This is a genomic window from Aphanothece hegewaldii CCALA 016 (assembly GCF_003007785.1).
GTDB lineage: Bacteria > Cyanobacteriota > Cyanobacteriia > Cyanobacteriales > Microcystaceae > Chroococcus > Chroococcus hegewaldii.
This window is the reverse complement of the sequence record NZ_PXOH01000001.1, coordinates 287623-402965: the sequence shown is the minus strand read 5'-3', so window position 1 is coordinate 402965 and position 115343 is coordinate 287623. Positions and strand designations below refer to the sequence as shown.

General features: G+C 36.7%; 106 protein-coding genes and 1 pseudogene (1 of these 107 running past the window's edge). 55 read left to right on the top strand and 52 right to left on the bottom strand.

Going from position 1 to position 115343, the window contains the following annotated elements; all coding sequences use genetic code 11:
* Nucleotides 1-345: 345 nt before the first annotated feature.
* Together C7H19_RS01890 and C7H19_RS01885 are read left to right on the top strand one after the other, a co-directional pair.
* Entirely contained in the window at nucleotides 346-1416 is a 1071-nt protein-coding gene (locus C7H19_RS01890) for a TIGR03032 family protein (RefSeq protein WP_106455186.1), read from the top strand.
* A 28-nt stretch (nucleotides 1417-1444) separates the two neighbouring features.
* Nucleotides 1445-4069, top strand: coding sequence for a beta strand repeat-containing protein (locus C7H19_RS01885; RefSeq protein WP_106455185.1), 2625 nt, complete (start codon nucleotides 1445-1447; stop codon nucleotides 4067-4069).
* A gap of 4 nt (nucleotides 4070-4073) precedes the next feature.
* On the opposite strand, the gene C7H19_RS01880 is transcribed toward C7H19_RS01885, so the two are convergent.
* Genes C7H19_RS01880 through C7H19_RS01845 form a run of 8 tightly spaced genes read right to left on the bottom strand, consistent with a single transcriptional unit; the run spans nucleotide 4074 to nucleotide 13272 of the window.
* Nucleotides 4074-5783: an ABC-F family ATP-binding cassette domain-containing protein gene (locus tag C7H19_RS01880; protein ID WP_106455184.1), complete on the bottom strand. Its 1710-nt coding sequence runs from the start codon at nucleotides 5781-5783 to the stop codon at nucleotides 4074-4076.
* A 1-nt stretch (nucleotide 5784) separates the two neighbouring features.
* Nucleotides 5785-6624 (bottom strand): M28 family peptidase, encoded by an 840-nt coding sequence (locus C7H19_RS01875; RefSeq protein WP_106455183.1) that lies wholly within the window; start codon nucleotides 6622-6624, stop codon nucleotides 5785-5787.
* Between the two features lie 52 nt (nucleotides 6625-6676).
* Entirely contained in the window at nucleotides 6677-7855 is a 1179-nt protein-coding gene (locus C7H19_RS01870; protein ID WP_106455182.1) for a glycosyltransferase WbsX family protein, read from the bottom strand.
* Nucleotides 7856-7878: 23 nt separating this feature from the next.
* Nucleotides 7879-8457, bottom strand: coding sequence for a TIGR04376 family protein (locus tag C7H19_RS01865; RefSeq protein ID WP_106455181.1), 579 nt, complete (start codon nucleotides 8455-8457; stop codon nucleotides 7879-7881).
* Between the two features lie 49 nt (nucleotides 8458-8506).
* Nucleotides 8507-9574, bottom strand: a complete 1068-nt coding sequence (locus tag C7H19_RS01860; protein ID WP_106455180.1) for a diguanylate cyclase domain-containing protein — start codon at nucleotides 9572-9574, stop codon at nucleotides 8507-8509.
* Nucleotides 9567-9965, bottom strand: coding sequence for a response regulator (locus C7H19_RS01855; RefSeq protein ID WP_106455179.1), 399 nt, complete (start codon nucleotides 9963-9965; stop codon nucleotides 9567-9569). Before C7H19_RS01855 ends, C7H19_RS01860 begins: the two co-directional genes overlap by 8 nt.
* 12 nt (nucleotides 9966-9977) lie before the next feature.
* Nucleotides 9978-11405, bottom strand: a complete 1428-nt coding sequence (locus C7H19_RS01850) for a hybrid sensor histidine kinase/response regulator (RefSeq protein ID WP_106455178.1) — start codon at nucleotides 11403-11405, stop codon at nucleotides 9978-9980.
* Nucleotides 11406-11418: 13 nt separating this feature from the next.
* Complete coding sequence (locus C7H19_RS01845; RefSeq protein WP_106455177.1) at nucleotides 11419-13272, bottom strand: PAS domain-containing hybrid sensor histidine kinase/response regulator; 1854 nt, start codon at nucleotides 13270-13272, stop codon at nucleotides 11419-11421.
* Nucleotides 13273-13346: 74 nt separating this feature from the next.
* Here C7H19_RS01845 and C7H19_RS01840 point away from each other — a divergent pair, with 74 nt between their 5' ends.
* The 4 genes from C7H19_RS01840 (at nucleotide 13347) to C7H19_RS01825 (ending at nucleotide 18206) form a co-directional block, all read left to right on the top strand.
* Nucleotides 13347-15626: an ATP-binding protein gene (locus C7H19_RS01840; protein ID WP_106455212.1), complete on the top strand. Its 2280-nt coding sequence runs from the start codon at nucleotides 13347-13349 to the stop codon at nucleotides 15624-15626.
* Between the two features lie 29 nt (nucleotides 15627-15655).
* On the top strand, nucleotides 15656-16111 hold the full coding sequence (locus C7H19_RS01835) for a response regulator (protein ID WP_106455176.1): 456 nt from the start codon (nucleotides 15656-15658) through the stop codon (nucleotides 16109-16111).
* Between the two features lie 123 nt (nucleotides 16112-16234).
* Nucleotides 16235-17857, top strand: coding sequence for a hybrid sensor histidine kinase/response regulator (locus tag C7H19_RS01830; protein ID WP_106455175.1), 1623 nt, complete (start codon nucleotides 16235-16237; stop codon nucleotides 17855-17857).
* A 136-nt stretch (nucleotides 17858-17993) separates the two neighbouring features.
* The gene (locus C7H19_RS01825; protein ID WP_106455174.1) at nucleotides 17994-18206 is read left to right on the top strand and encodes a hypothetical protein; all 213 of its coding nucleotides are present in this window, start codon (nucleotides 17994-17996) and stop codon (nucleotides 18204-18206) included.
* Nucleotides 18207-18346: 140 nt separating this feature from the next.
* On the opposite strand, the gene C7H19_RS01820 is transcribed toward C7H19_RS01825, so the two are convergent.
* The 9 genes and pseudogenes from C7H19_RS01820 to C7H19_RS01780 all read right to left on the bottom strand — a co-directional run bounded on the left by C7H19_RS01820 (nucleotide 18347) and on the right by C7H19_RS01780 (nucleotide 23776).
* Entirely contained in the window at nucleotides 18347-18580 is a 234-nt protein-coding gene (locus tag C7H19_RS01820) for a hypothetical protein (protein ID WP_106455173.1), read from the bottom strand.
* A gap of 439 nt (nucleotides 18581-19019) precedes the next feature.
* Nucleotides 19020-19679 (bottom strand): annotated as a pseudogene (locus tag C7H19_RS01815) (class I SAM-dependent methyltransferase); the annotation flags it as partial.
* Between the two features lie 4 nt (nucleotides 19680-19683).
* On the bottom strand, nucleotides 19684-20073 hold the full coding sequence (locus C7H19_RS01810) for a RidA family protein (RefSeq protein WP_106455171.1): 390 nt from the start codon (nucleotides 20071-20073) through the stop codon (nucleotides 19684-19686).
* Nucleotides 20074-20076: 3 nt separating this feature from the next.
* Nucleotides 20077-20496, bottom strand: coding sequence for a secondary thiamine-phosphate synthase enzyme YjbQ (locus C7H19_RS01805; protein WP_106455170.1), 420 nt, complete (start codon nucleotides 20494-20496; stop codon nucleotides 20077-20079).
* 2 nt (nucleotides 20497-20498) lie between these two features.
* Nucleotides 20499-20951 (bottom strand): DUF4279 domain-containing protein, encoded by a 453-nt coding sequence (locus C7H19_RS01800; protein ID WP_106455169.1) that lies wholly within the window; start codon nucleotides 20949-20951, stop codon nucleotides 20499-20501.
* 32 nt (nucleotides 20952-20983) lie between these two features.
* Nucleotides 20984-21313, bottom strand: a complete 330-nt coding sequence (locus C7H19_RS01795) for a hypothetical protein (RefSeq protein ID WP_106455168.1) — start codon at nucleotides 21311-21313, stop codon at nucleotides 20984-20986.
* 4 nt (nucleotides 21314-21317) lie between these two features.
* Nucleotides 21318-21932, bottom strand: a complete 615-nt coding sequence (locus C7H19_RS01790) for a hypothetical protein (RefSeq protein WP_245927214.1) — start codon at nucleotides 21930-21932, stop codon at nucleotides 21318-21320.
* A 62-nt stretch (nucleotides 21933-21994) separates the two neighbouring features.
* Nucleotides 21995-23080 (bottom strand): glycosyl transferase, encoded by a 1086-nt coding sequence (locus C7H19_RS01785; protein WP_106455211.1) that lies wholly within the window; start codon nucleotides 23078-23080, stop codon nucleotides 21995-21997.
* Nucleotides 23081-23098: 18 nt separating this feature from the next.
* The gene (locus C7H19_RS01780) at nucleotides 23099-23776 is read right to left on the bottom strand and encodes a response regulator transcription factor (protein WP_106455166.1); all 678 of its coding nucleotides are present in this window, start codon (nucleotides 23774-23776) and stop codon (nucleotides 23099-23101) included.
* A 668-nt stretch (nucleotides 23777-24444) separates the two neighbouring features.
* Here C7H19_RS01780 and C7H19_RS01775 point away from each other — a divergent pair.
* Both C7H19_RS01775 and C7H19_RS01770 read left to right on the top strand, forming a co-directional pair.
* On the top strand, nucleotides 24445-25356 hold the full coding sequence (locus C7H19_RS01775; RefSeq protein ID WP_106455165.1) for a PEP-CTERM sorting domain-containing protein: 912 nt from the start codon (nucleotides 24445-24447) through the stop codon (nucleotides 25354-25356).
* Nucleotides 25357-25571: 215 nt separating this feature from the next.
* The gene (locus tag C7H19_RS01770) at nucleotides 25572-26174 is read left to right on the top strand and encodes a Crp/Fnr family transcriptional regulator (RefSeq protein WP_106455164.1); all 603 of its coding nucleotides are present in this window, start codon (nucleotides 25572-25574) and stop codon (nucleotides 26172-26174) included.
* On the opposite strand, the gene ylqF is transcribed toward C7H19_RS01770, so the two are convergent.
* Nucleotides 26161-27006 (bottom strand): ribosome biogenesis GTPase YlqF, encoded by an 846-nt coding sequence (ylqF, locus tag C7H19_RS01765; RefSeq protein ID WP_106455210.1) that lies wholly within the window; start codon nucleotides 27004-27006, stop codon nucleotides 26161-26163. The two genes, C7H19_RS01770 and ylqF, sit on opposite strands and share 14 nt — an antisense overlap.
* Nucleotides 27007-27064: 58 nt before the next feature.
* Complete coding sequence (locus tag C7H19_RS01760; RefSeq protein ID WP_106455163.1) at nucleotides 27065-27463, bottom strand: universal stress protein; 399 nt, start codon at nucleotides 27461-27463, stop codon at nucleotides 27065-27067.
* Between the two features lie 155 nt (nucleotides 27464-27618).
* Here C7H19_RS01760 and C7H19_RS01755 point away from each other — a divergent pair, with 155 nt between their 5' ends.
* Nucleotides 27619-28824: a phosphoglycerate kinase gene (locus C7H19_RS01755; protein WP_106455162.1), complete on the top strand. Its 1206-nt coding sequence runs from the start codon at nucleotides 27619-27621 to the stop codon at nucleotides 28822-28824.
* A 65-nt stretch (nucleotides 28825-28889) separates the two neighbouring features.
* On the opposite strand, the gene C7H19_RS01750 is transcribed toward C7H19_RS01755, so the two are convergent.
* Both C7H19_RS01750 and C7H19_RS01745 read right to left on the bottom strand, forming a co-directional pair.
* Entirely contained in the window at nucleotides 28890-29693 is an 804-nt protein-coding gene (locus C7H19_RS01750) for a creatininase family protein (RefSeq protein WP_106455161.1), read from the bottom strand.
* Nucleotides 29690-31018: an FAD-binding oxidoreductase gene (locus C7H19_RS01745; protein ID WP_219907560.1), complete on the bottom strand. Its 1329-nt coding sequence runs from the start codon at nucleotides 31016-31018 to the stop codon at nucleotides 29690-29692. The genes C7H19_RS01750 and C7H19_RS01745 overlap by 4 nt, the downstream gene beginning before the upstream one ends.
* 184 nt (nucleotides 31019-31202) lie before the next feature.
* On the opposite strand from C7H19_RS01745, the gene C7H19_RS01740 reads away from it, so the two are divergent.
* Complete coding sequence (locus C7H19_RS01740; RefSeq protein ID WP_219907553.1) at nucleotides 31203-32528, top strand: hemolysin family protein; 1326 nt, start codon at nucleotides 31203-31205, stop codon at nucleotides 32526-32528.
* Here the strand turns inward: C7H19_RS01740 and cysK are convergent.
* The 3 genes from cysK to C7H19_RS01725 form a co-directional block, all read right to left on the bottom strand.
* On the bottom strand, nucleotides 32525-33490 hold the full coding sequence (cysK, locus tag C7H19_RS01735) for a cysteine synthase A (RefSeq protein ID WP_106455158.1): 966 nt from the start codon (nucleotides 33488-33490) through the stop codon (nucleotides 32525-32527). The genes C7H19_RS01740 and cysK overlap by 4 nt on opposite strands.
* 96 nt (nucleotides 33491-33586) lie before the next feature.
* Nucleotides 33587-35857, bottom strand: coding sequence for a hypothetical protein (locus tag C7H19_RS01730; RefSeq protein WP_106455157.1), 2271 nt, complete (start codon nucleotides 35855-35857; stop codon nucleotides 33587-33589).
* A complete protein-coding gene (locus C7H19_RS01725) occupies nucleotides 35854-36804 on the bottom strand; it encodes a homogentisate phytyltransferase (RefSeq protein WP_106455156.1) in 951 nt (316 codons plus the stop codon). The genes C7H19_RS01730 and C7H19_RS01725 overlap by 4 nt, the downstream gene beginning before the upstream one ends.
* Before the next feature lie 214 nt (nucleotides 36805-37018).
* Here C7H19_RS01725 and gcvH point away from each other — a divergent pair, with 214 nt between their 5' ends.
* Nucleotides 37019-37414 carry a glycine cleavage system protein GcvH gene (gene gcvH, locus C7H19_RS01720; protein WP_106455155.1) on the top strand — a complete coding sequence of 132 codons (396 nt, stop codon included), beginning with the start codon at nucleotides 37019-37021 and terminating at the stop codon, nucleotides 37412-37414.
* Here the strand turns inward: gcvH and C7H19_RS01715 are convergent.
* Both C7H19_RS01715 and C7H19_RS01710 read right to left on the bottom strand, forming a co-directional pair.
* Nucleotides 37398-37604, bottom strand: a complete 207-nt coding sequence (locus C7H19_RS01715; RefSeq protein ID WP_106455154.1) for a hypothetical protein — start codon at nucleotides 37602-37604, stop codon at nucleotides 37398-37400. The two genes, gcvH and C7H19_RS01715, sit on opposite strands and share 17 nt — an antisense overlap.
* Before the next feature lie 194 nt (nucleotides 37605-37798).
* On the bottom strand, nucleotides 37799-38965 hold the full coding sequence (locus C7H19_RS01710) for an aminotransferase class V-fold PLP-dependent enzyme (RefSeq protein ID WP_106455153.1): 1167 nt from the start codon (nucleotides 38963-38965) through the stop codon (nucleotides 37799-37801).
* A gap of 21 nt (nucleotides 38966-38986) precedes the next feature.
* Between C7H19_RS01710 and C7H19_RS01705 the strand changes: the two genes are divergently transcribed.
* Both C7H19_RS01705 and C7H19_RS26115 read left to right on the top strand, forming a co-directional pair.
* Complete coding sequence (locus C7H19_RS01705; RefSeq protein WP_106455152.1) at nucleotides 38987-39262, top strand: BrnT family toxin; 276 nt, start codon at nucleotides 38987-38989, stop codon at nucleotides 39260-39262.
* Nucleotides 39225-39422: a hypothetical protein gene (locus C7H19_RS26115; RefSeq protein WP_146136484.1), complete on the top strand. Its 198-nt coding sequence runs from the start codon at nucleotides 39225-39227 to the stop codon at nucleotides 39420-39422. Before C7H19_RS01705 ends, C7H19_RS26115 begins: the two co-directional genes overlap by 38 nt.
* Before the next feature lie 20 nt (nucleotides 39423-39442).
* On the opposite strand, the gene C7H19_RS01700 is transcribed toward C7H19_RS26115, so the two are convergent.
* The gene (locus tag C7H19_RS01700) at nucleotides 39443-40549 is read right to left on the bottom strand and encodes an RNA polymerase sigma factor, RpoD/SigA family (protein ID WP_106455151.1); all 1107 of its coding nucleotides are present in this window, start codon (nucleotides 40547-40549) and stop codon (nucleotides 39443-39445) included.
* Between the two features lie 427 nt (nucleotides 40550-40976).
* Between C7H19_RS01700 and priA the strand changes: the two genes are divergently transcribed.
* The 4 genes from priA to C7H19_RS01680 are packed head-to-tail and all read left to right on the top strand — an operon-like array spanning nucleotide 40977 to nucleotide 44590.
* Nucleotides 40977-43481 carry a primosomal protein N' gene (gene priA / locus C7H19_RS01695; RefSeq protein WP_106455150.1) on the top strand — a complete coding sequence of 835 codons (2505 nt, stop codon included), beginning with the start codon at nucleotides 40977-40979 and terminating at the stop codon, nucleotides 43479-43481.
* 24 nt (nucleotides 43482-43505) lie between these two features.
* Nucleotides 43506-43754 carry a hypothetical protein gene (locus C7H19_RS01690; RefSeq protein WP_106455149.1) on the top strand — a complete coding sequence of 83 codons (249 nt, stop codon included), beginning with the start codon at nucleotides 43506-43508 and terminating at the stop codon, nucleotides 43752-43754.
* 2 nt (nucleotides 43755-43756) lie between these two features.
* A complete protein-coding gene (locus tag C7H19_RS01685) occupies nucleotides 43757-44158 on the top strand; it encodes a type II toxin-antitoxin system VapC family toxin (RefSeq protein WP_106455148.1) in 402 nt (133 codons plus the stop codon).
* Nucleotides 44159-44215: 57 nt separating this feature from the next.
* A complete protein-coding gene (locus tag C7H19_RS01680) occupies nucleotides 44216-44590 on the top strand; it encodes a DUF4359 domain-containing protein (RefSeq protein WP_106455147.1) in 375 nt (124 codons plus the stop codon).
* Between the two features lie 60 nt (nucleotides 44591-44650).
* Here the strand turns inward: C7H19_RS01680 and C7H19_RS25480 are convergent, their stop codons facing one another.
* On the bottom strand, nucleotides 44651-44809 hold the full coding sequence (locus C7H19_RS25480; RefSeq protein ID WP_181280502.1) for a hypothetical protein: 159 nt from the start codon (nucleotides 44807-44809) through the stop codon (nucleotides 44651-44653).
* 123 nt (nucleotides 44810-44932) lie between these two features.
* On the opposite strand from C7H19_RS25480, the gene C7H19_RS01675 reads away from it, so the two are divergent.
* On the top strand, nucleotides 44933-45628 hold the full coding sequence (locus C7H19_RS01675; protein ID WP_106455146.1) for an HAD family hydrolase: 696 nt from the start codon (nucleotides 44933-44935) through the stop codon (nucleotides 45626-45628).
* A 6-nt stretch (nucleotides 45629-45634) separates the two neighbouring features.
* Here C7H19_RS01675 and C7H19_RS01670 read toward each other — a convergent pair whose 3' ends face one another.
* Nucleotides 45635-46261, bottom strand: coding sequence for a CPP1-like family protein (locus C7H19_RS01670; RefSeq protein ID WP_106455145.1), 627 nt, complete (start codon nucleotides 46259-46261; stop codon nucleotides 45635-45637).
* A 242-nt stretch (nucleotides 46262-46503) separates the two neighbouring features.
* Between C7H19_RS01670 and C7H19_RS01665 the strand changes: the two genes are divergently transcribed.
* Nucleotides 46504-47214, top strand: a complete 711-nt coding sequence (locus C7H19_RS01665; protein ID WP_106455144.1) for a response regulator transcription factor — start codon at nucleotides 46504-46506, stop codon at nucleotides 47212-47214.
* Here the strand turns inward: C7H19_RS01665 and C7H19_RS01660 are convergent.
* A complete protein-coding gene (locus C7H19_RS01660) occupies nucleotides 47211-47483 on the bottom strand; it encodes a TatA/E family twin arginine-targeting protein translocase (protein WP_106455143.1) in 273 nt (90 codons plus the stop codon). The two genes, C7H19_RS01665 and C7H19_RS01660, sit on opposite strands and share 4 nt — an antisense overlap.
* 172 nt (nucleotides 47484-47655) lie before the next feature.
* Nucleotides 47656-47859: a photosystem II reaction center phosphoprotein PsbH gene (gene psbH, locus C7H19_RS01655; protein ID WP_106455142.1), complete on the bottom strand. Its 204-nt coding sequence runs from the start codon at nucleotides 47857-47859 to the stop codon at nucleotides 47656-47658.
* A gap of 84 nt (nucleotides 47860-47943) precedes the next feature.
* On the opposite strand from psbH, the gene psbN reads away from it, so the two are divergent.
* The gene (psbN, locus tag C7H19_RS01650) at nucleotides 47944-48075 is read left to right on the top strand and encodes a photosystem II reaction center protein PsbN (RefSeq protein ID WP_106455141.1); all 132 of its coding nucleotides are present in this window, start codon (nucleotides 47944-47946) and stop codon (nucleotides 48073-48075) included.
* Nucleotides 48076-48159: 84 nt separating this feature from the next.
* Here psbN and C7H19_RS01645 read toward each other — a convergent pair whose 3' ends face one another.
* Complete coding sequence (locus tag C7H19_RS01645; RefSeq protein WP_181280501.1) at nucleotides 48160-48945, bottom strand: tetratricopeptide repeat protein; 786 nt, start codon at nucleotides 48943-48945, stop codon at nucleotides 48160-48162.
* 318 nt (nucleotides 48946-49263) lie between these two features.
* Between C7H19_RS01645 and C7H19_RS01640 the strand changes: the two genes are divergently transcribed.
* Nucleotides 49264-50049 carry an ion transporter gene (locus C7H19_RS01640; protein WP_106455139.1) on the top strand — a complete coding sequence of 262 codons (786 nt, stop codon included), beginning with the start codon at nucleotides 49264-49266 and terminating at the stop codon, nucleotides 50047-50049.
* A gap of 86 nt (nucleotides 50050-50135) precedes the next feature.
* Here C7H19_RS01640 and C7H19_RS01635 read toward each other — a convergent pair whose 3' ends face one another.
* From C7H19_RS01635 to C7H19_RS01625, 3 genes are all read right to left on the bottom strand, one after another.
* Nucleotides 50136-50372 carry a NifU family protein gene (locus tag C7H19_RS01635; protein WP_106455138.1) on the bottom strand — a complete coding sequence of 79 codons (237 nt, stop codon included), beginning with the start codon at nucleotides 50370-50372 and terminating at the stop codon, nucleotides 50136-50138.
* Between the two features lie 66 nt (nucleotides 50373-50438).
* Nucleotides 50439-51098 carry a DUF3386 domain-containing protein gene (locus C7H19_RS01630; protein ID WP_106455137.1) on the bottom strand — a complete coding sequence of 220 codons (660 nt, stop codon included), beginning with the start codon at nucleotides 51096-51098 and terminating at the stop codon, nucleotides 50439-50441.
* Between the two features lie 107 nt (nucleotides 51099-51205).
* Nucleotides 51206-51913 (bottom strand): rhomboid family intramembrane serine protease, encoded by a 708-nt coding sequence (locus C7H19_RS01625; RefSeq protein ID WP_106455136.1) that lies wholly within the window; start codon nucleotides 51911-51913, stop codon nucleotides 51206-51208.
* Between the two features lie 194 nt (nucleotides 51914-52107).
* Here C7H19_RS01625 and C7H19_RS01620 point away from each other — a divergent pair, with 194 nt between their 5' ends.
* Nucleotides 52108-53100, top strand: a complete 993-nt coding sequence (locus C7H19_RS01620; protein ID WP_219907552.1) for a class I SAM-dependent methyltransferase — start codon at nucleotides 52108-52110, stop codon at nucleotides 53098-53100.
* A 79-nt stretch (nucleotides 53101-53179) separates the two neighbouring features.
* Here C7H19_RS01620 and psbV read toward each other — a convergent pair whose 3' ends face one another.
* The gene (gene psbV, locus C7H19_RS01615) at nucleotides 53180-53665 is read right to left on the bottom strand and encodes a photosystem II cytochrome c-550 (RefSeq protein WP_106455134.1); all 486 of its coding nucleotides are present in this window, start codon (nucleotides 53663-53665) and stop codon (nucleotides 53180-53182) included.
* Between the two features lie 105 nt (nucleotides 53666-53770).
* Entirely contained in the window at nucleotides 53771-53989 is a 219-nt protein-coding gene (locus tag C7H19_RS01610; protein WP_106455133.1) for a translation initiation factor IF-2, read from the bottom strand.
* Nucleotides 53990-54133: 144 nt separating this feature from the next.
* Between C7H19_RS01610 and cobM the strand changes: the two genes are divergently transcribed.
* From cobM to C7H19_RS01595, 3 genes are all read left to right on the top strand, one after another.
* The gene (gene cobM / locus C7H19_RS01605) at nucleotides 54134-54925 is read left to right on the top strand and encodes a precorrin-4 C(11)-methyltransferase (protein ID WP_106455132.1); all 792 of its coding nucleotides are present in this window, start codon (nucleotides 54134-54136) and stop codon (nucleotides 54923-54925) included.
* A gap of 2 nt (nucleotides 54926-54927) precedes the next feature.
* Nucleotides 54928-56382, top strand: coding sequence for a glycoside hydrolase family 13 protein (locus C7H19_RS01600; protein WP_106455131.1), 1455 nt, complete (start codon nucleotides 54928-54930; stop codon nucleotides 56380-56382).
* A 231-nt stretch (nucleotides 56383-56613) separates the two neighbouring features.
* Nucleotides 56614-58842, top strand: coding sequence for a TolB-like translocation protein (locus C7H19_RS01595; protein ID WP_106455130.1), 2229 nt, complete (start codon nucleotides 56614-56616; stop codon nucleotides 58840-58842).
* A 45-nt stretch (nucleotides 58843-58887) separates the two neighbouring features.
* Here the strand turns inward: C7H19_RS01595 and C7H19_RS01590 are convergent, their stop codons facing one another.
* Together C7H19_RS01590 and C7H19_RS01585 are read right to left on the bottom strand one after the other, a co-directional pair.
* The gene (locus C7H19_RS01590; protein ID WP_106455129.1) at nucleotides 58888-60066 is read right to left on the bottom strand and encodes an FtsW/RodA/SpoVE family cell cycle protein; all 1179 of its coding nucleotides are present in this window, start codon (nucleotides 60064-60066) and stop codon (nucleotides 58888-58890) included.
* A 121-nt stretch (nucleotides 60067-60187) separates the two neighbouring features.
* Entirely contained in the window at nucleotides 60188-60832 is a 645-nt protein-coding gene (locus C7H19_RS01585; protein WP_106455128.1) for an HAD-IA family hydrolase, read from the bottom strand.
* 189 nt (nucleotides 60833-61021) lie between these two features.
* On the opposite strand from C7H19_RS01585, the gene C7H19_RS26640 reads away from it, so the two are divergent.
* Nucleotides 61022-61801: a PEP-CTERM sorting domain-containing protein gene (locus C7H19_RS26640; protein ID WP_245927210.1), complete on the top strand. Its 780-nt coding sequence runs from the start codon at nucleotides 61022-61024 to the stop codon at nucleotides 61799-61801.
* Between the two features lie 15 nt (nucleotides 61802-61816).
* On the opposite strand, the gene C7H19_RS01575 is transcribed toward C7H19_RS26640, so the two are convergent.
* From C7H19_RS01575 to C7H19_RS01565, 3 genes are all read right to left on the bottom strand, one after another.
* Entirely contained in the window at nucleotides 61817-63220 is a 1404-nt protein-coding gene (locus C7H19_RS01575) for an MFS transporter (RefSeq protein WP_106455126.1), read from the bottom strand.
* Between the two features lie 18 nt (nucleotides 63221-63238).
* The gene (locus tag C7H19_RS01570) at nucleotides 63239-63628 is read right to left on the bottom strand and encodes a hypothetical protein (protein ID WP_106455125.1); all 390 of its coding nucleotides are present in this window, start codon (nucleotides 63626-63628) and stop codon (nucleotides 63239-63241) included.
* A gap of 183 nt (nucleotides 63629-63811) precedes the next feature.
* Nucleotides 63812-65002, bottom strand: coding sequence for an NAD(P)/FAD-dependent oxidoreductase (locus C7H19_RS01565; RefSeq protein ID WP_106455124.1), 1191 nt, complete (start codon nucleotides 65000-65002; stop codon nucleotides 63812-63814).
* Between the two features lie 189 nt (nucleotides 65003-65191).
* Here C7H19_RS01565 and psb29 point away from each other — a divergent pair, with 189 nt between their 5' ends.
* The 4 genes from psb29 (at nucleotide 65192) to C7H19_RS01545 (ending at nucleotide 69540) form a co-directional block, all read left to right on the top strand.
* On the top strand, nucleotides 65192-65857 hold the full coding sequence (gene psb29 / locus C7H19_RS01560) for a photosystem II biogenesis protein Psp29 (protein ID WP_181280505.1): 666 nt from the start codon (nucleotides 65192-65194) through the stop codon (nucleotides 65855-65857).
* Between the two features lie 111 nt (nucleotides 65858-65968).
* The gene (locus tag C7H19_RS01555) at nucleotides 65969-66919 is read left to right on the top strand and encodes an ABC transporter ATP-binding protein (RefSeq protein ID WP_106455122.1); all 951 of its coding nucleotides are present in this window, start codon (nucleotides 65969-65971) and stop codon (nucleotides 66917-66919) included.
* Between the two features lie 93 nt (nucleotides 66920-67012).
* Nucleotides 67013-68224 (top strand): tyrosine--tRNA ligase, encoded by a 1212-nt coding sequence (gene tyrS / locus C7H19_RS01550; RefSeq protein WP_106455121.1) that lies wholly within the window; start codon nucleotides 67013-67015, stop codon nucleotides 68222-68224.
* A 365-nt stretch (nucleotides 68225-68589) separates the two neighbouring features.
* Entirely contained in the window at nucleotides 68590-69540 is a 951-nt protein-coding gene (locus C7H19_RS01545; protein ID WP_106455120.1) for a calcium-binding protein, read from the top strand.
* Here C7H19_RS01545 and C7H19_RS01540 read toward each other — a convergent pair.
* Nucleotides 69530-70504, bottom strand: coding sequence for an XdhC family protein (locus C7H19_RS01540; protein WP_106455119.1), 975 nt, complete (start codon nucleotides 70502-70504; stop codon nucleotides 69530-69532). The genes C7H19_RS01545 and C7H19_RS01540 overlap by 11 nt on opposite strands.
* 397 nt (nucleotides 70505-70901) lie before the next feature.
* Between C7H19_RS01540 and C7H19_RS01535 the strand changes: the two genes are divergently transcribed.
* The 7 genes from C7H19_RS01535 to C7H19_RS01505 all read left to right on the top strand — a co-directional run bounded on the left by C7H19_RS01535 (nucleotide 70902) and on the right by C7H19_RS01505 (nucleotide 81800).
* The gene (locus tag C7H19_RS01535) at nucleotides 70902-71765 is read left to right on the top strand and encodes a tetratricopeptide repeat protein (RefSeq protein WP_181280500.1); all 864 of its coding nucleotides are present in this window, start codon (nucleotides 70902-70904) and stop codon (nucleotides 71763-71765) included.
* A 133-nt stretch (nucleotides 71766-71898) separates the two neighbouring features.
* Entirely contained in the window at nucleotides 71899-75777 is a 3879-nt protein-coding gene (locus C7H19_RS01530; protein WP_106455117.1) for a tetratricopeptide repeat protein, read from the top strand.
* 47 nt (nucleotides 75778-75824) lie between these two features.
* Complete coding sequence (locus C7H19_RS01525) at nucleotides 75825-76517, top strand: sulfotransferase family 2 domain-containing protein (RefSeq protein ID WP_106455116.1); 693 nt, start codon at nucleotides 75825-75827, stop codon at nucleotides 76515-76517.
* A gap of 16 nt (nucleotides 76518-76533) precedes the next feature.
* The gene (locus C7H19_RS01520) at nucleotides 76534-77169 is read left to right on the top strand and encodes a sulfotransferase family 2 domain-containing protein (RefSeq protein WP_106455115.1); all 636 of its coding nucleotides are present in this window, start codon (nucleotides 76534-76536) and stop codon (nucleotides 77167-77169) included.
* A gap of 32 nt (nucleotides 77170-77201) precedes the next feature.
* Nucleotides 77202-77936 (top strand): sulfotransferase domain-containing protein, encoded by a 735-nt coding sequence (locus C7H19_RS01515; RefSeq protein ID WP_106455114.1) that lies wholly within the window; start codon nucleotides 77202-77204, stop codon nucleotides 77934-77936.
* A gap of 397 nt (nucleotides 77937-78333) precedes the next feature.
* On the top strand, nucleotides 78334-79383 hold the full coding sequence (locus tag C7H19_RS01510; protein ID WP_106455113.1) for a sulfotransferase domain-containing protein: 1050 nt from the start codon (nucleotides 78334-78336) through the stop codon (nucleotides 79381-79383).
* Nucleotides 79377-81800: a glycosyltransferase 61 family protein gene (locus C7H19_RS01505; protein WP_106455112.1), complete on the top strand. Its 2424-nt coding sequence runs from the start codon at nucleotides 79377-79379 to the stop codon at nucleotides 81798-81800. Before C7H19_RS01510 ends, C7H19_RS01505 begins: the two co-directional genes overlap by 7 nt.
* On the opposite strand, the gene C7H19_RS01500 is transcribed toward C7H19_RS01505, so the two are convergent.
* Nucleotides 81710-82765, bottom strand: a complete 1056-nt coding sequence (locus tag C7H19_RS01500; RefSeq protein ID WP_245927208.1) for a glycosyltransferase — start codon at nucleotides 82763-82765, stop codon at nucleotides 81710-81712. The two genes, C7H19_RS01505 and C7H19_RS01500, sit on opposite strands and share 91 nt — an antisense overlap.
* A 645-nt stretch (nucleotides 82766-83410) precedes the next feature.
* Between C7H19_RS01500 and C7H19_RS01495 the strand changes: the two genes are divergently transcribed.
* Nucleotides 83411-84892, top strand: coding sequence for a beta-barrel domain-containing protein (locus tag C7H19_RS01495; protein WP_106455110.1), 1482 nt, complete (start codon nucleotides 83411-83413; stop codon nucleotides 84890-84892).
* A 22-nt stretch (nucleotides 84893-84914) separates the two neighbouring features.
* On the opposite strand, the gene C7H19_RS01490 is transcribed toward C7H19_RS01495, so the two are convergent.
* Nucleotides 84915-86132, bottom strand: coding sequence for a glycoside hydrolase family 5 protein (locus C7H19_RS01490; RefSeq protein ID WP_106455109.1), 1218 nt, complete (start codon nucleotides 86130-86132; stop codon nucleotides 84915-84917).
* 113 nt (nucleotides 86133-86245) lie between these two features.
* On the opposite strand from C7H19_RS01490, the gene C7H19_RS01485 reads away from it, so the two are divergent.
* The 8 genes from C7H19_RS01485 (at nucleotide 86246) to mnmA (ending at nucleotide 96820) form a co-directional block, all read left to right on the top strand.
* Nucleotides 86246-87706, top strand: coding sequence for a tetratricopeptide repeat protein (locus C7H19_RS01485; protein WP_106455108.1), 1461 nt, complete (start codon nucleotides 86246-86248; stop codon nucleotides 87704-87706).
* 10 nt (nucleotides 87707-87716) lie between these two features.
* Nucleotides 87717-89270 carry a tetratricopeptide repeat protein gene (locus C7H19_RS01480; protein ID WP_106455107.1) on the top strand — a complete coding sequence of 518 codons (1554 nt, stop codon included), beginning with the start codon at nucleotides 87717-87719 and terminating at the stop codon, nucleotides 89268-89270.
* Complete coding sequence (locus C7H19_RS01475) at nucleotides 89267-91318, top strand: tetratricopeptide repeat protein (protein WP_106455106.1); 2052 nt, start codon at nucleotides 89267-89269, stop codon at nucleotides 91316-91318. Before C7H19_RS01480 ends, C7H19_RS01475 begins: the two co-directional genes overlap by 4 nt.
* A 140-nt stretch (nucleotides 91319-91458) precedes the next feature.
* The gene (gene mnmG, locus C7H19_RS01470) at nucleotides 91459-93363 is read left to right on the top strand and encodes a tRNA uridine-5-carboxymethylaminomethyl(34) synthesis enzyme MnmG (protein ID WP_106455105.1); all 1905 of its coding nucleotides are present in this window, start codon (nucleotides 91459-91461) and stop codon (nucleotides 93361-93363) included.
* Nucleotides 93364-93418: 55 nt separating this feature from the next.
* Nucleotides 93419-93676, top strand: coding sequence for an AbrB/MazE/SpoVT family DNA-binding domain-containing protein (locus C7H19_RS01465; protein ID WP_106455104.1), 258 nt, complete (start codon nucleotides 93419-93421; stop codon nucleotides 93674-93676).
* Nucleotides 93676-94104: a putative toxin-antitoxin system toxin component, PIN family gene (locus tag C7H19_RS01460; protein WP_106455103.1), complete on the top strand. Its 429-nt coding sequence runs from the start codon at nucleotides 93676-93678 to the stop codon at nucleotides 94102-94104. Before C7H19_RS01465 ends, C7H19_RS01460 begins: the two co-directional genes overlap by 1 nt.
* 42 nt (nucleotides 94105-94146) lie before the next feature.
* Nucleotides 94147-95634 (top strand): Asp-tRNA(Asn)/Glu-tRNA(Gln) amidotransferase subunit GatB, encoded by a 1488-nt coding sequence (gatB, locus tag C7H19_RS01455; RefSeq protein ID WP_106455102.1) that lies wholly within the window; start codon nucleotides 94147-94149, stop codon nucleotides 95632-95634.
* Between the two features lie 133 nt (nucleotides 95635-95767).
* Entirely contained in the window at nucleotides 95768-96820 is a 1053-nt protein-coding gene (gene mnmA, locus C7H19_RS01450; protein WP_106455101.1) for a tRNA 2-thiouridine(34) synthase MnmA, read from the top strand.
* Nucleotides 96821-97500: 680 nt separating this feature from the next.
* Here the strand turns inward: mnmA and C7H19_RS01445 are convergent.
* Both C7H19_RS01445 and C7H19_RS01440 read right to left on the bottom strand, forming a co-directional pair.
* On the bottom strand, nucleotides 97501-99312 hold the full coding sequence (locus C7H19_RS01445; protein WP_106455100.1) for a sensor histidine kinase: 1812 nt from the start codon (nucleotides 99310-99312) through the stop codon (nucleotides 97501-97503).
* 29 nt (nucleotides 99313-99341) lie between these two features.
* A complete protein-coding gene (locus tag C7H19_RS01440; protein WP_106455099.1) occupies nucleotides 99342-101300 on the bottom strand; it encodes a sensor histidine kinase in 1959 nt (652 codons plus the stop codon).
* A gap of 313 nt (nucleotides 101301-101613) precedes the next feature.
* Here C7H19_RS01440 and C7H19_RS01435 point away from each other — a divergent pair, with 313 nt between their 5' ends.
* The 3 genes from C7H19_RS01435 to psb35 all read left to right on the top strand — a co-directional run bounded on the left by C7H19_RS01435 (nucleotide 101614) and on the right by psb35 (nucleotide 103776).
* Complete coding sequence (locus tag C7H19_RS01435) at nucleotides 101614-102330, top strand: response regulator (protein WP_106455098.1); 717 nt, start codon at nucleotides 101614-101616, stop codon at nucleotides 102328-102330.
* A gap of 136 nt (nucleotides 102331-102466) precedes the next feature.
* Complete coding sequence (locus C7H19_RS01430) at nucleotides 102467-103351, top strand: YihY/virulence factor BrkB family protein (RefSeq protein ID WP_106455097.1); 885 nt, start codon at nucleotides 102467-102469, stop codon at nucleotides 103349-103351.
* Between the two features lie 221 nt (nucleotides 103352-103572).
* Entirely contained in the window at nucleotides 103573-103776 is a 204-nt protein-coding gene (gene psb35, locus C7H19_RS01425) for a photosystem II assembly protein Psb35 (RefSeq protein WP_106455209.1), read from the top strand.
* Nucleotides 103777-104012: 236 nt separating this feature from the next.
* Here the strand turns inward: psb35 and C7H19_RS01420 are convergent, their stop codons facing one another.
* Nucleotides 104013-105671, bottom strand: coding sequence for an alpha-amylase family glycosyl hydrolase (locus C7H19_RS01420; protein WP_106455096.1), 1659 nt, complete (start codon nucleotides 105669-105671; stop codon nucleotides 104013-104015).
* A 459-nt stretch (nucleotides 105672-106130) separates the two neighbouring features.
* Between C7H19_RS01420 and C7H19_RS01410 the strand changes: the two genes are divergently transcribed.
* Both C7H19_RS01410 and C7H19_RS01405 read left to right on the top strand, forming a co-directional pair.
* Nucleotides 106131-106295 (top strand): CsbD family protein, encoded by a 165-nt coding sequence (locus C7H19_RS01410; protein ID WP_106455208.1) that lies wholly within the window; start codon nucleotides 106131-106133, stop codon nucleotides 106293-106295.
* 227 nt (nucleotides 106296-106522) lie between these two features.
* Entirely contained in the window at nucleotides 106523-106867 is a 345-nt protein-coding gene (locus C7H19_RS01405) for a hypothetical protein (RefSeq protein ID WP_106455095.1), read from the top strand.
* 104 nt (nucleotides 106868-106971) lie between these two features.
* On the opposite strand, the gene C7H19_RS01400 is transcribed toward C7H19_RS01405, so the two are convergent.
* Nucleotides 106972-107751, bottom strand: coding sequence for a DUF1350 family protein (locus C7H19_RS01400; protein ID WP_106455094.1), 780 nt, complete (start codon nucleotides 107749-107751; stop codon nucleotides 106972-106974).
* 172 nt (nucleotides 107752-107923) lie between these two features.
* Between C7H19_RS01400 and C7H19_RS01395 the strand changes: the two genes are divergently transcribed.
* Nucleotides 107924-109138: an ABC transporter permease gene (locus C7H19_RS01395; protein ID WP_106455093.1), complete on the top strand. Its 1215-nt coding sequence runs from the start codon at nucleotides 107924-107926 to the stop codon at nucleotides 109136-109138.
* Between the two features lie 241 nt (nucleotides 109139-109379).
* Nucleotides 109380-109715, top strand: coding sequence for a XisI protein (locus C7H19_RS01390; protein WP_106455092.1), 336 nt, complete (start codon nucleotides 109380-109382; stop codon nucleotides 109713-109715).
* Here the strand turns inward: C7H19_RS01390 and kaiC are convergent.
* From kaiC to C7H19_RS01375, 3 genes are all read right to left on the bottom strand, one after another.
* The gene (kaiC, locus tag C7H19_RS01385) at nucleotides 109712-111232 is read right to left on the bottom strand and encodes a circadian clock protein KaiC (RefSeq protein ID WP_106455091.1); all 1521 of its coding nucleotides are present in this window, start codon (nucleotides 111230-111232) and stop codon (nucleotides 109712-109714) included. The two genes, C7H19_RS01390 and kaiC, sit on opposite strands and share 4 nt — an antisense overlap.
* A gap of 69 nt (nucleotides 111233-111301) precedes the next feature.
* Nucleotides 111302-111592: a circadian clock KaiB family protein gene (locus tag C7H19_RS01380; protein WP_106455090.1), complete on the bottom strand. Its 291-nt coding sequence runs from the start codon at nucleotides 111590-111592 to the stop codon at nucleotides 111302-111304.
* Nucleotides 111593-111594: 2 nt separating this feature from the next.
* On the bottom strand, nucleotides 111595-112443 hold the full coding sequence (locus C7H19_RS01375; protein WP_245927205.1) for a response regulator: 849 nt from the start codon (nucleotides 112441-112443) through the stop codon (nucleotides 111595-111597).
* A 330-nt stretch (nucleotides 112444-112773) separates the two neighbouring features.
* Between C7H19_RS01375 and C7H19_RS01370 the strand changes: the two genes are divergently transcribed.
* Together C7H19_RS01370 and C7H19_RS01365 are read left to right on the top strand one after the other, a co-directional pair.
* The gene (locus C7H19_RS01370; protein ID WP_106455088.1) at nucleotides 112774-114513 is read left to right on the top strand and encodes a hypothetical protein; all 1740 of its coding nucleotides are present in this window, start codon (nucleotides 112774-112776) and stop codon (nucleotides 114511-114513) included.
* A gap of 47 nt (nucleotides 114514-114560) precedes the next feature.
* A protein-coding gene (locus C7H19_RS01365) for a SpoIIE family protein phosphatase (RefSeq protein ID WP_106455087.1) crosses the window boundary here: on the top strand, nucleotides 114561-115343 show its 5' portion. The gene runs 399 nt beyond the window's last position; only the first 783 of its 1182 coding nucleotides appear in the window; it begins with the start codon at nucleotides 114561-114563; its stop codon lies off the right edge, out of view.

Genomic DNA, 115343 nt, shown 5'->3' with positions numbered 1-115343 from the left:
GGGTTTGGAGACGCTTCACTCCGAAACGTCTGTACGATTCATACAGAAAGATTTATAGGGATTTGATGTCGTTTTCTAAAATTATGCACATTTTTAGAAAAAAGTCAATAATATTTTATCATATTTTTTGAATAAAAAAGTCGCTATTATTAATCAAGTAAGACAAATTAACTCTTAATAACGATACGAGAAATTAAAATATTATAAAAAATTAGCCTTTTACAAAACGAAATGTTATTTTAAAATAAATAGCGTCGCTTTTTGTTTCTACATCACAAATTTATAGTTAAAAATACTTAGCTTGCTTAAAGTTTGATTAGAGCTATCAAGGCTTGTGGATAAAAATTGAAAGGTCAAAATTTAGAAAATAAGAAAAAGCTTGAAATCAATACATCACGCCAATTTATCTCTTGGTTAGCTCAACAAAATTTAAGTCTTGCTTTTACGACTTATCAAGCAGGGAAAGTCTTTTTTATTGGCTTACAACCAAATGGGCAATTATCTGTATTTGAACGGACTCTAGACCGATGTATGGGTTTATATGCTGATGAGAATTCTCTTTATATCAGCACTCTCTATCAGATTTGGCGGTTTGAAAATACGCTCTTAACTGGACAGGTGTATCAAGATTATGATGCTTTTTATGTCCCGCAAATGAGTTATGTCACAGGGGATTTAGATATTCATGACATTACACTGGTTAATGATGAACTGATTTTTGTTAATACTCTGTTTAGCTGTTTAGCAACGGTTTCACCAACTCATAGTTTTATCCCACTGTGGCAACCTCCTTTTATTTCTAAAATAGCGGCTGAGGATAGATGTCACTTGAATGGACTTGCTATTCGAGATGGAAAACCCCGCTATGTGACAGCAGTTAGTCAAAGTGATATTAGTGAGGGATGGCGAGAACAAAGACAACAGGGGGGTTGTGTCATTGATATACAAAGTAACGAAATTATCGCCACTGGGTTATCAATGCCCCATTCACCGAGATATTACCAAGATAAACTCTGGTTACACAATTCGGGAACTGGAGAATTTGGGTATATAGATTTATTTATAGATGCAGGGGAGTTTATCCCTGTTGCGTTTTGCCCAGGCTATTTACGAGGACTTGCATTTAGTGGTGATTTTGCCATTGTTGGTTTGTCGAAACCGAGAGAAAATAAAACCTTTTCGGGGTTGTTGTTGAATGAAAAGTTAAACTCACTCAATGCGAACGCTCGTTGTGGGTTATTTGTCATTGATTTAAACAGAGGTGATATTGTTCATTCTTTGACTATTGATGGAGTAGTAGAAGAGCTTTACGATGTAGTCGTTTTACCTAGAATTCGTCGTCCGATGGCTATTGGTTTTAAGAGTGACGAAATTCGGCGGGTGATTACGATTGGCGAAAATTCCACGATTAATTAATTATTTTAAACATTAGGAGAATTAGGTAATGACATTTCCAGCAGTATTTAACCTAAGCAGTCTCAATGGAACTAACGGTTTTGCTATTAATGGGATTAATGCTAATGACCAGTCTGGCAGGTCTGTCAGTAATGCAGGGGATATTAACGGCGATGGTTTCGATGATGTTATTATCGGTACACATCAAGCCGACCCCAATGGCAGTTATTCAGGACAAAGTTATGTGGTGTTTGGTAAGAGTAGTGGTTTTAGTGCTAGTCTTAACCTTTCGACCCTCAATGGAACAAACGGCTTTGCGATTAATGGGATTAATGCTAGTGACTATTCAGGCTTTTCTGTGAGCAGTGCGGGGGATATCAACGGCGATGGCTTTGATGACCTCATTATCGGCGCATTTGGTGCCGACCCCAATGGTATAGTCCGTGCAGGACAAAGCTATATCGTGTTTGGTAAAAGTGGCGGTTTTAATGCTAGTCTCAACCTCTCTACCCTCAATGGAACAAACGGCTTTGCGATTAATGGAATTTATTATAATGACTTTTCAGGCGTTTCTGTGAGCAGTGCAGGGGATATCAACGGCGATGGCTTTGATGATGTTATTATTGGTGCACATCAAGCCGACCCTAATGGCAGTTTTTCAGGACAAAGTTATGTGGTGTTTGGCAAGAGTAGCGGTTTTAGTGCTAGTCTCAACCTCTCTACTCTAAATGGAACAAACGGCTTTGCAATTAATGGAATTAATGCTGGTGACCTTTCAGGCGCTTCTGTGAGCAATGCGGGAGATATCAACGGTGATGGTTTTGATGACCTTATTATCGGCGCATTTAGTGCCAACCCAAATGGCGATTCTTCAGGACAAAGTTATGTGGTATTTGGCAAAAGTGGCGGTTTTAGTGATAGTCTCAACCTTTCGACTCTCAATGGAACAAACGGCTTTGCAATTAATGGAATTAGTGCTATTGACTTTTCAGGCGCTTCTGTGAGCAATGCGGGAGATATCAACGGCGACGGCTTTGATGATCTTATTATCGGTGCACCTGGTACCAACCCTAATAGCGGCATATTTGGTGGAGGACAAAGTTATGTGGTGTTTGGTAAAAGTGGCGGTTTTAGTGCTAGTCTCAACCTTTCTACACTTAACGGTAGCAACGGTTTTGCAATTAATGGAATTAATGCTAATGATGGGTCTGGCCGGTCTGTGAGCAGTGCAGGAGATTTCAACGGTGATGGTTTTGATGATCTCATCATCGGTGCATCTGGTGCCGACCCCAATGACAGTTATTCAGGACAAAGTTATGTGGTGTTTGGCAAGAGTGGCAGTTTTAGTGATAGTCTCAACCTTTCTACACTTAATGGAACGAATGGCTTTGCGATTAATGGGATTAATGCTTATGACTATTCAGCCCGTTCTGTAAGTAGTGCAGGGGATATCAACGGCGATGGTTTTGATGACTTGATTATCGGTGCATTTCAAGCAGACCCCAATGGCATCGTTGACGCGGGACAGAGCTATGTGATTTTTGGACAGGCTACAGCCTCTACTTTACCGAGTATCACTCTTGCTATCTCTCCAGTCAGTGTTAGAGAAGATGGTACAGGAAATATAATTTACACTTTTACTCGTACTGGTGTTCTGACAAATCCTCTAACCGTTAATTATGGAATTACGGGAACAGCTACCAACGGAGTTGATTACGGTACTATTGGTACAAGTGTAACATTTGCGGCTAATTCGGCTACGACTACGGTAAAAGTTAACCCGACACCTGATACTACAGTAGAAGCGAATGAAACAGTAATCTTAACTCTTGCGAGTAATGCAGCTTACACTATCGGAACAACAGGTGCAGTCACAGGAACCATTACTAATGATGAAATCAAACCTATTGTAGCCCTCAGTCTTGACTATAGCGGCATCAGTGAAAACAGTACTACCAATTTTACTTATACTTTTACCCGCACTGGGAATTTGACCAATGCTTTAACGGTTAATTTTAATGTGTCAGGCACTGCAACTTTTAGCACAGATTATGAGCAAACGGGTGCTAACAATTTTACCAGTCCCACAAAAACCGTGACTTTTGTTGCGGGTTCTGCAACCGCTAATGTTGTGATTAACCCCACAAGAGATACCACAGTTGAATCTAATGAAACCGTAATTTTAAAGTTGACATCTGGTACAGAATATGTTAGGAAAACTACATCAGCCGTCACCGCCACTATTATTAATGATGATGAAACACGTAATCAGATTGCCACTAACGGAAATGATGTGATTCTCGGTAAAAATAAAAAAGATGAGATTGTCGGTGGTTTGGGTAATGATATTCTTACTGGGGGAGGAAATGCCGATTTATTTATCTTCCAAAATCCTAATGAAGGAATCGATCGCATTACCGATTTTACCCCAAGTGATGATCTAATTGTCATCGGCTCTAGTTTTGGTGGGGGGCTAATTTCTAGCGATATCATCAAATCTACTCAATTTGTCATCGGTACCACCGCGACAACTGCTAAACATCGTTTTATCTATAATTCTGCCACAGGTGCATTATTATTCGACCAAGATGGAAAAGGTGCGATCGCTGCGATACAGTTTGCTACCCTCAATACGGGTTTAGCATTAACTTATGAGGATATTTTCGTGAGTTAATAAATTATTTATTTTTCTTGGCTTTGGCTTTTTCTTGATCTTTTGCTCTTTTAGCGGCGGCTTTGGCTTGTTTTTCGGCGATTAGTTTGGCTTGACGTGCTTTTTCTTTTTCTTCCTCTATTTTTCTTAAGTAATAATCGTAATCACCATGATAAACTCGTAATTCACCGTCCCGAATCTCAACAATTTTGTTAGCGACTTGGGAAATAAAATAGCGATCGTGTGAAACAATCAACACAGTACCATCATAGTTTTGCAACGCTTCCTCTAACATCTCTTTAGCAGGAATATCAAGATGATTAGTCGGTTCATCTAACATTAAAAGATTAGCAGGCTGTAAGAGCATTTTCGCCAAAGCAAGACGGGCTTTTTCTCCACCACTCAAGTCAGCGACATTTTTAAATACGGTATCTCCACTAAACAAAAATTGTCCGAGAAGGGTGCGTACTTCTTCGTTTTTCCAGTCTGGTACTTCATCATGTATGGTATCCATGACAGTTTTAGAAAGATCTAATGCTTCAGCTTGGTTTTGTTCAAAATAGGAGGGAATTACGTTATGTTCTCCTAATTTAACTTGTCCTTCAGTTGGGGTTTCCATGCCCGTAATAAGGCGTAATAACGTAGATTTACCCGCTCCATTTGGTCCCAGAAAAGCAATGCGATCGCCTCGTTCAACTAATAAGTCTGCTCCCAAAAATAGGATTTTATCGTCGTATGTATGGGTTAAATCCTTTATACTAACGACTTCTCTGCCGCTACGAGGTGCAGGTAAAAACTGAAAGCGGAGGGTTTTTAAATGGCTGGTTGGGGCTTCGATACGTTCTATTTTTTCGAGTTGTTTTTCTCGGCTTTTTGCTTGAGTACTGCGGGTGGCACTAGCGCGGAAGCGATCAACAAATTGTTGTTGACGTTCGATTTCTTGTTGTTGACGTTCGTAGGCACTCAGTTGCATCTCACGGCTGAGGGATTTTTGTTCTAAATATGAGGAATAGTTACCCAGATAAGTTGTCGAAATACCGCGCTCAGTTTCAACAATTTGGGTACAAAGGCGATCCAAAAATTCTCGATCATGAGATACAATCACCATTGGGGTCGTTAAACTTTTTAGATAATTTTCGAGCCATTCAATGGTTTCTAAGTCTAAATGGTTTGTCGGTTCATCGAGTAATAATAAATCGGGTTCTTGTAGTAAGATTTTGCCTAAACTCATTCGCATTTGCCAACCACCGCTAAAAGCACTGACGAGCGCGTCACCGTCTTCGGGTGCAAATCCCATTACTGGTAAAATCTTTTCAATACGAGATTCTAAACCGTAACCATCGAGAGCCTCAAACTGACGCTGTAGTTTATCGAGTTGGTGAATGAGTTTATCTAATTCATCCCCAGTCGCTTTTTCCATCTGTCGTTGTACTGATGCGAGTTCGTGCAGAATTCGGTTAGCTTCAAGGAAAACAGTCCAAAATTCCTCGCGTACAGTACGAGTAGGTTCGACTTCAAATTCTTGTGTTAAATAGCCAATATGAAGCGATGCAGGGCGGATGATTTCTCCAGTAGTGGGTTGTTCTTTTCCCATAATCATCTTGAGTTGTGTCGTTTTGCCGGCACCGTTTACGCCAACTAAACCGATGCGATCGCCTGTTTTCACTTCCCAAGTTACATTTTTAAGAAGTTCGCCAGTGGAATACGTTTTACTAATTTGTTCGAGTCGTAGCATATTATAGAGACTGAATGGCTAGGGCTAAACCTTGACAAACCTTTTGCAGAAAATCTAAATCTAAGGTGTCTAAAGTGTCTTTGGGTGAATGATAATAGGGATTTCGCATATTTGCTGTATCCGTGACCATGATAGCATTGTATCCGAGATCCCAAAACGGTACATGATCGCTGCGTCTGGTATCAGGTATAGGATAACCTTTTAATGGAACGGGCAACCATTCACAAGGAACGGTTTGACGAATGTTTTGGCTGAGTTTTCTTAAATCTGGAGTCGCTTCTATGTTACCAACGAGTGCGATAAAGTTTCCCGTAGAAGGGTAAAAATATTTCAATCCTGCTGGATATCGCTGAGAATTAGGACGATGATCACAATAACCTAACATTTCTAGAGAAAACATGAGGCGTAATGCTTGTTTCTGCTCTTTTAATTGTTTCGCATAAGCAGCACTTCCTAAAAGTCCATATTCTTCTAAATCAAAAGCCACTAATTGAATGGGATAGTTTGTCGGTAAATTCTCACTAAAAATTCTCGCTAATTCTAATAATACGGCAACACCAGAACCATTATCATCAGCACCGGGAGAGCCTGGTACTGTATCATAATGTGCGCCAATTACAATCAGAGGATTAGATAAATTAGGATTTAATTTTAAGACAATATTTTCAAATGATTTCCCTTTGACGATAAAAGGATGACTTTCTACATGACCGAAATTTCTAAATTCTTGACGAATATATTCTTTAATAAAAAAATGTCCGCCATTAGCAATATAAGGATCTCTTTCTCGAATAATTTGATTAAGGTGATTAATCAGATTTTGTTTAATGATTTCGGTCATAAATTAAACACCATCATGAAGTTGAGAAAGTTTTCACATACAATTACTTGCTTTAAATTATATCATTTTTTTTGATAACTTGGTCTTCAATAATTTCTTGTTTAATTGCTTCAAGATAAGCTTTACCAAACTTTAGATCTGGCTCTAAATAATTTCCTTCTGCCCATTCATTCCAAGATTTAATAATAATAATTCTTTTTTCGCTTTCCGAATATCGATTAGTAACTTGTTCTAAAGCCGTTCTCAAATGAATTTTAAATAAATCTGGAGTTGAACCGACAAACACTCTACCGTTTAAGCCACTGCGGGGAGTGTTATCCCAATTTGGAAAAACACAGGGATAGTTATCAAACGTGAAATCATTTTTAATAAAAGCATCTTGAATCGCTTTTTCATATGAGTAAAGTTTCGGCATTGGCGGAAAATATTCTTGACATTTTTTGGGAGCAATAATCGAGAGAATTTTTTTATATAAACGTTGATAAATATTCAATTTTTTATAAATTATTGCATGAGGAACCGTAAATAAATAATTAGGATTACTAACAACTGAAGCATGAAAACCTGCATTAATAGGATTCCAAGCTGGATCTTGAGTAATACCAATAAAATATAATCCTTTTAATCCTGATTGTATGGCTAATTCTTGCCAATAATCTGTAAAAAAACGAGAGTCAGGAATAGCCGTCGGCTCGTAAACCATAAAAATAGGTTTGCCTTCTATAGTTAAATAACGCTCATCACTAAACGCATCTAGCAAAGTATAAAAATGTTCTCGGTAATCTTCCTTTCCTGGATAATATTGTTTTATTAAAACTTTATCAGGACTACCATGCCAAATTCCTGACCATGTTTGATTAACCCATGCTAAACAAAACGGAAAATTTGGTTGTTTTAATCTTAAAACTTCCTGAAAAGGTTTTTCTAATAATCTTTTTCCGTTACCAAACCAGTAATGCCAATAGCAAAACCCTTCTATACCGTATTCTTTAGCCATTTCTGCTTGTGCTTCTCTAACTTCTGCAACACGCAAATCATAAAAACCAAGATCGGCGGGTACTTGAGGTTGTTCATGACCAAAAAATAAAGGTTTTGCTTTAGCTACATTAGTCCATTCCGTAAAACCTTTTCCCCACCATTGATCATTTTCTGGAATTGGGTGAAATTGAGGCAAATAAAAGGCAATTAGCCGAGCTTTAGGAGATGAAATACTTAAAGAGGTTTGAAGCATAAGTTACTTAAATAACATCCTTTTTATGAATTAATTTCTCGCTTTAATCGTTCTAATTCTTCATCCATATCCCATTGCTGAAATTCTTTTTCTAAAGGATCATATTCTTTTTGATAGCGATCGCTTGAATAATTTTGCCCTTCTTCCCATCCTCTGGTATTAGTATTTGAACTAGCCGCCGATTGGGTTTTTGCTTGTTCTGCTTTGATTTTGAGTTCTTTTTTCTGTTGCTGAATTTGTTTAAATAAATTTTGTGCTTCGGTGAGACGTTTTTTGGTTCCTTCCATGCGTCCCCAAAGTTGATTACCTTGACGTAATAGGGCGGCTTCTCGTTCCTGTGCGGCTTGTGCGAGATCCAATCGATTTGCGGTTTGCGCTTTATTAACTCTAATATGCCATTTCTGAATATCTTCGGCAATTGCTAGAATTTCCGACTCTAGACGTGTTTGCTCACTTTGTAAAGAACTGATCAATTGTGTTGTATCTCGTTCTTGTTCTTCAACTTGATCAAGTAATGCTTGTAATTCTAAATGAGGATTATTTTTTATGAATTCATCGAGTCGCTCTTCAAGTAAGCGGCTTACATCGTCAAATAGTCCCATATTGATACAATTTAATTTTTTTTTACTTTAGCACTATTTTCGATTAAGTTCACACCTCCAATTTGTATATACTTTTCGCGTCAGACAAAACTGTTTGATTGCGTCCTAGTTTTTTGGCTCGATATAAAGATTCATCAGCAGCATTAATTAAAGTTAATGCCGATAAATGATGGCAAGGAATTAAAGTAGCAACGCCCAAACTAACTGTAATATAAGGGACAGCATGGGCGACGGGGTGAGGAATTAATAATTGTTTAACTGCTCTTCTAATTTCTTCTGCTACTTTAAAAGCTCCCTCTTGATTTGTATTCGGTAAAAGAATGGCGAATTCTTCACCGCCATATCGTGCGACTAAATCGGCTGGACGTTTAACGGCAAGAGAGATAGCTTTTGCTACTTTTTTTAAGCAATCATCTCCTTGTAAATGCCCATAATGATCATTATAACTTTTAAAGCTATCTACATCACCTAAAATTAGAGATAAAGGTTGTTTTTCTCGCCCCATTCTTAGCCATTCGCTTGATAAAGATTTCTCAAATTGCCGACGATTTGCTACTTCTGTTAATCCGTCTAAATGTGCTAAACGTTCTAATTCTCGATTAAGTTTTTCTAGTTCGGATGTTCGTTCTAAGATAATTTGTGATTGTTCTTTTGTTAATCGTTCTAATTCTTCATTAAGTTGTTTTAATTTAAAATTTTGTTCTTTTAATTTTTTATCTTGTAAATAACTATGAACGGCTTCGACAACGGTTAATTTTAAGTCTTCTGCTTGCCAAGGTTTCGGCAGATAACGATATAATTTAGCTGATTTAATCGCTTTAGATACTGCTTCTAAATCCGCTTGCCCAGTGAGCATAATCGTTAAAGTATTGGGTGACATTGAATGAATTTGGGTTAAGACTTCATCACCTTTTAAATCGGGCATAATGTAGTCTGATAAAACAACCGCTACTTCTGAGCCTTCTGCTAATAAATCATTCACCAATTCTATCGCATCTTTTCCCCCTTCTGCTGTTTCAATAATACAATCTTCACCAATTGCTTTTTTTAGTTCAATTTTTAAACTATTTATAACGGTTGCTTCATCATCAATACAGATAATTACTGGTTTACCCATGATTTGTTAGTCCAGATTTGATAATATTAATTAATTTTTCACAATTCCAAGGTTTAGCAATACACTCATATAAGTTAGCTTTTTGTTTAGCGCGATCAATTGCTTCATCATCCGCTTGCCCTGTCAGCATTATCTTTACTATTTTAGGATATTTTTCATGTACTTTGATCAGAAATTCATCTCCTTTTGTTCCAGGCATTAACCAATCTGATACTATCACTAATATCGGAATCTCATCGCCTTGTAATTCGTCAATAATTTCGATCGCTTCATCAACACTTTCTGCCGTTTCATAACTATAATTATTTTGAAAAGCATTTTTAAGCTGTATTTTTAGACTATCTAAAATAACTTTTTCATCATCAACACACAAAATAATCGGTTTTTCCATTATTTAATTTCCTTATTCTAAATTAATAGGTAATGAGACAATAAAGCTGGTTTTCCCAAGCATAGATTCAAATTCTATTGTTCCTTGGTGTTTATTAATAATTTTTTTGACAATATCTAATCCTAATCCACTTCCTTCTCCTTTCGCTTTTGTTGTAAAAAATGGTTCAAATATTTTATCTTGTATTTCTAATGGAATTCCTAAACCGTTATCAGTCATTATAACTTTTACCATTTGTTGTTCTTGAATGATATCAATGATTAAAGTTCCTTGATTATTCATCCCATGAATGGCATTATTAATTAAATTAGTCCAAACTTGATTAAGTTGATCAGGATAACAAGAAATTAACGGTATTTCGGTATAATTTTTAATAACTTCTATTCCTTTTTTTAAATGATTGTGGTAAAGTGTCAAAATAGTTTCTATTCCTTCTATTATATTCGATTTAATCGCTTTATTTTGAGATTCAAAATGAGCATAGCTTTTTAAAGCATAAACTATTTTAGTCGCTCTTTCTGTCGCGGTTAATATTGTTTTTGTGCTAGTTTGTAGCGTTGTTAAATAATACGTTTCTTCTAAGATTCGATAACCGTCGGGATGTTGGATTAGAGGGATAAAGTCTTCTAATTGTTCGGGCGTATGTATTCCTAAATCAACCATTGTGTCGGCAATTTCATCAGATTTATCAATATTTTCTTCTTCTAGTTTATTAACTAATTTTTTTCTAATCTGTCGTTTTTCACGAGTTGAATAATATTCGTTTTGTTGCTGATATATTTTAATTAATTGTGCCATATTTTCTTGTACGTCTGAATTAATATTATCGTGAAGTTTCGGCAACTTAATTAACTGAGAATCAAAAAAACTCGCAATATTTTCAATCGAAGAACGAATCGCACCCATCGGGGTATTTATTTCATGGGCAATACCAGCAATTAAATTACCTAATGCTGCCATTTTTTCGGTTTGAATGAGTTGGGTTTGTGTCTGGGTAAGTTGTTCAATAATTGTGGTTAATTCTTCATTCTTTTGAGACAGTTTTTTTTGTAATGCACAAAGATTAAGATGTGTAGTTACTCTCACTAAAACTTCTTCGACTTGAAAAGGTTTTGTAATATAATCTACTCCGCCAACTTGAAAAGCTTTGACTTTATCAATTATTTCATTGGCAGCACTAATAAATATAATGGGAATATCTTTTGTTTTTTCATTATTTTTAAGCTGTTGGCAAACCTCATATCCATCCATTTCAGGCATGAAAATATCTAGTAAAATCAGGTCTGGAGGTAATCCTTGTGCTGCCGATAACGCTAATTTGCCATGAGTAACAGGTCTGACTAAATAACCTTGTTGTTGTAATATTTCTACTAAAAGCCGTAAATTTGCGGGTGTATCATCGACAACTAAAATATTGGCGGAGGGAGTTGACTGATTCATTTTAAGCTACTGACTATACCTCAAAATTGGAGGGAATTAATAAAAGTAATTTATCATATTCAAAATTATCTACATAACTTTGAATGGAATTCGCTAAACTTTCATCAATAGTACGAATTTGTTCAACAAGCCGATTAATGCTGATCAGATCAACATACAATAATGCTTGTCTTAATTCTAAGAGTAACTCGGTTGGTAAAGCTGTGATCTCGCTCACCGTTAATCTGTTATCTTGATCACAAGAAACGGTTTGCTTTAATACAGATTCAGATTCACAAATATAACTCACCCCCAAATGATCGGCAAGCATTTTAAAGATTTCTGCTTCTCGAAAAGGTTTTCTCAAAAAATTATCACAGCCAGCCGACAAAATAATGGCTTTTTCTTCTTCTAAAACACTCGCTGTTAGGGCAATAATAGCCGTTGCTTGACCTTTAGTGGTAATTTTAATTTGTTTTGTCGCTTCATATCCATCTAGGACAGGCATTCTCATATCCATTAAAATAAGATGAGGATTCCATGTCTCCCAAAGTGCGATCGCTTGTTGTCCGTTGGCTGCTTCTTGTACTTCAAAACCCACAGGTGTCAGTAACTTCACCAATAATTGACGATTAAGAGGTTGGTCATCGACTGCTAGAATACGATAAGTCGGTTGATTGGGTGCTAAAGCAATAACCTTTTTTGCTTGAATCTTGTTTTCAACATCATCCTCGCTTACTGCTTGAACTTGAATATTAAATAAAATTTTAGTTCCTTGATCCACTTCACTACTAACCCGAATCTCTCCCCCCATTAAAGAAATAAATTTTTGACTGATAATTAAACCTAAACCCGTACCTTCTTGACTATTTTTCCCAGATTGTGTTTGTACAAAAGCTTGGAAAAGTTCGGATAATTCATCTGTCGGAATTCCTACCCCAGTGTCTTCTACTTCAAAACCCAGAATATAATTAGTATTTTCTTGTTTAGTGACATACACTCTTAAAGCGACTCCACCAGAATTGGTAAACTTAATGGCATTATTTAGAAGATTAATCAATACTTGACGTAACTTAATTTCATCGGTGCAGACGTATCTAGGAACTTGCTCAGATTGGTCGAAAATCAACTGTAAGCCTTTTTCTGTGGCTTTTAGTTCAAACAAATCATTTATGTCATCTAACAAGCGATACAAGTCAAAACTATGGGTATTAAGGTTGATGCGTCCTGCTTCAATTTTAGATAAATCTAACACCTGATTAATTAAATTCAGAAGATGTTCACCACTGCGTAAAATAATTCCGACATTTTCTTGTTGTTCTAATGGTAAAGTATCACTACGCTGCATCAACTGTGCAAAACCTAAAATCGCATTGAGCGGGGTACGAAGTTCATGACTCATGTTGGCGATAAAAGTACTTTTGGCTCGATTTGCAGCTTCTGCAGCTTCTTTGGCTTTTTCTAAGGCGATTTCAGCTTGTTTACGCGTTGTAATATCTTCGACGAATCCCTCATAATATAATAGTTTTCCTGCTTCATCTCTGACAGCCCGCGCATATTCGGCAATCCAAATGATGCTACCATCTTGCCGATAAATCTGAGATTCAAAGTTTTCTACAGAATCATTTTGCTCTAGCAATGCTTGAAACTGACGACGACGATTTGGATCTACATACAATTGTCCTTTAAAATTAGGCTGTGTTTGCATTAATGCTTCTTTTGAAAGATATCCATACATCCGAACTAATGCAGGATTAACATTAATATACTGTCCATCGGGCGTAGTTTGAAAAATTCCTATCTTAGCATTCTCGTATATACTACGGTACATTGTTTCTGTATCTACGTTCTGATCTTTTTCGTCTGCGGGGTGATTGTTGGATTTCATTTACTCAAATGCGCTTTAATAAAAAAGTAAGCCAAGAGCCATATCAGAATCAGAACGCGAAAAGCACAAACAAAATGGCCAATTTAATTCAGTCTGAGAGTCATCTACTTCATACCCCTGGCTCAATTCAACCTCATGGTATCCTATTTTCCCTCACTGAACCTAATCTAATCATTACCCACGTTAGTCAAAATATTGCCGAATATTTGGGCATTTCTCCTCAAAGTTTACTAAATCAGCCCATTGAAAAACTACTCAGTTGTGAGCAAATCAATGCTATCCAACAAACACTCTATCAAGCAAAGGGGAATAGTAATTCTTGTCAGCTATCTTTTTCTACTCCATTTGGAAAAAAAGAATTTGAGGGGAGTGTCCATCGTTTGGCTAATATGATTATTCTAGAATTAGAGCCTAAAATAATTGAAAAAGTAGAAAATTTACCTGATTTCTTTGCATGGGTGAGTAATGCTCTAGCTAATCTCCAAAAAACCTCAAATTTATCCGAATTTCTCCATTTAGTCGCGTCTGAGGTGAAAAATATTACTCAATTTGATCGAGTAATGGTTTATCAGTTTGATGCTCAAGATGCGGGTGAAGTGGTAGCAGAAGCGAAAAGAGAGGATCTTTATCCCTATTTAGGTTTACACTATCCAGCACCGGATATTCCCGAAGAATCAAGAAAAATGTACTTAGAATGTCGTCTAAGATATATTCCCCATCTCAATGCGCCACCTGTTGATATTGTAGCCGCCGAGAATGCGATTAGTAGTCTGTCGGTTGATCTAACTTGTATTCATTTAAGGAGTGTTGATACTTGTTGTGTGGCATATCATCACAATATGGGAGTTGCTGCCCTTTTAGTAATATCTTTAATTAAAGATGGTAAACTGTGGGGTTTAGTGTCTTGTCATCATCAAACACCAAAGTATTTACCTCATGCGGTACGTGTCGCCTGTGATTTATTGGGACAATTTGCCTCTTTAGAATTGGCGAATAAAATTTCTCAAGACGAATTAGATGATAAAATTAAGCTTCGATCGCTACATTCCCAAGTCCTTGAAGCAATGGCACAAAAGGATAATTTTAGGGAAGCTTTATTATCTCCTTTTGCTCGTTTACTAGAACTTGTTAACGCCCAAGGTGCTGCTATTAGTTTAGATGATGAGATTATTTTAGTCGGACAAACGCCAAGATCGGAATTTATTGATCAACTCATTGAATGGATCGATCCTCAAGTCACTGATAGTATTTTTTATACAGATTCTTTGTCTAAAGTATATCCTGCTGCTGCTGAGTATAAAAATGTAGCCAGTGGTGTTCTATTATTGCGAATATCTCAGGTTCGGCGTTATTATTTATTATGGTTTCGTCCTGAAGTGATCCAGACAGTCAATTGGGCGGGAAATCCTTTAGAATCTTTTCAGCTTGGGGCTGATGGTAATCTAGTTTTATGTCCTCGGAAATCTTTTGAACTCTGGCAAGAAACAGTACGTTTTGTCTCGAAACCTTGGAAAATGAGCGAGGTTGAAAGTGCGATTGAGTTTCGCAATGCTATCATTGGTTTAATTTTAACCCAAGCCGATGAATTAGCCAAACTCAATCAAGAGTTAGAACGCAGTAATCTAGAATTAGCCTCTTTTGCTTTTGCTGCATCTCACGATCTTAAAGAACCGCTTCGGGGCATTCACAATTACTCGGTCTTCATGTTAGAAGATTATACAGAAGTTCTTGATGAAATAGGCATTGAACGACTACAAACTTTAGTACGTTTAACCCAGAGAATGGAATCTCTGATTGATGTTCTGTTAAAATATTCTCGTTTAGGACAAGCTGAATTAAATCTACATAAAACAGATCTCAATACTCTCCTCAGACAAGTTATTGATGTTTTCTGTGTTAGTTATCCTGAAAATGATCTAGAAATTCGTCTCCCGCGTTCTTTACCTCTCGTTCGTTGTGACGCTATTTTAATTAATGAGGTATTTAGTAATCTGCTCAGTAATGCTTTTAAATACAACAATAAAGCCGAAAAATGGGTGGAAATTGGCTATTTAGAACCAAGGGAACAAGTTAAGCGAGGTTGGATTGATGCCCAATTAGCTGCCACCGCACCACCTGTATTTTATGTCAAAGATAATGGAATTGGTATCCGCGATCATCATCAAGAAACAATTTTCCGACTTTTTAAGCGACTTCATGCTCAAAATAAGTTTGGGGGTGGTATTGGTGCAGGTTTAACCATTACAAAAAAAATTGTTGAACGACACGGAGGGATCATCTGGGCTGAATCTATCTATAGAGAAGGCACTATATTCTACTTTACGCTAGAATCTTATAGTATAAAGAGTAACTAAACTTTAAAAAACCTGTTTAAGATAACATAATGATAACTATTCATGATCAACCTTTGCTCGTAGCAGAGGACAGCGATGAAGACTTTGCAGTTTTTCAACGATTCATGAAGCGACTTGATGTACAAAATCCGATTTATCGATGTTCTAATGGTGATGAAGTTCTTGATTTTCTCTATCTTGAGGGTGACTATCAAGGACAAACCGAAATTCCGCGACCTTCTGTAATTCTACTTGATCTTAATTTACCCGGTTTAGATGGTCGTGAACTCCTGAAAAAGATTAAACAAGATGAAAGTTTTCGGAAAATTCCGATCGTTGTTTTTACCACATCCTCTAACCCTGATGATGTTGAGCTATGTTACCAAAGAGGAGCAAACGGCTATTTAATTAAACCCGTCGGCACACCTGAACTACAAAAAACAATACAATCATTTGTGAATTTTTGGCTTGAAACCAATACCCCACCTTCGGTAAAAAAACTTTGAGGGAGTCAACATACTTTAGGTGAATTTGTATAGTTTCTTTACATTATTTTAATATTTTCTACAAAACTATACAAAATGTGAAACACTTAAGTGTAAAGCTTGACATATTTGGTAAATGCTGTTATGGATTACAGCCGGACACTCCTAATCGTCGATGATTGTAGAGAGGATCGAGAAACTTATCGCCGCTATCTGTTGAAAGATTCACAGCAGTCTTACTGTATATTGGAAGCAGAATCGGCCGAAGAAGGTCTGATATTATGCCAGAAAGTCGCTTGTGATGTTATTTTACTCGATTTTCAACTTCCCGAAATGAACGGGCTAGAATTTCTCGATGAGTTAAGACAGAATTATAGTTCATTACCTGTGATTATGTTAACGGCTTATGGAGATGAAGCGATCGCCGTACAAGCGATGAAAATAGGGGCGCAAGATTATTTAGCAAAAAACCATCTAAAACCAGATATCCTACAATTAGCGGTTCGCAGTGCCTTAGAAAGATCCCATTTACAAACTCAGCTAAAGAAAACCCAAGAAAGACAGCGTTTAATTGCAACCATCGCCCTACGCATTCGTCAGTCATTAGAATTAGAACAAATTTTAAAAACGGCAATCTTAGAAATTCAAAAACTACTAAACTGCGATCGGGTTGTGGTGTGTCGTTTTGAGGAAACCGCCAATAACCTGTTAGGATCTGATGGGCATAGTCTGAAAGTTCAGCATCAAAAAGTATGCTATCAATTAGGAACACAAAACGATCAACAAAGTAGTCTTTCTAATATTTGTGAAGTTGGCAATTATAGTAACGGGCTAGATAGTGGGATAAATGATAACTTAGAGATCCCGATTATTTTAGGTTCACCCAAACCCGACTTAGCGACTCCTTGGGGTTTATTAGTCGTTTATCAATATACCCAAGAACGTCAATGGCATCCCGAAGAAGTCGAAATGCTCAAACAAGTCTCAGTACAACTTGCTTTAGCCATTCAGCAAGCAGAACTTTTAGCCAAAACACAAGTTGCATTAGAAGAAGAGAAAAAACTTAACGCGCTAAAATCACAAATTATTGCTACCGTTTCCCACGAATATCGAACGCCCCTCGCTGCTATTCTTGCTGCTGCTTCGACTATGAAACTATATGGAGAACAATTAGAAACCACAAAACAGCAACGATTTCTACAGCTTATCGAAAATAAATCAAGATATATGTCTCGTTTAGTGGATGATATGCTTACATTAAGCCGTTTTGAGCAACAAAAAGCCGATTTTAACCCAATTCCTCTAGATATACCGAAATTTTTCGCCGCTCTGCTCGAAGAATATCGACAAAACATCAGTGATCTTCATGAATTTAGTCTAAAGCAGACGGGAAATTTTCAAGACTTTAGCGCCGATCACAAACTTCTGAAAAAAATCTTTGATAACCTACTCTCGAATGCAGTTAAGTATTCTCCAGATGGGGGCAAAATCAAGATTAATATAATTGGACAAGGGTTACAAGTTTTGGTACATATCCAAGATGAAGGTATTGGTATTCCTCAAGATGAACAAAGCAGCATTTTTCAATCTTTCCGTCGTGGCAGTAATATTGATACTATTCCTGGTACAGGTTTAGGATTATCGATCGTCAGTGCGGGAATTGAATTACATGGTGGCGAAATCTCCCTGAAAAGTCAATTGGGCAAAGGAACTAAAGTCACCGTCATCCTCCCGAAGCTATCCCGTCAAGAGTATCCCTCGCCTTAAATGTCAAGTTTTGTATCAAGCTTTGAAGCAAATCTTAAGTTTTCTTGAATTTTTGTCGAAAAGATCTTAATATTTTCTTTAGATTTAGATTTACTCTTATACCCTTAACTCATCCAACATTAGGAGGAGGAGTTCTATGAAACCCACTCTGTTAAATCAACTTTGGCGTATTATCGAAGAAACCCCAACCCACATACTGTTAAGTCTTGATGTCAGAGATTTAGTAGAACAAATGCTCTTAAAGTTGGATAAAATTAATCCTCTTACTCCAGAAGAAAATTGTCTGATTCGTGATTATCTTAAAAGCAAAACCCCCCTTATTCGAGATTTAGCTTACGAACGCTCCTAAAATTACTAACAATTACTCTTACTTCAGCAGTCTCCACGTAAAAATATTTACTTTTGCGACTTGACTTTTGTCTTGTAATGTGATAAACCATTCGCCCAAAAACCGAGAGCGATCGTTTCAAGCATCGAGAATAATATTCATCAATTTTCATTTTCCCAAGTCAATTCATCTTGTTTTTTCTGACTTATGATTTCAGTCGGAGTTAAAACATTTGAATATTTACCTTTTAAAGAACGAATTAGCTGTCTTTTTGACAGATTAATTTGTTGTTCTTGAAATAATTCTTCGACAAAATTAGCAACTTGAACTAATTGAGCATCTGGTAGCTGTTCTAAGTATTCGTTTATTTTTTCTTTTACAGTTTGATTATTCATTTTATTACTCATTTTTATTGAATTGTTTATAAATACAAAAAGTCACCGAAATTATTAAAAATTATAGTTTAGTCTGAAAAAAGAAATAGAATTAGAATAATTTTCATCTATCAAATTCTTCTTTAACAATCGAGGTTTTTGGTACAATTAAATCCTCATTTTGATTATTTTTTAATATTAAATTTTCTCCATCCTGAGAATAACCAACTACTGTATAAGGCGTTGCTCCCTCATCATAAAGATAAACAACTGATCCTAAAGGAAAGTAAACTCTTAGCTGAAGATGTGCATGAAACTCTAAAAGTTCATCATCTGTTAATAGTTGGCGCGATCTTTTCCCATAGGTTTCTATTAAATAATTTCTTGCTGTTTCTATATCCCATCCAATTTCCCTCATATAAAAATTTGTGCCTTGAATTAGCGTTGCGAAACCAATTCCTTTTTTCATCGCTAAAGTTAATCCATCAGCAATAGGAACAACACTTAGATTAATTCGATCATCTTCATATAATTTTTTATTGAATTCACGAATTTTATTCGTTTGATTATCTTGTATTTCTAAATCAGCTACTTTGCCGCCCCAGAATACATTATCAATCGCAATGATTCCACCTCCTCTAACTAATTTTAATGACTTTTCATAATAATTATCATAGTTTCCTTTATCAGCATCAATAAAAATAAAATCAAAAGTATTTGCGTGCCCTTCAGCTAATAATTGATCTAGAGTTTCTAAAGCGGGTGCAATGCGTAAATCTATTTTTTTGGATACTCCTGCTTCTTGCCAGTAACGACGTGCAATTTCTGTATATTCCTCACTCACATCACAAGCAATAATTTTACCCTCTGGAGGTAAAGCGAGCGCCGTAACCAAAGAACTATAACCCGTAAAAACACCAATTTCTAAAGTTTTTCTCGCTCCAATTAATTGAACTAAAAACGCTAAAAACTGACCTTGTTCGGGGGCAATTTGCATTATTGCTCTGGGATGTTGCGCCGTTTCTTCACGTAGTTTTTGTAAGATTTCGGGTTCTTTAACAGTAATAGACTGATAATAAGAATAGAATTCCCGACTTAAACCGAGGGTTTTATTAGACATAAGATTAAATAACAGCAATACAATCAATTTCTACTAAAACATCTTTCGGTAAACGAGAGACTTCAACACAAGCACGCGCCGGGGCCATTCCATCTTTAAAAGAGGCGGCATAAACTTGATTCATCGCACCGAAATTACTAAAATCACTCAAAAAAACCGTTGTTTTAACCACATGATCCCAACTTGCACCCGCTTCGGTCAGAATTGCTTCTAGATTAGCCATAACTTGGGTAGTTTGCGCTACGATATCACCATCACCGACGATATGACCAGTTTTCGGATCGAGGGGAATTTGTCCCGCAATAAATAACATTTTACCCTGTGCTGCGATCGCTTGATTATAGGGGCCAACGGGTGCGGGTGCGTTTTCGGTTTTAATGACAGTATGACTCATGCTTTAGATTCCACTAATATGTATAACGATTTCCCGTTGATGTGACCATTGACGGTGTTCCCAGACATAAATTCCTTGCCAGGTTCCTAACACCAAACGACCTCGGTTAATGGGTATTTGTTCTGAGGTATGGGTGAGAACAGAGCGAATATGTGCGGGCATATCGTCTAGACCTTCGGTACTATGAAGATAGCGCGTTGCATCTTCTGGAACTAATTTACCAAAAAAGTTAGCCAAATCTTGCAAAACATCGGGATCGGCATTTTCTTGGATAATAATCGACGCGGAGGTATGACGGATAAAAAGGTTACAAAGTCCTGTTTCTATCCCTGATTCTGTAACAATTGATTCAACTTGGGGCGTAATTCTGAAAAAATTCTTAGGTTGAGTTTGAATTCGTATTGCTTTTTGATATTGTTTCATGATTAAACTAAAAAAACCTTATTCTCATTATTTAATATTTTTTGATGTTTTTGCGTTGGTTCAGGTAATATATAAAGATCAACATCAAGGGCGGCATTTAATTGATGAATTTGGTTCAAAATTTCTGAATTAAAATAAATAATTGGGACTTGCTCACTAACATAAACAACACAACTTATTTCAGTTTGATAAAAAAAACAAATTTCTTTTAAATCCTTCCAAACGGGCTGAAGTTGCTCAAAAATAGATTTTATATGAGCTTCTAATTCCATTGATTCGTCTAACTGTGACTTTAAACTCCATCCATTATCTGAATAACGAATTTTTCCTTTTAAATTAATTAAATCTCCTTTAAACCAAATTTTAGTCGGGTTGATTCCTAATTTAGTCGTAATTTTATCAGGTTGTAAATCTAATCCAGTTAAAGTTAAAGATACTGAGATTTCCGATTTCATAAAAAGAATACCTTAAAAATCAATTCTGACATTTAATCTTGATTATTCATTTCATCAGATGATTGCTCAGTTAGTGCCGTGTTTTCAGTAGGTTTATCTTCTGATAAATCTTGAGTTTCTGCTTCTGTCTCGCTGCCTTCCCAGGGCGAGTCGTAGTGATTCCAAGGTAAGATCGGTTTATTGGGTAATTTATGAGTTAAAACGGTAATATTATCGGCATCGGGTTCGGGTATTTCGATGCGGATACTGGTTTTTTCTTCTTCAGAAGTATCTTCTGTTAAGGGTGTATTTTCCTCCTCAACAGAAGATGATGAGATTGATTGATTATGAGCTAAATCAGATTGTGTAGGTTGAGAATTCATTCTCTTATATTCCTGAGACAAAATAAGACGACACCATGTGTAACAGAAGAATTAGCGCAATAATCCAAGTTACATAGGCTGCATAGGTGAGTGTCTGAGAGATGTCGTCAAGACGCTGCTTGTTAGTATTATAGGTGGCAATTTGATTAGCCATCATTTTAAGTTGATATTCTTCTGGAGTCAGCAATAAATAACGTTCGAGAAATTTATGATCTTCCAAGTTTGGACTAACTGCAACTTGACGAGGTAAAAACGCATTAATCAATAAAGTAAAATTTACTAAAAAGCCAATAATTTCTCCAATGCTAAAAGGACTAAAATAAGATATTAAACGAGAAATGGTCAAACTGGTTAATAATGCCCCATTAACTACAAATAAAATATTAAGTTTTGTTGTGAGTAGATAACCCTGTTGTTTTTGCTGTTCCATGACATCCCGAATATCTTGGGCTGTGAGTTGTATCGTCATAGAAGATGGCAGACTAACGTTAGAATTTTCTTCTATTTTAGGGTGTTCCGATGAAATGGGGTGATGATGATCACTGATGTTCGAGATGTCATGGTTTATCTGATTGATTTCGTTTATGTCTGAAACAGTATCAAACACTGTTGCTGTCATATGATTTATGGTGGAGCCTGATCCCAACAAGCAATTGCTCTTTTATCTTTTATTATGACTTGTTAAGGATGGGATTGAAAATAGTTTACGATCGCTTTTGCAATTGTTTCTGAGCCATTTTTATCGATGGATATATTGTATTTGGGTGGAATCAGTGAATCGTGTAAAAAGTCCCAGTTTCCTTGGAAAAATTCTTGGGGTGTAATGATTTGATGTTCGCTGTACTTTTGAATTCCATCGAGCAGAAAATGAGATTCGGCAAAATTATCCCGTGTGAGGGAAACAATGGGGGTATTTTGGCGCAATGCTTCAGAAAATGTACTAAAACCGGGTTTAGAAATCACTCGCCCACAAAATGGCATAAAATCAACTGGACGGTACTGATGTTCGGTGACTTGAATTAAGTTTTGTAAACGAGGAATATTGCGATCGAAAGTAATAAATTGCCATTTCTGAAAATGTTGTAAATTTTGATAGGGTATTTGTTCTAATCCTAAACCGCCGAAGGTCAGTAAGATGGTTTTTTCTTTGGGGGCGGTAAGATTAAAATGTGTTCTCAAATGGGTTTCGCTATAACGCGGGTTTCCTCCCGTTAACCCCACATCAATTATGTTGGGAAAAGCTGACATCGACTCAGACAAAGGTAAACGAAATAAGCGATCGCATTGCTGATAACATGAACTCATCCAATCGGTTATTTCCTGAAAATCCTCGCCCCAATCTCGATAAATAAAGTCCCAACCAAAATTACTCATCATCCAACAAGGAATACCCGCCGCTTTAGCGATCACTGCAGCTAACGGAGGAATATCGGCTAAAATTAATCCAACTTGGTTCGTTCGGATAAAATTTACTTCACTGGCAATGATCGAACGCTCATGAGCCTTAATGTCCTGTAACTTAGCTAAAGTAGCTATTTTGTCCATTTTTAGACTATCGGATTGAATCACCCCAACATCAAACCCGCGATGTCTTTGGATAAAATCAAAAGAGATATAAGATTCAAGTAACCAATGAGGGGCAGTCGTCACCAAAATCGTTAAAATATCAGGATTAAGACGTTGTATAGCAGCAACAACCGAAGCGCTACGCACCGCATGACCAAAACCATGATTAGTGATTGCTACATATAAAGTTGGTCGAGACATGAGCATATATTCTAGAAATTAAGACAAAGGTTTAAGACGATAGCCTAAACCATAAACGGTTTCAATCAAGTCTTCTGGTGCACCAACTGATTTGAGTTTTTGTCTAAGACTTCGGATATGTACCTTAACGGTTGATTCTTCTGGGGGTTCATCAAATGTCCAAAGTTGGTCGATGATTTGGGTACGACTAAAAACTCTGGTACCATTACGGAGAAATAGTTCCAAAAGTTGATATTCTTTTGGACTCAGACTCAGAAGTTGAGAAGCATAAAACACCTCGCAGGTACTCGGATTGAGTTGTAAATCACTCCATTCTAAAATCGGTGGTAAAGTTGTATTACCTCGACGCAATAAGGCACGAATCCTAGCTGAGAGTTCTTCAAGATTAAAGGGCTTAACTAAATAATCATCTGCACCAGCATCAAGACCTAACACTCGGTCTGATACGGTATCTCGTGCTGTCAGCATTAAAATAGGAGTTTGGCAACCTTTAGAACGAAGACGTTTACAAACATTAAAGCCATCTAATTTCGGTAACATCACATCGAGTAAAATCAAGTCATAAACTAGGGCATCTGCAAGCTCCCACCCCAATTGTCCATCACTTGCCAACTCAACAACATATTTTTGGTCGGTTAAATCTTCCACGAGAGCGTCTGCAATGCGCTCATCATCTTCAATAATTAGGATTTTCATGCAACTTTAATCCGTTAATAATAGTCCAGTAGAATTACTTTAGAATTTTAGCGGTCTTTGTTGTCAAGTTGATAAATCTTCGGATTCCGAGAGACCGTTAAAGAGGTTGATGTGATGGCTTTTATAGTACAAAAGAGCTACTTTATTCGATGATGCGATTTCTTCATGAAAAGTCTAATGTTAAGAATTTGTCATTTGACTTCAAAAAAATGGTCTTTTAATTGATACAATTAACTCTGTCTAAAAAGGAGTGTTATAACTTAACATAAATTAATAAGAAAATCTTAATAATTAAATAAGATTTACTTAGAAAGCTTGTCTAGAGAGGAATACGCGAAAAACAGTGCTTTGATAGAGTATACAGCAAAGAAACATTATAAGTATTTACGGTTGCTATTTTTATAGAACAATGACAGACTTGATTTGAAAAAAAAATTAAAAGATGATATGGCTTTTAGGTTACCGTCACAAAATAATAAGTCATGTATACCACTATCTTCTTTAAAAAGTTAGTTTCTATACAAAGCACCCCTGTTTTCACTAAGATAGACATTATTCATAAATAAATTTTAAACAAGATAAATAAAAGACTTGCATTATTTGAAGAAACCGATTATTATCGACGTAACAATTATTCATTCTGCTTAAAATACCACTGGTATAAAGATATGAATCTTAAAACACTAGGGCTAACAGCCTCTTTCGTTAGTGTAGGATTACTTACCCTCTCCGAGGCAGCGTTTGCAGCCAAATTCCAGTCAAACGACAGGCTTAATATTACAATACCTGGGTTTCAGATTAATGCGGCAGGTCTAAACCCACCTTTCCCAGACATTCAAGAAAACATAGATAGTAGTATGTCTGGTGGTATTAGTGGTGGTTCTGACGGTAACGCTGATGCACTTTTTGGTCCGATAGCCGGTCTCCCATTTGTCCCAACAGTAGCCGATCGAGTGATGAATAAGCCAGGAACAACAACTAACTTGAAACCAGGTGACAGAGGTGATATTGCTGTAGGTTCGAGTACTGGTGGGTTTGTTCCTTATACGTTTGGGACAGGTTTGATAACTTCTTTCGATGGCTCCGTCTTTCCTGAATTGACTGAGGTGAATGGTGGATTTGATCCAGTCTTGTACACCCCCGGAGTAGGACCATTTCCTCCAAATGTTCCACCAGATAATTATCTGTTGAAATTGAACAGTGTAAATGCAGCAAATCAAGAAGTTTTCTTCTACCTAACTGAGATTGAGTCTTTTGACTTAATTAGTTCTCTAGCTAATGGTTTTGGTGAGTTAGTCGGCAAAGGCTGGATGAAAGCCATAGGAGATGATGGTAATGTGCTTTTTTATGATGTCTCTTACGAACTTTCAATTCAAGGACTTCAAGATGCTGGACCACCAGTAGGTGATGCTGTTGCTGGTGATGGTATAACTGGCGTGACCACAGCATCCGCGACAAGCATTGTTATTACAGTTAATGAAGAAGGTAATCCTGTACCCGAACCTTCTACCATCATTGGTTTATCTGCTGTAGCAGGTGCAGGCTTAATGATGAAAAAGAAAAAACTAGCTCAAAAATAAGTTACATTTTAGAGCAAACAATCCCTTTTCTGTTTAAATTTTGTGAAATTTTGGTCAGCCGAGCAAGCTCATTCCAAGATTTCATTTAATTTAATAATAGTTAAGGGATTTTCGTTTTAAATAGAAACAAGACTTAAACTAAAGATTACCTTGTGTTTACCTTAAGAAGATAAGGTATGAGGAGAGAATCCCTATTTTGTGACCGATTTTAAGCAATGATACTGACTTACAACACGACTCAGACTTTAGTAAAAGACGACAGTTTAGAAGGTCGTCGCTTGCATTTTTATGATAAAAATGAGCAAATACCCTTAGTAAATGAAGGAATTTGGCAAGTTTATCGAGGAACAATTCAGTTAAGTCAACTATCGGCTAGTGGTGAAGAAATACTATTAGGATGGGCGCAACAGAACGCATTTTTCGGACTCTGGTTTACACATCTTGATTCTTATCAAGCAAAAGCTTTATCGGAAGTCTATTTAAAATGGTATTCCAAGAGTGAAATTGAGTCATCACTACAGTTAACTCAAACCGTTTTACATCAAGTCATGGGAAGAATGCGTCAAACAGAAGCGTTATTAGCTATTGCGGGCTTAAAACGAGTTGAAGAAAGATTACAGCAACTTTTAAAACTTCTTAAACAAGAAATGGGACAATCAATCCATGAAGGAACTCGCTTAAATGTTCGTCTAACTCATCAAAATATAGCTAATGCAATTTCGACAACTCGCGTCACCGTAACTCGTCTTCTGGGGGACTTCCAAAAACAAGGATTAATCAGTCTAGATAGCGATCGTCATTTAATCATACATCACTAGGCGGAAACTCCAGAGGAATAGCCCCAATAATCCCTTTACGAAAATCATTCAAAATCTGTAAAGCGGCTCTTTCCCTATCTTCCTTGTAACGAGTCATCGCCAGTTGAAAAATATACTCTTCTCCCGTCATCGTTAGAGCATCCAAGCCATAACGAGACTTTAAAATCGATTCATATTCTAACTTAACCAACAAATCAACAAAAGCCGCCGCCACCCTTTGATTATCATAAGCCGCATCGCCAATATCTTCACAAATCGCTAATTTAACTGCGTCTTCTTGAGACTCCAAACGACTTGGAATTACGCCAGGGGAATCTAATAACTCCAAAGTCTCGGAAATTCTGACCCATCGTAACTGACGAGTCACACCAGCCCGACGCGCACTCTCTACCACCTTACGATTTAGTAAGCGGTTTATTATAGCAGATTTTCCCACATTTGGCAAGCCAATCACCACAGCACGAACCGGGCGAGGTAATAAACCCCGTGATTTTCGTTTAGCATTAATTTCAACACCCACCTCTTGGGCTGCTTTACTAATAGCCCTAATTCCTTGACCCTCTTTGGCATTAGTATAATAGACCGTCTCTCCTTGTCCGCGAAACCATTTCAGCCAATCTTGACGCACCGACTCAGGAACCATATCCAGTCGGTTTAAAATCAGAATACGAGGTTTATTACCAATCCAGTTTTTAACCTGCGGGTGATGAGATGCGAGAGGAATTCTAGCATCACGAACTTCTAAAACCACATCAACGAGCTTTAACTGTTCTTTAAGATTTTTTTCGGCCTTAGAAATATGACCAGGATACCATTGAATAGAAATACTCATTTTAAAAAGGGAAATTGGGACATTAATAGGGTTTGAAGACCAAACCCCTACGAGCATTCTAAGGAACAATCAAAACAGGACAAGGCGATAAATTAATCACTCTGGTTGTAACACTTTCCGTTGCGCCTTCAGACGTTAAACCTAAGCCACGACAACCCATAATAATCAAATCTGCGCCAATTTCATCGGCGACATCGCAAATGGTAAAAGATGGCATCCCTTCGCGTTCAACCATTTCTGCTTGTATCCCTTGTTGGGAAAATAAAGCCTTAGCGCCCTGTAATAATTTGGCCACCGCTTCGACAGAACTCATCACATCCGTCTCAGGTGAAGTTTGTTCAACGACGGATAAAATGACCAAACGGCTATTGTAGGTTTTTACCACATTAGCGACGAAATCCGCCGCTTCCCTGGCTTCACGACTTTGGTCAATTGGAAACAAAACAGTCTTAAACATGGTTAATTTTTTCCTCCCATAACCTTATTCTGAGATAATCACCACCTAAAACGATCGAATTCTCAATAAATCTTTTGAAGATAATTGTCTGATGTAGCCTCTTTTGGTGTTTTAATCTTTTGTAGAGGAATAAAGCAATTAGGAGGTCTTTGGCTGTGCCAAAAAAATCTGTAGCCAATTTAACTGAAGCCGATGTATCGGGTAAACGGGTATTAGTTCGAGTTGATTTTAACGTACCTTTGGACGAACAAGGGCAGATTACTGATGATACTCGAATTCGGGCGGCACTGCCAACCATTCAAGAGTTAAGCAAAAAAGGGGCAAAAATCATCCTTTGTAGCCATTTTGGACGACCCAAGGGCAAAGTTGTCGATAGTATGCGTTTAACCCCTGTAGCAGCGCGTTTATCTGAACTTATTGGCCAAGATGTTGTCATGTGTGATGATTGTGTAGGTGACTCGGTTACAGCAGCAATTAGTCAATTAGAGAATGGCCAAGTTGCGCTGTTAGAAAACCTTCGTTTTCATGCCGAAGAAGAAGGAAACGACCCCGAATTTGCTAAACAATTAGCATCTAACGCGGATCTTTATGTTAATGATGCGTTTGGTACAGCACACCGCGCCCATGCTTCTACTGAGGGCGTTACTCATTATCTTAGTCCGAACGTAGCGGGTTATCTCATCGAAAAAGAACTAAACTATTTACAAAGTGCGATCGAAAACCCACAACGTCCCTTAGCGGCAATTATTGGCGGTTCTAAAGTCTCCAGTAAAATTGGAGTTATCGAAACCCTACTCGAAAAATGCGATAAACTTCTGATCGGTGGTGGTATGATTTTCACCTTCTACAAAGCTAGAGGGTTAAGCGTTGGTAAATCCCTAGTCGAAGAAGATAAGCTAGAATTAGCAAAATCTTTAGAAGCAAAAGCTAAAGAAAAAGGCGTTGAATTTTTGTTACCCACTGATGTTGTTGTTGCCGATAAGTTCGATAAAGATGCAGACTCTCAAACCGTCAGCATTGATAACATTCCTGATGGTTGGATGGGTTTAGATATTGGCCCCGAATCCGTTAAACTGTTTCAAGATGCCTTAGCTTCCTGTAAGTCCGTGATCTGGAATGGCCCGATGGGAGTTTTTGAATTCGATAAATTTGCGGCGGGAACTGATGCGATCGCACATACTCTCGCAGATATTACCAAAACGGGTACTATTTCTATTATTGGTGGTGGTGACTCGGTTGCGGCGGTCGAAAAAGTGGGCGTAGCTGAAAAGATGAGCCACATTTCTACAGGTGGTGGTGCAAGTCTTGAGTTACTCGAAGGTAAAGTCCTTCCAGGTATTGCTGCCCTCGATGATGCCTAGATTTTAATAGCAGATAATTTCATTTTTGTCAATATTTATCTGGTAGGGGTTTGGTTGCCAAACCCTTATATTTTCGGTTGACGGAATTTGTACACATCTTGAATGGCTTGTACCCAACCATTACTAACGGATTCTAACAAACGATCGCCTTTTTCTTTGGTTGCAGTCGTCGCATCTCCCATCACCCCACTTTGGGTTAATTCTTTAGTTAACCAAGCAAAGGGTAATTTTCCTTCCATACTCAATAAACTGTCTTCGGGCAAACCTTGAGGATATTCTTTAACCGCTTTTTCCATTTTGACTTGATCAGGCAATAGGGAGAGTAAAATACTGGTTTCAGCATCTCCAGCATGAATACCATATTCTAACTCTTGGGGTGTAAATAATTCTCTGGCAATATGGGGAACGCGCCAGGCAAAAAAAGGAAAAACTGAAAAATCTTCATATTTTTGATGGAGATCCCGCGCTACAATTTCCATAATCTGCGGTTGTCCCCCGTGAGCATTCATTAGTACTAATTTGCGAAATCCAGAACGATAAATACTTTCTGCCATTTCCATAAGAACAGAAATCAAGGTTTGTGCAGTTAATGTAATTGTTCCTGGAAAGTGCCAATGTTCATTAGATTTCCCGTAATACAGACAGGGTAAAGCATAGGCAGGAATATAAAGATCTAATTTTTCTAAAGCTTTGCCGAGAACACCCATAGCGATCGCAGAATCAACGATAATGGGTAAATGTGGCCCATGTTGTTCGATCGCCCCCACAGGTTGGATAATTACAGTATTCTCTTTATCCGACATTGCTTGAATTTCCGTCCACGTCAGATAGGGGAAATAACGAAAAGGTGGAATAAAACCGTGCATCATCTTTTTAACCAAGCTCGCATTTTACCTGGATTCATTAAACCGTTAGGATCAACTTTTTGTTTAAAGGCTAGTTGAATTGGATCAATAACTTTTCGTCCACCATCTTCCATAATATAAGTATGAGGATTCGCAATCCCCGCGCCGTGTTCTTCATGATAACGAATAATTTCTTTTAAGCGTTCTTCTGTGGTAAAACGAACAAGTTGTAATCCTGCTGGAATGGGTTTTCCACCGAATTTAAGGAACTCTAAATGGATCATCACTTCATCAGCGAAATAATGATACATTTGCTCAACTCGTTCTAGGGAAAAATAAAACGTCTGTAAATAAGTTAAATTAGAATCAACACTTCGGGCGTGTAGGGTTGTATGGTTCCAAGTAAATTCAAGAATGCTGGTTCCTTTACTAGCTTCAGTTGCAGTTTTATTATAAGTAATTTCGCCCTTATATTCATGAACTAAATCCGAAAAAGCCTCTAGATCATATTCACAAATCATTAATAAAGCACAAGATTTCCCCGATGGTAAATAATGTTGTAAAGCCGTAAAATAAGAAGGAATTGGCCAAGCATGAATACTCACCATTTTTTTAACAATTCCATCACTATCACTTAAAGCTTGCCCAAATTTAGCCGCCGTTAAAAAATCATCGAAAATAACAATTAATTCCGCCCAAGGATAAGCCGGTGCAAGAGGGATTTCTAATTCTGTAATAATGCCATTAGTTCCATAAGCATGATTGACTTTTTGCACATCATCCCCTCTTAATTCAATAACTTGGGGATCATCTTCTAGGGTAATAACTCGTAGAGCGTTGAGATTACCGCGATCGCGCAATTGTCCATAATTAATCGATCCCATGCCAACACTTCCACCACCAATAAACCCACCAATCGTGGCTGTACGATAGGTAGAAGGTGCCATCCGCAGTTCCCAACCTATTTCCCTTGCTTTTTTGTCAAAACTTGCCATTTTAACCCCTGGTTCCACACAAGCTGTACCCGGTTTGATCCAGCGAATTTGATTCATCTTGGTAGTATCTAAAACAACACCACCTTCTAAAGGAATACATTGTCCATAATTTCCCGTACCAGCACCGCGAATTGTCAGAGGAACTTGATATTTAACGCAGGTTTTAGCGACTTGAATCACTTCTGCTTCAGTTGTTGGACGCACCACCAGTAAAGCTCGTTTATCCTTCAGTTGAGCCTCTAAAATTGGGCTAAAGTGAAAGTAATCTAGAGAAAGTTTAGCAACCTGAGAGGGTTCTGTAATAACTTCTAGATTAGAAAATTCATCCGTGAGGCTATCCCAAATTTGGGTGATTGCGGTCATAGTTTAGTTAGTGCTAATTTAACTTATGGTATCGATTAATAATCAAAGATTGCCTTTTCGTCAATAAACATCAAAGGTTTTTTAGGTTGACTATGATTAATGCCTCTATAATTTTATGAATATTAATATTGTGTAGCTCATACCTAGCTGGTTAGGAAAACCAACCATATCCATCATGTTTATCGAAATCGTCACCATATTGTTGCTGCTCGTCGCTAACGGGATTTTTTCAGCTTCAGAGATGGCGATTGTATCTGCGCGTAAAATTAGATTAGAACAGTCGGCTAAAAATGGGGATAAAAAAGCCAAAAATGCTCTTAGGCTGGCTAAATCACCCAATAACTTTCTCTCTACAGTACAAATTGGCATTACGCTAATCGGTATTTTAAGCGGTGCAGTCGGTGGCGCAACATTAGCCGAGCGTCTGCGAAATTTCTTAAATACAATTCCATTGTTGGCACCTTATAGCCAAGTTTTGAGTTTTGGCATAGTGGTAACGATTATTACTTATCTTTCTCTGGTGATCGGCGAATTACTCCCAAAAAGGATTGCTTTAAATAATCCCGAAAAAATTGCGACACAGTTTGCCGGGCCAATGCAATTTTTATCGAAAATTACTGCCCCTGTGGTTTATCTGTTGAGCAATTCGACAGATGCTTTACTCAATCTTTTAGGAATTCGTCCTGTTACAGATGAGACAATTACAGAAGACGAAATTAAATTACTCATCGAACAAGCAACTACAGAGGGAACCTTTGAAGAAGCAGAACAAGAAATGATCAGCCGAGTGTTTCGTCTAGGAGATCGCCCGATCAAAGCGTTGATGACTCCCCGTACTGAAATTGATTGGCTCGATGTTGACTCTCCCATTGAAGAAAATTTAACTACAATTCAAGAGAGTTCTTATTCTCGTTTCCCTTTGTGTCAAGAAAGTATTGATACTTGTTTAGGAATTGTGAAAGTCAGAAATATACTCGCGGCGCATCTTGCAGGAAGAGAAATTAATTTAAGTGCGCTCGCTCAACCGCCTTTGTATGTGGCTGAAGGAACAAGGGCTTTAAGGGTATTAGAATTAGTTAAACAGTCGGGCGATCATATGGCGTTGATTGTGGATGAATACGGCGGAATTGAAGGCTTAGTCACTCTTAATGATCTCATGGAAGCGATCGTCGGGGAAATTCCCTCATCAGAAGGAATAGATGAGCCAATGGTTATTCAACGAGAAGATGGCTCTTGGCTTTTGGATGGCTTATTATCTGTAGATGAGTTTAAAACTTTGTTAGATCAAGAAACCTTACCCAAAGAAGAGGAAGAAGATTATCATACTGTAGGTGGCTTTATTCTCTCCTTTTTTGGCAAAATTCCCACATCGGGTGATTATTTTGAATGGAATGGTTTACGTTTTGAGGTAATGGATATGGATGGAACCAGAATAGATAAGGTTCTGGTTTCCAGTCTAGGACTCCCAAACGAATCGGCCGAAGATGAATTAATTGATTAACGATTTGCAAAACTTAACTCTTTTTGTTCGGGTTCTTGGAAGAGTGGAGTACTCAGGTAACGCTCTCCAAAACTCGGTTGTATCATAACAATTAATTTACCCGCATTTTCAGGACGTTTGCCGACTTGAATGGCTGCACACAAAGCCGCACCCGCAGAAATACCCGATAGAAGTCCTTCTTCTTTGGCTAAACGACGACCATAGAAAAATGCTTCATCATCACTCACGGTAATGACTTCATCGATCAGATTGACTTTTAGGACTTCTGGAATAAAACCCGCGCCAATTCCTTGAATCTTATGGGGGCCAGGGTTTCCCCCCGATAAAACGGGACTATTTGCGGGTTCAACGGCGATCGCTTTAAAACTCGGTTTTGAATGTTTGATCACTTCCGCAACGCCTGTAATGGTGCCACCAGTTCCCACTCCCGAAATTAAAAAATCGACTTCGCCATCTGTATCTTCCCAAATTTCTCGCGCTGTCGTTAAACGATGAATTTCAGGATTAGAAGGATTACTAAATTGTTGCAGCATATAGGCGTTAGGTGTCGATTCAACGATTTCTTGGGCTCTTGCGATCGCTCCTTTCATGCCCATATTCCCTGGAGTGAGTTCTAAATAGGCTCCATAGGCTCTCAACATGGCGCGACGTTCTGTACTCATCGTTTCGGGCATCGTTAGTATCAGTCTATAACCTTTTGCTGCTGCCGCCATCGCTAAAGCAATTCCCGTATTTCCTGAAGTCGGTTCCACTAAAACTGTTTTTTCTGGGGAAATTAAACCCGCTTTTTCGGCTGTATTGAGCATATGTGCGCCGATTCGATCTTTTACGGATGATGCGGGATTCATGCCCTCTAATTTGGCGACAATACGGGCTAAACAGCCTTCTGATTGAGGAATACGGTTGAGTTGGACAAGCGGTGTACGACCAATTAATTCTGTAACATCGTGAGCAATACGCATAAGTTTTACAAAGAATGGGGTAGAAGGGATAGATTTTAATTTTACTATTTCCCTTCACTGAAGCGGTTTAGGATTGCGATCGTTGTTTAATAAGTCTTAAAAATCCTGCAAAATAATCTTATCTTTGACAAAAGTTATCTCTTGTTTACCGATTGTAACAATTGCATCTAATCCTGTGCCAATGACCTTTACTGGGGGTGCTTTTCCTTTTTGTACCGTCATGACAACAAAATAATCATCGCCTCCTTTGGCTAATATTTTGTTACCTGTTGCCGTTTTTTGCGCCCGAAGTTGTACTGAAGAAGGCGTAATAAAGGTGAGTTGCATCGTTGCACCATTAGCAGATTGAATCGTACAAGTATTTTTACTTATTGACACTTGCTCTGCTGTGTGCATTACCCAGATTTTTTCTTTAAATTCTTTTTCTTGGGTTGAACCCACAAATTGATCAACGACGGCAAATAATCCAGGTGAACCCGATGCGCCACTATAGTCTACAGCAAAAGAACGAATCGATCGAACTCCAACTGGAGGCTCACTATTTGGGCGAATGATGGGATTAGTAATTAGACTAACGATTCCCGAACCATTTAAACGGGACTGAAAAACGATCGATTGACCTTTTTTCCAAGGTTTTGTCTTGGGCATCATCACCACATTTTCATCTTCCCATTTACCCTCAGAAGGTCCAGGAATAGCCCAACGACCGCCTAAACCCCAAATCCGAAAGCTCCCTACATCGGGAAAGCTCCATGAGCCTGTTAACGGTTGTTGTTGGGTGTAGATGCTGGCGATAAAATCCTGATTATCTTGCCATCGGGAACGAAAAACATAAAATCCTTTTTCTTCATCGACTAAGGTATGGTCGAAAATTTCAGCAGGATTACTAATTTTTGTCTGTTGGGGGTATCCTGCTAAGATATAAGCTGCCTCTAATGGTGATTGTATACCAAAGCTTTGATCTCCTTCTAGTCCGATCGAACGATTAAAAACCCACATTACACCGGGTAAGAAGGATTCAGGAACTAAACCTAATCCCATCGCATATAAGGATTTTCCCGCATAGTGGCGATGTCTTCCATAGGTGGCAATGGGTAGGGTTGCATCTGGACTGAGCGATCGCGTAACATAATGAGGTAACATCCATGCTGCATGAGAATTAGTGACTAAATCTTGTCCTAATACTTGTTTATAAGCTTGTAAAAAAGGAATAATTGTCAAAATCCAAGGTTCTGTAGTATAATGATCTCCTTCTGTGCCAAATCCTTGATTACCAATGGCTGTAGCTAGATATCTTTTGATATTTCGTTCGGAACGTTGGGCAATATAAAGGGGTGATTGTTGTTTGAGTTTTGCTTCATTGATCGAATTGGGATCGTTTAAAATAGCTAATGCGGCTAATCCTGATGCTCCTTTTGCTCTAGCTTGCCAGTTACTCCAAGCATTACTATTCCATCCGCCGTTTTTGGGTGAATCTCCTTTTAAAAGTAAATCTCCTTGACGATAAAGCCATGTAGCGACTTGTTTTTGTTGTTCGAGTCCCCATTGTTGATAACAAAGATCATACGCTAAGGCGACACCAGAAACGACGGCTGATTGTTCGAGTAATCTTTTTTTTGGGGTTTTTATCGATTTTTCGACAATATCCCAAGCGGTTTCGGCGGGTTTACGATCATTATTTAATACTGAAAGTAGACAATAACCTGTAGCATGATAACCACCATTTGGAACAAATCCATCATAATAAATTGGTTGTTTTAAAGTTCGATTCAGTTGGGCTAAAATTGCTTTTCCTTCGGGTGTTTTGGCTTTTTGTTGTAAAAGCGGTATTTGATTTTTTCGGAAGATGAGGCGCGGATGTTCTTTTTGTTGAATGGGGGAAAAATTAGCGACAGGTTCTGATATTGTTGGGTTAATTGTTCCTGTCACTTTTCCTTGTAGTGTTTGGTTATTATAATTTCCTGTATAGCTTCCAATTAATGTATCTTTGTTAGGAACTAATTCTATCGTATATTTAGCATTTTCTGTTTTTTCGCTCCAAGGATTGGGCAAAATGTTTAGATCAATATCTAATAGCCAAGCATTATTGTTTTGAGTAACATTGACGGTTCCTTGATGATCCACATCTGGGTTAAATTTTGGCGCATATCCCCACACTTCGGGCTGACATTTACTATTATTGCAGGTAATATCTAAGAACAAATCTTGATAAATTGGTTTTTCTTCTAATTTCCTCCATACTCCATTTTTGAGTTGAAGATTAATATCTCCAGATAATATATTTTGCTCGATTTGCTTAAAGTTGGGAGCTTTTGCACCGCCAATAAATAAAGTTAGTATTGCTCCTAAAAAATAATTGATTTTCATCTAAAAACACAAGCTACTGGAAAGATTATATACTCGATAAAGAACAATTTCCAAATAAATTGATAAAATTGAGTGATTTCTTTTTTTTCTTTTAAATTAACGCCGCGACTTCTCATCCAGAGGATGATTAGCAAGACTAAATGAGCAACAATTAAAATATATGGGTTGATATTAGGCACTTTGAAAAATCCCGCTATAATCATCCCTAAATAACAAAAGCTAATAATACCAAGAGCGATTTTTAAGATTTTTTCTTGACCTAAAATTAAAGTAAAAGTCGTAATTTGATATTGCCGATCGCCTTCGAGATCAGGAACATCTTTAAAAATAGCGATCGCCACCGTAAAGATTAAAACAAAAAGAGTTAGTAACCAAACCGAAAGCGGTAAAAATGCTTGTCCTGAAAGTATCTGACTAAAATGGAGAAATAAACCTAAATTAACAATAACTCCTCTGACTGTAAAAATACAAAAAGCCGCCCAAAAAGGAAACTTTTTTAAACGCAGTGGAGGTAAAGAATAAGCTGTCCCCAAAAATAAACTAAATCCAACTGTAGCCAATAACCATTGACCTAAAAATAGAGCGAAAATTAGAGAAAATATCCCTGTAATAATAACAATTGTTTGACCCGTTTTTAAAGAAAATTCGCCACTCGCAAGGGGTAAATGAGGTTTGTTAATCTGATCGATCGCAATATCTTCTAACTGGTTGAGTCCAACAATATAAATATTACCCAAAATACACGCTAACCAAACCCCGATCGCTTGTGTTATATTATACGCCGTCAACTGACTATTAGTTGTTGAAATTGCGATCACAAATAAAGCAAAAACACTACCGCTAGTACCGATAATAGTATGAGGGCGAGAAAATTTCCAGAAATTATATAACCATGATGACGGATTTTGCCAAAATTGAAGCGGATTCGTCAGAGGAACTTGACTCATAGCAATCTAACTTAATTTTTCTTTAAGCATAATCCGTTTATTCCCACTAGGCCAAGACGGGATGAGAAAGATATAATTTCCTAGGCTAAATACGATAAATTAGTTTGATCCTGTCTAGATGACTCAACATAATATCCTATTAACTCGTTGATTATCATGGACTAAAAAAATTGTCAATCTATCGAAGGAAGTGCGGTTTAAAAGAGGAATTGATATGGAACTAGAATACCCTGATGATCTAAGATACTTGGATTCACATGAATATGTCCGTTTAGACGGCGAAATTGCTACCATTGGTATTAGTGCTTATGCAATTGACCAACTAGGTGATATTGTTTTTCTAGAGTTACCCGAATTAGGCGATCCTTTAGAGGTCGGTGAAAGTTTTGGTACAATTGAATCAGTCAAAGCGGTTGAAGAACTTTACCCCCCCATTTCAGGCACAGTAATCGAACGCAATGAGGCTATGATTGAAACACCCGAATTAATTGGAGATGATCCCTACGGTGAAGGTTGGTTACTCAAAGTTAGGGTAGAAAACCCAGATGAAGAGTTAGCGGATACTCTCTCACCAGTTGAATATCGTTCTCATGTTAGTGGTGTAGATTAATCGTTTTATTATAAGACGTGCCAGTATCGCCAGTATTGCCAGTATTGCCAGTATTGCCAGTATCGCCAGTATCGCCAGTATTGCCAGTATCGCCAGTATCGCCAGTATTGCCAGTATTGCCAGTATCGCCAGTATCGCCAGTATTGCCAGTATTGCCAGTATCGCCAGTATCGCCAGTGAATAAATTCACTGTCTAATAGCTAAAGTCGGTTAAAACCGACTAAACAACTGATTTTTAGTCCATTTTAATGAGGGACTGTCCGCGCCACCTGTGGGCGCGGCTTGTAAGTCCCGTTGGACTTCTGCTATTAGACAGGGATTTCAATCCCTGGCAATATAATCAATATAATATTGATGTTTTAATTATTGCTTGGTGTACTCAGTTTATAATAATTTTTGTAAACATTTCGCAAAATACTCATAATCTTCGATATTATTATAGGCTTGAGCAGAAATCCTGATTAACGTTTGTTCATCACTCCAAGGAATTACAGGAACCTCGATCGCAAATTCTTCTAATAATTTCCTCTGCAATTCTTCGGCGGATTGGGGAATTTTCCCTAGATTAATAGTAGCCATTAATCCAAGCATTTCTTCAGGGCAAGGCGGCGAAATATTCAGGGTATTACAAATCAGTTTTCTTGCTTCTATGACTAATAGATGATTTCTTTGATAGAGTTGTGTGATGCCCCCAGTGAATAACCCGTCTAACCATTCTATGGCTTGTGGTATACATAAATAAGGCGTTGGGTCATCGGTTCCCATCCAATCAAATTCTAGAAGAAAACGCGATCGATCAGTTCTGGGTGAATTCATGCCATGACTAATTACTAAAGGTCGTATTTGTTTTTGTCGATCGGGTTTAACATATAAAAATGCTGCACCTTTTGGCGCACACAACCATTTATGACAATTTCCCGTATAGTAAGCAGTCTCTATATTTTTTAAATTAATTGGAAGAAACCCCGGTGCATGGGCTCCATCAACTATGGTATCAATACCGCGTTTTAAAAGTTCTTTGACGATTTTTTCGATAGGGAAAACTAAAGCAGTTGGACTGGTAATATGATCGATTAAGGCGAGTCGGGTTCGTGGGGAAACACCGTCTAAAATGGCATTTATTACCTGTTGTGGCGAGTCGATGGGAAAAGGGATCGAAACAACCTTTAAACCGACTTTCGCGCCGCTAGTGACAAAATTGACGGCATTACGACAAGCATTATAGGTGTGGTTTGTGACTAATATTTCGTCTTCTGGAGCGAAGGGAAGCGATCGTAATACTGTATTAACGCCGAAGGTTGCATTAGGTACAAATACTAAGTTTTCGGGTTCACCCCCGATAAATTGAGCTAATTTTTCTCTAGCAATATCTAATTTTTGTTCGAGTTTTCTTGCTAAAAATTCGATAGGATTCTTTTCAAGTTCGGTTCTAAGTTGGTGTTGATAATTTAAGATTGTTCTTGGTGTTGCACCAAAAGAACCATGATTGAGAAAACAAAGATTAGGCTCAATTTGCCAGTGATGTTTGAGGTTTATACTTGTATCTGTCATTTTACTTGTTATCTTTAAATCATGGATTTTGAGTGGGACGAGAATAAACGCTTTTCTAATATCCGCAAACACAGCATTGATTTTATAAACGTTGTAGCGATTTTTGAAAATGATACAATTATTATAGAAGATGAGCGATCTAACTACGGTGAGCAGCGATTTATTCTAATTGGTTTATTAGAAGGTCGAGTTATTGTTGTTGTTTACACTGAGCGAAAAGATAAAATAAGAATTATTTCAGCACGAAAAGCGACCAAAAATGAAGAAAGATCCTACTTTGAACAACTCCCTCACTGATTGGAAAAAAATTGATGAAATGACAGATGAGAGTATAGACTTGTCTGATTGTCCAGAAATTACTCCAGAAATGTTTACTAAAGCGACTATTAGACGTGGTTCAAAATTATTGCCTCTCCACAGCAAAAAAAACTCCCCAACGAAAGAAGAGGAGAAATAATTTAGATGATATAACCTTCGTTAACTTAACCATCCTTTGAGACGACGTGCAACTTGTGGACGACGTAATTTTCTCATCGCTTTACTTTGAATTTGTCTGACTCTTTCGCGGGAAAGATTGAACATTCCTCCCACTTCTTCTAAGGTATAGGGTTGACTGGTGGCTAACCCATAACGCAGAGAAATTACATCTTTTTCTCGTTCTGTGAGAACATCACTTAAAACGGCTGAAATTTCCTGACGCATCATTGCTTCATTCATTTTTTCTTCGGGTAATTGAAGATCATCATCTTCTAATAAATCGACTAATTCGGTGTCTTCACCTTTACCCACGCGATGATTAAGCGATAATGATTGACGACGCAATTGTAATAATTGTCGCAGTTGTTCTGGAGTTACTTCAAGTTCTTGAGCGAGTTCTTTTTCATTAGGATTTCGTTGAAGTTGTTGCTTTAAAACTCGTTGTGCTTTTTTGAGTTTATTTAATTTTTCGACAATATGAATGGGTAAACGAATTGTTCTTGAATCATTAGCAATTGTACGGGTAATTGCTTGACGTATCCACCAATAAGCATAAGTTGAAAATTTATAACCTTTATTAGGGTCAAATTTTTCGGCTGCGCGGTTTAATCCTATCGCACCTTCTTGGATGAGATCTAAAAATGGAACGCCCCGATTTAAATAACGTTTGGCTATAGATACGACTAATCTTAGATTAGAACGAATCATTTTGCGTTTAGCCGTTCGTCCACGATAAAGACGATTTTCGAGTTGACGTTCATTGTCTAACCCTAAGACTTCTGCCCATTCTAGTTTAGTGGGTAAACGCTTTAATTTGTCTTGGAGTTCAATTCGTTTTTCTTCTGCATCTGCGAGATATTTAACCGCATATGCTAATTCAACTTCTTCTTCAGGTTTGAGTAGGGGATAACGTGCCATTTCTTTAAAAAATGCTCCTACTGTGTCATCTGATGAAGTTTTTGTATATCCCGATGGTGAACGTTCTTCAGGTGAATCCGTCCATTCTATCAGTTCGAGATCTACTCCATCACTAATGTTATCTATCTTTTCTTTTGTATTGATTGGTAGCTCTGCATTAGGATTTGGCATTTGTTTAAAGTTATTCATAAGCAGTGTTTATAAAGCGTGCATCAATAGAAAACACTTGTCCCGATGGGAAAATTTTTACATCTATTTTCGGAAATCCTCAATTTTTAAACGTTTTTTTAATTAATGAGGTTTAGTTTATGTCTATTCTTGGCTTTGGGTAGTGTATTTAAGTTAATAAGGTAGCAAATTAGGTGAAAGCTTTTGTATGTCTCACTACAATCTTGAATGATTTAAAATCCCAAAAATACGATGTTTGTTTACACTGTATCCGATCGCTCTAAAATTGGGTAGGTCAATGCTATTTTTCTTAACTTTTTGTGAACTTGGCTTTATATTATGAAGGAACGACCAATACAATTAATCAAAGCTTGATTGGGCTTGGGCTTTAAATTCTCAGTCAAATTGCCATATAATTAAGGAACTGAGAATCTGCTTACTTTACTTTATGTGTGCTGCCAATTCGATGCTCATCGCCTCAGAATTAAAATCGTCTTACTCGTTCCAAACTCCTCAAAGCTGGTTAGAAGTTTTAGTTGATTTTCCAGGATCACCAAATACTGAAAATTGGGAAGAAAAGCTATTTATCTATTCTGTTCCTTCGGATTTATCAATTCAACCAGGAGATATTTTAAGCGTACCTTTTGGCTCTCAGGTGGTTGGAGGAATTGCGATTCGTTTTGTCAAGAGTTTGCCAGAAAACTTAACAGAAGATCGCATTAAAGAAGTTGAAGATGTGGTGACATCTGGCTTTTTTCCCCCAACATATTGGGAATTACTGAATCGAGTCGCTAAATATTACTATACTGACTTAATAACGGTCATTCGGGTGGCTTTACCCCCTGGGTTACTCGGTAAGTCTCAACGTCGCATCCGTCTAAAATCTGAATCTATCCCAAATGGTGCCGAAAATTTTTGTAATCATAGCGCACAAGAAATTATAGCTTTACTAAAATCTCAATCAAGAGGTGACTATAGCGCACAACATATCTATAGTAAGGTCAGAAACGCGCAACGCGGCCTCAGAGATTTAATTAAACGCGGTTGGGTTGAAAGTTATCTAGAACCTCCGCAAACGATTCGCCCTAAACACTCAAAAGCAATTACTCTAATTATTGATAATTTTCCTCCAGATTTAACCGATAAACAGCGAGAAGTTATTGAAGTTTTACGTCGTCGCGGGGGGGAACTTTGGTTCAATGATTTATTACAAATCTCGAAAATAAGTTCATCAGTAGCAGAAAATTTAGCGAAAAAAGGTTATGTAGTAATCGAACAACGAGAAAAACTCCGCTTTTTGTCCCAACCACAAGCACTCAAAGATACAGCGAAAAAACTGTCACCTTCTCAAACAGAAGCTTTAAACAAAATCCAAGAAACAACCCAATATAGCCAGATTTTATTACACGGTGTCACGGGATCTGGTAAAACTGAAGTATATATTCAAGCGATCGCACCTCTACTCGAAAAAGGACAATCAGCACTGGTTTTAGTTCCAGAGATCGGTTTAACGCCCCAACTAACCGATCGCTTTCGTGCTAGATTTGGTAATAAAGTCTGTGTCTATCATAGTGAGTTATCCGATGGGGAAAGATACGACACATGGCGACAAATGCTCACAGGTGAACCACAAATAGTAATTGGCACTCGTTCCGCGATTTTTGCACCTTTACCCAAACTCGGTCTAATTATCTTAGATGAAGAACACGACTCTAGTTTTAAACAAACTCAGCTTATCCCAACCTATCACGCTCGACAAGTTGCTAGGTGGCGTTGTGAACTAGAAAATTGTCCTTTAGTCTTGGGTTCTGCTACACCTTCATTAGAAACATGGGTTAATATCCAAGAAAATACTAAGCACGCTTACTATCTTTCTTTGCCAGAGCGAATTCATTCTCGTCCTTTACCTCCAGTGGAAATTGTAGACATGAGACGAGAATTACAACTGGGAAATCGATCGATTTTTAGTCGTTCATTACAAGACGCTTTACATAATCTTGTTGAACAAAAAAAACAAGGAATTTTATTTATTAATCGTCGCGGACATAGTACTTTTGTATCGTGTAGAAGTTGTGGTTATGTGGTGGAATGTCCCCATTGTGATGTTTCCCTATCCTATCACTACACCCATGACGGAGCGACCGAATTACTACGCTGTCACTATTGCAATCATAATCAATTGCATCCTCGTAATTGTCCCGAATGTGGTTCACCCTATTTTAAGTTTTTTGGGAGTGGAACCCAAAAAGTTACCCAAGAATTAACCGAAATGTTTCCGAATTTAAAATGGCTACGCTTTGATAGTGATACGACACGCACGAAAGATGCTCACCGTACTTTATTGAATCAGTTTACAAAAGGCGAGGCTGATGTTTTAGTCGGTACACAAATGTTAACCAAAGGGCTAGATATTGCCAATGTTACCTTAGTTGGAGTAGTTGCGGCGGATGGTTTATTGTATCATTCCGATTATCGTGCAGCCGAACGCGCTTTCGGGACTTTAGCACAAGTAGCAGGACGCGCAGGAAGAGGAGAAGATCCAGGCAAAGTTATTATACAAACTTATTCGCCAGAACATCCAGTAATTCAAGCGGTACGTCATCATAATTATCAAGGGTTTCTTGAAATGGAATTACCCCAACGAGAAAGTTTAAATTATCCGCCATACGGTAAGCTAATTTTAATCCGTCTGAGTGGTATTGATGGGGTCGAAGTACAACATACTGCCGAAATTTTAGCCGATCGCTGTATAGAAATGTTAGGCTCAATGGGAGAAGTTCTTGGACCCGCACCAGCGCAGATTATGAGGGTAGCGCGTCGTTATCGTTGGCAGATTTTATTAAAATTTGACGCTTTGAGTGAGAGTTTGTTAAAGAATTTACAGGACTTAAAGAATAGTTGTCCCGCGTCCGTTAAGATGGCGATCGATGTTGATCCAATGAGTATTGATTAATCTTTAGTAAGGAAAAACCATAACATGACTCAATTACCAGAAAACGTTTATCAAACTTCAACTCAGTCAATTAAAAATATTACTTTAGCCGAGTTAGAACATCTGATCGAAAAAATTGTTCGACGAACTCTTCAAGAAAATAACAATAATCAGACATCTAAACCTTCTCAAGCTTTCCTCGAAACCTTTGGTAGTTGGACAGATGACCGCAATCCTGAAGAAATTGTTAAGGAAATTTATCAGACTCGTACATTAGAGCAATCTAAAGATTAACTGTGAATTATCTACTCGATACAGATACTTGTATTTATTGGTTAAATGGTCGAACTACTGTTAGAGATAGAGTTATAACAACTAATTGGAATAATTTATCTATTTGTGTAATTACAGTTGCCGAATTATATTTTGGGGCTTATAATTCTAGCCAAGTGGTTAATAATGTAGCTCGTGCTGAACAATTTATTAGCAATATCACAATCTTATCCTTAACAATTGAAACTCTTAAACAATATGGACAACTAAAAGCACAACTGCGTCAAATTGGCAAGCCTGTAGCAGATTTTGATTTACTAATTGCAAGTGTTGCCTTAACTGAAAACTGTATCTTAGTTACTAATAATACTCGTCATTACGATCGCATTTCTAGACTAACATTAGAAAACTGGACAATATCTTAACTGAAATAAACATTAGAAGGTCTTCTCAGAATCTGGATCAGCCTGTCAGAATAGAAGATGAAAACAATCATCAAGCAAAAACTCGGTATGAATGGCAATTTGATTAAAGGAAGCGTTACAGTCGTTATTCTAGGGGTATTGATGGCAGCAACCAACCCTCAACAAGAAGCATACACCGAATACGCAAGCGATCGCTTAATGGAAAAATCGGAAAAATTTGTCTGTCAGAAGACGGGATACTGTGATAAGGATGGTATGCCAGTTATGGTCAAAAATACCGTCAAAAATAATCTAATTAAACCAGCAATTGATACAACAACGGAACGACAAAACTTAGGCGTGATTAGTGTTTATACGACAGAAATACCAGGAATAGGCAGAATGAAAACCCTTGGCGCATTTGGCAAGTTTATTACTTATTCTGAGTCGTAGTGCAATTGTAGAAGTAAAGTAATAAGTTGTAAATTTTCAACAGAAGCCGATAGACCACTATCAACAACGATCCCCTTGTATCAATTCTGTTGTTGTATCAATAGGAATGACCCGCGAATTTTCATTACCTAAAGTATCATCAGGGATAATTTGAGCATTAAGCGGTAATGCAACAGAAAACAGAAAAAGAGTTAAAAGCGAGTGCCGTTTCTGAATCATAAGTAATACAAAGAAAATTCGTAAGTAAATCTTATCTAAGTTTGATCACACAGATAGTTGATTTTTTAATGATCAATCGTTAGTCTTAACTTATATACAAAACTTAACAATATATAAGCATAAATGATAAGACTAATTACTGACTTTGATGGGCCAATTATGGACGTTTCCGAACGATACTACCAAGTTTATCGATTGTGCCTTGAGCAAACCAAAAGACCCGACCAAGAAATTAAGGAACTGAAAAAAGCCGAATTTTGGAAACTGAAACGCCACAGAGTCCCTGAAAGTAAAATCGGACTATTATCAGGATTAGATGACATACAAGCTGACGCGTTTTCCATGATGCGGAAAAAGACTGTACATCAGGTTCCGTATTTGGTGTACGATCGTCCTGTACCCAAAGCCATCGAAACATTAGAATATATCCAAAAACTCGGATTTGATCTCGCAGTCATGACGATGCGACGAGTCAGAGAATTAGATGCAGCATTTAATCAATATGACTTAGCTCGTTTTTTTGCGCCAAACCGTCGTTATTGTTTGAGTAATGATTATCTTAAAACGGCCGATACCAAAGATAAACCCTTACTAATGGAACGAGCCTTAAAAGAATTACCCCCCGCTTCTGATGTTTGGATGGTTGGGGATACCGAAGCGGATATTATTGCCGCAAAAACCCATAATATTAAAGTTATTGGCGTTTTATCAGGGATTCGGGATCAATCCCAATTAGAGTTATACAAACCCGATTTTATTGTAAATAATCTCAGGGAAGCCGTAGACCTAATTGTTACAGATCTTCCCATGACAGGCTGATGCACTCTAACGCAGAAAGCTACTAATTAACCACAACAAGAAAAAGGTAATGAGAGCATAGAATTGCTGAACAGAAAAAGGAAAAACGACTTTAGCTGCCTCTAAACCGCTTGCGATACCTGCACCTAAGCCTATTCCCAAGAGTAAGCCAAAAAAGGTGATCAGAACTGCTCGGCCGAATTTCTGTTCTTTGCGATTCAAAAAATAGATATTTGCAAAAACGCCTAAAGCCAGAAAAAGCGATAATAAAGAACTTCCTTGCGCCCCAGCAAAAAGTGTCATCACCGCTAAAACGACAAAAACGCCAGCACTAATACCAAGCTCAGTCGCCGAAGGTTTATCGATTAACTTTTGTAACCAAGAGGGCGATCGCTCTATCGAAAGTGGTTTGATAGTCGTGGGAGCTTCTGACCCTCTTTCTGGAAAGCGAATACGCTCAGGAACTTTGATTTTACCTTCTTGTCTAAGTCTAAGCCGATCCATAATCACGGCATCATAAGCGGCCTCAATTTTCTCAGTTAATTTATGATCATCTTGATGTTGCAGCATTAAACGCTGTTTTGCGTCCTGAATTTCTTCAAAAGACGATTCTTCAGTAACTCCAAGTTGTTCATAAGGACTTTGCTCACTCATGCTATTAATCTCCTAAGACAAGCCTTTTCCCTATTTAAGCAACAAACTCGCTTGCTTGTAAGCGACCTCATCATCCATTCTAAAGATAGATCAGAGTTTTCGACGATTGAGAGTCTAAGAAAAATTTGCCATCGACTCGACAAAAAATTAGCAAATATGGGAATTATAAAATGAGTAGTGGATATACCTTGAAATTGATAAGATTTCTCAACCGTACTTTTTTTCTTTTTGAGTGATTCATAATGATCGCTGTTGCTTGTGCCAAAATTCTGATTGTTGAAGATGATTCAGCAATTCGTAACCTGATTATGCGTTTTCTGGGACAAAAAAGCTATCAAGTCCAAGGGGCGGCGGATGGAAAATCTGCTTTAGCTATTTTTGAGCAGTTTAGTCCAGATTTAGTGATTTTAGATGTTAATTTACCCGATACATTAGGATACGACTTGTGTGAGAAAATGCAATCTTTGACAAATGTCTATATTCTCATGCTCACTTCACGGACTGATCTCGATGATAAACGAAAGGGGTTTTTACGTGGGGCTGATGATTATATCACAAAGCCATTTGACCTCGAAGAACTTACACTACGAATTCAGGCGATTTTAAAACGCCGCCGCGTGGTTTCATCTTTTGAGGAAAAACCCCTAAAATTTATGAATATCATCATCGATCCGATTTCTAGAGAAGTTATCATCCAAGGCAGTACGATCGCTTTAACTTCTCTAGAATTTGATCTTCTGCACTGTTTAGCCCAAGAACCGGGCAGAGTTTGGAGTCGGGCTGAGTTAATTCAAAAGGTGTGGGATTATAATTATTTGGGTGATCATCGAGTTGTTGATGTTCATATTGGTCAAATTCGCAAAAAAATTGAAGCAAATGTTGATTCTCCTTCAATTATTCAAACTATTAGAGGAGTTGGCTATAAATTTATCGATGTTCCACTGGTAGTTTAGCTAGAGCTAGAAGGGTTAGAGGTTGTAGCTTCTGACTTGTTTGAGCCAGATTTACTTTCTTCTAGTTCCGCCTTCATTTTTACGGATTCTTCTAGCTCATCCACTTCTCGCTTAAATTCAGTTTCAAATTCTTTTGATGCGTCTTGAAATCCTCTAATTGCTTTTCCCAGACTTCGCCCAACTTCGGGTAATTTTTTGGGACCGAATATTAATAAAGCAATTACGAAAATTAAAACCATTTCTGGCAATCCAATTCCAAAAATATTCATGATTATTGCTCCTATTTTTATTTAATAATAAATCTAAAAATATTTTGGTAGCAAGCGTTTTAGACCTTTAATCAAAAGACTGAGTCACTAAAACACCCACTACCAATTTACACTGACTATTTTTAGAGGTCGGTCTAAACAAAGTTGCAAATTTAATAATAACTTTTTAAATTTACGGATTTAAACTCGTCCAGTCAACATCTACGCCGTTTAATAAGAGAGAAGAGTTGTAGATTTGTAGAATAATCAGTAAGAAAACGAAGAATAAAGCCATGAAAACACCCATTAGGGCTGTTGTTCCCCAACCAGGAACAACTTTTCCATATTCAGAGTTTAGGGGTCTAAGAATGTCCCCTAAGCGCGTACGTTGTGCCATAAGTCACCAATGATGTCTTTAAATGGTTATTTTGTAATGTTCTGTAATATTATAAAAGAATAGGTAACACAATTATTCTAGCTTATGGAATCTGCAACAGTTCTTATCATCGGTATTGGTGCTGCTGTCCTCGCGGTAACAGGCTATGCCATTTATATCGCTTTCGGTCCACCTGCTACCGAGTTAAGCGACCCTTTTGATGAACACGAAGATTAAAACTTTTTGGATTTGAAATAATATTATAAACAAGGATGAAGCAACTGGGTAATGTCTCTTTGCTTCCCCTTGTAAATATTATAGTTAAAAAATTTCAAGGTTTTTAAGTTCTTTTAAGTCTGGATCATTTCCCGCGATCGTTTGATGATGATAACTGAGTTGAATTGCTCTTTCTATTCCTTCGGTTGCTAAATCGATTAATCCTATTTTCGCGGCGCAACAGGCTAAATTATACCACGCATAATCGTCATCTGGTTCTAAATTAATTGCTTTTTGATAACAGATAATCGCCTTTTCGTACTGTCCTAAATGTCGGTAACTATCTCCTTGTTTATACCACGGCCAAAAGCTATTAGGAGCAATTTGAGTCACTTGCTCATAACAAATAATTGCATTTTCGTATTGTTTTAATTGACGGTAACTATCTCCAGTACGATAGCATGACCAATAATCATTAGGACGCAGAATTAAAGCTTGTTCATAACAAACGATCGCTTTTTCGTAGTCTTGTAAATGACGAAAAGCATCACCTTTATAGTACCATGTCCAATAGTCATCAGTTCTAATCGTTTGTGCTTTTTCAAAATAGGTGAGCGCGTCTTCAAATTGATCTAAATCTTCTAAAAAAATATAGCCAATATGATACCAACTCCAATAATCATCTGGTCGAATTTTGGCCGCTTGTTCATAACTTGCGATCGCTTTTTTATAGTCTCTTCGCTTGTACAATGCTTCAGCCCGATTATACCAAGCCCAGTAATCCTCTTTTTGAAAAGTTAACGCTTTTTCAAAACAGGCGATCGCTTTTTTGTATTTTTCTTTTTTTCCCAATTTTTGCGCTTTATTATACCAGTGCCAATACTCTTTCATCGTTTTCTGTAACTTTTTTTTTGAAGCTAGTAGAATCATGTTTAACCTAAATTGACAGTCAGCATTTTTTTTCTTATTTTATCAATGAGTTGTCATCAACAAAATTAAAATAAATTTTAGTTTTTCTTACTTTATTATGCAGTTTTCTAAATAAATTATGTATTTTTTGGATATTTGTTTAAAACCATGATTCTAAATATTTTTTAATATTTTTTTATTAAACTTATTGTTTTGTTTAATTTTAGGGAGCGTGCAAGACTAAACCCCTAAACCCCTAAAAATCATCTGTACCTTATTTAATTGAGAAAAGCTATATGTATGTCTATTAGAGAAAAAATTGCTTTTTATTTAGAAGATATAACAACGCCTATTGGTTTAATTTTAAATTTATGTATTTTAGGCTTAATTTTACTTTCACTCTTGATTTATGTTGCTCAAACTTATTCATTACCAGAAACAACACAAATCATTTCAAATCGTCTAGAATTTATTATTTTAATTATATTTGTTTTTGAATATATAGTTAGATTATGGTGTGCTGAAAATAAAATTAAGTTTATTCTTAAACCTTTGGCAATAATGGATTTGCTGGCGATACTTCCCGTCTTTATTGGGATTTTCGATATTAGTTTTTTTCGAGTTTTTCGCTCTTTTAGAATTCTGAGAATCATTCGCTTTTTTGGTTTTGGTATTTCGGTTTTCCAAATTCAAAAAGCCGATCAAATTGTCATTGCGAGAATTCTTTTAATTTTAGCATCAATTATTTTTGTTTATGCGGGTTTAATTTATCAAGTAGAACATCCTGTAAATCCAGATATTTTCCGCAACTTTTTTGATGCTTTTTACTTTTGTGTAGTCACCATGACTACGGTTGGTTTTGGTGATGTTATTCCTTTAACGGATCAAGGTAGATTAGTAACTGTATTGATGATTTTAACAGGTATTCTTTTAATTCCTTGGCAGATTGGAGATTTAACACGACAACTCTTAAAAACGACTCAAAAAGTTAAAACCGAGTGTTTAAATTGTGGTTTATTAATCCATGATTTTGATGCCAATTTTTGTAAATGTTGCGGAAAAAAGTTAGAAATTGAAACGAAGTAAATTTATGATTTGGGCTTGAAAACCAAGCCCCTACATATGTAACCTAAAATATGATTGTAGAGGTTTGGTCTTTTTACCCTTTCTAATTAAAAAGCTTGTTCAACCTCGTTAACTTCTGGAATCATTTCTCGCAAACGACGTTCAATTCCCATTTTTAAGGTCATCGTAGAACTTGGACAAGAACCGCAAGCACCTTGTAAACGGAGTCGAACAATTGGCCCATCAATTTCGACTAATTCTACGTTACCACCATCAGCCATTAGATAGGGACGCATTTCATCTAAAACTGTTTCTACATTGTCTGTAGTTAATGCTAGTGCCATCACAACCTCTATGATTAATTGTTTAGTTATACTCTCTTTTCTTTATCCTAACTTACGATCGAGTCGTTAAGCTGCTGTCACCAACTCAAGTAACTGGATATTAGAAAATATAAATTCAGTAACAAATTTTTCGCCACCTGCATCAAGAGCATCAATGACTTGATGTGTGGGAAGATAATAATTACCAAACTGTTCGTAACTTTCAGTAAAATCTCTTTTACCCTTTAATTCGTTGGTTTTCGAGTTGCGGAAAATTGCATTATATTTCGTCGAAATATAACCCTCATTGGTTTCGAGACTTTCCTCAGTATTGATGACAAAAGCGACAGGACCCATCACACGACTAACTTGACAAATTTCTGTACCTCTGATTTTATAGTTTGAACCCATTGCATCCCCAGTGACTAAAATTTCCACTGCACCTGTAGGATCTAATGAACCTAAATTAAAGGTATTTTTGCCGTGAGACTGTTCAAAGGTTGAGCGTTTACGATGAGTAACAATGTCTCTAAGTTGATTATAGACACTTTCTTTCACCTTTTCGTCTTCTATTTCGGTGACTTCTACACTATAGTCTGCATTCACTCGTAGCTTACCGGTATAAGTTTCGTTTCCTTGTATGAGGGTAATATCTGCGGTATAGCCCGGAAATTGAGCATCCCAAGTATAACGGTTTTCGTAGGCGGTACGGAACAAATCACGAGCATTATCTGTAGTTACAGTCATATTTACTTACGGATGAGGAAAGATTACTCTTACTTCTATTGTCTAATATTTTTTGCTTTACTGGGTTTGAAACTGAGCTTACCCATCTGCCATGATGGTACAGTTAGCTAAAAACGAGTCTGAGTAGGGCGGAATAAACCCAGTACAGGTCCAAGAACTGCGCCAAAAATAAAGCCACCTGCATGAGCCCAGTAAGCGATACCTCCGCTTTCCATCCCGACATTAGTAGGTACACTTAGACTAGCAAAACTATAAAACGCTTGCTGAACAAACCAAAAACCCAAAAACAAAAACGCCGGAACTCGAAACGTCCAGAAGAAAAATCCTAATGGAATTAGTGTAACAACTTGAGCTTGGGGAAAACGTAGAATATAAGCACCCATGACACCAGCGATCGCACCACTCGCCCCTAAAGAGGGAATCATTGAGTTATAAGAAAAATACCATTGAGCTAGAGCAGCTAGGATACCGCAGGATAGATAAAAAACCAGAAATTTGACATGACCTAGCCTATCTTCGACATTATTGCCAAAAATCCACAAAAACAGCATATTTCCAGCAATATGTAAAAAACCACCATGTAAAAATTGTGAGGTGATCAATGTCCACCATTCAGGAACGGGTTGACCGATGGAGATACCATTAAAATTAGCCGTTAGTTCTTTCGGGATCACGGCGAATAATTCAAAGAAAGCATCTAATTGCTGAGGAGTTAAAGTAATTTGAAAAAGAAAAACTAAAATATTAATGGCAATTATTCCATAGGTAACATAGGGAGTAATGCTGATTGGATTATCATCACGAAGGGGTACCACAACTTTTTTCCTCTACTAAAGTACAGTTAAATACAATTAAAAAATCAGCGAGAGATCGAGTATAGATAGCTAAAACGATGCCATCATTGTACCAAAGCTGTCCACCGTCCAAATGAAGACTTTATATCCCTTCTCTTGAAATACATTTACAATAAAACCAGACTAAAATAAATGTGTACAAAGATCGGTTATTTTTGGTTAAATCTATGGTAGAAGTCAGCAATAATGCTCCTCAATGTCCTTTGTCAGATCAGGAGATGAAACTATGGTTATCAATGCCAATTGATGCCATTACAGGACAGCCAATGATTAATAATATCTATTATTGTTCTGAATCTGATTATGGGATGGTTTTTCCGCGTCCATCAATAAACGCTATTGCTGATTTTTATAACTTAAATAACTATTATACTCAGGGTGAAAGTCATTTTCAGGAGAAAAGCAATAATAGTTTTTTGGATAAATTACGAGTACATATTGCATGGAGATTTGATAAAGGGGTTCATTTGACGGCTCAATTAATAGATCAATTAGTGAACCACAAATCCTCTAAAATTTGTGATATTGGTTGTGGAAGTGGTCAACTTTTAAAAGAATTGAAAATGATGGGGCATGATGTGATGGGTGTTGAGCCAAATGAACGGTCAACAGTTTATAGTCAAGATTTAGATGTTTATATAGGAACAGCAGAAAACATCCCAAAACAGATTGCAGAGAATCGTTTTGATGTGATTATTATGACTCATGTTTTGGAACATTGCCTCGCTCCGAAAGTTGCTTTATCAAATATTTATGAGTTACTTCGTCCAGGTGGCTATTTAATTTGTGAAGTTCCGAATAACGCTTGTTTAGGGTTTAAATATTCTGGAGTAACATGGACAATGCTTGATCTGCCTCGTCATTTGAATTTTTTTACATCTTCAAATCTTCAAGAGATTTGTCAACAAGCTAATTTTGAAATACAAGCAATTAACTATAGTGGCTATTGTCGTCAATTTAGCAATTCTTGGATTGATTATGAGCGAGAAATCTACAATAAAATTATAGCCGCCCAAGTTAATCCAATGCCTTTCCCTGTCAAAAATTCTAAGTTTCGAGCTTGGCAATTACTTTTCTTAACATTATTCGCTACACCAGACAAAAAGTATGATTCTATATCGGTCATTGCCACTAAACCTCAAAACTAAATAAAAATTAAAATCCCCCTAAAACTCTAGAGGGATTGACAAAAATCAGTAAATATGTTAGTAAAAAACGGTATTTGATTTAGAAGTAAATCGTACCGCCCCAACGTTCATCTAACTTAGGCGCAATCAGCATATAGCTTGCTACATCAAACAAATCGTCCTCAGTCAGATTTCGCAACTCAGGATAAAGATCTGTGCGAGTCACATTAGGATGCTCTTCAGATAGATCTTTTTCTCCGTCGTAGCTAGTGGGATGCTTTAAGTAGTCAACCAAAGCTAATACATTAGTTCTAGGAGGTTCAGCCCCAGCCATATCGGATAAACCTAAACTAACGTTATTATTAGTCTTGGTTTTACCTTGTAGATGACACTTGGTGCAGGAACTATTAAATAATTGTTGTCCTGACACAACTTGTTGAGAACTTAATGTAACCGATTCTCCACCTTCATTTAAAGTGATAGTACGGGTATCGCTATCGAGTTCTAAAGCAGAAGCACTGCTAATCTGAAATTGGAAGATAAAAAATACTGTGGCGATCGCCACCCAAAAGAATCTCTTGACCATCGTTCTCCTCAAACAGTTTGAATGATTCATCTAATATTTTGAACGCTATTTACCATCATCCGTCTTATTAGGCTTTACATCAACCATGCTTAGGTATCACCACGCTTATAAATTTTTTTTTAATGAGCTATCTTGAGTTTGAATATTTAACCCTGATTGTTGGGATAAAATCAGAGAAATAACTGCTTTAGCATCCTCTAGCGCAAGGTTAGTTTGCTGATCCTTATAACCGACGTTCAACTGGTCACACAAACTGTACACAGTCTCTACACTCAGATTATATTCAGCAGCAATGTCATCGATGGATAAGTCAGCGAAGCCCATAGGTTGATGATTCTCGTTCTAGCAAGAGCAGATTTTATGGTATCCATAACTATAATGCCATTCAATAGCATACCTTTAAATGGTTTATCTTACTTTCGCTTTGTTCGGTACAATCAAAAAGCCTCTAACTTACTGTACTAACTGATGTTGAGTGACCCATCTACCCCTTTTAAACCGGCGGTCTATTTTATTGGTGCCGGACCTGGTGATCCAGAGTTATTGACCCTCAAAGCTTACTCTATCCTTACCCAAGCTGACATTATTCTCTATGCAGACTCCCTCGTCCCCAAACAAATCTTACAGGATGTCCGACCCGACGCTAAATTAATCCCCACAGGTAATAAAACCCTAGAAGATATTCTACCCATCATGATTGATGGAGTCAAAAATAATGCGATCGTCGTTCGGTTACATTCGGGCGATCTAACCCTTTATAGCGCGATCCATGAGCAAATTCTCACCCTGGTTGAAGAAAATATACCTTTTGAACTGATCCCAGGTATTAGTGCATTTCAAGCCGCAGCCGCTAAACTAGGGACAGAACTGACTATCCCTAACCTCGTACAGACCATAATTCTAACCCGTGTTAGTGGTTTAGCTTCTCCTGTTCCCCCGACCGAAGAATTAGCGAGTCTTGCTTCTCACCAAGCTAGTCTATGTTTGTATTTAGCGGCCCGTCATGTCGAAGATGCACAAAATAAATTACTCAAACACTATCCAACAAATACCCCCGTAGCGGTTTGTTTTCGAGTGGGTTGGCCCGATGAAAAAATGTGGATCGTTCCCTTAGAAAAAATGGCCGAACTTACCGAACAAGAAAAACTCATTCGGACCACACTTTATATTATTAGTCCCGCGTTATTAACCGATCAAAAAGTCCGTTCTCGTCTCTATCATCCCGAACATTCCCACTTATTCCGTCCTATTCTCAAATAATTATGGATATTAAAACACCAGATTGGGTGAAATCTTCTGTTTTCTATCAAATTTTCCCCGATCGCTTTGCTAAAACACAACACCCTAAACCAGGACTATGGCAACCCAAAAACCTAGAACCTTGGGACACTTTACCCACTCCACAAGGTTATAAAGGGGGTGATCTTTGGGGAGTGATTGAAAAGTTAGATTATCTCCAAGAATTAGGTGTAAATGCTATTTATTTTACCCCTATTTTCCAATCTGCTTGCAATCATCGTTATCATACCCATGATTATTATCAAGTTGATCCGATGTTAGGGGGTAATCTCGCTTTTGAAGCGTTACTCGATGCAGCACATCAACGCGATATGAAAGTGGTTTTAGATGGTGTATTTAATCATGCGAGTCGTGGCTTTTTCTTCTTTAATGATATTTTAGAAAACGGGAGTCATTCCCCTTGGGTAGATTGGTTTAGAATTATCGATTGGCCGCTTTCTCCTTATGATGGAAGTAAACCCGCTAATTATATGAGTTGGTGGGATATTCGCGCTTTACCACAATTCAATCATGATAATCCTCAAGTCAAAGAATATCTCATGCAAATTGGCGAATATTGGGTGAAAAAAGGGATTGATGGATGGCGTTTAGATGTGCCAAATGAAATTAAAACACTTGGATTTTGGCAAGAATTTCGCACACGAATTAAAGCGATTAATCCTGAAGCTTATATTGTTGGAGAAATTTGGACAGATGCGAGAGAATGGCTAGATGGCACTCAATTTGATGGAGTGATGAATTATCTTTTGACTGAAAAGATTCTTGCTTTTGTTGGAGGCGATCGACTGTTAGATATTTATGTCGAATCTGCTCCCTATAACCCTTATCCTCCGCTTTCTGCTAAAGAATATGCCAAGAAAATCGACAAGATTCTAAATCTCTATCCTTGGCAAATTCAATTAACTCAAATGAACCTTTTAGATAGTCATGATACAGCTAGATATAGAACGGTTGTGGGTGAAGATCCTAAAAGTATTGAATTAGCTACTTTACTCTTATTTACTTCTCCTGGTGCGCCTAGTATTTATTATGGCGATGAAATTGGTTTAGCTGGTGGTTTAGATCCCGACTGTCGCCGTAGTTTCCCTCCCGAAAATAATTGGGATTTAGACGTATTAGATTATCACAAAAAGTTAATTAATTTACGTCGTTATTGTCCCGCTTTATGTACAGGAGAATATCAATTTATTTTTGCTAATCAATCTGTTTATGTTTTTGCCAGACTTTTAGAAGAGCAAACCTTGATTATTGCTGTTAATATTAGTGAACAAGCTGAGAAAGTTGTTATTGACCTAAATCAAACAATTACTTTTAATGGTGAGCAAATATTATACGGTGATGTTGAATATGATTGGATTCAGTCTAAAAAACAACTAAATTTAATTCTTCCTGCAAGAAGTGGCTGTATTTTAGAATAATACCAAATTCGTAAAAATCATAGGGGTTTGGTTTTCAAACCCTCTTGATAACTTTAAAAAAGTTTACAATAAATACGTTTTCGTCTAACTAATTGTCAAATTAAACTAGAAATATAATATATAGCCTTATTTTCCGTAACTAATCAATAAAAACTTATTCAAAAATAAGGTTTTTTTGGAGTTATGTGACTTTATTTGCCTTAAAACACCAATAAAAAAGGATGACTAACAATGTTAAACATTACCCCAATAGCTAACAATATAATCATTGATGTAGATTTTAATGCTGATCTTAATAAGAATCAGTATGTTTGGCGAGGTTTAGAAAGCGGTTTTCAGGATTCTGAAATTTTCTTTTATGACGGCACAAAAACCATTCAAATTTCTAATAATCAAACCGATGAAGATTATGCACCAAAACTAGATAATGGTCAAATTGTTTGGTATCAATATAATGGAAGTGATGGAGAAATTTTCTTCTATGACGGCACAAAAACCATTCAGCTAACTGATAATACAGCTAATGATGATTCTCCAGAAATTCATAATGGAAAAATTTTATGGTATCAGTATCAAAGTATTCCCGATACCGAATTAAGTCAATCAGAAATTTTCTTTTATGATGGAACGAAAACGATACAAATAACCGATAATGATACAGATGAATATAATGCTCAATTCTATGGTAATCAAATTGTTTGGGAAGGTATAGATACAGTAGATAAAGGGGGAGATACTGAAATACTTCTCTATAATAATGGTCAAACTCTAAAACTCACAGATAATCAGACATATGATAGCATAAAAACAATTGAAGAAAACTATATTATTTGGACTAGCTTTAATAAAATTACATTTCAAGATAAACTTTTTCTATATAATGGCGTAACGACTATTCAATTAACATCAAATGGCTATGATTATTATTTTGATACAGATGGAAAAAATGTAGTTTGGTTAGACAACAATGAAGTTTTTCTTTACGATGGTAATACGACTCAGCAAATTACCAATAATGGGGGTAATAAATATAACGTTCAAGTTAGTGGAAATAAAATAGTTTGGATAAGTTATGATAATTTAAGTGGCTATGATTCTGAAGTATTTTTATATGATGGTAGCACCACCACTCAACTAACCAATAATAATGTTAGTGAATCTAACATATTCATCGATAGTGAAAATATTGTTTGGCAAGTAGATAATTTTAATTACTCCACATACACTGCTAACAATGACATTTATATCTACCGAAATGGTGCTGTATCAACTTTAGCCAATAGCCCCAAAAATGAGAAGATTATTTCACTAAGTGGTAACAAACTTGTCGGAGCGATCGATAATACTTATGGCTATTATAGAACGGTCGATCAAGTATTTATAGCAACATGGACAGATGATACCTTTCCAATTTTAGATAATCCCGATCAATATGGTGCATCCTATTCTGATTTAATCGACGAATATGGTTACAATTTAGAAGCATTTAACCAGCATTATCGTCAGTTTGGTATTGCTGAAAATCGCAGTATAGATTTATTTGATGAGTTTGAATATCTCGCATCAAACCCTAAATTAATAGAAGTTTTTGGGACGAATGGAAAAGAAGCGACTCGTCATTATATTGAAAATGGTTATAAAGAAAAAAGACCATTAAATACATTTCAAGCCGATCAGTATATTGCTTCTTATGAAGATTTAATTTATTATTATGGTGGCTACGATTATTATTCTGGTTATAAAGAGCCAGATTTAGAAGGCGCAACATTTCACTATGTCGAGTTTGGATATATTGGAGGACGAGAGGCGGATAAATTTGATGAACTTTCTTATCTTGCGGCTAATTCTGATTTAATTGAAGAATTTGGTTTTGATCTAAAGGCTGCAACAAAACATTATATACAACATGGCTTTTATGAGTCATATTATCGCCCTCTTACTTTTGATGCAACTAGCTATTTAGCAGCAAATACCGATGTAATTGATAAATTAGGAAGCGATCGCGCTGTAGCTACAAAACATTATATCGAACATGGATATAATGAAGATCGTCTTAGATCTGGCAACTTTGATAGCTTACAATACCTCGCATCTTACAAAGATGTCTATGATGAATATGGTGTTGATTCTCAAGCAGCGATCAATCATTTTGTTGATTATGGACATAAGGAAGGGCGAGAAAAAGATATCTTTGATGAATATCGCTATCTAGCATCCAATCCCACTTTAATTCCTATCTATAGTTATTACTCTCCATACTATAGTTATGTTAATACTTATGGAGCGACAATAGATTATCTTTATAACGGTATTCCCAATAATCTACCTACCACCACCTTTGATCCTGCTGCATATTTACAAGCGAACCCAGATGTCGCCACCGCATATAATGGCGATTTGACGAAAGCAAGCTATCATTATGTACAGTTTGGTTATTTTGAGAATCGAGAAACTGTTTAAACCCTTTTTATACAAATTCTCTGTGTAGGGGTTTGGAAACCAAAATTATTTAGTAGTCATATTTTTTTCTTGACGATGGGAAACAATAGGAACAACATCCGCTTCACTGCTTTCTCTAGCGACTCGGATGAGTAACCCTGCAAGAAAAAGACTAGCAAGACTCGAACTTCCACCGTAACTGAATAAAGGAAGGGGTAAACCTGTGGTGGGTAATGAACCCGTAGCGACACCAATATTTAAAAGAGACTGACCGACTAAAACAATCATAACTCCCATTGCTACTAATCGCTTGATGGGGTGACGACATTTGAGAGCGACTAACAACGCTAAAGTAGCATAGAGCATTAAGAGCAATAATAAAACAACGCCACCAGCAAAACCGAATTCTTCAGCAAAGACGGCAAAAATAAAATCTGTATCTGGAAAAGGAAGATAAAACAGTTTTTGTTGAGATAACCCATAACCACTTCCCCAAGTTCCCCCCGAACCCACTGCGAGTAAACTTTGTACTAACTGATAACCATCCCCTCTCGCATCTGCCCAAGGATTGAGAAATGATAAAACCCGACGCTTTTGGTACTCTCGTATACTAATACTCGTAAAAGCCAGTAAAAAACCTCCGATCGCAGTTAAACTTAAATATCTTAATGGTAATCCTGCGGCTAAGGCGATTAACCAAATCGTCATCCCACATAGTGCAGTTGTACTTAAATTTGGCTGTAATAAAATTCCTGCTAAAACTGCCGCAAAAATGCCCAACCATCCTAAACGTATTCCCCAACGTAAACGATCCCAATTGCCAAAAAGTCGCGCACTCTGCAAAACTAAAAAAGGTTTCATCAACTCAGAAGGTTGTAGTAAGATCGGCCCGAATGCAATCCAACGAGTCGCCCCATTCACTTGAGATCCCAAACCAGGCACAAGAGTTGCAATAATTAAGCTTAAGACCCCCAATACCATCCAAGGTGCAATCTTGAGTAGTTTATTGAGAGGACATTGTATAACGAGATTAAGTCCAATTAAACCCAACCAAACCCAGATCAGTTGACGTTTAATCAAATAAAGTCCATCCCCATTCTTACTGGCACTTAGAGCATAAGAAGCGGAGAATAAAGCAATCAATCCGAGGATTAACCATAAAAAAGTTAGCCAGCGCAGCAAACGAGCCTCTACTGACCAATTTTTGACATCTGGATCGTAGATCGGAACAAGATATCGTAGCACAGCTTACCTTTGAGGAATAATCATTCCTAACATATCAGAAAATTAATTCAAGAGCCGTCTTGAGTACATAACTTGATGAGTGATTTTTGCTCTTTGTTCCATATCCGAATAAATACTTAGATTAAGAACGTTTAATTAAAAAAGGGTTCATACCAATGGCTTTAGCTCCGTAATAATCCTCAGTCAGACTATCCCCAATATACCAAGCTTGTTCGGCAAGACAATCATGTTTATCTAAAGCTATTGTAAAAATCTGCTGATGTGGTTTAGCAAAACCCACTTCTGATGAAATCGTAACACTACTAAAATAATCAGCTAAATTTAATTGTTTTAAAACCGAATAAATCCGACTATCGAAATTAGAAATAATGCCGAGTTCAATTCCTTGATTTTGCCATCGAATCAGGGATTTTATTACATCTGGATAAACAATCCAAGGCTCAGGTTGAGCGAAATAATCATAAAGTTTGCCAAAAAAATCATCAAAATTTATGAATTGTTCAATGACACCAACTTGGGTAAAAGTAGAATAAGCAACCACTTTCCACCACAAAAACTCTAATTGAGGTACTTTTGATAACTCAACATTAGGAAATGCTAAAGCGGGAGAAGCTTTAAAACTTTGATAAAAAGCTTCATTTAATAAAGTGGGAGCAACATAAACCCCGAACGAAGCTGCGATCGTGCCATAAACTTCGCCGACACTTCCTTTCACTCCAAAAAGTGTACCAACCGCATCTAGAAAAATAACTTTAGGTTTATTCATAGAAAAAAAGCTATGTATAAATTAATCAACTTGCATGATTCATCGGTACACCGACTTCCGCGATAAGTTATACACGATCGCTTACGTGTTATCACTGAACTTATACATAAATAACCTTAAAAGTCAAGTTAGAATCAGTTTGGGTCAGAAATCATGCTCTAACTCAAAAACAAAAAAGAGTATTATTTCTTGTCATTTTTGCTATCAACAAAAAAATTTAATTTAGTCATGCGCCCACTCAAACTTTTATCGCTTTTGTTCGTGACAACTGGTGTCATGCTCATTCCTACCGTTGTTCGTGCTGCAACTTTCAACACTTTATCAGGATATACGGATACTAACTTTAATAACGATAAAAACAACGGATTATTTCAAGAAGATTGGGTAACAGAAGGACGAGCCGCGTCAAATAACTGGGATCAAGCAATCTGGAACTGGACAAATAATACCACATTTCCAAGCTCAACGGCCGCTCAAGCGAGTACTCCTTGGCCGAAAAATGTAAGCGTACCCATCACCATTACCTACAACAATGGTAACGCCAGCTTCTCATTTAACAATCAAACAATTAGTGCTAATAACGTTACTGAAGCCGCTCGATTTCCCAATGGTTTAAATACTATTTATATTCGTACTCGTTCTAACAATGATGGAAGCACGATTCAGCTAAATAACATCTCAATTACTGATAGTTTAGGGACATTCACTACTAATCTCAATGCCTTATCTAACAATAGCTTAAACGTTGATTATCTAAAAATTGAGGGAATTAATGGTAATTTTACTCTAACAGCGAATGCTACATTTGGTTGGACAACATCTTCTTCGCCAACTGATTCAAGACTGGCTTTTCAAGTTAAAATGGGTGCAAATCCACAGGCCGTTCCTGAACCACTAACCATATTAGGAGCAGCGACAGCTATAGGCTTTGGTACTTTCTTTAAAAAAGCCCTCAGAAAAAATCAGTAAACCTAAAAAATATCTTTATTGTTCGCGTACGAAAATCAGAGGAACGAGGGCAGCAAAACGCAAAATACTAGATAGTACAAAAAGAAAAACAAATCCGCTATGCTCCGTAAATTGTACTAAAAATCCACCTGCTGTAGTTGCCAAAGCTCCACTCACACCGCCAATAGCAGCCACCAAAGCAAAAGACTGCGACTGACGTGATCTCGGTGCTACCCCTAACTGTAAATTGGTAGTACATAAATCAAGTCCTGCCCCAGTTCCACCTAAAAGTAAGTGAATGAGGGGCAACAACAACCAAACTGAAAGTTGATTACCACTCATAAAAAGCCACAGCACGGGTGTTAAAGCATTTATAATTCCAAGTATCATCAAAATTGGACGATTACCAATGCGATCGGATAGCCTACCCCACGCCATTAATGAAAGTAAATAAGAGCCTGCTGACAAACTGCTATAAATAGTTACATAGCGTACATCTATATTGAGACTGCCAAGCATATAAAGACTAAAAAAAGGCGCACTAAGATTAATCCCAAACATCCAAAAGCAAAAATAGACCAGAAATGATAAAAATTTTCTGTCTCGTAGGATACTGTTATCGGGAATAAATGGCTTTTCTAGTTCTGTAACTTCTAAATCAAATTCTAACTTTTGTTCTTGCGGATTAACATCGGCTTTAAAAAATTGAAATCCTATACTCACTAATCCTGAGATAATGCCCAAAAGCAGAACAATTCCATAACCAGTAAGCGAACCCCCTTTCCAAGTTGCGATCGCCCAACCCGCTAGAGGCACACTAATTAAATTAGTTAAACTAATAACACTATTGCGTAACCCAAAATATCGACCCCGTAAGCGTGAAGGAACTAAAAAAGCCATCCACGATAGCCAAGAAGCACTCCCCAAAGCCCCAAACACATTACTCATCAAGACGACACCTAACAACCATGTGATTAGCTGCCTTTTCTCGATATAATGCCAGTTGGCTAGACCAATACCTAATAGTAAAATTAGCCAGAGTATTCGAGCTAACCCATAAATCCACAGATTGAAGTTACGACGACTTACGGTAAGTTCAGATAAATGGGCTCCTACTGGCTGAAGCAAATTAACTAACATTGGGATAGAGGTTAGCATCCCAATTTCTGTCGCGTTAGCACCGAGTTCGAGCAAAAAGTTACTTAGTAAAACTCCGCCCGTAATGTTAGAAAAAATGGTTGCAAAAATACCATCAAGAGTCGAAGCTTTTAAGCTAGTGCGAATGGCATCTTTAGAAAGGGAATTTTTAGGCTTTGATGGTGTTATTATTATCTCTGGAGTGACTTTAGCCGTCGGTGTCAGAATATCACCGTTACTCAGTTCAACAAGTTTAGCATCTGCTGTAATTGCCCAGCCGCCTTCAATTTCAGGAGGATTCATTCATCGCCTATATAGTAGTTAATTATTCCATTCCAAAACATTTACATTCACTCTAATTTTGTCTGTTTGAGCTTCATTTCTTGAAAAAGTATCAAATTCTGGATCAGCGTGGGTTGTTTCTCCCATTTTGACTTCAAAATTTTGACCCAAGAACTCAAAGTCTGACTCAGATTGGGATCTGCTTCCAACCGTTCCTTCAGGATAAGTAATTATATCTTGCCCAGAATTTGGGAAAAATGCTTCAGGATTTTCTGAAAAAGAACGACTTTCTAAATTCGATAAGATAGGTCTAGAACGCATTTGCGGCCTTGAATTCGGTCGAGCTTCCACGGGGAAAGCTTGAAGTAAAGTAGCCGAAATTGCACTAAATAAGACAAGTTTTAAGGTTGAACCTATTTCGCGTGACATAAATTTATCTTCCTTTTCTGAAAGATTCTCGTTACTTTAATTCCATAATATTAATAAATATTGCGATTTTCTTCTCTCGCAGGAAAGAAAATCAGATTAGTTGATTTATATATTTTGATGAAATATTAGCTAGTTATCCCAAATCCTGACATCAAAAGGGTTTGGAGACCAAACCCCTACGGATTAATTAAAAAAGTCTAAAATGGGTTGCGTGATCCAACTTAAACCGACATTCAGTTGATGTTTTAGGGTAGGTAGACGATAGAGATAAATCAAACGTCGGGCTAAATGAGCAATCTCACCATCTAACTTTAAACCAAAACCATTAATCGTCGCATCATCAATACCGAGGGTGAGCATTTCCCCTAATGCCTGGTAACGGAATGGCAATAAAGGACGATTATTGAGATTAGCCCAAATATTCCAAGCACAATAATCAGCTTGCTGAATCGCTACTTGTGCCGTTGGGGGGACTTTTTGACCGGTAACATCTTGACAGTCGGCCACATCTCCTAAAACATAAATATGAGGATGATCGATCGCCTGTAAAAATGGATTGATGGTAATTTGTTTTTGTTGATTGTGTTGTAAAGAAAGATTACCAATCAAATCAGATATTTGTGATCCAACCGTCCAAATCACGACATCAACCGGAAGATTGGTTACTTCACCTTTGTACTCTAGAGAAATACTATCAGCCGTAATTTCTGTAATACTTGTTTCCAAATCTTGCCAAATAAAACGCTTTTCTAGGGCTTTTTGTGCTGTTATGCGGTTATGTTCGGGGGAATTTCTTAAAATAGCATCGCCTTTTTCAATAATTCGCAGTCTGCCGCGTTCTCCCAAACGATCAGCGACTTTACAAGCGATTTCTATACCACTATAACCGCCACCAACCACAGCAACTCGAATTTTTTCTCTTGTAGACTGTTCTAAATCTCTGAGCTTTTCTCCTAGTCTATAGGCATCTTCTAGCGTCCGAAACGGAATAGCATAATCTTTAGCACCAGAAACACCAACAAGAGGAGTTTGTCCACCCATCGCAATCACTAGCTGATCATAAGCCATATTAGGGCGATTATCAATTTGGATTTGTCGGTTATCTAAATCTATTCCAGTGACGATTCCTTGGTGAAAATTGACGGAAGTATCGGCCAAAAGTTCAACAAATGGCGGCGCGACTTCCCAAGATTGCATTTCTTTTGTGATGACTTCGTATAATAAGGGAGAAAATAAGAAGCGATCGCTTTTATCAATGAGGAATATCGACGGTTTTTGGGAAGAGTCCCAAGGCAGTTGACTTAATCGCAAAGCTGTGTATAGTCCTCCAAACCCGCCACCTAATATACAAATTTGCTTAGGTTGTTCACTCATAAAAATAAATTTAAAGATAACGGTTTTCTTTAGTCTAACAAGGTTCTAGATTGTTAGAGGCGAGCAGACCGACTTACCTTTCACCTGATTTGTGGGTTCTGCTTAAACTAGAATGCGGGATAAATAACTTGCTCTTTATGAACTTTACGAGAGAGAATGGAAATATTGTCTCATTTAATATCTTGTTCTGTGGATAAAGTACGCACCGTTTCTGATAGTAAGCGCAATTTTCATACCTATCATACCCGCCCCATAAACTCAGTTTATCGCCGAGTTGTCGAAGAATTGTTAGTCGAACTTCATTTGCTATCGGTTAATGCGGACTTTCGCTATGATCCGATTTATGCGGTAGGAGTAATAACCTCTTTTGAACGTTTTATGCAAGGATATCGCCCAGAACAGGATAAACCATCGATTTTTTCTGGTATTTGTCGTTCTGTTGGTGCAGATCCCGAACAATATCGCCGAGATGCAGAATCTCTCATCGCAGCAGCAAAAGGATTATCTCTAGAGAATTTCCTCACCCAAAGCGACAGCAATAATCAGATTGTATCTACTTTAAACGCGATCGCTAATTCGGGTCAATTCAAATATAGCCGTTTGTTCGCTATTGGTCTATATACCCTTTTAGTCGAAGCTGAACCCTCCATCACACAAGACAAAGAAAAGCGAGATCAGGTTTTAACTAAAATTGCTGAAATCTTACATTTACCTAACGAAAAAATGCAAAAAGATCTCGATGTGTATCGTGGCAATCTTGACAAAATGGATCAATTACTCACTGTCATCGAAGATGCTTTAGAAGCTGAACGCAAAAAACGTCAACAAAAAGAACAAGAAAAACAGCAAGCGTAGAAACTTAGTATTTCACGTCTTTATCTTTTGGGTGTCAGACGCTCTTTCTTTCTGACACTTAAATAATTCTTGTGTTAAGTTGGCTCTAGATATTCTAGAAGGGTTGACGTTATGGAAAGCGAATACGCAATCTCAACTCACCAACTGACTAAACAATACGATCGCCATATTGCGGTTAATCAAGTAGACTTACAAGTAGAAATAGGCGAAGTTTACGGACTAATTGGACCAAATGGTGCAGGAAAAACGACTCTGATCCGAATGTTAGCTGCTATAGAAGAACCAACCACTGGAGAAATCTACATCAATGGAGAACAACTGCTTAGAGATAGTAGCAACCCACGACTCAAGCAACGTTTAGGCTATCTTCCCGATGATTTTCCTTTATATGATGATCTCACAGTTTGGGACTATTTAGATTATTTTGCGCGACTATATCTCCTCAAGCAACCTCATCGACGTTATCGCCTCAACGATGTTTTAGAATTAGTTCAACTCACTTCAAAACGTCATAGTCTTATTTCGACTCTTTCTCGTGGGATGAAACAGCGTTTAAGTCTTGCGAGAACAATTATTCATGAACCGATGTTACTCTTATTAGATGAACCCGTCTCAGGTTTAGATCCCATTGCGCGAATGCAGTTTCGAGAAATTATTAAAATCTTACAAAGTGCAGGAATGACGATCCTTATTTCATCTCACGTGTTAAGTGACTTAGCCGAATTATGTACCTCGATCGGTATTATGGAATTAGGTTATCTTGTAGAAAGTGCATCCTTAAAAGAGTTATATCAGCGTTTATCTCGTCAACAGATTATTATTTCTACATTAGATCCATTAGAGACTTTAGAAACCTTCTTAAAAAACGAGCCATCTGTAGAAGGATGGGAAAGAATATCTGGGCAAAATAGCTTAAGAGTCGGTTTTTCGGGAGGAAGCGAAGAAAGTGCCGCGTTATTACGATCGCTCGTCATTGCAGGAATATCTATCTCTGAATTTCATTGTACCCAAGAAGACCTAGAAGCGATCTTTTTAAAATTAGGTCATCAACAAGTTTCTTGAGACCCATTATTATAGCCCCGAAGCGGTTCTAGTGGCTATAAATTAGGAATCGATGGCCTATAATGGATAGTCTGACTATTTTTAGACACAGCAATGACATCATCTTCACCCGACTGGTTAATGCGTGGAACCAGTGAAATTTTTCCTTTCTCTACTGACTCAGAAAACGAGTCGGAAAACTTAGTTAAATTATTACAGAAATGCGAGCGCCCGTTACGGATTAAATTAGGGATCGATCCGACAGGAAGTGAAATACATTTAGGTCATAGTATCCCATTTCGGAAACTGCGAGATTTTCAGGATGCAGGACATACAGCGATCGTCATTATTGGTGATTTTACCGCACAAATTGGCGATCCGACAGGTAAATCGGAAGTTCGTAAACAACTAACAACGGAACAAGTTAGAGAAAATGCTAGTGAATATTTAGCTCAACTTCGTCCTATTCTAGATTTTGATACACCAGACAGACTCGAAATTCGCTACAATTCCGAATGGTTAAGCACCTTAGATTTAAGTAAAATTCTAACCCTACTCTCTACGATGACGGTTGGACAAATGTTAGCAAAAGAAGGTTTTTCCGAACGCTTCGACAAAGAAAGTCCGATCTTTTTACATGAATTTCTCTATCCTTTAATGCAGGGTTATGATTCCGTCGCGGTTGATGCTGATGTAGAATTGGGCGGTACGGATCAAAAATTTAATATTGCTGTAGGACGAGATTTACAACGCTATTTCGGCAAAAAACCGCAATTTGGTTTATTATTACCGATTCTCATTGGTACGGACGGCACACAAAAAATGTCGAAATCTCTCAATAATTATGTCGGTTTGCGAGAAGATGCTTTATCGATGTATTCCAAGTTAGAAAAAGTTCCTGATGCTTTGTTAAAGAATTATTTCGAGCTATTGACAAAATTACCACTTGATACAATACCAGAAAATCCGAGAGAAGCACAAAAATTATTAGCCCTAGAAGTCGTTTCACAATTTCACGGAAAAGAAGGAGCGAAAATTGCTCAAGAAACAGCCTTAAATCTCGTTAAAAAAGGAGATGCGGCGGCGGCTCAATCGGTTCCCGAATACGACTTATCTGGAGTAGAATTTCCCGCGAAACTCTTTTATATACTAGGATCTAGCGGTTTATGTAAAAGCAGTGGTGAAGGGAGAAGACAAATACTTGGGGGTGCAGTAAGATTAGATGGCGATCGTATTTCCGATGTTGATCTGACATTCGACACACCCGAACAACTGACAGGAAAAGTGTTACAAGTGGGAAAAACTAAATTTGCTCGTTTAGTTTAGAAATTTTGCCAATTCTCCTCAAAAAAACTGCATAAGCTTTCAGAGTCGAACCCACAGCAATTAATTTAGGATTTTATTTGCTCTAAATGCCAATAATTTCTTATTTCTGTTGTATTCTTAAAAAACTTTTTGAACTTTTGTAACTTAAATTTTTGTAATCTTCCAAGCTAAAATTTTGGCGATTATTTACTAATAAATCCTGAGCTTGTCGTCAAAATCTGCATGATTTCTTGATGTTTATCCTCCTTTTAAATATATTTTAACTACATAGCTCTTTTTTAAACACAATTCTTAAACTTCTTACAAATGATTTAGAACTACCATAGTCAGTAACTGTAGCAAAAAATACTAAATAGGAGCTTATCATGGCTACAACTACGATAGGAACTAATGGTAACGATATTCTATTAGGCGACATAGAATCCGATCTACTTGATTCTATTACTGGAGGAAATGGCAACGATATTCTTCTTGGTTTGACGAGCAATGATACTTTAAAAGGGGAAGCGGGAGACGATTTTTTAGATGGAGGAACAGGTACAGACTCTTTAGAGGGTGGTACAGGTAATGATACTTTTGTCATCGATAGCACAACCGATGTAGTCGTTGAATTGTCAGGAGGTGGAACAGATACAGTAATTTCTTCTGTTAGTATTACTAGCTTGGCTGCCAACGTTGAAAACCTAAGATTAGCTAATCCTGCACTGGATGGAACAGGAAATACTCTGGCGAATACCATCACAGGAAACAAGCTAAACAATACTTTAAATGGCGGTGCTGGGAATGATACCCTTTATGGCAAAGGTGGCAATGATACCTTAAAAGGTGGACTTGCTGCTTTTTCAGGCTTTTTACTTATCCCTGGTGGCAATGATCTTTTAGAAGGCGGTAATGGAAATGATTCTCTAGAGGGACAGTCCGATAATGATACATTAATTGGTGGTTCGGGCAATGATACTCTAGTCGGTGGTGCTGGAGCAGATATACTAACCGATGGAGGTGGAATAGATATCTATAAGTATGTCAACACCAATGAAAGCCGACCAGGACTTCTAAGAGATACCGCAACTGACTATACATCAGGAGTAGACAAAATTGACTTGAGTGCGATCGATGCTAATCTTGATGTAGCTGGAAATCAAGCGTTTACATTTATTGGCGGTGATCCCTTTAGTGGTACCCTCGGTGAAGTTCGCTTTGATGCTGTCAATAACCTGATTCAAGTCGATCTTCAAGGTGATAATAATATTACAGCAGACATGGAAATTAAGCTTACTGGCGTTGTAGAGATTGCCGTAACTGACTTCATCCTTTAATCAGTTTTGAAAGGGGCTTACCTGTACCACCGCGACGCACTAAAATCAGTTCTGCACTGATACTGACTGCAATTTCTTCGGGGGTTAAAGCCCCAATATCTAAGCCAATAGGCGCGTAAATCGAAGATAGTCGATCGCTGTGATGGGTAAGCGATTGATATACTTGTATTACTCTTTTTTGACTACCAATCATCCCGATATACTGACAAGGTAATGATCTGGCTAAAAGTGCCTCTAATGCCTCTAAATCGTATTTGTAGCCCCGTGTGACTAGGGCGACGTACATCTGTTCATACTGGGCTAATTGTTCTAAAGTGGTTGAAATCGGTTGATTAAAAATATGGCTTGCTTGGGGATAGCGTTGAGAATTAGCCCAAAAAGTGCGATCGTCTTGTATCATGATTTGAAAACCGATTAAATGAGCAATGATCGCTAACTGTTCTCCGATATGTCCTGCACCTACAATAAGTAAAGTCGGTGAAGGTTGTAAGGTTTCAATAAAAGCGTTATTTGGTTGAGGAGTTAGAACGGGATCTACATTATTTATATATATATATGGTGATTGTTCAGATAAAAACGGAGTGACGACAGTAACACTTTGACCTGAATTGAGTTTACTCAAAATCTCATCTACTAAATTTATCGCGTTTTCACCCCTCCAACGTTCTAACCAGACTTGCATGATCCCCCCACAAACCCCTTGAGTCTCGCGCTGCGGAGAACCTGTCAGATCAATCTCTACGAATTGTTTTTCACCAGTTTCTAATACCCTCATCCCTTGACGAATCACTTTTGCTTCACCTGCACCCCCACCGATGGTATTAAAAAAGGTGCCATCGGGAAAGATAATCATTTTTGCCCCAATTTCTCGCGGAACAGATCCTCTACTATTAACTACAGTCGCTAATACCACCATGCCAGATTGTATGGCTTGTCTGAGTTGTTGATAAAAATAATTTATCATAGTTAGTTCATTTGACTTTCGTGGTTTGCTGCTGTATTCTTTGTTTATCTTATATGTAATGTCACAAACGTTCATTAATTGCTATCTAGAGCAAGAAATTATCACATAAAGCATCATGGAGGACTCAAGACAACTCAATTAGCCATTTTTCTTGAACAAACCTTAACTAAAAATCTTATGCTTAAGAGCTTTACAGATATTATCTTTTAATTTATAATTTACCGGAGTGTTGGAATAACACCCTAAACTAATCTAATCTAACAATTGTTCAGCAATTAGTAAGCTAAAACTTTTTGTTATTTAAGTTACAGAAAAATTGAAAATTAGCAAAAATTTTAGCCTAATTACTTGCTCATTGAAGAGATTCACCTTACCGTTTTGAGTAGGAAAAATGATAATGGAAACTAAAGAAAAGAAAAAGAAAAGTAAGGAAAATAAAAAGGCAAAAGCAAAAGAACTGTATGCAAAAGGCCAAGAAATGCAAAAAGAGGGAAAACTAGAAGAAGCGATCGCCTCTTATGAACAAGCAGCACGTTTAGCCCCTAAATATAGCTCTCCTTATTTGAAACTTGGTCAAATTTATAGATCTCAAAAAAACTGGGAAAAAGCCGCTCAAAGCTATCAAACAGCCATTGCCATAAAAGATAATAATCCGATCGCTTATGCGGGATTAGGCAAAGTTCAAAAACAGCTAAAACAAATGCCCGGTGCAATTGCCGCTTATCAAAAAGCCCTAACACTTAAAGACAATTGGTCAGCTAAAACCTATAAAGAAATAGCAGATACTTTATCAATTAATGAATCTACTTTAGATGAAGCTCTGATGGCTTATAAAAAAGCTGCTGAACTAAAATCTGACTGGACTGACAAATTTTATTACAAGTATGGTCGCAGCTTACAGAAAAAAGAACACTGGAACGAGGCAGTTGCTTGTTATCAAAAAGCGATTGAAACAAATCCGAATCTAAAAGATATTTATAGATTTTTAGGAGATGCTCAAATCAAACAAGGAGATACAGGGGGAGCAATTAGTAGCTATCAAAAAGCAATTGAAATGAATCCTCAAGAGTTTCGGACTTATAAATCTTTAGGCGAGGCCTTCCACAAAAACGGGCAACTTGATGTAGCGATGAACTGTTATCAAAAAGTGCTTGAATTAAAACCAGATGCGAACAATATTTATCGTTCAATTGGCGATATATTGCTTGAACAGGGACGTAATGAAGATGCTCTAAAATGCTACAAAAGAGCTAATGCCTAAATTCAGGAAAGCAATAGTTTTGAAAAAATGGGATAATATTGAGTTAATTCTGAAAAACCAAATTTATATTTAGCCAATCAATCGACTGAGTAAACAATCTGAGTTTAATAGAGCGATTGTCAGCTACAGTCAAATGCTTGAACATAACCACCAATCCCAAAACTCAAACCTAAAGTACATTGAATCCCTTAAACAGCAAGGCCGTTGGAAAGAGGCGGCCTTGTATGCCTACCAGACGATAATCATCAAGTCCACTAAGTTAGAAAGTAATTTAGAATTATCTAATACTTCTCTAAATTTTTCTTTATATTATGATTCGAGTGACATTCAAAAATCCAAGTTACCTTTGCTTGAAATGACTATTTTAAATTCTAGTAATGAGTTTGATGACCAACAAGAACACTCCCTCGTCCGTAGCCCACAAAACGAGCAAGTAGTAGAATTATCAACAATTCCTAGTAGTCATGGAACAACACAGATAGAAATAGCATTGGTTTATTTGCAACAAGCTCAATTTTATTATGAGCAACAAAGTTGGGAACAATCGCTGATAGCTTGCGAGAGAGTTTTACAGCTTATTCCAGACATGGCAGAAGCTTACAAAATTTTGGGCAATGTCATGCAAAAAGTGGAACGCTACGCCGAGTCAATGGGATATTATGCAAAAGCACTCGAAATTCAGCCCAACTTTGCCGAAGTATATGCTAATCTAGGTAGCCTTTTTGCACGGCGACAAAACTGGCAGCAAGCCATTATTTACTATCAAAAAGCAATTAATCTAAATCCGAACTCAGCCCCATTTTTACTCAATTTAGCGAAAGCATGGGCGAAAATAGGACGTAATCAAGAATCACTAATCTGTCGTTATCAAGCCTTACAACTTGATCCAGAAAAAGCAGATGCTAAACAATATTTTAAACTCGGTAATCAATTATCTGAGCTTCAACTAAACCAAGAAGCGAGTTTTTGCTATAAATATGCTATCAATCTAGAACCAGATTTCATTCGGGCTTATCAAAAATTAGCCGAAATTTTAAGCGAACAAGGTAAAAATCAAGAAGCGGCCGAAACTTATGCACAGCTTGGTGATTTATCGGCCAAACGCCAAGAATGGCAGGTATCCCTCAGTTACTATTTCAAAGCCCTGAAACTCGATCCCCAGTCAAGTAGTTTATACCGTAACTTGGCGCAAGTATTAGAGCAAACTGGAGATTTAGAACAGGCGACAGAAGCTTTGTATCAGGCTTTAACCTTAGAAAGTCATCTATCTCAACCCGATGAATATCTAAAACTTGGTAGTATTTTCATCAAAGCAAAAAAATTCTCCAAAGCAGCAACTTGTTACCGTCAAGTGATACGTCTGACTCCAGATCGCATGGAAGCTTATCACTATTTAGGAGAAATTTTTGCTAAACAAGGAAAACAAAAAGAGTCAATCGCTATCTATCGCCAAGCTATCAAGCAAAATCCCCAAGATGCTGAATCTTATTTTCGTCTGGGAGAAACCTTAGCAGCGAGTGAAGAATGGGAAAAAGCGATCGTCTGCTATCAAAAAGCAGTCATGTTTCAACCTAGCTATTGGTTAGCGCATCATCATTTAGGAGATGCTTTGACAAGAATGAGTCAGTGGGAAAAAGCGATTATTGCTTATCGAAAAGCAATTGAAGTCAATGCCGCCTTTTTCTGGACTCAAAATAATTTAGGAGATGCGTTAAGTAAACTACAACGGTGGGAAGAAGCGGTTAAAGCCTATTACAGTGCGGTTGAACTAAAATCGGATCACTCTTGGAGCTACTACAATTTAGGAGATGCGTTAAGTAAGCTACAACGGTGGGAAGAAGCGGTTAAAGCCTATCAATATGCCATTGAACTTAAGCCCGATCATAGCTGGAGCTATTACAACTTAGGAGAGGCTTTAATGAAGCTGCAACGAGGTGATGAGGCAATTCAAGCCTACAATCGCTCCGTTGAATTAAGTCCTGATTCATCGATCGCTTACCACAAACTGGCTGAAACATTAGAACAAAAAGGACGTTTATATTTAGAAGAAGCGCGGCGCAAATACCAAGATGTCGCTCAACAATCTCCTTATGATCTCAATGCTTATTATAAGTTTTTAGAAATCGAACCCCTCAAACCTGAAATTTATTTAAAATTAGGTAATGCTCTAGCCAGTCAGAATCGATTGAATGCAGCTATTTTTTACTATCAGATCGGACTAAAAATGCTGCCCAATATGTTGGAGCTTCCAACTCAATTGGAAAAAATTCTAGAACAAGCTATGCCCGATAGTGGAATGAATATCTTACTTAACTTAATTGATGTATTCCAGAAAAAGCTAGATGCTCCAGAAATTCAGTCACGAGTAAGAGATATTTTGATCGATGCTAATCTTCTTAAAGATGCGATGATTTTTAATAAGAAAGCTCAGGAATTTCAAATAATATACGCTGAATTGTATTTTCAACTAGGAAATTGTTTAGCAAAACAACATCTTTTTGAAGAAGCCATTATCCCATACAGACGGGCCATAAAATTGTATTCAGAAAAAGGATGGTATCATAAGTGTTTGGCCGATTTGCTAACCATACGTTGCGAATTTGACGAAGCGATTCCCGCCTATGAAAAAGCACTCAAAATTGAGCCAGATAATCAAGAATTTCAGCAAAGCTACAACGATGCAAAATTACGTCAAAGACAGTGGAACAAAGTTTTAAGTTACTGCAAAAATCCTCATAAGAATCAATCTATCAAGCCATTACAAAAAGACAAGGAAAAACCCTTAAATATCTTAATTTTAACTTCATATCCGCCTTATCCTCCTAACTCTGGAGGTTCAATTAGAATGTATGAAAAAATTAAGTATTTATCAAAACGTCATAATGTTGTTGTTGTGTCATTTATTTTTAATGATCAAGAATATGAAATAGAAGAACCATTAAAAGAATACTGTGATGAAGTTTTTCTAGTCAAAATGGGTGCCCCTTTAAACCCTCGACAAGAAGCCGATCAATATATTAAAATTCATTGGTGGACAACTCAGCAAATGTGGAGAACACTTAATGAATTAAGAGTCATAGACTTTGATATAGTATCTTTTGAATTTATATTTATGGCTCCTTATCAATCTTTATTCAGTCATTGCTTTACCGTTTTAGAAGAGCATAATATTGAATCAGAACTTTTATTACAATGTCAGACTAATACTAGCCAAGATGATATTGATAAAGCGGCTGAAAAAGTCTCTGGTGCAAAACCTTTTCAAAATGCCGATCGAGAAGGAATTTTATTACAAAACTATGAAAATAAAGTTTGGCCACTTTTCAGTCTTAGAACCGTTGTTAGTGAAGTAGATCAGCAAAAATTAGAAAGTCGTTACCCAACTGGAAAAACACTCGTTATTGGGAACGGGGTTGATACTCAATACAATGCTTTACTCGAAACTAACTTGGCTAGTAAAAAAATCCTCTATGTAGGACATATGTCCTACTTTCCAAACATTGATGCAGTTATGTATCTTGCTGATCAAATTATGCCGCTTTTGTGGGCAAAAGATCCAGAAATTAAACTATGTATAACTGGCTATGAACCTGCACCCCAAGTTCTTGAACTAGCTACGAACAACCCTCAAATAGAAGTAATTCCTAATCCAAAAAATATTAGTGATGTAGCTAAAGACTGTTCATTAATTGCTGTGTCATTAAGATTAGGTAGTGGAACACGTCTAAAAATTCTTCAAGCGATGTCGATGGGTTTACCAGTTATATCGACAAGTATTGGTGCTGAAGGATTATTGGCGATTGATGGTAAGAATATTTTAATTCGAGATGAACCCGAAGCATTTGCCGAAGCAGTTCTAACCGTATTAAATGATTCTGATCTAAAAAATCAACTTCGATTTAATGGTCGTCAGTTGGTTGAAGAAACTTATGATTGGCAAATTATTTGGTCTCAGTACGAAAAAGAGGTATTATACTATATGAAAGAATACTCAACCAAACTCAAAAGGTAGCTTTCTTGAAATTCAAAAACCAATTTATCACTTGACATTTGACATCCATGATTATTTCTCATAAATATAAATTCATTTTTATTCATATACATAAATGTGCGGGAACCAGTGTAACCCAAGCTTTAGATCCTCATTTGGGGGAAAATGACATCGTTTTAGGAGGAACAAAGGAAGGAGAAAAACTGTCAGAAGAATATCTCAAAACTAAAGGTTTATTTAAGCATTCTAAAGCAAGCGATGCGAAAATAATTTTAGGAGATGAAATTTGGAATAATTACTTTAAATTTGCCATTATCCGAAATCCTTGGGACAGACTGGTATCTAAATATCATTGGTGGCTTACAACATCGTGGGATGATCAATGGCAAACAGGCACTAAAATTAGAGGATTAAATAACTTTTCTGAATATATTTTTTCAGATTTAGATTCAGATAAAAAAGAATCATTACTTGATTTTGTTATGGATGATAATCAAAAAATTATTGTAGATTATTTGGGAAAATTTGAAAGAATTCACCGCGATTTTGCCTACATTTGTGGTAGAATTGGGTTGCCAAATATAGAACTTCCTCATACAAATCGTTCAAAGCATAATGAATACTTAGAATATTATCAAGATCCCGAACTGATTCAGTTAGTAAATCAATGGTTTGATTTAGAAATCAATAATTTTCAATATGATCTGAACTCTTTAAAAAAAGAGATGGATTTTGCTAAACAAACAGTCAACATAGTTTAGAGTAATTGTAAAAAACATGATCATTTCTCATAAATATAAATTTATTTTCATTCATGTTAACAAATGTGGTGGCTCAAGTATTACTGACGCTTTGATCCCCCAATTGGGTGAAAAAGACATTGTGCTGGGGGTGACTCCAGAAGGAGAAAAATTATCAGAACAGTGGCGTAAGACAAATGGCTTACATAAACACGTAAAAGCAGCGATCGCTAAAGAAGTTTTAGGGGAAGAAATTTGGAACAACTATTTTAAATTTTCCTTTGTCAGAAACCCTTGGGATTTGCTAGTATCTACCTATCATTGGTGGTTGAGTACAAAATGGGATGATGATAAACAAACAGGGCAACAAATCCGCTCTATGAAAAACTTTGAGGAATATGTTTTATCTCCTTATTGTCGAAAAGGTAATAGCTTAAAATTTTTGTGTGATGAAAATGAAAATATTTTGGTTGATTTTATTGGAAAACAAGAGACTCTAGAAAGAGATTTTGCTTATGTCTGTGGGCGAGTTGGTTTACCCAATATAGACTTACCTCGAAAAAATATTTCTAAACATGAGCATTACACATCTTATTACAACGATGAAACCAAACTAATCGTTAAACGTAAATTTAATAAAGATATTAAAACGTTTAATTATTCTTTTAAATAGATAGAATTAGTTAATAATCTAAAAGGAGAAAAATGATCGAATCTAAATTTTTTGTTCTTAAGTTAGCCAGATCAGGGTCTACCATGTTTGGCAAAGTTCTAAATTCTCACCCTGAAGTGTTGTGTAAAAATGAGTTTTTGAACCATATTAAAGATCAATCTACAGCAGAGAAAATACAATATTTTAAAGAGTTTTTTAATAAAGGCTTACCCAAAAAAGTAAAAGATGAAAAAGATCTTCAAAAAGTTAAAGTTTTAGGATCAACAATTGAGCCATTCAAATATAATCTTGAAGTAGATGATTTTTTAAAAGAAGTAGATATTAGTGAATATAAAGTAATTCTTTTGCTGAGAAAGAATCCTTTATTGCAAGCTCGCTCTTTATACGTGGTTAAAGAATTAATAGTTAACACTCGTGAAAAAAATCGATATCAACCCGATAAAGATGATAAAGAAAAGCTGCGTCCCATAGATTTTGATTTTGATAAATTAGAAGAATTAACAAAAAGATTTGAGCAAAAATCTCAAAGACTTCATAAATTTGCTAAAAAACTAACTAAGAATAATTTTTTGCAGATTAATTATGAAGAATTAATTGAAGAGCGTTATAAATATTTTAATCAAGTATTTGATTATCTTGGAGCTTCCCAACTTCCAGAAGATTTTGATTATAGTGGTGGAAGTGAAAAAATGCTGGATGATTGGGGTAGTATTTGTGCAAATTTTGAGGAAATTAATAACTATCCCTATCTTAAACAGTTTGTTTAAACTTCCTTGTCATCAGCTTATAGCTGGTAAAATTTTTGAACAAGGCAATTGGGATTACTAAATATAAAACTAAGCTCGTCAGAAAATATCTAAGCAGGAGCCTTACATAATTTACTACAATATTGAATCAAGGCAAATTCTTAAAAAGATATTTTTCAGCGAGCTTCAAATTTTTAATGATTATTTAGAGTTTAAAAAGTAATTTATGCGCTCTAAATTTCTTGTTTTGAACCGTTTAAATATAAACTTAAAGTTCGCTATATTAAAGAATTAATTGAATATCGTCACAAATATTTTAATTTAGTATTCGATTATATTGGAGCAATCACGCGGTGCAAATTTTGACAAAATTTATAAATACCTCTATCTTAAACAGTTTCTTTAAACTAACTTGACTATGAGTGAATTAATTATTTCAAGTGATTCTCAAGGAATCTTTATTAGTAGATCTGGTAACACTCCCCTTTATCTAAAAGATAAAAATGGATATTTAACACAAGAGCGTGTAAAAGAAGTTCAACATTTTTTAGCTGTTAAAGCTTCGGAACAAGGATACGAAGTGCTTTGTTTACTGAAAAACAACAATTATGTTAAATTAATTATAGATGCTTCGGGACAAAAAAAAGCTCGTCAACTATTGAATACACATTCCATTAACGATTTAGCCAATGAGTTTCAAATTGACCTTGATTTTTTATCTTTGCTCATTCCTAAAAAATCCTTTGATGTCAAACCAGAGCGTTTAATTGTTCATTGCTCTTATCATCAAGTAGCTACGAATTTTTTTGCTAACATATTACGAGGTATTGCTAAAGAGTTTGGTTGGAAATTTCAAAGCTGTAATCAAGATGAATTAAACCCAGATACCAAAATTTTTATGCAACAACATAGTCAGGTTAATTTAACAGAGCTTCCGCCTTTTGTCGGTTCTCATATCATTCGTGATCCTCGATATATGGTTATTTCTGGCTATTTTTATCATCTCTGGACATCGGAAAAGTGGTGTCACAAAAAACAAAAAAAGTATGATGGCAAAAGCTATCAAGAAGTCTTAAACTCGGTTTCTCAAGACGAAGGTATTAAGTTAGAAATGGAGCGAATTAAAAAAACTTTTCAAGAGCTAATTAACTGGGATTACAATAATCCAAATTTTATTGAGATTCGATTAGAAGATTTGGTTAAAGATGAACAAGGTGTTTTTAAGCAAATTTTCTTAAAATATGGTTTTAAGCCTGATGAAATTGAACAAGCATTAAAAATTGTCGATGAATTAAGCATTAAAAAAAATTTAGAACAGCAAGGAGAAGAAAACAAAAACAATTATTTTGATCAGGGTATTTCTGGTGATTGGAAAAACTACTTTACTAACCACCACAAAGCAGTTTTTAAACAAGAATACCCTAAACTATTACAAAAACTAGGTTATGAGCAGGATGACAATTGGTAGACATTGAACGTTACAGAAAAGGATTAGCCGAATGCTTCCAATTAGATGAGCTATCTTATCAATTGGGGTTATTATTGGAACAACTAGGATACTGGGAGGAAGCAACTCACAGCTATCAAGATGCCATAACTCAAAACCAACAGCACGTAGAAGCTCATCTTAGCTTAGGGATGCTTTGGGAACTCAAGGGAAGCCCAAAAATTGCAATTGCTATTTATCGGCAAGCCATTAATAATAAAATTAAAGATGCGAGAATTTATAATAACTTAGGTTATGTTTTAGCTAAACAAAAAGCTTTTATTGAAGCGATTTTAATCTATCAACAAGCCTTAGAAATAGGTTCGGATTCAGCAGTTATCTACAATAACTTGGGTCGAACTTTTTTAGAGTCCGAGCAAATCGAGCAAGCATTTACAGCTTTTGAGCAAGCAATAAATTTAGACCCCCATCTGGCTTCGGCTCATTATAATTTAGGCTATTTATGGAAACAACGAGGCGATGATTATTCTGCCGCTACTCATTTTCAAAAAGTAATTGAGCTTGAGCCAAATAATTTAAGAGCTTACGGTCATTACAGCAATATATTAATAAATCAGGGTAAACTCAGACAAGCTATAGATTGCCTTCGCCAAGCTATTATTCAACAACCAACATGGATTGATAATTACTGTCAGCGTACCCATCAATTGCATGAAGATAATTTATTAGATAAAGCTCAATTAACTTGTATTGACTTCTTACAAAATTTACGACAATCGTCCGATATTTCGCTCAATCTCAACAAATTGGAACAAACTTATCGCGCTTTTGGCGATGTATTTAGTGCGGTGTACGAAGATAAACGCGCTGAATCCTATTATCAAAAAGCAATTCAAGCACAACCTCAAAATATCGATTTATACTGGCATTTAGGAAATACTTTAATCAAACAGCAACGAACGGAAGCAGCGATCGCTATTTATCAACTGGGTTTAACACTTGATAAAACTCATGCCCACATTAATTTTAGTTTAGGAAATTTGTTAGCTTCTCAACAACGTTTTGCAGAAGCATTACACTATTATGAGCAAGTTTTACAATCGAATAAAGAATTTACTGTTCCTTTACTTCCCTCTCCTTTTATCAATCAACCTCTGCAACTGCCTCAAGGAATTTTTGAATTTACACAAAATTGGATTTCTCGAACTAAGATAGCTGACTGTCATTATCAAATAATTGATCACTCTTGTGAGACATCTATAAAAACTGTTGAAGAAACTCCCTCTGCTTTATCTCCTCAAGTTTCGCCCCCTTCCTGTCAAGGGATTAATTGTAACTCTTGTATGACAGATCTTTGTCATCAGTTTGAACCTATTGCAATTGCTAGTGGCGTATATCAGGTTATTAAACCCGCTTCCATGCCACTGAGTTATCCTTCTACATTTGTTGTTTCCATGCCAGAAGGTCGCCTGTGGACAACCCCAAAAAAAAGTTCTTGGATGCCTTGTAAAGCCATTGCTGTAATCACACCTGATAACTATTTACTTAGTGATCTCTCCCGCGATTATCCTTGGTATTTACCTGGCTGTCAAAAACATGATCCCGCAATTCATGGTATGTTTAGAAGAAACGTTTTACCCCCTTTAAAATCAATCCAAGGAACAGTAGTCGCTTTAACGGGCTTGTCAGGTCATATGTACTATCACTGGATGATGGACATCTTACCAAGGCTGAATATTTTACAGCGTAGTAATTGGGCCGACGAGCCTGTAGATTGGTATTTAATTAATACTATCGAACAAGACTTCCAACGAGAAACTTTAACAAAATTGGGCATTAAGAGTGAACAACTCTTAAGTAGTGATCAATATCCTTATATTCAAGCCACTAAATTAATTATTCCATCTTTTCCAGGACATCCCCACTGGGCAACGCCAGAAAGTATTAATTTTTTAAGAAATCATTTTTTTAACTCATCTAACACCACATCTTTGACATCTCCAAAAAGGCTATATATCAGTCGCTCTAATGCAAATCATCGACAGATAATCAATGAAATAGAAGTTAAACAGCTTTTAGAATCTATGGGATTTTTGACTGTTTTTCCTGAACAATATTCCCTCGCCGAACAAGTCAATATGTTTCAAAATGCAGAAATAATTGTTGCACCTCATGGCGGCGGATTAACTAACTTAATATTTTGTCGTCCTGGAACTAAAATTATCGAATTTTTCTCACCGAATTATATAAGAACTGACTACTGGGTGATCTCTGTGGAGCTAGAACTACAACATTATTATATTAAAGGCAAAAATTTTGATTGTACACCTCTACGCAAGCTAATGTATCAATCTTCTTTAACGGAAGATATTTGGTTAGATATCAAGTTGCTAAAACTAGCATTAGAAGTTGTACTCAATGATTCAGTTTCTATATAAGCAATCAGCCATTTAGTTAAATCTTGCCATTCAGGTAAAGAGGTAAAACAATAAGCATCAAAAGTCTCTCCCAAATTAGAAGAATATTTACTAAAACTTTCTATCCAGTTAATAATGCTATCTGTTGGCAGGTAAGGTTTACTCAACCAAGCTTTTTTTAAATATTCAGCCATCAGTGCAGGATGACCCGTAGAATAAAGATACCAAGCAATCCAGACAAAAGTTCCATATCGAACTCGTTTTTCGATGAAACGAATTGATATTGGTAAATCAGGTTGAGAAAAAAAATGCTCTATAACATTTGTTAAGGAGCGAGCTTGCGGTAATCCTTGATTTGTCGAACTCTGTTCGTGCTGACGATAGCAAACCGTAATTTTTCGTAGCCAATTCGCTTGACATCCTTTGAGAGCTAATCTAAGAATTAGTTCAGTATCTTCTGCTGGCGGAAACCGAGAATCAAAACCACCAACTTTGACAAGCCATTCTCGGCGAAACATCATGGCACTTGGTAATACAGGTTTCCAAATTAGCCAACTTTCCAAATCTAGATTAGGAACATTTTGCCAAGGACATACATCTACGATTGGGTTTCCTTGAGAATTGACGCGACACCAACCACTATGTACAATTCCTAGTTCAGGTTGAGCTTTAAAAACAGCTAGTTGTGCAGCTAATTTATCTGGAAGAAAATAATCATCGGCATCTAAAAAAGCAATAAATTCACCCCGCGATAGTTCTATTCCTTTATTTCGAGCCGCCGATACTCCTTGATTATCTTGATAAACATAATGAATTTGGTTATTATAGGATTGCAAAACATCTCGTGTTTGATCTGTAGACCCATCATCAATGATGATAATTTCATAGCTACAGTTTTGTTGAATCCTTACACTATCAATGGCTTGAACGATGTAACGCTCGCCATTATAACTAGGAATAATTACACTAATTTCGGGACTAGACACAGTTTTTAAACTCAACAATTTATTGTTAAATAATATACCAAAAGTTTTTGAGATCCATCAATTAACATAGCTTGTATATTAATTGTTTTTATCGCTCAATTTTTTCTTAAAATGAATTTTAAAAATTTGTTTTAAGAAAAAAGCATTTAAGATTAGACCAACTAAGTCAGTTATGGATTTTTTGGCCTTTTTCCTAAAAACCACGTAAAACATAGCATAAAAAACTCGATATAGCAACAATTTTTGTAATTTTTATCAATAATTTTCCATTGGTCTTAGAAATTGTCCCATTTTTTCAAGAGAGCGAATATAATATCAAAGTAAACATTTGAAGCAAAAAATTGTTAAGTTGTTGAATTTGTTGCTTAAGCCGCTAATGTTTTTTAATTTAGCCTAATCTCAGTAGATTTAGCTTATGTTGTATGTACTGTACATCAATGTGTTGTGTATCAATGTATTGTGTAAAATTTAGTTAACAAAAGTTTGAAAGGGCGGTGTTTAAATCAAAAATAGGCTTAGATTTACTCTGTAAGAAAGTTGAAACCTCATCCACTGAGCAAAAATCGACAAGCAGAGCAATCCGCAAAACATTAAAATATTTTTTAGATCTAGAGAAATGTAACGGTTTTTAAATGGAGTTATTAGATGAGTGCTTTTAATAAACCACAATTTAAGCAAACAGTTTTATTAAATCAATCTTCAAAGTGGTCTAGAGCGACCATTTGGCTTATTCTTGGATTGTTGGCAAGTTTTGTCGGCTGGGCTTATGTTTCTAATCTAGAGCAAGTAATTTCGGCTGATGGGCAGCTTAAGCCTCAGAACAAAGTTAGAGAAGTTAGTGTACCAGTAAATGGAACCCAAGCAGTAGTTACAAAAGTTTTAGTTAAAGAAGGGCAACCTGTAAAAGCAGGTGATTTACTATTAGTTTTGGATTCTACTTCATCGAAAGCTGAGTTTAAATCACTTCAAAATGTGCGCCAATCTCTGCTTCAAGAAAATAAGTTCTACATGAATTTGATGACTCCTTCTCTGAAAAATTCCTCTTTAGAAATCGATGGAAATTCTGGTAATATCCCAATAGAGATTGCATCTTTGGCAAGAAATAGAGATGAATTGCTCGCTGAAAATGAATTATTGCAAGCCCAATTAGGGAATCGCACTAAAAATCAAAAATTAACACCTCAACAGTTATATACACTGCAAGCTGTCCAAACTGAGTTAGAAACTCGTGAAGCGGCGGCTCGCTTAAAAGTTTCTCAGTTACAAAAACAATTTAGTAGTAATCAAGTGCAGATTAAAGAAGCTCGAATGCAAGCTCAAGGTACACAACAAATTTTAGATGAAATTAGACCTTTAGTTGAAGAAGGAGGTTTTTCACGCCTACAATATTTTGAAAAAGAACAACAGTTAGAGTCACAAAAAACGAAGATTGAACAATTACAAGAAGAACAAAAGCGTATCGATTATGGAATTGAACAAGCTAGAGAGGAGCTAAAGAATACCACTGCATTAACGCGCAAAAATATTTTGCAAAAAATAACAGAAAATCAACAAGCGATCGCTAATTTTGATAGCGAAATTAATCGAAGAATTGTTGAGAACAAAAAGAAAATAGCCGAACTTGATAGCCAAACTGATAGAATTAAGCAAACTTTACAATATCAAGAAGTCCGCGCCCCAATTTCGGGGACAATTTTTGAGATGAATGCAGTTCCAGGATTTATACCTAATCTTGGTCCTAGTGCAGCAATTCTAAAAATTGTTCCTCAAGATTATCTAATTGCTGAAGCCTATGTTACTAATAAAGATATTGGATTTCTCCGAAAAGGAATGAATTGTAAGGTTAGAATATATTCTTTTCCTTATACAGAATTTGGCGAAATTACTGGCAAATTAGAGTTTATTGGTTCTGATGCTTTACCTCCAGATAATGAATATAAATTCTATCGATTTCCAATTAAAGTTAAATTAGCTCAACAATTTTTGGCTGTCGATAATAAAAAGCTTAAATTACAGTCAGGAATGGGAATCACCATCAAAATTCAAGTCCGAGAACAACGAACGGTCTTTAGTTTAATTACCGAACAGTTAACTCGACAAATAGAAAGTATAGAACAAATTAAATAGAAATTTGTTACTTAAACTTTAATTAACGACGTGAAAACGATTTTTTGAGCAACTCAATAAGCTCAGTTTTAGGCTGATAATTTCCTTTCTCATCTAACCAATAAAGACCCTGTTGACTTTGATCCTCTTCGGTTTTAAACGTCCAATAGGTATAAGGAATTTTATACTGGTCAAAAAGAGCTAAAACATCAGCAATGTATTTAAGTTGTCCCGGAGCCTCACTTCTAACACCGACTTGATTGACAAACAGAGGAACATTGTATTGCTCACGAAATTTTACAGCAGGTTGCAAAAGCCGAGCTAAATATTCTTTGTTTAAAGTAATAGTTTCTCCTTGCCTATTTTGAAAAGTACCGGGATAAGTGATCAAAGGAAGTCCTTTAACTTCTCGTCGATTAGTTTTAACATATTCAGAAGGCTCATAATAATTAAATGTATAAATTAAATTTTTATCGTTTTTAATGTAAATATTGGGTAACTGATTAAGATCATAGTTATCACTAGGTCCGACAATAAGAGGAGTCGTCGAGTCATATTGTCTAATGACTTCTATAGCTTCTTGATAAAATTTTTGAACCTCTTTTGTAGTAGCATACTTCTTCCTGAGCGGGTGAGGTTCATTGAGAATCTCATAAGCAGCAATATAAGGTTTATTTTTATATCTTTGAACTAAAAAAGCCCATGTTTCAAAAAATTCTTTTCTCAACGCTGGATTCGTCCAATAATTCTCCGCATTGTCTCCCGCACCTTCATCGGAAGTAGCCGATAAAATAACCCATAATTTTTGTTGAACACACCAATCGACATATTTATCTAAAAGTGCAAGTCCTTCAGGTGAAATATTACCTGGAGCATTACTATCTCGAATATCGCTTTTTTTTCCGCTAAAATACCATTTAAAAGGTAAACGAACCGCATTAGCACCCATTTTAGCTGTTTCCACACCATCTTGAGGCTGTATTGATCCCCACCACCCCCAGTTAACACCTCGCCATTCAATAAGTTTGCCTTCTGGTGTAAAAATCTGACTACCTTTTACTGTTAATCTAACTGGTGACTGCTTAATCGATTCAGTCTGTTGTACTTGTCTTTTTCTTTTAGGCTCTGCTACTTCCTGTCTATCTTTTGTTGATGCAGGTGGGGTAATGGAAGTATTTTGCCCTGAAGTAACTGACTGACAAGATGTTAAGCCAATAATTGTATTGACTAATATTAGTAAATATATTTTAATGGAAGACATCTCTATAAATTTTCATTGAAATAGCTTAATACCATTATATTTTATCACTGATAATGGTTTTTTACAATATTTTAAAGAAAATTTTTTGACCCATATCTAGATTTTATAATTCTATGATTGCAAGTTATTTGAGTGAAGCCATTATAACAGTTGAAAAGCTACTGGGCGATTCAATAGAATATTCAGAAAATTGGCAATTAGCTTGCTTAAAACTTAGTGAGATTCTACAGAGTATGGGACTCTTTGATTCTTCTCGATGGTGGTGTTCTTCAGCTTTACCAGAGTTGCCATCTTTAAGCGAAATTTATTTTAGTATTGGGGAACTTTATGACTTTTTAAGTGAGTCAGAAAAAGCGATCGCCGCATATGAAAAATCTCTTTCATATAATGACAGTGCTTTAATTTACGATAATTTAGCGGCGGTTTACAATAAATCTGGTCAAACTGACAAAGCAATGACCTATTGGTATCAAGCTTTTCTGCTCAATTCAGAGCAAATCGCACCACGTAATTGTTATAAATTAGCGAAAGCACTTTACAAACAAGGACAAATTGAACAAGCAATTAATTGTCACCAACAGGCAATTCAAACCAATCCTCAATTCTGGGCTTCTTATTATGACCTTGCTGATATTTTTACGGCGCAAAAAGATTTGGGAAAAGCGCAAAAATGTCTCTTACAATTGCTCGATCAAGATGCTAATCAAATTAAAGCATATTATAAATTAGGAATGCTTTACCTCAAACAAAATCAGCCAGAACAAGCCCTTGTGCAATTCGATAAGAGTATAAAAATCAAACCCAATTTTGCTTTAGCCTATCGAGAAGTAATTAAAATTCAGATGCGTACTCAACAATGGGAAGCGGCTAAAATAAGTTGTGAACAATTTTTAAAAGAAATTAAAAATAATCCTTCGTGGCTCTATGCTTATTTAGCTAATTGTTACTCTAAATTAGGACAAACAGATCAAGCAAAAACTTATTATCAAAAAGTTTGTGAATTAAGAGGATGGTTAGACTGTTCTCTCAAAGATTATTATTTTACTCAAGATAACTTTACTTTTAAAATTCCTATTTGGACACAATATCTCAATCATCTTATTGCTCACAGAGAAAGTCAAGTATTAGAGATTGGGAGTTCGCAAGGAATGTCTATTTGTTGGTTACTTAATAACATTTTAACTGATTCATCCGCCCAAATAACTTGTATTGACAAAGCATTTAGTGAAATATTTTTAGATAACATTGCCAAAACTTCAGCCAAAGAAAGAGTTAAACTTTTGAAAGGAAAAGCCAGTAAGCTACTGGCTAATCATCAAACCAATTTTTTTGATTTAATTAATGTTAATGATCGCTCAAGAAATACAGGTATAACAGAAGAAGACGCAATGCTTTATTGGCAAGTTCTTAAGGAAAAAGGACTAATTTTTTTTAGTAAGTCCCCAAATCGTGAGATGACTAACAATTGGCAAGAACTAGCCATACAATTGTCTTCCTTTTTAAAAAATATTGAGCGTCATGCTAAAATTTTTCATTATTCCCATCAAATTATTATTCAAAAGATAAAAAGTTGAGGTTATTTCGTTGGAAACATTACCCGATCAAACACCAAAAATAGTAGAAGCAATAAAATATTACCTTAAACAGATTAAACAAGAGCCAAATGCTGAAGCTTACTGTAACTTAGGAAGTTTATTCGCACTTTTAAAAAAATGGAAGGTAGCGATCGCTTTTTACCGTAAAGCTATCCAAATCGAGCCGAATAATGCGATAACTTACCGCAACATGACACGGGCTTTAATGATGATGGGACAACAAACGGAAGCAGTACAATGCTGGTACGAAGCATTTTTAAATGAGCCGACGATTCAGCCAGAGCAATACTTAACACTTGGTTTAAACTTAGCCAAACAAGGGCAATACCAACAAGCAATTGATTGCTACAAAAAAATGTTAGAGGTTACTCCTCAAAACTCCCCAATTGAAAAGCAAATTTTTCACAATTACCAAACGGTTTTAGACGCAAATCCTCAAACTACTCATCAGGATTATTTAAACTTAGGTAAATTAATGAGAAAGTCTAGCTACTTTCAAAAAGCAATTATCTGTTTTCAAAAAGCGATTGAAAAAAATCCTTATTCTCGTTCAGCTTATACCGCTATCCAATATACTCGAATTGCTCCAGAACAGTTAGATTCGCTGATTCAATTTTATCAAAAAATGCTACAAAGTCATGAAAATAATCCTGTACTCTGGGGAAATTTAGGAGATGCACTGACGCAAAAAGGAGAATTGAAAGAGGCGATGATTTGTTATCGAAAAAGCAATAAAAAAAATCTTCGTAGTTCCCATCCTGAACTTTCACAGCAAGACAATAAATTAAAAAAAGAATGTCCGCCAGATTTTGTAATTATTGGTGCAGCTAAATGTGGCACAACTTCTTTATATAAATATATAGGGCTGCATCCTCAAGTTTTACTACCTCATAAAAAAGAAATTGATTTTTTTAATAAGAATTATTCCTTTGGAATTGATTGGTACTTGTCTCATTTTCCTGGAATTAGCGATTATAAAGATTTTTATACAGGGGAAGCCAGCCCTAATTATTTAGAAAGCTTTGAAACACCGCTTCGTATCTCTCAGTGCTTTCCTCAAATTAAGCTAATTGTTTTATTAAGAAATCCTGTTGAAAGGACAATTTCTTGGTATTTTCATATGATTAATAGAGGAGCAAAAAAAAGAGATTTAGAATCAATTATAAATTCAGCAATTGAGCAAATATCTAATTGTAGTGAATTTCAATTACATAGCCCTAATACTAATCAATTTCCTCGACATATTGGCGGAAGTTTATATGTTTTTCATCTACAACATTGGTTATCGTTTTTTGACCAATCACAATTGTTGATTTTAAAAAGTGAAGATTTATATAGCAAACCTCAAGAGATTATGGATGAAGTTTTTAATTTTTTGGGTCTAGCCAATTATGAAAACTCACGGTATCCTATATGTAATGTTGGTTCTTACAAGCCCATAGCACAAGAAGTAATCAAGAGTTTAGAAGACTTTTTTCAACCCTACAACCAGCAATTAGAAAATTATTTAAATAGAAAGTTTGATTGGGATGCCAAAATATGATGACAGACGAAAAAAGTAAAAAGTTTCAAGAGGAAATTCGTCATTACCGTCAACAGCTTGCCGCAAACCCCGAAAATGCCGAAATTTATGTTAATATAGGAAATATTTACGCAAATCAGCAAGACTGGCGAAAAGCAATCTTTCATTATCGTAAAGCAATAAAACTAAATCCACAATTTGCCGGGGCTTATCGAAATTTGGCTAGAGTTCTTCAACTTAGCGGTAAACCCAAGCACGCAGTTCAAAAATGGTATATAGCCATGAATTTAGAACCTAACTGGTTTAAACCAGAAGAACTTTACACATTAGGTCAAAAATTACAAAAATACGGCAAGCTCGAACAAGCTTGTCAGTGCTATCGTCAAGCCATTCAGCTAAAACCCGATTTTGTAAAAGTTTATGAAGAATTAACGACTATTTTTATTCAACAAAAAAACCAAAATTTAGTCATACAAACCTATCAAGAGGCTATCCAAAATAATTTTCATCATCTCGCAATTTATCTTAAATTAGGAAAAGCTTTTATTATCCAGGAAAACTGGCAACAAGCTAAATTAACATATCAGCAAGCGATAGAAAAGCATCCCGATTCTGTAACTGCCCATGTTGAATTAGCTTTTTCTTTAATAAACCTACAACAGTGGCAAGATGCTATTAATTGCTATCACAAAGTAATTGAATTACAGCCCCAAAATTGGAAGGCTTACTATCAAATCGGTCAAATTTGGCAAAATCAAGAGCAATGGAACGAAGCGATTATAGCTTATGAACAAAGTCTAAAGCTTAATCCTAATCCTGCCTTTATTTATTTTAATCTTGGATTTATCTATTTTAATATGGGTGACTATGAAAAAGCGATCGCCCAATACAGATTAGGGTTTCAATTTACTACCTATCAATCACAAATATCCCTAGATGTTCTTAATTTATATAACCAAGCTTTAAATAAAATTCCTTCTCAAGATGCTGATGAATATTATAAATTAGCTAGAGCGTTTAGAAGCCAAAGTGAATTTCAGTCCGCCATCAACTGCTATCAGCAAGCTATTAAAATAGATAGTGATTTTCAACTCGCTTATATCGATTTGCAATATATCCCTTTCACTGCTGAACAGCTAGATTTAATGATTACGTTTTATCAAAATATACTTCAATATCACCCTCATCTTGCTTTAGCTTGGGGCAATTTAGGAGATCTTTTAACTCAAAGAGGTAAACTTGATGCGGCTATTCAGTGTTATCAAACAAGTAGTTACGAAAAAGCGATTCAAACAAATTTAAGTTTAGCTGCACTCGATTGGAAACAGAAAAAAGAAATAGGGCCAGATTTTATTATTATAGGAGCGGCTAAATGTGGGACAACCTCTTTATACGAATATTTAAGTCAACATCCCCAAGTTATCTTACCACACAAAAAAGAATTAAACTTTTTTTCAGTTCATTATCAACAAGGTATTGAGTGGTATTTATCTCATTTTCCAACTCTAGCTGATAACGCAGATTTTATTACAGGTGAGGCAACACCCGCCTATTTTGATTATCCCAATGTTCCAGAACGAATTTATAATCTATTTCCTCATGTCAAGCTAATTGTTCTTTTAAGAAATCCTGTTGAACGCGCTATCTCTTGGCATTATCATAAAGTCAACACTGGATATGAAAAGCGAAGTTTAGAAGAAGTCATAAAAGTAGAATTTAAAAAGCTGCAAAAAATTAAATCATTAACTAATATAGATTATCAAACTAAAAGATCTAGTTTTTTTATTGGAAGCTTGTATATTTATTATATTAAACAGTGGTTAAAAATCTTTCCTAAAGAACAACTATTAATTTTGCCAAGCGAAGATTTATATAATCAACCTCAAAAAATTTTATCGCAAACTTTAAATTTTTTAGAAATATCTAATCATTCCTACTCTTCTTATATAATTCACAATCAAGGCTCTTATCCGCCAATAAAAGAAGAATTAAAACAGTTTTTAAATAATTTTTTTAAACCTTATCAAGAAGATTTAGAAAATTGTCTTAATCTAAAATTTTCTTGGTAAACTAAATATTTTGTATATGATTGATTAAGTATGAGTTTGGTCTTTCTACCTAATTCAAGTAAGGATTTAATAACAAACAAGCTTTCTCTGATTCAGCTAAAATAAAAATCTAGGTTAAATTCCCAAACCTGAGAACTTAAATGACCATCAGACCCCCTGTAGACTTCCAAGACGCATTTGATGTAATTGTTGTTGGTGCTGGCCATTCTGGCTGTGAAGCGGCCTTAGCTTGTGCTAGATTGGGTTGTCGTACCTTGATGCTCACCCTAAATCTCGACAAAATCGCTTGGCAACCTTGTAACCCCGCAGTCGGTGGGCCAGCGAAGTCTCAGTTAACCCACGAAGTCGATGCGCTTGGGGGCGAGATCGGGAAAATGGCCGATCGCACTTATCTCCAAAAACGCCTTCTCAATAACTCACGAGGTCCAGCAGTTTGGGCATTACGGGCGCAAACCGATAAGCGAGAATATGCAGCCGTGATGAAAAATATTGTCGAAAATCAAGAAAATCTGTCGATCCGTGAAGGAATGGTCACAGATTTAGTCTTAGGGAAAAATGATCAAGTGATCGGCATCCAAACCTATTTTGGTAGCTGTTTTCAAGCTAAAACCGTGATCCTGACAACTGGAACTTTTCTACAAGGTAAGATTTGGATCGGCGATCGCTCTATGTCTGCTGGCCGCGCTGGCGAATTTGCGGCAATTGGACTAACTGAAACTTTAAATCAATTGGGTTTTGAAACGGGAAGACTCAAAACGGGAACCCCTGCACGAGTTGATAAACGGACAGTCGATTATTCTAGATTAGAACCCCAACCCCCCGACACAGAAATACGCTGGTTTAGCTTTGATCCCGAAGTTTGGCTCGAACGAGAACAAATGAACTGTTATTTAACTCGAACGACCGCCGAAACCCATCAATTGATTAAAGATAATTTACATTTATCCCCAATTTATGGCGGTTTCATCGACTCCAAAGGCCCCCGTTATTGTCCTTCTATTGAAGATAAAATTGTTAGATTTGCCGATAAAGAAAGCCATCAAATCTTTATTGAACCAGAAGGGCGAGATATTCCTGAACTTTATATCCAAGGTTTTTCGACAGGATTACCCGAAAAAATTCAACTAGCAATGTTACATACTTTACCAGGACTAGAAAAGTGTGTAATGTTACGTCCTGCTTATGCGGTGGAATATGATTTTATTCCAGCAACCCAATGTTATCCAACCCTGATGACGAAAAAGATTGAGGGGTTATTCTGCGCGGGACAAGTCAACGGTACAACGGGATATGAAGAAGCAGCTTCCCAAGGTATAGTCGCGGGGATCAATGCAGCGCGTTTCGTTCAAGGACAAGAAATGATTGTTTTCCCCAGAGAACAAAGCTATCTGGGTACTTTAGTCGATGATTTGTGTACGAAAGATCTACGCGAACCCTATCGGATGTTGACCAGTCGCTCAGAATATCGGTTAATGCTACGATCGGATAATGCTGATGAAAGACTAACCCCACTCGGTCGAGAAATTGGTTTAATTGACGATCGCCGTTGGAATATTTATCAACAAAAACAAGCGAATATTATTGCCGAAAAAGAAAGACTCTACGAAACTCGAATCAAAGAACGCGATGAAATTGGCATAGCGATCGCAACTGATACCCAACAAAAGATCAAAGGTTCAGTTTCTCTAGCGGATCTCCTGCGTCGTCCTAATTTTCACTATGTTGATCTCGATCGCTATGGTTTAGGAAATCCAAATTTAACGATTAACGAAAGAGAAAGCGCGGAAATTGATCTTAAATACTCTGGATATCTCAAACGGCAACAAAACCAAATCGAACAAATTAGCCGTCATAGTAATCGTCATTTATCTAATGAAATTGATTACATGAAAATTGATACTTTGTCAATGGAAGCCAGAGAAAAATTAACAAAAATTAAACCCGCGACCATTGGCCAAGCTTCTCGCATTGGTGGAGTAAACCCTGCTGATATCAACGCGTTGTTAGTGTATTTAGAAATGCGTGTGCGTTACCAGTCAGTTTAATCTTTCTACTCTCGTAAATTAAATGAGAGTGTATTTGCTGCTCAGGAGTACAAATATGATTATTACGATTACTGAAAATGGTCAGTTAAATTTACCGCCAGAAATTCAAAGTCAAATTCAAGAGGGGGACAAATATGAAATTTCTGTAATAGAAAATTCAATTGTTTTAAAAAAAGTTCAGAAACCCTTAACTTGGTCGGAATTATCTCGAAGAATTGAACAATTAGGAGAAGATCCCGAACAACCTACCCTTTCAGAAATTAGTGATATAGTCAAAGAAGTAAAACGAGAAATGCGAGCCAAAAATGAATAATGAAAGTAGTTTTAGATGTTAATGTGTGGGTTTCTGGATTACTATGGCGAGGGAGACCTGGATTAATTCTAGATTTATCAAAGAAGCAGCAAATTACTATTTTTGTTTCTGATGGTTTGCGTCAAGAATTAGAAAACACCTTACGACGAACTAAATTTAAATCTAAAATTCAATCTTTGGCAATAACTGTAGAAGATTTGTTGACTGTTATCAAAGAATTATCTCAATCTTCACCTTATTTATCGGTTGAGCTTCCTGAGTTGCGAGATCTTGATGATTTAGTTATTTTAGGAACAGCACAAGCGAGTCAAGCAGAATTTATTATTACAGGTGATCAGGATTTATTGGTTTTAAAAAAATTCAATGACATACCTATTTTAACGCCTCAAGATTTCTTAAAAATGTTTGGTGTTGAAAAGCTACAATAGAGCTAATAGACTATTGTGATAGCTACATTTTAAAAATTACTCATGGTCACTGCTGTTAAGACGAAAACTGAATACGAAGCCATTATCGGTTTAGAAACTCATTGTCAACTCAATACGAAGAGTAAAATATTTTGTAATTGTTCGACAGAGTTTGATAGTCCACCTAATACAAATGTTTGCCCAATCTGTTTGGGTTATCCAGGTGTTTTGCCCGTTCTCAATGAAGAAGTATTAGCCTCGGCGGTAAAATTAGGATTAGCTATCAATGGCCAGATTGCGCTCTACAGTAAATTTGACCGTAAACAGTATTTTTATCCAGATTTACCCAAAAATTACCAAATTTCCCAATTTGATCTCCCGATCGTCGAACATGGTTTCCTCGAAATAGAATTAGTAGACAAGAAAACCAAAGAAATAACCCGTAAAACCATCGGTATTACTCGTCTCCATATGGAAGAAGACGCAGGAAAATTAGTTCATGCAGGAAGTGATAGATTAGCAGGTTCTAGTTATTCTTTGGTAGACTTTAATCGAACAGGTGTACCATTACTCGAAATCGTCTCCGAACCCGATATCCGTAACGGACTTGAAGCCGCCGAATACGTCCAAGAATTGCGCCGTTTGGTGCGTTATCTGGGCATCAGTGACGGTAATATGCAAGAAGGCTCAATGCGCTGTGATGTAAATATTTCCATACGTCCCGTCGGACAAGAAAAATTTGGGACTAAGGTAGAAATTAAAAATATGAACTCTACCAGTGCCATTCAAAAAGCCATAGAATACGAGATCGAACGGCAAACCGAAGCAGTAGAAAACGGCGATAAAATTGCCCAAGAAACCCGTCTTTGGGAAGAAGGCAGCCAACGTACAATCAGTATGCGTTCTAAAGAAGGTTCTAGCGACTATCGTTATTTCCCTGAACCAGATCTCCCACCGCTTGAAGTGACATCCGAACAACTGAACAGGTGGAAAGCAGAATTACCCGAACTTCCCGCACAAAAACGGAGTCGCTACGAGTCGGAATTTAGCTTATCGGCTTATGATGCACGCGTATTAACAGACGATCGCACTGTGGCTGAATATTTTGAAACCGCTATTAATGCGGGGGCAAATGCTAAATTAGTCGCCAACTGGATCACCCAAGATATCGCCGCTTATTTGAATAATAATAAACTAGCGATCGCAGAAATTGCTCTGACACCCACTTCTTTAGCTGAGTTAGTCAGCATGATTGAAAAAGGAACAATTAGCGGTAAGATTGCTAAAGATATTCTCCCTGAACTACTCACAGAAGGCGGATCAGCAAAAGAACTGGTAGAAAAAAAAGGATTAATACAAGTAAGTGATCCGACTGCCATTGAGAAAATCATTGATGAAGTAATTGCAGCACATCCAGGAGAACTCGAAAAATTCAGAAGCGGAAAAACCAATCTTAAAGGATTTTTTGTCGGACAAGTGCTTAAAAAATCTGGTGGTAAAGCTGATCCTAAATTGACTAATCAAATATTAGATAAAAAACTACAAGGATAAAAGACTGTAGAGACGCTTCATTCCGAACCGTCTTTACATTGAATCTCTAACGTTCTGTACTTTTGAAATTCACAAAACAAAAATGTTAACGTAGAATAAAACAGATTGAGCATTTTTTAAACGAAATCAAGTTATGAACAAAGTCGTCGTCGGCTTATCGGGTGGGGTTGATAGTTCTGTCGCGGCTGCAACTTTGCACCATCAAGGATATGATGTAATTGGATTAACCCTCTGGTTGATGAAAGGGAAGGGTCAATGCTGTTCAGAAGGAATGATAGATGCAGCTTCTTTGTGTGAAGAGTTGGGCATTCCTCATCATATCGTTGATAGCCGCGATGTATTTCAAGCCAATATTATTGATTATTTGGTATCAGGATATGAGTCGGGAGTAACTCCCCTACCCTGTTCGCAATGCAATAAAGCGGTGAAATTTGGCCCCATGTTGCATTATGCTACCGAAAAACTTGGCGTTACTCAAATTGCCACAGGACATTATGCTCGTATTCAATATGATGAAATCAGTAAACGCTATCAATTATTACGGGCAGTCGATCGCAATAAAGATCAGTCCTATTTCTTGTATGATTTAACTCAAGATATTTTGGCTGTATCTGTTTTTCCATTAGGAAATCAAACCAAAGAAGAAACGCGACGTATTGCCACAGAATTTGGTCTTAAAACAGCCGATAAACCCGATAGCCAAGATTTATGTTTAATCGAAGCACACGGCTCAATGCGCGACTTTTTAGACAAATATATCAAGCCCACAGAAGGGGATATTGTTGACCTAGACGGGACAGTTTTAGGTAAGCATACAGGGATTCATCATTATACGATCGGACAGCGTAAAGGTATTGGAATCGCTGCCCCAGAGCCTTTGTATGTGGTTAATCTCGATCCAGTGATGAATCGAGTCGTCGTTGGCAGTCGAGACAATGCTGGTAAATCAGATTGTATTGTGAGTAGACTTAACTGGGTTTCCATTAGCGAACCGTCTACCCCCATTCGAGCCGAAGTGCAAATACGTTATCGAACCTCTGCGGTAGAAGTTAATGTTATTCCGCTTTTAAATGGTACTATCAAACTCGTTTTTGATGAGCCTCAGTTTGGTATTACTCCAGGACAAGCCGCCGTTTTATATGATGGTGAAGTGTTACTCGGTGGTGGCATTATCGAGAGAGATTAATTTTAATTTACATTATTTAGGTAATAGTTAGTATTTGACATTCTCTCCCCCTTTTACGGGGGGAGATTCAAGGTTCACCGAGTCCACTTAAATTAAATGCCTTGCGATATTTAATTCAGAGGTGGTTCTCTCCCCTTACTTTAACTTTGGGTATGCCCTACCCTAGTTGGATTACTCCAAAATTTGTTTGTTAGAGACGTGCCATGGCACGTCTGTACAAAGCTGATTGTCTAGTTCCTGCAAAGATTTTACCTGTCCATAGGTAAGAGCTAGAAAAATTGGACAGAACCCGATATCTTTGATTTTCAAGGTGCAGCGTTAACCGTTTAGGCTACTAGGTTTTTAGACAGGTTGATTACCTTTCCTGTGTCAAAATTCTACCACAAAGCCGTCATAAATGACGGGGTAGAGCAACCCAATTTTTCGATAAATATTGCCAGTATCGCCAGTGAATAAATTCACTGTCTCACAGCTAAAGTCGAGGGGCAGTAGGAGCGAACCTGCGTCGCCAGTTTAAACGCCCCGTCGGTAAAAACCGACTCATGGTAAAAATTTCAGTCCGTTTTAACGGACTTGAGCTATCAGACAGGGAATAAATTCCCTGGCAATATTAATATTCGCGTCAACTACCCAATTACATCTGCAATTTCCATCATTCCCTAGAAGTATTAAAGATAAAATCACTTTGGCCAAGTAAAATAAAAAGTTGTTCCTGAATCGGAATTTAATTCTATATCAATAATTCCGCCTTGATGATCTAAAATCTTCTTGACAATTGATAGACCGATTCCCGTATTTTCTTTAGTATCACGAGGATATAAAGTCTGAAAAATTGCAAAGATTTTTTCGTGAAATTCGGACGGAATTCCAGGACCATCATCAGCAACCGAAAATTTATAAAATTCGCCCAACTCTTCGACAGCAATAGTAATTTTTCCTTCAGCAGAATCTCGATGTTTAATTGCATTACTAATTAGATTAGCAAAAACTTGTCTTAAAGGTATTTTATGAGTTCTTAAAATTGGCATTTCTGAAGCAATAGTGATCTTAATAGTATCTGGAGGAGACAAACTATCAATAACTTCGTTAAGTAGTTTTTTAACATCAACGATTTCTATTTCATTCTTAACTCGGCCAACGCGAGAATAGGCTAATAATCCATTAATTAACTCTTCGAGTCGGTGAACTCGTCCTCTTAAAAGCGTCATTTGATAACGAGTTTCCCCAGAAAGTTCATCTGTTAAATCTTCTTCAATCCATTCCGAAAGACTTGCGATCGCTCTCAATGGTGCTTTAAGATCATGTGAAGCCACATAAGCAAATTTATCGAGTTCTTGGTTTTGTTTTTCGAGATCGGTATTAGCTTTTGCTAAAATCGAACTCAAACGAGCTAATTCATCAGCCCGTGATTGCAGTTTAGCTTTAGCCTCTTCAGTTGCGGTAATATCCCGAATAATGATCATTAATTGGGCATCGGGTTCGAGTTCACTAATTGAAATTTCTAGGGGAAAACTTGTTCGATCTTTACGATATCCTGTCGTTTGCCAACGTCGCTCCGATTGTAATAAATTAGTATGCCAAAAATTGACTTTTTCCTTTTTTTCTGCTATGGGTAAATCAGGTTCAATTAATAAAAGCGTCAAATCTTGTCCAATCACATCACAATGTTGATAGCCAAACATATCAGTAGCAGCAGGATTAAACGTTTCTATTTGATTTTTGTAGTTGATGGTGATAACCGCATCAACAATATTAGTTGTAATCGTTTCAATAAATGTTTTACTTTCGCTCAGTTGAAGTTCTCGTTCTCGTAAATCTTGATCCAATCGATTAAATAAATATACAGCCGCCCAATAAGCTGCCGCACTAATCCAAGCAGAAGACCATTGAATATAAGTTATAACTCTACGAAAATTTTCTAACTGTTCCTGTTGCCGAGTTAGTAAAGTTTGTTCTTCTGATTGTAACTGTCCAATCGTACTACGAAGCGAATCCATGACCTGTTTACCTTGAGAGAGTAAACTCAGATCACGAGGTGAGTATGTTCCTTCTGGTTGCAGTCTAAGTTCATAGATCTTTTGCTCAAGAAGATTCATTTCTTGATTAACTAATCGTTTAATTTCGTTCCATTTTGCCGATTGTTGTAAGTTATTCTGTAATAAGTTATCTAGTTCTAGTAGAATGGTCGGTATGTTTGTTTTAGCGTAGCGATAAGGAATTAGAAAATCATCTTCTCGATTAATGTGATAGCCACGAACCCCAGTTTCTGCATTTAGGAGGGACATTAGCAATTGATTACTTTTACTAATTACCGCTTCGGTATGATTGATCTGATTTAGTGTATTTAAACCGATTTGGCGTGACCAAATCCAAGCCCCTAACGTTCCCAGTAAACAAATAGCTGGAATGGCAATAATAATCGCGCCTCTATAACTAATTGGTAATCTAGACCAAGCTGAGTTATTTTTTATAATAGTAATCGGGTTAGGCATTTTAAAAGTTTTAAAAAAAAATAATTAAATTATATTTTTTTCTCCTTGATCGAAGGTGAGTTAATAACGTGTTTCAACCAAGTGAACCGGAAAGTCGCGCCTTGACCAATATCTGACTCTAGACTAATTGAACCGCCTTCCGATTCAATAATTTTTTTAACGATCGATAAACCGATACCAGTATTTTCGGTATTGTCACGCGGTTTAAGAGTTTGAAAAATTCCAAAAACCTTGTCATGATTTTCGGGTGCAATTCCAGGTCCATCATCAGAAACCGCAAATAAGAAAGCATTTTCTAGCTCTTGAATTGAAATTTCAATTAAGCCATTGGGACTTTCATGATGTTTAATTGCATTGCTGATTAAGTTAGCCAAAACCTGACTCAAAAGTAATGGTTTAGTTATTAATTGTGGGTTGATGGACGGAACCTTAATTTTAAAAGTTTTAGGAGGGGCCAGAGAATCAATGACCTCTTCAATTAAATCTTTAATATAAATCGGTTCTAGAGCAACTTCTACTCGTCCTGCACGTGAATAAATTAACATTCCATTGATCATGTCCTCCATACGATAAACTCGCTGTCGCAAAAGCTTCATTTGTTGTTGATTTTCTTCTGGGAGTTGACCGTCTAAATCATCTTCAATCCATTCCGACAAATTAGCGATCGCTCTTAAAGGTGCTTTCAAGTCATGTGATACAATATAAGCGAATTGATCGAGTTCTTGATTCCTCTTTCGGAGTAAATCAGTCGTCTGCAAAAGGATATTATTTAAGGATTTCAGTTCTTCTTCTGCTTGTTTCCTTTGGTTGATATCTTCGATTACACTAATAAAACATTTCGGTTGTGCTTTGAAATTCGTATCATAAATGAAAGAAACCGTAAGATTTACCCAGATCAACGAACCATCTTTGCGAATGTAGCGTTTTTCCATCGAATAATTAGAAATTCTTCCCGCTAATAATTGATTAGCATAATTTAGGTCAGTTTCTAAGTCTTCAGGATAAGTCACATCTTGAAAAGTCATTCCTAAGAGTTCCTCACGAGTATAACCAACGATATCACAAATTTTTTGATTCACTCGTAACCACTGACCCGTTAAACCCACATGAGCGATGCCGACTGCCGCTTGTTCAAAAGTTGCCCTAAATCTCTCTTCACCTTCTTTTAATGCTTCATCTGCTAATTTTTTTTCAGTAATATCATTCAAAGTGCCGACCATGCGAACCGTATTTCCTTTAGCATCGAACAAAAAACGACCAACGGCATCAATCCAACGGAGGGACATATCGGGTAAAACAATGCGATATTGACATCTAAAAACTTCATGATGTTTTAAAATCGCATTTTTGATTATTGCTTCTAGACGATGTATATCTTTTGGATGTACTCGGTTCGCCCAATCTTCATAGGTCCTGTGTGGTATTCCAGGTTCGTAACCAAAGATAATTTCATGTTCGGGTGTCCAATAAACTTTATTTGTTTTAAGATTCCAATCCCAAGCGGCAGTTTTTGCGGCAGCTAAGGAAAGGGCGAGACGTTCTTTATCGGTTTCGCTCTCAATTTGCGCTTTTAAAGCTTCTTGAATCTCTTGATTAATCTTGTTAACTTGTTCAGGACTTGGTAATGCTAAAGCTTGTGGAATCAGGGGATAGAGTTCTAAGGCTGTATAAACCGAGACGAGCGCTGTAATGGCTTTAATTGCTCCTGATAGCCAGTAGACGGGATACCAAAGCGTCCAAACCTCCATGACATGACTCGTACCACAGGCAGCAATAAATAAACTAAACAACCAAAAGAGTTTAGAAAACGGAACATCTTGTCGCTGACGTACAAAGTAAATCAGCATTGCTGGAATTGAATAGTAAGCTAAAGCTGTCATTGCATCAGATGTGACGTGCAATGATACTAATCCCGTTTGCCAAAGATAACAATGACCATGCGGTATATACTGACCCAAAAAAAAGACAGATAATCCAAATACTGACATAACCTTGGCTTTCCAAAAACAAACATCAAAAAACAAGATAATTCATGTTACCAAAAGCAGAATTTTTCTAAAAATTTGCTGTAGATAAATACTATTTTAGTCTTTTGGTGATCTATCTTGAGGAGTAGCCATTTAGTCTCTATCCCTAGATAGAGTTCATTCTGCTGGTAGACGCACTAATTCAAGGTTGTATTTATATAATTTGTAGGAGAGACTATAAGTTTATAGCAATCTTCACGGGACAGCTTCAGATATTGGCATTACCCTAAAATAGATTGCAACAGCCTAAGATATTAAGAGTTGATGAAAAATTATGGATAAGATTCGGATAATTGTCATTGAAGATCATGAGTTAACTCGAATTGGGTTGATTGGAGCCTTACAACGACGCGATGGAATACAGGTTGTTGGTGAAGCGAGTAATGGAATACAAGGACTTAGATTACTAGAATCTGTTAAACCTGATGTCGCTTTAGTTGATATTGGTTTACCCGATATAGACGGAATTGAACTTGTTCGACGCTTTAAAGCTGGAGTAACTGAGGAAACACCCGTAATTAAAATCTTGATGTTAACGATGCACAGAAGTCAAGATTCGGTTTTGGCGGCATTTGCGGCGGGTGCGGATTCCTACTGCATGAAAGATGTTAGCGTTGATAAATTAGCCGATGCAATTCGTTTAACCCAAGAAGGCAACCCTTGGATTGATCCTTCGATCGCTAATATTATTTTACAACAAGTTAGACAAGCTGCTCCTAATGGTGAAACACCTTTAATCTCGAAACAAATTTCCATTAATGCGGTTGACGCAGATTATCAAAAATTACTCAAAGATGATCCATTAACGGAACGAGAATTAGAGATTTTAGATCTCATTGTTGGCGGCTGTAGTAATGCTGATATTGCCGCTAAACTTTATATTACCGTGGGTACTGTTAAAACCCATGTTCGTAATATTCTCAATAAATTGGGGGCTGATGATCGAACTCAAGCTGCTGTTAGGGCTTTACGTTCGGGTTTGATTCATTAATTATTTGATGAAAAAAAGTGGGTTTGGCAACCAAACCCCACCGCTCACAGGATTTAAAATCCTGTGAAACGGCGTGCAGTGCATTCCGCACCCCTACAATCAATATAATTCATTAATCACGGAATAATATTAAACGATGAATTTAAAAACTTTATTTAGTTTATTGAAAGAAACTTTTCAAGAATGGCAAGATGATAATGCTTCTTTATTAGCTTCATCTTTAGCTTATTACACGATTTTTTCTTTAGCTCCTTTAGTAATTTTAGTAATTGCCATTGTCGGGGCTATTTTTGGTGAAGAAGCCGCCAAAGGTGAAATTGTTAGCCAAATTAGAGGTTTAGTTGGGGTAGAAGGCGCTAAAGTGATTGAATCAGCGATCGCTAATTCTGCTCAACCCAACACCAGTCGATGGGCTTCTTTTATTAGTGTTGTTGTGCTTTTTTTTGGTGCGTCGGGTGTTTTTGGTCAATTACAAGATGCTTTAAATACGATTTGGAATGTTAAAGTTAAACCTGGATTAAACATTACTAATTTAATTAAAAAGCGTATTTTGTCCTTTACGGCTGTCATAGGAATTGGCTTTTTACTATTAGTTTCATTAGTGATAAATGCGGCTATAGCGGCTTTAAATCATTATCTTAGTGGATTTTTACCTGGTGGTGATTTTATTTGGCAATTCCTAAACTTTGCTCTTTCTTTTGCTGTTGTTACCTTCTTATTTGCTTTGATGTACAAATTTTTACCCGATGTTCATATTACATGGCGTGATGTAACAGTTGGTGCAATTATTACAGCTTTTCTTTTTACGATTGGAAAATCTTTATTAGGAGCTTATTTAGGAAGTGGGAGTTTTGGTACGACTTATGGGGCTGCGGGTTCTTTAGTCGTTATTCTATTATGGGTTTATTATTCAGCGCAGATTCTTTTCTTTGGTGCAGAATTTACCCAAATTTATGCCAAGAAATATGGCTCTCAAATTGTTCCTAATGATTTTGCGGTACATATGGGCGATAAGAAGTAGATTTCCCTACAAACAAGTGTTGCTAGTTAATAGGGTGAGTAAGACTCACCTTTTTTATTTTTCATTCTTAAGATAGATTAATTTTGTTTTTGATTAAATCTATAGAGATAAAAAAAAGAGTACTTTTTCTGTAATTTTACTTCAATAAGATAGATGAATTATTTTTATGTAATCTGTAATATAGGATTAGTAAAAAGAAAAATTTAGGAGTATAATTTATGATGAATTTATTAATGGATGTAGCCGCTAATCCTAATGCACCTGAGTATTCTGTATCTTTGTTGTTAGTAATGGTTATTGGTTTTGTTGCTGCTGCTGGAATTGGTTCGATTGCTTGGTATAACTCCAAACGTCCTTTAGGTTGGGAAGATAAAGAGCGTCCTGAAATTGTGCCTGATGTACCTAAAGTAGATTTAGATCAATAATAATAATAAATTTGTAGGGGTTTGGTCTCCAAACCCAAAAAGAAGATGTAAGGGTTTGGTCTCCAAACCCAAATTGTGTATTTTATTAATTTTAAAACTGCTATATTTACATTGATTTTAGTAATTATTAAAACATTAATATTACCTAAAAATGCCTGAGCGCGGCGGAGTAACAAATAGGGTTTGGTTTCCAAACCCCTACAATTCTAATTGATATAAATTTGATATTAAAACAGTTATTGCCAGACAAATACTTTAGCTTCGTATGGTCCTAAATCAGTCATTAATTGACCATTTCCTGACTCTATATCATAATTACCTGTCCATTCATGCCAAATCCCATCAGCCGGAAAATTAGGTACTGTATAACCCCCCAGAAATTGATCTGAAAAATTAGCAACAACAACAACTCTTGATCCTTCATCATTCCAACGGGTATAAGCAAGAACTTTCGCTTCTGGGTTTTCGTGGAAGAAATCAATATTACCTGTTTGTAAGGCTTTATTTTCTTTCCGCAAAGCAATCAAACCTTTGTAATATTCAAAACAGCTACGATTGAGATCATTTTTTAATAATGTCCAATCAATTTTAGCTTGATCGATGGTTTTATATTTATATTCCCCGAATTCTTCACCCATCCAAATCATCGGAATACCAACAGAAGTCATCACCAAAGCTAACCCCAATTTTTTACGACGAAATGCGTCTTCATCGAAAATATTGCGATCGCCTAATTCCGCCATAATCCGATTATGATCATGATTGGTGAGATAGTTAACAACATTTGTCAAACCCATAAAACCGCGTCGTTTAGGTTCAATAACACTTTTTAGTTGTTCTAAATCAAAAGTTTCACCCGTAATATGAGCAACAACTGTATGATAAAAACTATCCTGCCAACATCCATCCATCGGGCCATCCATATTCGTAATAGTTGGCGTTTCGGGGATATATTCAGCAACACTATAAAACGGTTTTGCACCTGCGGCTTTTTTACTTTCTTCGACCATCCAATTCATAAAATCGTAGTTATCGACGTATTTAGCTGCATCGTAGCGAATACCATCAATATGATATTCTTTAATCCAAAAAATAATCCCGTCACCAATAAATCGACGTGCAGGATAAGTATCTAAATTCTCGTCATAATGCTCATAATTAAATTCTGGTCCCCAATTTTCTTCGGGATTTTTTGGGGAATGATGATACCAATAATCATGATCAATTTGGGTTAAAGGTGCGGATGATTCAGAATGATTATAAACCCCATCCATGATGACACGAATACCCCGTCCGTGACATTCATCGATTAACTGTTTTAACTCTTTTGTTGTACCGTAACTGCTTTCTGGTGCGAAATAATGACGCGGATTATATCCCCAACTATAATCCCCTGGATACTCTTTAATCGGCATTAATTCTAGGGTATTAATCCCCAAGTCCGACAAATAATCTAACTTTTCGGTAACGTGTTTAAATTGTCCTCTAGCATGGGGATCATCTTCACCCCCTGAAAAATCAGCCACGTGCATTTCATAGATTACCATTTCATGATCCGCAGGTAATGGCTTATCATCATGTTGCCAGACATAATCATCGACGATCGCTTCACCATCTTTAATTTTTATAATGGCATTTTCTTCGGAACTCATCCCATCGATATCGGGTGCATAGGGATCAGTGACATCTACCCATTGTTGAGGTTCAAAAAACCAAGAGTTAGATTGTACCCGAAATTTATATTTATAAACACCGTCTTCTAAATCAACCGTTGTACGGAAATATCCATCATCACTTTTTTCCATTGGAATTTCTTCCCAGTCGGAAAAAGAAGCAAGTAAAGCCGCTTTTTCATTATATGGAGCAAATAGCTTAAATTCAATTGGATTAGCCATAAATAATCGTCTTTTTGATGAGATTAGATTGTTTGTTATACGTTTTTATTATTGCGAGTCTTGACTTTTTCTAAACCTAACCTAAGATATATGACCTAAGAAATATTAAGATAAAAATTATTTATACTTTTTATATATTTATACAGGTTTTTTGATAATTTATTAGCTTTACATCTTTAGATAGATACATTCATCAACTTTACGATAGAGAGGGTTATTAACTTGTTTGGACTATATTGATGGGTATATAAACAAAAGATTAAGGAATCTAAAAAAATGAGTGTTGAAAAAAGAGCTAAAGCAATTGCTAAAAATCTTGAAGGTCAAGCACAAGAATTTATCGGTGAAGTGACTGGAAATGATCAAAATGTGGCTATCGGACAAGCTAAACAAGCCGAAGCAGAAATTCGTCACCAAGATGCAAAATTTGTTGATGAAAATGTTAGTGAGACAACAGATATAGGAAACAGACTGAAAGCGACTGCTAAAAATATAGAAGGAAAAGTTCAAGAATTCGTCGGTGATGTTACAGGCGATCCTCAAACTAAAGCTGAAGGACAAGCGAAACAAGCTGAAGCCAATTTACGCCATACTGTTGAGGATATCAAAGACAATTTTAGATAAATTAGATTTATAAAAATCCTAGATCAAATTAGTTAAACGGGTGGCACTGCTCACCTTTTTTTATGTAAAATGGCTTTAAATGGTCAATAAACACATTTAAAATTATTCATCAAATCTATCTAAATATATAAAAAAAGTTTTGATTTAAGTACCCTAAGATAGATGCTGAAAAGAGAAAAATTAAACAATAATATTATTAAATCAATAAAATACTTGGTAAAAAAATTATGTCAGATCCCAGAGTTGAACAAGATACTTATGATAGAGGTATTGTACCTGCCGAAACTGCTGCACGTAAAGAGCGTGAAGGCGAAGATTTTAAACATATTCCCGATACAGACAACCCATCAATTGATACAACCGGTGGCTACACTGTAGATCGTGAAGGATTATTAAATAATTACGCAGTTGAGCCAGAAATGTACTACGAAGAACCAGGCGACGCAGCCGCAATAGAAGCACAAGAAAAAGCGGAAAGAAAAGCAACATTAGAAGATGCTAATGATCATGATGAATCTGGTAAATTAACTGAGGAAAAAGATTCACGCGGTAAAGGTGTAGGAATTATTTAACGCTACAACAAAATTTTTGACTCGATTTATCTCCTCCAATGACTTTCAAAAAATAATTTTTACATGAGCTATCTCCGAAAGGCACAAATTATGTGTCTTTTTTATTATTTAAAAAACTTTTCAGGATTGAGCCATCGTAAGACTTCATCTCTAAGACGATAGACATCACGAGAAAATTCTTTTTTGAACCATTGTCCGACGGCATCAAATGGGGTAAAAATTTCACCCGCTTTCCAATCCATTTCTTGTCCAAGTGGTGTTAAATGATTACCAGGTAAATTAAGCGATGCGATCATATTTGGAAAACGAGACATTAAAATCGGATTGAGAATTGATGTTTGATCGATATCATCATTAGAAAAACGGATTAAAAGATTACGACGGACTAAATAATTTTTAGCAATAATATCTTGAGTTTCTTCAGGTGATGGGACAAATTCTAAATTTAATGTTTTGACATCAAGGGCTAATGGCTCAATAAAAGGAATGGCACGCTTGACGGGATAATTATTAAAAGAAATTAAAATGTTACCGTCTCGTTCTACCTGAAACAAACTTCCGATCAACAAATGCAGTTTACAGCCCATACTATGCCCCATACCATAAATTGGAAGATAGCCCGGTTTGAGTTTTCCAGTCGATTGAAGCCGTTCTAAAATAGATTCAAAACGATTGAGAACACTCAGCGCGATCGCACTATGATCCAGTGTATTGACAAACGGTGTAGCTATAACCGCATAACCAGATTTACCGAGATTTTCTAAAAGCCAACGATAAGTAATATGAGGTGCTGTTGCGACAAATGCTCCTCCTAAAAAGTGGACAATTCCCACAGGTTGTCGAGGAATTAAGACCCAACTACCGGACATCTCTTGCCAATACATATTAATTCATCACCAAAAATTCCCCCTTAAATATTATGGCGTAAAACAATATGACTTTGATTGACACCCGACATTTCCAGAGGTTAGCGAATACTATAGAAACAGTGCTGTTTATTCTTTGTCAGTTTTGGTTCGTTCAAACATGGATTAGCATTTATCAAGAAGGAAAACGATGGACATTAAAGAGCATTTCAAAATGGCATTTTCAGCCATAATGAGCAATAAATTGCGAAGTATTCTGACAATGCTTGGTATTACGGTTGGGAACGCTTCAGTAATTGCTATGGTTGGAATTGGTGAAGGAACTCAACGCTTAACCGCCGAACAATTCGCTACATTGGGGCCAAATGTGTTATTTGTGAGTCTAACGTCTCGTAATATTCGTAGTGCGATTCCTAATGCGCGTCCTTTGGTGTTGTCGGATGCTGAAGCGATCGAAAAGCAAATCCCAAATATTGTTGCTGTTTCGCCCGAACTTTTTGGCCAATTTATGTTGACAAATGGACAAAAAAATGCTATTACTTCGATTGTCGGTACATCTCCAGAATATCTACAAGTCAGAAATTTTCAGATCAAAAAAGGACGTTTTCTGAATGCAAATGACTTAAGACGAAATAATCGAGTTGTGGTTTTAGGCTCTCAAGTTGCACAAGATTTATTTGAAAAACAAGATCCTATTGGCGAACAAATACGGATTAAAAATATTAGTTTTGAAGTAATTGGAGTCATGCGCTCTAAAGGTGCTTTATTCGGAACAAATCAAGATAATCAGGTTTTAGTACCACTAACGACGATGGCGCATCAATTACAGGGAAAAACATCTATCTATGGTGTGAGACTTCATTTACTGGCGGTTTTAGTCAAAGATAAAAGTCAGCTAGAAGCAGCACAATTTCAAATTAAAAACTTTATCCGTTTGAGACATCAAGTTAATTTTGATGATTATGTTAAAGTCGTTCCTCAACAAACAGTGATGGATCTAGCTACCCAAACCAATGAAGGATTAACCAGAATGTTAGCAGCGATCGCTAGTATTTCTTTATTTGTTGGTGGTATTGGTGTGATGAATATTATGCTCGTTTCAGTCACCGAAAGAACTCAAGAAATCGGTTTACGCAAAGCATTAGGCGCAAAAGAAAAAGATATTTTATTACAATTTTTGATTGAAGCCGTTATTTTAGCTATTACAGGTGGTGCGATCGGTACATTTGTTGGTGTTGGCGGTATGGTTTTTGCCCAAACCTTTTCGATGATGTATACCAGTGTTTCGGTTCCCGCAATTATCGCTACTTTGGGTGTTTCTGGGGGAATTGGCTTGATTTTTGGGGTTATTCCAGCGCGTCGTGCTGCGAGTCTCGATCCTGTGGATGCTCTGAGACGATCTTAGATTGATATAACCTAAGTCATTAGCCAGTATATTAATATCGCCAGTGAATGAATTCACTGTCTAATAAACAAAGTCCATTAAAATGGACTAAAAACCCTTTATATAAGTAGGTGGGAATCATTAAACGAACAAACAATGAAAGCAATATTAATATACTAATCATTACCGTAATAATTTGTTAATTTCCAGATAATCCCTAGCAATATTAATATACTTTAATCGAAAGCGAGGTTATTACACAATGGACACCCTAAATAAATATTCAGAAATTCTTGAAAATATTTTGCGTGATTATGCCAGAATTCCTTATTCGTATGGCGAACTTGAAAGAAGATTACTCATTGATCACCAAAGTCATAATTATGCGTTAATTACCCAAGGTTGGCAACTGGAAAAACGTGTACATGGATGTTTAATTCATGTTGAGATAAAGAATAATAAAATCTGGATACAAAGAGATGGTACAGAAGATGGGATTGTTGATGAATTAATGGCCGCAGGTATCCCTAAAGAACATATTGTTTTAGCTTTTTATTCTCCTGAAATCAGACAACATACTGAGTTTGCAGTCAACTAACTACCTTCTTCAAATAAACCGCTAATTCGTTCGACTTCGGTTTGTGCGGTGTACATGGGAGTACCAGCAAGAATACCAGTAACATTTCTAAACGGTTGACCGATGTGCATTCCTTGGTGATCTATTGAAAACTCTCTAATATCTTTATCGTGCATTGATCCCCGCATTTTTAAAACAGTAATTCCTCGGCGCATTTCTCCATACATTTCTACATAACGAAGTAGAATAATTGAGTCAGTAATCGTGGAAATATGAGCCTCAGTAATCGATGATCCACCGAGTAGAGTAGGAGTTGTCGAGGTAAATAAGCCGCCCACTTCTTTTTGTTTAATAAACGAGGTTAAAGCAATAATAAATTCTCGAAATCCTTTGAGGGTAGAAACTCGTTCTAAAGCCGAAAGACTATCAACAGCAACTCGGTTAGGTTTGAATTCTTCGATGATTTCTTTCATATTAATCAAATGATTTTCTAACCCCGTTGTCTCAGGATAGCGACAGACAACCTTTAGCTTACCTTCTTTTTCCATGCGTTGAAAATCAACACCCCAGCCCGTCGCATTTCTAAATAACTGTTCTCGACTCTCCTCAAAAGCAAACACTAAACAACGTTCCCCATTAGAAACACCACCCGCCATAAATTCTGTCACCATGAGGGTTTTACCTGTTCCCGTCGCACCAGAAACCAAAATAATCGAATCTCGGAAAAAACCACCCCCACACATTTTATCGAGTTCGGCACTACCAGAGGTAATTCGCACATTAGAGGATTTTTGTTCAAGTTCGATCGCCGATAAAGGAATAATCACAACGCCTTGATTGGGGATAATTGTAAAAGGAAATTCCCCCTTTTGATGATCAGTACCGCGATATTTCAAGATTTCGATCGTACGGCGACGTTTTTCATCGGCTAGTACATTTCGCAAAATCACCACATTATCGGCGACAAATTCTTCAACACCGTAGCGACTAATATCGCCATATTCTTCGGTGCGTTCGGCGGTCATAATAGAAGTTACTTCCAGTTCTCGTAAGGCTGAGGCAAGTCGAAAGAGGTCACTACGAACTTGTGCGCTATCGGTCAAATGATTGAAAATAGCCCCTAAAGAGTCCATCGAAACTCGTTTAGCGTTGTATTTACGAATGGCATATTCAATTCGAGCGATCAATGCTCCTAAGTCATATTCTCCTGTAACGAGGGGACGTTCGCCAGGTTGAGGAGACGCATCGACAAACGCCCATTTTCCCGCTTCTTCCCATTGACGGATATTCCAGCCAAAACCCCTCATATTGCGTCGTAAAGCCTTTGGCGGTTCTTCAAAAGTTACAAAAACGCCATTTTCTTCTTTTTTTAGCCCTTCAGCTAAAAACTGACAAGCAAAGACGGTTTTTGCACTTCCGGCGGTTCCTGCGATTAATGTAGCCCGGCCTTTCGGTAGTCCACCTTCAGACAAAAAATCAAACCCCGGAATTCCTGTTTCTAACTTCTCGATAAACTCCTGATCTTTGGCTTGGTTCATTAATCTTTATGTGAATAAATCTTATAAGCTCATTTTGCCTGTTTCTGTGTACCTTGCCAAGAAAGTCTTCTAGTTAAATTCCGCATCATAGCGCATGATATCTAGACCAAGTATCACTTTTTGTCGATCCGTGAGATCACCGATAATCCTTTGTAAAGGTGGGGGAAGTTGTTTAATTAAGGTAGGGGTGACAAGAATTTTTTCTTGTTCGGCTAGTTGGGGTTGTTCGAGAACATCAATGATTTCTACGATGTATTGATCGTCTAGTTCTTCTTTGCAAATGCGAAAGAGATTAGCGATCGCTCGTTGTGATTTGATTGAATTACCCGTAATGTATAGTTTCAATGTATATTTATTCATAGCTATGATCGGGGATTAGTCTTAGTAGCAAGGTGGATATTACTTAGTCCGATGTAATATTTTCGATAAAAAGAAGCAAGATGACCCATTAACTCTAACACCATAATTCTGCCTTCACTGACATAGGCTTGGGCTTTTGCTAAAGTAACATCTTGATTTTTCTCTTTTAACGTAATTGTATGGATTTCTACAACATCCCTAGGGCTGGCTTTGAGAAAACCTAATTTGTTGGCGAGGGTTCGGAGTTGCTCAGAAATATCATAATCAACTTTGTAGGCTTTTTTTTCTAAGGCTAAATCTAGTAAATTTCCGTAGGTTTGCACTAATTCACCGAATAACTCAGGAACACTTTGTCTGAGGAGTTCTGCACCAAACATTCTCGCTGTAATACTGGTATTTGTCTCAATAATTTCTTCTAATTCAATAAATTCTAATTCTTGTTGTCTAGATTGGATTTGTTCTAATTTGATGATGTGGTTACGTCGTTCGATGGCGATCCGAATTTGGTAAATTAGTAAATTACAGTCTAAATGTTCGGTTCTCAGATGTCCATCAGCCCCTAATTGTAAAGCTTGTATAATTAAATTTTCATTGGTTTTATCGGTGTAAACAATAATGGGCAGTTGCGGAAATTGTTCTCGAAGCTGATTTAATGTTTTTACATCTTCCCCATTAGAGATCATTAAATCGAATAAAATTACATTAAATATTTCTTTAGATAGTTGATTTAGTCCCTCTTCTAACGTTTTGCTACAAGTTAGAGTAAAAGAAATATCTTGAGCCAAAGAACAGTCATCCGCCTGAGATAATAATTTCTGTATTAACCGAACAACGGCTGAATGATGACTCATTAATAAAACTTTACAAATATCGGGCATAAATTATAGATAACTGGCTTTCTCGCCAACCAATAATATTTTATTTTTATTTTTGAATGATGTAGTGGGAACAAAAACACAACAAATATGAATCAGAACACAACAGACAGCAAGAGCGAATAATGCTGACTATTCTCGTCTATTGGTTAGATTTATTTCCTTTAAGTGCATTCGTTGTAAAATTTGACTGATATCTCTTGTCATCCTAACATCAATAATTCTACAGAAGTACCTCGGTTTGTTTTTTTTGATCAGACTTGCTTCGAGTTAAGATAGAGCAGGTAGTATCCTAGATGCTGTGCGATGTCTTTACCTTCAAACCGTCCCTATAAAAGCCGCTTTTTTAACTTTCTCAATCGTTATTCGATACGATTTAAAGAAAAGGCGGGCGTAGCTTGGCGTAATGCGGCTCAAACAAGCGTAGAATGGGGTGTACAGATTTTATTGTATCCCGTTTATTTATTTGTACAAGCGGGACGGTTTGCCCAACGTCAGCTAAAACAAACCGCGAGAAACATTCCTCGTTTAATTGCCAGTCGTCTGAAAAAAGAAACAACAGCGCCACTAGATGATTTACTTCTTCCCACAGAACGGGTTTTAGATGCAATAATTCCCAAGAAAACAGGCGAAGAAAAACTTTTAATTATTCATCACTTGCAGTCAAAAACTCCTTTTTTTTCACTCCAAGAACCATCATATTTAGCCATTTCTCAAACTTCTAATAGTTCTTTAGTCGCCAACTCCTATCAAATTCAAGGAATTGTTTCTCTTATTGATAGTCATCGGTTAGCGATCGTTACCACTGAAAATGTTGTTTTAGATATTTTAACCAACGAACAACAAAAAATTTTAGAAGATCGTATACGTTTAGAAATTGCGAACTATTGGTACGAAAAAAGACTACGCACAAAATATATACGGAAAACACCTGGACTAATGCCGAGTTTTAGAAAAACTTGGCCAAATATTTTACCACCTGTACGATGGTTTTGGCGGATTATGCGTTGGGAACAAACCAGCGATATTGCGAAGGAAATTAACTTATTTGGGGAATCTTCTCTGGTTCCGATAGAACCGTCTCCATCTGAGTTAATGCCACCACAATTTTTATTTGTTATAGATGAAAAACTAGCTGTAATTGAGGAAAAAGACTTAATTTCTTTAACGCAATGGTTACAACGAACCTTAATGCAATCGCCATCGGAACTGGCAGAATCACCAATTTGGAAGATACAAGTTTTAATACGGGCTGCGGTTGATTATTTCTTTGGACAACAACAAGAAATTTTAACATTAAACAAAGAACAACCTATTTTACCAGGTACGGCATCCAGTCAAAAAATCTTAGAAGCAGTCAAAGAAACGGGTTCACAATGGTTATATACGATAGGCGATCGCATCAACAATCGTCTTAGTGATGAATCAACCAACCCAGAAGCAGATCCTTTTACAATTCAAGTTTTAATTAAATCTGCACTTTCATATTACCTCGCTTTGGAAGAACCCAAACTCAAACCCCAAGACATACCCCAAGATATCCCGCAAATCCCATCTATGGAACCAACAGAACCCGATCCTTGGTTATCTTGGCAGGATTTATTTACCCCCGCCACCCAAGTCAATCAATCTGTTCTTGAAACGCCATCTGTAACCGCTTTACCGGCTGCATCTACTCCTCAACTTCAAAAGTCCCAACCCGTCAAAATAAAAGAAAAAGCAACCCCTAAAGCCCTCCGAAAAGTTGCTCCCAAACCCTCGTCTATTGCCCCTGTAGCCACGTCTGCGCCCCCTGTTGATGCGAAAAAGCCTCAAAGTGTTAATGAAAGTGTTAATCAGCCTTTTCCTACTTCTTATAACAACACAGAGTCAGATTGGCCAGATTGGGTCGAAATTAAAGCCACGCCTACAGGGTATCAGAAACACTTCTTAGAAAGCCTTTTAGGATGGTTTGATCAGATTATTCTCTGGATTGAAGAATTAATTATTAAAATTTGGCTGATGTTTCGCCATAAAAAACGAAATAGAAAAAAAAATCAACGATAATTTAAGATTGCAGTAGGCTAGTTTAAATAATAAAGATAGAAAAAATCTTGAGTTATACTACGATCACCGTTTTACTTATTGATGATCAACTGATGGTTGGTGAAGCCATTCGTCAAATTTTGGCTAAACACGAAGATATTATTTATTACTACTGTCAGGATGCAACCAAAGCCTTAAAAATGGCACAAGAGATCCAGCCTACGGTTATTTTACAAGATCTGGTCATGCCCGATTTAGACGGATTAACCCTCGTGCGTTTTCTGCGGGCAAAAGATGCAACCACTCGTGATATTCCTCTCATTGTCCTTTCGAGTAATGAAGATCCAATTATTAAGGCTAAAGCTTTTGAATTAGGGGCGAATGATTATTTAGTCAAGTTACCAGATGCAGTGGAAATGGTGGCACGAATTCGCTATCATTCCCAAGCCTATATTAACCTACTCAAACGCAAAGAAGCTGAAGAACGATTAAAAGAAGAAAATTTACGTTTAAGTGCCGAACTTGAAATTACACGACGCTTACAACAAATGATTTTACCCAAAGACAAAGAATTAAAGCAAATTCATGATTTAGAAATTGCGGGCTATATGGAACCTGCATCGGATGTTGGGGGTGATTATTATGATGTATTGTGTCATAATGGTGGGTTAAAAATTGGCATTGGTGATGTTACTGGACATGGACTCGAAAGCGGTGTTGTAATGATCATGGTACAAACGGCAATTCGTACCTTAATGAATCAAAATGAGCAAGATCCAGTTAAGTTTTTACAGGTAATCAACCAAACGATTTATGATAATGTACAACGGATTAATTCTGATAAAAATTTA

Bases quoted from the DNA above. Each gene is read 5' to 3' on its own strand.
- C7H19_RS01885 (WP_106455185.1), top strand. From the start codon at position 1,445: ATGACATTTCCAGCAGTATTTAACCTAAGCAGTCTCAATGGAACTAAC.
- C7H19_RS01880 (WP_106455184.1), bottom strand. From the start codon at position 5,783: ATGCTACGACTCGAACAAATTAGTAAAACGTATTCCACTGGCGAACTT.
- C7H19_RS01875 (WP_106455183.1), bottom strand. From the start codon at position 6,624: ATGACCGAAATCATTAAACAAAATCTGATTAATCACCTTAATCAAATT.
- C7H19_RS01870 (WP_106455182.1), bottom strand. From the start codon at position 7,855: ATGCTTCAAACCTCTTTAAGTATTTCATCTCCTAAAGCTCGGCTAATT.
- C7H19_RS01865 (WP_106455181.1), bottom strand. From the start codon at position 8,457: ATGGGACTATTTGACGATGTAAGCCGCTTACTTGAAGAGCGACTCGAT.
- C7H19_RS01860 (WP_106455180.1), bottom strand. From the start codon at position 9,574: ATGGGTAAACCAGTAATTATCTGTATTGATGATGAAGCAACCGTTATA.
- C7H19_RS01855 (WP_106455179.1), bottom strand. From the start codon at position 9,965: ATGGAAAAACCGATTATTTTGTGTGTTGATGATGAAAAAGTTATTTTA.
- C7H19_RS01850 (WP_106455178.1), bottom strand. From the start codon at position 11,405: ATGAATCAGTCAACTCCCTCCGCCAATATTTTAGTTGTCGATGATACA.
- C7H19_RS01845 (WP_106455177.1), bottom strand. From the start codon at position 13,272: ATGAAATCCAACAATCACCCCGCAGACGAAAAAGATCAGAACGTAGAT.
- C7H19_RS01840 (WP_106455212.1), top strand. From the start codon at position 13,347: ATGGCCAATTTAATTCAGTCTGAGAGTCATCTACTTCATACCCCTGGC.
- C7H19_RS01835 (WP_106455176.1), top strand. From the start codon at position 15,656: ATGATAACTATTCATGATCAACCTTTGCTCGTAGCAGAGGACAGCGAT.
- C7H19_RS01830 (WP_106455175.1), top strand. From the start codon at position 16,235: ATGGATTACAGCCGGACACTCCTAATCGTCGATGATTGTAGAGAGGAT.
- C7H19_RS01825 (WP_106455174.1), top strand. From the start codon at position 17,994: ATGAAACCCACTCTGTTAAATCAACTTTGGCGTATTATCGAAGAAACC.
- C7H19_RS01820 (WP_106455173.1), bottom strand. From the start codon at position 18,580: ATGAATAATCAAACTGTAAAAGAAAAAATAAACGAATACTTAGAACAG.
- C7H19_RS01810 (WP_106455171.1), bottom strand. From the start codon at position 20,073: ATGAGTCATACTGTCATTAAAACCGAAAACGCACCCGCACCCGTTGGC.
- C7H19_RS01805 (WP_106455170.1), bottom strand. From the start codon at position 20,496: ATGAAACAATATCAAAAAGCAATACGAATTCAAACTCAACCTAAGAAT.
- C7H19_RS01800 (WP_106455169.1), bottom strand. From the start codon at position 20,951: ATGAAATCGGAAATCTCAGTATCTTTAACTTTAACTGGATTAGATTTA.
- C7H19_RS01795 (WP_106455168.1), bottom strand. From the start codon at position 21,313: ATGAATTCTCAACCTACACAATCTGATTTAGCTCATAATCAATCAATC.
- C7H19_RS01790 (WP_245927214.1), bottom strand. From the start codon at position 21,932: ATGACAGCAACAGTGTTTGATACTGTTTCAGACATAAACGAAATCAAT.
- C7H19_RS01785 (WP_106455211.1), bottom strand. From the start codon at position 23,080: ATGTCTCGACCAACTTTATATGTAGCAATCACTAATCATGGTTTTGGT.
- C7H19_RS01780 (WP_106455166.1), bottom strand. From the start codon at position 23,776: ATGAAAATCCTAATTATTGAAGATGATGAGCGCATTGCAGACGCTCTC.
- C7H19_RS01775 (WP_106455165.1), top strand. From the start codon at position 24,445: ATGAATCTTAAAACACTAGGGCTAACAGCCTCTTTCGTTAGTGTAGGA.
- C7H19_RS01770 (WP_106455164.1), top strand. From the start codon at position 25,572: ATGATACTGACTTACAACACGACTCAGACTTTAGTAAAAGACGACAGT.
- ylqF (WP_106455210.1), bottom strand. From the start codon at position 27,006: ATGAGTATTTCTATTCAATGGTATCCTGGTCATATTTCTAAGGCCGAA.
- C7H19_RS01760 (WP_106455163.1), bottom strand. From the start codon at position 27,463: ATGTTTAAGACTGTTTTGTTTCCAATTGACCAAAGTCGTGAAGCCAGG.
- C7H19_RS01750 (WP_106455161.1), bottom strand. From the start codon at position 29,693: ATGATGCACGGTTTTATTCCACCTTTTCGTTATTTCCCCTATCTGACG.
- C7H19_RS01740 (WP_219907553.1), top strand. From the start codon at position 31,203: ATGTTTATCGAAATCGTCACCATATTGTTGCTGCTCGTCGCTAACGGG.
- cysK (WP_106455158.1), bottom strand. From the start codon at position 33,490: ATGCGTATTGCTCACGATGTTACAGAATTAATTGGTCGTACACCGCTT.
- C7H19_RS01730 (WP_106455157.1), bottom strand. From the start codon at position 35,857: ATGAAAATCAATTATTTTTTAGGAGCAATACTAACTTTATTTATTGGC.
- C7H19_RS01725 (WP_106455156.1), bottom strand. From the start codon at position 36,804: ATGAGTCAAGTTCCTCTGACGAATCCGCTTCAATTTTGGCAAAATCCG.
- gcvH (WP_106455155.1), top strand. From the start codon at position 37,019: ATGGAACTAGAATACCCTGATGATCTAAGATACTTGGATTCACATGAA.
- C7H19_RS01710 (WP_106455153.1), bottom strand. From the start codon at position 38,965: ATGACAGATACAAGTATAAACCTCAAACATCACTGGCAAATTGAGCCT.
- C7H19_RS01705 (WP_106455152.1), top strand. From the start codon at position 38,987: ATGGATTTTGAGTGGGACGAGAATAAACGCTTTTCTAATATCCGCAAA.
- C7H19_RS26115 (WP_146136484.1), top strand. From the start codon at position 39,225: ATGAAGAAAGATCCTACTTTGAACAACTCCCTCACTGATTGGAAAAAA.
- C7H19_RS01700 (WP_106455151.1), bottom strand. From the start codon at position 40,549: ATGAATAACTTTAAACAAATGCCAAATCCTAATGCAGAGCTACCAATC.
- priA (WP_106455150.1), top strand. From the start codon at position 40,977: ATGTGTGCTGCCAATTCGATGCTCATCGCCTCAGAATTAAAATCGTCT.
- C7H19_RS01690 (WP_106455149.1), top strand. From the start codon at position 43,506: ATGACTCAATTACCAGAAAACGTTTATCAAACTTCAACTCAGTCAATT.
- C7H19_RS01680 (WP_106455147.1), top strand. From the start codon at position 44,216: ATGAAAACAATCATCAAGCAAAAACTCGGTATGAATGGCAATTTGATT.
- C7H19_RS25480 (WP_181280502.1), bottom strand. From the start codon at position 44,809: ATGATTCAGAAACGGCACTCGCTTTTAACTCTTTTTCTGTTTTCTGTT.
- C7H19_RS01675 (WP_106455146.1), top strand. From the start codon at position 44,933: ATGATAAGACTAATTACTGACTTTGATGGGCCAATTATGGACGTTTCC.
- C7H19_RS01670 (WP_106455145.1), bottom strand. From the start codon at position 46,261: ATGAGTGAGCAAAGTCCTTATGAACAACTTGGAGTTACTGAAGAATCG.
- C7H19_RS01665 (WP_106455144.1), top strand. From the start codon at position 46,504: ATGATCGCTGTTGCTTGTGCCAAAATTCTGATTGTTGAAGATGATTCA.
- C7H19_RS01660 (WP_106455143.1), bottom strand. From the start codon at position 47,483: ATGAATATTTTTGGAATTGGATTGCCAGAAATGGTTTTAATTTTCGTA.
- psbH (WP_106455142.1), bottom strand. From the start codon at position 47,859: ATGGCACAACGTACGCGCTTAGGGGACATTCTTAGACCCCTAAACTCT.
- psbN (WP_106455141.1), top strand. From the start codon at position 47,944: ATGGAATCTGCAACAGTTCTTATCATCGGTATTGGTGCTGCTGTCCTC.
- C7H19_RS01645 (WP_181280501.1), bottom strand. From the start codon at position 48,945: ATGAAAGAGTATTGGCACTGGTATAATAAAGCGCAAAAATTGGGAAAA.
- C7H19_RS01640 (WP_106455139.1), top strand. From the start codon at position 49,264: ATGTCTATTAGAGAAAAAATTGCTTTTTATTTAGAAGATATAACAACG.
- C7H19_RS01635 (WP_106455138.1), bottom strand. From the start codon at position 50,372: ATGGCACTAGCATTAACTACAGACAATGTAGAAACAGTTTTAGATGAA.
- C7H19_RS01630 (WP_106455137.1), bottom strand. From the start codon at position 51,098: ATGACTGTAACTACAGATAATGCTCGTGATTTGTTCCGTACCGCCTAC.
- psbV (WP_106455134.1), bottom strand. From the start codon at position 53,665: ATGGTCAAGAGATTCTTTTGGGTGGCGATCGCCACAGTATTTTTTATC.
- C7H19_RS01610 (WP_106455133.1), bottom strand. From the start codon at position 53,989: ATGGGCTTCGCTGACTTATCCATCGATGACATTGCTGCTGAATATAAT.
- cobM (WP_106455132.1), top strand. From the start codon at position 54,134: ATGTTGAGTGACCCATCTACCCCTTTTAAACCGGCGGTCTATTTTATT.
- C7H19_RS01600 (WP_106455131.1), top strand. From the start codon at position 54,928: ATGGATATTAAAACACCAGATTGGGTGAAATCTTCTGTTTTCTATCAA.
- C7H19_RS01595 (WP_106455130.1), top strand. From the start codon at position 56,614: ATGTTAAACATTACCCCAATAGCTAACAATATAATCATTGATGTAGAT.
- C7H19_RS01585 (WP_106455128.1), bottom strand. From the start codon at position 60,832: ATGAATAAACCTAAAGTTATTTTTCTAGATGCGGTTGGTACACTTTTT.
- C7H19_RS01575 (WP_106455126.1), bottom strand. From the start codon at position 63,220: ATGAATCCTCCTGAAATTGAAGGCGGCTGGGCAATTACAGCAGATGCT.
- C7H19_RS01570 (WP_106455125.1), bottom strand. From the start codon at position 63,628: ATGTCACGCGAAATAGGTTCAACCTTAAAACTTGTCTTATTTAGTGCA.
- C7H19_RS01565 (WP_106455124.1), bottom strand. From the start codon at position 65,002: ATGAGTGAACAACCTAAGCAAATTTGTATATTAGGTGGCGGGTTTGGA.
- C7H19_RS01555 (WP_106455122.1), top strand. From the start codon at position 65,969: ATGGAAAGCGAATACGCAATCTCAACTCACCAACTGACTAAACAATAC.
- tyrS (WP_106455121.1), top strand. From the start codon at position 67,013: ATGACATCATCTTCACCCGACTGGTTAATGCGTGGAACCAGTGAAATT.
- C7H19_RS01545 (WP_106455120.1), top strand. From the start codon at position 68,590: ATGGCTACAACTACGATAGGAACTAATGGTAACGATATTCTATTAGGC.
- C7H19_RS01540 (WP_106455119.1), bottom strand. From the start codon at position 70,504: ATGATAAATTATTTTTATCAACAACTCAGACAAGCCATACAATCTGGC.
- C7H19_RS01535 (WP_181280500.1), top strand. From the start codon at position 70,902: ATGGAAACTAAAGAAAAGAAAAAGAAAAGTAAGGAAAATAAAAAGGCA.
- C7H19_RS01530 (WP_106455117.1), top strand. From the start codon at position 71,899: ATGCTTGAACATAACCACCAATCCCAAAACTCAAACCTAAAGTACATT.
- C7H19_RS01525 (WP_106455116.1), top strand. From the start codon at position 75,825: ATGATTATTTCTCATAAATATAAATTCATTTTTATTCATATACATAAA.
- C7H19_RS01520 (WP_106455115.1), top strand. From the start codon at position 76,534: ATGATCATTTCTCATAAATATAAATTTATTTTCATTCATGTTAACAAA.
- C7H19_RS01515 (WP_106455114.1), top strand. From the start codon at position 77,202: ATGATCGAATCTAAATTTTTTGTTCTTAAGTTAGCCAGATCAGGGTCT.
- C7H19_RS01510 (WP_106455113.1), top strand. From the start codon at position 78,334: ATGAGTGAATTAATTATTTCAAGTGATTCTCAAGGAATCTTTATTAGT.
- C7H19_RS01495 (WP_106455110.1), top strand. From the start codon at position 83,411: ATGAGTGCTTTTAATAAACCACAATTTAAGCAAACAGTTTTATTAAAT.
- C7H19_RS01490 (WP_106455109.1), bottom strand. From the start codon at position 86,132: ATGTCTTCCATTAAAATATATTTACTAATATTAGTCAATACAATTATT.
- C7H19_RS01485 (WP_106455108.1), top strand. From the start codon at position 86,246: ATGATTGCAAGTTATTTGAGTGAAGCCATTATAACAGTTGAAAAGCTA.
- C7H19_RS01475 (WP_106455106.1), top strand. From the start codon at position 89,267: ATGATGACAGACGAAAAAAGTAAAAAGTTTCAAGAGGAAATTCGTCAT.
- mnmG (WP_106455105.1), top strand. From the start codon at position 91,459: ATGACCATCAGACCCCCTGTAGACTTCCAAGACGCATTTGATGTAATT.
- C7H19_RS01465 (WP_106455104.1), top strand. From the start codon at position 93,419: ATGATTATTACGATTACTGAAAATGGTCAGTTAAATTTACCGCCAGAA.
- C7H19_RS01460 (WP_106455103.1), top strand. From the start codon at position 93,676: ATGAAAGTAGTTTTAGATGTTAATGTGTGGGTTTCTGGATTACTATGG.
- gatB (WP_106455102.1), top strand. From the start codon at position 94,147: ATGGTCACTGCTGTTAAGACGAAAACTGAATACGAAGCCATTATCGGT.
- mnmA (WP_106455101.1), top strand. From the start codon at position 95,768: ATGAACAAAGTCGTCGTCGGCTTATCGGGTGGGGTTGATAGTTCTGTC.
- C7H19_RS01445 (WP_106455100.1), bottom strand. From the start codon at position 99,312: ATGCCTAACCCGATTACTATTATAAAAAATAACTCAGCTTGGTCTAGA.
- C7H19_RS01440 (WP_106455099.1), bottom strand. From the start codon at position 101,300: ATGTCAGTATTTGGATTATCTGTCTTTTTTTTGGGTCAGTATATACCG.
- C7H19_RS01435 (WP_106455098.1), top strand. From the start codon at position 101,614: ATGGATAAGATTCGGATAATTGTCATTGAAGATCATGAGTTAACTCGA.
- C7H19_RS01430 (WP_106455097.1), top strand. From the start codon at position 102,467: ATGAATTTAAAAACTTTATTTAGTTTATTGAAAGAAACTTTTCAAGAA.
- psb35 (WP_106455209.1), top strand. From the start codon at position 103,573: ATGAATTTATTAATGGATGTAGCCGCTAATCCTAATGCACCTGAGTAT.
- C7H19_RS01420 (WP_106455096.1), bottom strand. From the start codon at position 105,671: ATGGCTAATCCAATTGAATTTAAGCTATTTGCTCCATATAATGAAAAA.
- C7H19_RS01405 (WP_106455095.1), top strand. From the start codon at position 106,523: ATGTCAGATCCCAGAGTTGAACAAGATACTTATGATAGAGGTATTGTA.
- C7H19_RS01400 (WP_106455094.1), bottom strand. From the start codon at position 107,751: ATGTATTGGCAAGAGATGTCCGGTAGTTGGGTCTTAATTCCTCGACAA.
- C7H19_RS01395 (WP_106455093.1), top strand. From the start codon at position 107,924: ATGGACATTAAAGAGCATTTCAAAATGGCATTTTCAGCCATAATGAGC.
- C7H19_RS01390 (WP_106455092.1), top strand. From the start codon at position 109,380: ATGGACACCCTAAATAAATATTCAGAAATTCTTGAAAATATTTTGCGT.
- kaiC (WP_106455091.1), bottom strand. From the start codon at position 111,232: ATGAACCAAGCCAAAGATCAGGAGTTTATCGAGAAGTTAGAAACAGGA.
- C7H19_RS01380 (WP_106455090.1), bottom strand. From the start codon at position 111,592: ATGAATAAATATACATTGAAACTATACATTACGGGTAATTCAATCAAA.
- C7H19_RS01375 (WP_245927205.1), bottom strand. From the start codon at position 112,443: ATGAGTCATCATTCAGCCGTTGTTCGGTTAATACAGAAATTATTATCT.
- C7H19_RS01370 (WP_106455088.1), top strand. From the start codon at position 112,774: ATGTCTTTACCTTCAAACCGTCCCTATAAAAGCCGCTTTTTTAACTTT.